Source organism: Nonomuraea indica, assembly GCF_002850745.1.
Taxonomy (GTDB): domain Bacteria; phylum Actinomycetota; class Actinomycetes; order Streptosporangiales; family Streptosporangiaceae; genus Nonomuraea; species Nonomuraea indica.
Genome location: NZ_KZ559469.1, coordinates 121,995 through 219,860, shown reverse-complemented (window position 1 = coordinate 219,860; position 97,866 = coordinate 121,995). Strand labels below are relative to the sequence as shown.

At 70.4% G+C, this 97,866-nt stretch carries 103 protein-coding genes, 1 tRNA gene, 2 pseudogenes and 1 riboswitch; of the genes and pseudogenes, 64 read left to right on the top strand and 42 right to left on the bottom strand.

The features are described 5' to 3' along the window. Nucleotides 1-799 (bottom strand): NAD-dependent epimerase/dehydratase family protein (locus CXR44_RS12645; RefSeq protein WP_245899115.1); only part of this gene is annotated, 799 nt, incomplete at its 3' end. A 365-nt stretch (nucleotides 800-1,164) separates the two neighbouring features. On the opposite strand from CXR44_RS12645, the gene CXR44_RS12640 reads away from it, so the two are divergent. Next, entirely contained in the window at nucleotides 1,165-2,484 is a 1,320-nt protein-coding gene (locus tag CXR44_RS12640) for a sensor histidine kinase (protein WP_180903361.1), read from the top strand. A gap of 139 nt (nucleotides 2,485-2,623) precedes the next feature. Here the strand turns inward: CXR44_RS12640 and CXR44_RS12635 are convergent, their stop codons facing one another. The 7 genes from CXR44_RS12635 to CXR44_RS12605 all read right to left on the bottom strand — a co-directional run bounded on the left by CXR44_RS12635 (nucleotide 2,624) and on the right by CXR44_RS12605 (nucleotide 9,727). After that, on the bottom strand, nucleotides 2,624-4,471 hold the full coding sequence (locus CXR44_RS12635; protein ID WP_219601774.1) for a CocE/NonD family hydrolase: 1,848 nt from the start codon (nucleotides 4,469-4,471) through the stop codon (nucleotides 2,624-2,626). 216 nt (nucleotides 4,472-4,687) lie between these two features. After that, a complete protein-coding gene (locus CXR44_RS12630) occupies nucleotides 4,688-5,887 on the bottom strand; it encodes a cytochrome P450 (RefSeq protein ID WP_101785902.1) in 1,200 nt (399 codons plus the stop codon). Between the two features lie 73 nt (nucleotides 5,888-5,960). Continuing rightward, complete coding sequence (locus tag CXR44_RS12625) at nucleotides 5,961-6,722, bottom strand: ABC transporter permease (RefSeq protein ID WP_101785900.1); 762 nt, start codon at nucleotides 6,720-6,722, stop codon at nucleotides 5,961-5,963. A 13-nt stretch (nucleotides 6,723-6,735) separates the two neighbouring features. Then, nucleotides 6,736-7,500: an ABC transporter ATP-binding protein gene (locus CXR44_RS12620; protein WP_101785898.1), complete on the bottom strand. Its 765-nt coding sequence runs from the start codon at nucleotides 7,498-7,500 to the stop codon at nucleotides 6,736-6,738. Beyond that, complete coding sequence (locus tag CXR44_RS12615; protein WP_101785896.1) at nucleotides 7,500-7,847, bottom strand: PadR family transcriptional regulator; 348 nt, start codon at nucleotides 7,845-7,847, stop codon at nucleotides 7,500-7,502. The genes CXR44_RS12620 and CXR44_RS12615 overlap by 1 nt, the downstream gene beginning before the upstream one ends. Nucleotides 7,848-7,941: 94 nt before the next feature. Next, nucleotides 7,942-8,349 (bottom strand): hypothetical protein, encoded by a 408-nt coding sequence (locus CXR44_RS12610; RefSeq protein WP_101785894.1) that lies wholly within the window; start codon nucleotides 8,347-8,349, stop codon nucleotides 7,942-7,944. Between the two features lie 379 nt (nucleotides 8,350-8,728). Continuing rightward, nucleotides 8,729-9,727: a LacI family DNA-binding transcriptional regulator gene (locus CXR44_RS12605; RefSeq protein WP_245899114.1), complete on the bottom strand. Its 999-nt coding sequence runs from the start codon at nucleotides 9,725-9,727 to the stop codon at nucleotides 8,729-8,731. A gap of 178 nt (nucleotides 9,728-9,905) precedes the next feature. On the opposite strand from CXR44_RS12605, the gene CXR44_RS12600 reads away from it, so the two are divergent. From CXR44_RS12600 to CXR44_RS12585, 4 genes are read left to right on the top strand one after another with little or no spacing between them, the layout of a single operon-like run. Next, complete coding sequence (locus CXR44_RS12600) at nucleotides 9,906-11,207, top strand: ABC transporter substrate-binding protein (RefSeq protein WP_101785891.1); 1,302 nt, start codon at nucleotides 9,906-9,908, stop codon at nucleotides 11,205-11,207. Nucleotides 11,208-11,218: 11 nt separating this feature from the next. Then, nucleotides 11,219-12,112: a carbohydrate ABC transporter permease gene (locus CXR44_RS12595; RefSeq protein WP_101785889.1), complete on the top strand. Its 894-nt coding sequence runs from the start codon at nucleotides 11,219-11,221 to the stop codon at nucleotides 12,110-12,112. Then, nucleotides 12,112-12,996: a carbohydrate ABC transporter permease gene (locus tag CXR44_RS12590; protein WP_101785887.1), complete on the top strand. Its 885-nt coding sequence runs from the start codon at nucleotides 12,112-12,114 to the stop codon at nucleotides 12,994-12,996. The genes CXR44_RS12595 and CXR44_RS12590 overlap by 1 nt, the downstream gene beginning before the upstream one ends. 26 nt (nucleotides 12,997-13,022) lie before the next feature. Then, entirely contained in the window at nucleotides 13,023-15,026 is a 2,004-nt protein-coding gene (locus tag CXR44_RS12585; protein WP_245899113.1) for a beta-galactosidase, read from the top strand. Between the two features lie 40 nt (nucleotides 15,027-15,066). On the opposite strand, the gene CXR44_RS12580 is transcribed toward CXR44_RS12585, so the two are convergent. Next, complete coding sequence (locus CXR44_RS12580; protein WP_245899112.1) at nucleotides 15,067-16,041, bottom strand: DNA polymerase domain-containing protein; 975 nt, start codon at nucleotides 16,039-16,041, stop codon at nucleotides 15,067-15,069. 190 nt (nucleotides 16,042-16,231) lie between these two features. Here CXR44_RS12580 and CXR44_RS12575 point away from each other — a divergent pair, with 190 nt between their 5' ends. Next, nucleotides 16,232-16,600, top strand: coding sequence for a hypothetical protein (locus tag CXR44_RS12575; protein ID WP_245899111.1), 369 nt, complete (start codon nucleotides 16,232-16,234; stop codon nucleotides 16,598-16,600). 17 nt (nucleotides 16,601-16,617) lie between these two features. Here CXR44_RS12575 and CXR44_RS12570 read toward each other — a convergent pair whose 3' ends face one another. Next, a complete protein-coding gene (locus tag CXR44_RS12570) occupies nucleotides 16,618-18,297 on the bottom strand; it encodes a VanW family protein (RefSeq protein WP_101785885.1) in 1,680 nt (559 codons plus the stop codon). A gap of 328 nt (nucleotides 18,298-18,625) precedes the next feature. Beyond that, nucleotides 18,626-18,777, top strand: a riboswitch (cyclic di-AMP (ydaO/yuaA leader). 12 nt (nucleotides 18,778-18,789) lie between these two features. On the opposite strand from CXR44_RS12570, the gene CXR44_RS12565 reads away from it, so the two are divergent. Together CXR44_RS12565 and CXR44_RS12560 are read left to right on the top strand one after the other, a co-directional pair. Continuing rightward, complete coding sequence (locus CXR44_RS12565; RefSeq protein ID WP_101785883.1) at nucleotides 18,790-19,512, top strand: CHAP domain-containing protein; 723 nt, start codon at nucleotides 18,790-18,792, stop codon at nucleotides 19,510-19,512. 312 nt (nucleotides 19,513-19,824) lie between these two features. After that, nucleotides 19,825-20,355, top strand: coding sequence for a DoxX family protein (locus tag CXR44_RS12560; protein ID WP_101785881.1), 531 nt, complete (start codon nucleotides 19,825-19,827; stop codon nucleotides 20,353-20,355). Here the strand turns inward: CXR44_RS12560 and CXR44_RS12555 are convergent. Further along, complete coding sequence (locus CXR44_RS12555) at nucleotides 20,342-21,691, bottom strand: TrkH family potassium uptake protein (protein WP_245899110.1); 1,350 nt, start codon at nucleotides 21,689-21,691, stop codon at nucleotides 20,342-20,344. The genes CXR44_RS12560 and CXR44_RS12555 overlap by 14 nt on opposite strands. Nucleotides 21,692-21,924: 233 nt before the next feature. Here CXR44_RS12555 and CXR44_RS12550 point away from each other — a divergent pair, with 233 nt between their 5' ends. The 3 genes from CXR44_RS12550 to CXR44_RS12540 all read left to right on the top strand — a co-directional run bounded on the left by CXR44_RS12550 (nucleotide 21,925) and on the right by CXR44_RS12540 (nucleotide 25,083). Beyond that, nucleotides 21,925-22,641, top strand: coding sequence for a YqjF family protein (locus tag CXR44_RS12550; RefSeq protein ID WP_101785879.1), 717 nt, complete (start codon nucleotides 21,925-21,927; stop codon nucleotides 22,639-22,641). Then, complete coding sequence (locus CXR44_RS12545; RefSeq protein ID WP_101786584.1) at nucleotides 22,641-24,266, top strand: RecQ family ATP-dependent DNA helicase; 1,626 nt, start codon at nucleotides 22,641-22,643, stop codon at nucleotides 24,264-24,266. Before CXR44_RS12550 ends, CXR44_RS12545 begins: the two co-directional genes overlap by 1 nt. A 79-nt stretch (nucleotides 24,267-24,345) precedes the next feature. After that, nucleotides 24,346-25,083 carry an alpha/beta fold hydrolase gene (locus CXR44_RS12540; protein ID WP_101785876.1) on the top strand — a complete coding sequence of 246 codons (738 nt, stop codon included), beginning with the start codon at nucleotides 24,346-24,348 and terminating at the stop codon, nucleotides 25,081-25,083. Between the two features lie 43 nt (nucleotides 25,084-25,126). Here CXR44_RS12540 and CXR44_RS12535 read toward each other — a convergent pair whose 3' ends face one another. Genes CXR44_RS12535 through CXR44_RS12525 form a run of 3 tightly spaced genes read right to left on the bottom strand, consistent with a single transcriptional unit; the run spans nucleotide 25,127 to nucleotide 29,964 of the window. Beyond that, complete coding sequence (locus CXR44_RS12535) at nucleotides 25,127-27,013, bottom strand: S9 family peptidase (RefSeq protein WP_101785874.1); 1,887 nt, start codon at nucleotides 27,011-27,013, stop codon at nucleotides 25,127-25,129. Next, the gene (locus CXR44_RS12530; RefSeq protein WP_101785872.1) at nucleotides 27,013-28,800 is read right to left on the bottom strand and encodes an N-acetylglutaminylglutamine amidotransferase; all 1,788 of its coding nucleotides are present in this window, start codon (nucleotides 28,798-28,800) and stop codon (nucleotides 27,013-27,015) included. The genes CXR44_RS12535 and CXR44_RS12530 overlap by 1 nt, the downstream gene beginning before the upstream one ends. A 33-nt stretch (nucleotides 28,801-28,833) precedes the next feature. Then, complete coding sequence (locus tag CXR44_RS12525; RefSeq protein WP_101785870.1) at nucleotides 28,834-29,964, bottom strand: carboxylate-amine ligase; 1,131 nt, start codon at nucleotides 29,962-29,964, stop codon at nucleotides 28,834-28,836. A gap of 175 nt (nucleotides 29,965-30,139) precedes the next feature. Here CXR44_RS12525 and CXR44_RS12520 point away from each other — a divergent pair, with 175 nt between their 5' ends. Then, a complete protein-coding gene (locus CXR44_RS12520; protein WP_101785868.1) occupies nucleotides 30,140-30,517 on the top strand; it encodes an STAS domain-containing protein in 378 nt (125 codons plus the stop codon). A gap of 85 nt (nucleotides 30,518-30,602) precedes the next feature. On the opposite strand, the gene CXR44_RS12515 is transcribed toward CXR44_RS12520, so the two are convergent. Together CXR44_RS12515 and CXR44_RS12510 are read right to left on the bottom strand one after the other, a co-directional pair. Beyond that, nucleotides 30,603-32,729, bottom strand: a complete 2,127-nt coding sequence (locus CXR44_RS12515; RefSeq protein WP_101785866.1) for a carbon starvation CstA family protein — start codon at nucleotides 32,727-32,729, stop codon at nucleotides 30,603-30,605. Between the two features lie 3 nt (nucleotides 32,730-32,732). Then, nucleotides 32,733-33,071 (bottom strand): hypothetical protein, encoded by a 339-nt coding sequence (locus tag CXR44_RS12510; RefSeq protein ID WP_101785864.1) that lies wholly within the window; start codon nucleotides 33,069-33,071, stop codon nucleotides 32,733-32,735. Between the two features lie 200 nt (nucleotides 33,072-33,271). Between CXR44_RS12510 and CXR44_RS12505 the strand changes: the two genes are divergently transcribed. Next, nucleotides 33,272-33,670, top strand: coding sequence for a hypothetical protein (locus CXR44_RS12505; RefSeq protein ID WP_101785862.1), 399 nt, complete (start codon nucleotides 33,272-33,274; stop codon nucleotides 33,668-33,670). 3 nt (nucleotides 33,671-33,673) lie between these two features. Here the strand turns inward: CXR44_RS12505 and CXR44_RS12500 are convergent, their stop codons facing one another. Beyond that, nucleotides 33,674-34,036: a MerR family transcriptional regulator gene (locus tag CXR44_RS12500; RefSeq protein WP_101785860.1), complete on the bottom strand. Its 363-nt coding sequence runs from the start codon at nucleotides 34,034-34,036 to the stop codon at nucleotides 33,674-33,676. A gap of 414 nt (nucleotides 34,037-34,450) precedes the next feature. On the opposite strand from CXR44_RS12500, the gene CXR44_RS12495 reads away from it, so the two are divergent. From CXR44_RS12495 to CXR44_RS12485, 3 genes are all read left to right on the top strand, one after another. Continuing rightward, nucleotides 34,451-35,305 (top strand): MFS transporter, encoded by an 855-nt coding sequence (locus CXR44_RS12495; RefSeq protein ID WP_101785858.1) that lies wholly within the window; start codon nucleotides 34,451-34,453, stop codon nucleotides 35,303-35,305. A 9-nt stretch (nucleotides 35,306-35,314) separates the two neighbouring features. Next, the gene (locus tag CXR44_RS12490) at nucleotides 35,315-35,815 is read left to right on the top strand and encodes a hypothetical protein (RefSeq protein ID WP_101785856.1); all 501 of its coding nucleotides are present in this window, start codon (nucleotides 35,315-35,317) and stop codon (nucleotides 35,813-35,815) included. Between the two features lie 198 nt (nucleotides 35,816-36,013). Further along, nucleotides 36,014-36,358: a hypothetical protein gene (locus tag CXR44_RS12485; RefSeq protein ID WP_101785854.1), complete on the top strand. Its 345-nt coding sequence runs from the start codon at nucleotides 36,014-36,016 to the stop codon at nucleotides 36,356-36,358. A 33-nt stretch (nucleotides 36,359-36,391) separates the two neighbouring features. Here CXR44_RS12485 and CXR44_RS12480 read toward each other — a convergent pair whose 3' ends face one another. Next, nucleotides 36,392-37,075: a GAP family protein gene (locus tag CXR44_RS12480; protein ID WP_101785852.1), complete on the bottom strand. Its 684-nt coding sequence runs from the start codon at nucleotides 37,073-37,075 to the stop codon at nucleotides 36,392-36,394. Nucleotides 37,076-37,247: 172 nt separating this feature from the next. Here CXR44_RS12480 and CXR44_RS12475 point away from each other — a divergent pair, with 172 nt between their 5' ends. The 8 genes from CXR44_RS12475 (at nucleotide 37,248) to CXR44_RS12440 (ending at nucleotide 42,075) form a co-directional block, all read left to right on the top strand. Then, entirely contained in the window at nucleotides 37,248-37,604 is a 357-nt protein-coding gene (locus CXR44_RS12475; protein WP_101785850.1) for a MerR family transcriptional regulator, read from the top strand. Nucleotides 37,605-37,759: 155 nt separating this feature from the next. After that, nucleotides 37,760-38,788 (top strand): substrate-binding domain-containing protein, encoded by a 1,029-nt coding sequence (locus CXR44_RS12470; protein ID WP_219601773.1) that lies wholly within the window; start codon nucleotides 37,760-37,762, stop codon nucleotides 38,786-38,788. Between the two features lie 61 nt (nucleotides 38,789-38,849). Next, the gene (locus CXR44_RS12465; RefSeq protein WP_101785848.1) at nucleotides 38,850-39,347 is read left to right on the top strand and encodes a DUF2975 domain-containing protein; all 498 of its coding nucleotides are present in this window, start codon (nucleotides 38,850-38,852) and stop codon (nucleotides 39,345-39,347) included. After that, on the top strand, nucleotides 39,347-39,595 hold the full coding sequence (locus CXR44_RS12460; RefSeq protein ID WP_101785846.1) for a helix-turn-helix domain-containing protein: 249 nt from the start codon (nucleotides 39,347-39,349) through the stop codon (nucleotides 39,593-39,595). The genes CXR44_RS12465 and CXR44_RS12460 overlap by 1 nt, the downstream gene beginning before the upstream one ends. Nucleotides 39,596-39,649: 54 nt before the next feature. After that, nucleotides 39,650-40,360 carry a helix-turn-helix domain-containing protein gene (locus CXR44_RS12455; RefSeq protein ID WP_219601772.1) on the top strand — a complete coding sequence of 237 codons (711 nt, stop codon included), beginning with the start codon at nucleotides 39,650-39,652 and terminating at the stop codon, nucleotides 40,358-40,360. A 70-nt stretch (nucleotides 40,361-40,430) separates the two neighbouring features. Beyond that, the gene (locus CXR44_RS12450; protein WP_101785843.1) at nucleotides 40,431-40,976 is read left to right on the top strand and encodes a dihydrofolate reductase family protein; all 546 of its coding nucleotides are present in this window, start codon (nucleotides 40,431-40,433) and stop codon (nucleotides 40,974-40,976) included. 132 nt (nucleotides 40,977-41,108) lie between these two features. Then, on the top strand, nucleotides 41,109-41,522 hold the full coding sequence (locus CXR44_RS12445) for a VOC family protein (RefSeq protein ID WP_101785841.1): 414 nt from the start codon (nucleotides 41,109-41,111) through the stop codon (nucleotides 41,520-41,522). Between the two features lie 100 nt (nucleotides 41,523-41,622). After that, nucleotides 41,623-42,075: a pyridoxamine 5'-phosphate oxidase family protein gene (locus CXR44_RS12440; RefSeq protein WP_101785839.1), complete on the top strand. Its 453-nt coding sequence runs from the start codon at nucleotides 41,623-41,625 to the stop codon at nucleotides 42,073-42,075. A gap of 148 nt (nucleotides 42,076-42,223) precedes the next feature. On the opposite strand, the gene CXR44_RS12435 is transcribed toward CXR44_RS12440, so the two are convergent. The 3 genes from CXR44_RS12435 to CXR44_RS12425 form a co-directional block, all read right to left on the bottom strand. Further along, nucleotides 42,224-42,418, bottom strand: coding sequence for a hypothetical protein (locus CXR44_RS12435; RefSeq protein ID WP_245899109.1), 195 nt, complete (start codon nucleotides 42,416-42,418; stop codon nucleotides 42,224-42,226). 63 nt (nucleotides 42,419-42,481) lie between these two features. Further along, nucleotides 42,482-42,940 (bottom strand): GNAT family N-acetyltransferase, encoded by a 459-nt coding sequence (locus tag CXR44_RS12430; protein ID WP_101785836.1) that lies wholly within the window; start codon nucleotides 42,938-42,940, stop codon nucleotides 42,482-42,484. A 92-nt stretch (nucleotides 42,941-43,032) separates the two neighbouring features. Next, nucleotides 43,033-43,812 carry a L,D-transpeptidase gene (locus tag CXR44_RS12425; RefSeq protein ID WP_180903359.1) on the bottom strand — a complete coding sequence of 260 codons (780 nt, stop codon included), beginning with the start codon at nucleotides 43,810-43,812 and terminating at the stop codon, nucleotides 43,033-43,035. Between the two features lie 216 nt (nucleotides 43,813-44,028). Here CXR44_RS12425 and CXR44_RS41660 point away from each other — a divergent pair, with 216 nt between their 5' ends. After that, nucleotides 44,029-44,826, top strand: coding sequence for a hypothetical protein (locus tag CXR44_RS41660; protein WP_281260265.1), 798 nt, complete (start codon nucleotides 44,029-44,031; stop codon nucleotides 44,824-44,826). 323 nt (nucleotides 44,827-45,149) lie between these two features. Here CXR44_RS41660 and CXR44_RS12415 read toward each other — a convergent pair whose 3' ends face one another. Next, the gene (locus CXR44_RS12415; RefSeq protein ID WP_101785832.1) at nucleotides 45,150-45,779 is read right to left on the bottom strand and encodes an ATP-binding protein; all 630 of its coding nucleotides are present in this window, start codon (nucleotides 45,777-45,779) and stop codon (nucleotides 45,150-45,152) included. Between the two features lie 644 nt (nucleotides 45,780-46,423). Here CXR44_RS12415 and CXR44_RS12410 point away from each other — a divergent pair. The 3 genes from CXR44_RS12410 (at nucleotide 46,424) to CXR44_RS39390 (ending at nucleotide 48,044) form a co-directional block, all read left to right on the top strand. Next, nucleotides 46,424-46,657, top strand: coding sequence for a hypothetical protein (locus CXR44_RS12410; protein WP_101785828.1), 234 nt, complete (start codon nucleotides 46,424-46,426; stop codon nucleotides 46,655-46,657). Nucleotides 46,658-46,743: 86 nt separating this feature from the next. Further along, nucleotides 46,744-47,367 (top strand): hypothetical protein, encoded by a 624-nt coding sequence (locus CXR44_RS12405; protein ID WP_101785825.1) that lies wholly within the window; start codon nucleotides 46,744-46,746, stop codon nucleotides 47,365-47,367. Between the two features lie 251 nt (nucleotides 47,368-47,618). Then, nucleotides 47,619-48,044: a hypothetical protein gene (locus CXR44_RS39390; RefSeq protein WP_180903421.1), complete on the top strand. Its 426-nt coding sequence runs from the start codon at nucleotides 47,619-47,621 to the stop codon at nucleotides 48,042-48,044. Here the strand turns inward: CXR44_RS39390 and CXR44_RS12400 are convergent. The 3 genes and pseudogenes from CXR44_RS12400 to CXR44_RS12390 all read right to left on the bottom strand — a co-directional run. Next, nucleotides 47,975-48,310 (bottom strand): annotated as a pseudogene (locus tag CXR44_RS12400) (ISL3 family transposase); the annotation flags it as partial. The gene CXR44_RS39390 and the pseudogene CXR44_RS12400 sit on opposite strands and share 70 nt — an antisense overlap. A gap of 123 nt (nucleotides 48,311-48,433) precedes the next feature. Beyond that, nucleotides 48,434-49,000, bottom strand: coding sequence for a dihydrofolate reductase family protein (locus tag CXR44_RS12395; protein WP_219601771.1), 567 nt, complete (start codon nucleotides 48,998-49,000; stop codon nucleotides 48,434-48,436). 79 nt (nucleotides 49,001-49,079) lie between these two features. Further along, on the bottom strand, nucleotides 49,080-49,919 hold the full coding sequence (locus CXR44_RS12390; protein ID WP_219601770.1) for a helix-turn-helix domain-containing protein: 840 nt from the start codon (nucleotides 49,917-49,919) through the stop codon (nucleotides 49,080-49,082). A gap of 391 nt (nucleotides 49,920-50,310) precedes the next feature. Here CXR44_RS12390 and CXR44_RS12385 point away from each other — a divergent pair, with 391 nt between their 5' ends. After that, the gene (locus CXR44_RS12385) at nucleotides 50,311-51,132 is read left to right on the top strand and encodes a hypothetical protein (protein ID WP_101785821.1); all 822 of its coding nucleotides are present in this window, start codon (nucleotides 50,311-50,313) and stop codon (nucleotides 51,130-51,132) included. Nucleotides 51,133-51,197: 65 nt separating this feature from the next. On the opposite strand, the gene CXR44_RS12380 is transcribed toward CXR44_RS12385, so the two are convergent. Then, nucleotides 51,198-51,467: a hypothetical protein gene (locus CXR44_RS12380; RefSeq protein ID WP_180903357.1), complete on the bottom strand. Its 270-nt coding sequence runs from the start codon at nucleotides 51,465-51,467 to the stop codon at nucleotides 51,198-51,200. 308 nt (nucleotides 51,468-51,775) lie between these two features. Between CXR44_RS12380 and CXR44_RS12375 the strand changes: the two genes are divergently transcribed. Continuing rightward, nucleotides 51,776-52,144: a nuclear transport factor 2 family protein gene (locus CXR44_RS12375; RefSeq protein WP_219601769.1), complete on the top strand. Its 369-nt coding sequence runs from the start codon at nucleotides 51,776-51,778 to the stop codon at nucleotides 52,142-52,144. A 190-nt stretch (nucleotides 52,145-52,334) separates the two neighbouring features. Here the strand turns inward: CXR44_RS12375 and CXR44_RS12370 are convergent, their stop codons facing one another. The 4 genes from CXR44_RS12370 to CXR44_RS12355 form a co-directional block, all read right to left on the bottom strand. Next, nucleotides 52,335-53,660, bottom strand: coding sequence for an MBL fold metallo-hydrolase (locus CXR44_RS12370; protein ID WP_101785819.1), 1,326 nt, complete (start codon nucleotides 53,658-53,660; stop codon nucleotides 52,335-52,337). Between the two features lie 34 nt (nucleotides 53,661-53,694). Then, nucleotides 53,695-54,513 (bottom strand): NAD(P)H-binding protein, encoded by an 819-nt coding sequence (locus CXR44_RS12365; RefSeq protein ID WP_101785817.1) that lies wholly within the window; start codon nucleotides 54,511-54,513, stop codon nucleotides 53,695-53,697. After that, nucleotides 54,510-55,397 (bottom strand): alpha/beta hydrolase, encoded by an 888-nt coding sequence (locus CXR44_RS12360; protein WP_101785815.1) that lies wholly within the window; start codon nucleotides 55,395-55,397, stop codon nucleotides 54,510-54,512. Before CXR44_RS12360 ends, CXR44_RS12365 begins: the two co-directional genes overlap by 4 nt. A 117-nt stretch (nucleotides 55,398-55,514) precedes the next feature. Next, entirely contained in the window at nucleotides 55,515-56,009 is a 495-nt protein-coding gene (locus CXR44_RS12355) for a nuclear transport factor 2 family protein (RefSeq protein ID WP_219601768.1), read from the bottom strand. Between the two features lie 269 nt (nucleotides 56,010-56,278). On the opposite strand from CXR44_RS12355, the gene CXR44_RS12350 reads away from it, so the two are divergent. The 6 genes from CXR44_RS12350 (at nucleotide 56,279) to CXR44_RS39385 (ending at nucleotide 62,072) form a co-directional block, all read left to right on the top strand. Then, entirely contained in the window at nucleotides 56,279-57,196 is a 918-nt protein-coding gene (locus CXR44_RS12350) for a LysR family transcriptional regulator (RefSeq protein ID WP_101786579.1), read from the top strand. 254 nt (nucleotides 57,197-57,450) lie between these two features. Further along, nucleotides 57,451-57,963 carry a hypothetical protein gene (locus tag CXR44_RS12345; RefSeq protein ID WP_101785813.1) on the top strand — a complete coding sequence of 171 codons (513 nt, stop codon included), beginning with the start codon at nucleotides 57,451-57,453 and terminating at the stop codon, nucleotides 57,961-57,963. 174 nt (nucleotides 57,964-58,137) lie between these two features. Beyond that, entirely contained in the window at nucleotides 58,138-59,256 is a 1,119-nt protein-coding gene (locus CXR44_RS12340; RefSeq protein ID WP_101785811.1) for a DUF418 domain-containing protein, read from the top strand. A gap of 583 nt (nucleotides 59,257-59,839) precedes the next feature. Then, nucleotides 59,840-60,319, top strand: coding sequence for a hypothetical protein (locus tag CXR44_RS12335; RefSeq protein WP_144069938.1), 480 nt, complete (start codon nucleotides 59,840-59,842; stop codon nucleotides 60,317-60,319). 938 nt (nucleotides 60,320-61,257) lie between these two features. Then, nucleotides 61,258-61,911 carry a tyrosine-type recombinase/integrase gene (locus CXR44_RS12330; RefSeq protein WP_101785807.1) on the top strand — a complete coding sequence of 218 codons (654 nt, stop codon included), beginning with the start codon at nucleotides 61,258-61,260 and terminating at the stop codon, nucleotides 61,909-61,911. Between the two features lie 8 nt (nucleotides 61,912-61,919). Then, complete coding sequence (locus CXR44_RS39385; protein WP_180903355.1) at nucleotides 61,920-62,072, top strand: hypothetical protein; 153 nt, start codon at nucleotides 61,920-61,922, stop codon at nucleotides 62,070-62,072. Between the two features lie 520 nt (nucleotides 62,073-62,592). On the opposite strand, the gene CXR44_RS39380 is transcribed toward CXR44_RS39385, so the two are convergent. Both CXR44_RS39380 and CXR44_RS39375 read right to left on the bottom strand, forming a co-directional pair. Continuing rightward, nucleotides 62,593-62,952: a hypothetical protein gene (locus CXR44_RS39380; RefSeq protein ID WP_180903353.1), complete on the bottom strand. Its 360-nt coding sequence runs from the start codon at nucleotides 62,950-62,952 to the stop codon at nucleotides 62,593-62,595. Between the two features lie 95 nt (nucleotides 62,953-63,047). After that, nucleotides 63,048-63,893, bottom strand: coding sequence for an NsdA family TPR-like regulatory protein (locus tag CXR44_RS39375; RefSeq protein ID WP_180903420.1), 846 nt, complete (start codon nucleotides 63,891-63,893; stop codon nucleotides 63,048-63,050). Between the two features lie 40 nt (nucleotides 63,894-63,933). On the opposite strand from CXR44_RS39375, the pseudogene CXR44_RS42145 reads away from it, so the two are divergent. The 3 genes and pseudogenes from CXR44_RS42145 to CXR44_RS12310 all read left to right on the top strand — a co-directional run. After that, nucleotides 63,934-64,131: pseudogene (locus CXR44_RS42145) on the top strand (tyrosine-type recombinase/integrase); the annotation flags it as partial. A 73-nt stretch (nucleotides 64,132-64,204) separates the two neighbouring features. Next, on the top strand, nucleotides 64,205-64,450 hold the full coding sequence (locus tag CXR44_RS40825; RefSeq protein WP_245899108.1) for a hypothetical protein: 246 nt from the start codon (nucleotides 64,205-64,207) through the stop codon (nucleotides 64,448-64,450). A gap of 15 nt (nucleotides 64,451-64,465) precedes the next feature. Then, a complete protein-coding gene (locus CXR44_RS12310) occupies nucleotides 64,466-65,104 on the top strand; it encodes a site-specific integrase (protein ID WP_101785803.1) in 639 nt (212 codons plus the stop codon). 1,214 nt (nucleotides 65,105-66,318) lie between these two features. On the opposite strand, the gene CXR44_RS12305 is transcribed toward CXR44_RS12310, so the two are convergent. Both CXR44_RS12305 and CXR44_RS38875 read right to left on the bottom strand, forming a co-directional pair. Further along, nucleotides 66,319-67,032 (bottom strand): creatininase family protein, encoded by a 714-nt coding sequence (locus CXR44_RS12305; RefSeq protein ID WP_245899107.1) that lies wholly within the window; start codon nucleotides 67,030-67,032, stop codon nucleotides 66,319-66,321. After that, nucleotides 67,029-68,369, bottom strand: a complete 1,341-nt coding sequence (locus tag CXR44_RS38875) for a helix-turn-helix domain-containing protein (RefSeq protein WP_245899106.1) — start codon at nucleotides 68,367-68,369, stop codon at nucleotides 67,029-67,031. The genes CXR44_RS12305 and CXR44_RS38875 overlap by 4 nt, the downstream gene beginning before the upstream one ends. 682 nt (nucleotides 68,370-69,051) lie before the next feature. Between CXR44_RS38875 and CXR44_RS12290 the strand changes: the two genes are divergently transcribed. From CXR44_RS12290 to CXR44_RS40105, 7 genes are all read left to right on the top strand, one after another. After that, nucleotides 69,052-69,783, top strand: coding sequence for a GntR family transcriptional regulator (locus tag CXR44_RS12290; RefSeq protein WP_101785797.1), 732 nt, complete (start codon nucleotides 69,052-69,054; stop codon nucleotides 69,781-69,783). A gap of 129 nt (nucleotides 69,784-69,912) precedes the next feature. Continuing rightward, entirely contained in the window at nucleotides 69,913-70,335 is a 423-nt protein-coding gene (locus CXR44_RS12285; RefSeq protein WP_101785795.1) for a plasmid replication, integration and excision activator, read from the top strand. After that, a complete protein-coding gene (locus CXR44_RS12280; RefSeq protein WP_101785793.1) occupies nucleotides 70,332-70,619 on the top strand; it encodes a hypothetical protein in 288 nt (95 codons plus the stop codon). Before CXR44_RS12285 ends, CXR44_RS12280 begins: the two co-directional genes overlap by 4 nt. A gap of 83 nt (nucleotides 70,620-70,702) precedes the next feature. Next, complete coding sequence (locus CXR44_RS12275; protein WP_101785791.1) at nucleotides 70,703-72,130, top strand: FtsK/SpoIIIE domain-containing protein; 1,428 nt, start codon at nucleotides 70,703-70,705, stop codon at nucleotides 72,128-72,130. Then, nucleotides 72,127-73,734: a replication initiator gene (locus CXR44_RS12270; protein ID WP_101785789.1), complete on the top strand. Its 1,608-nt coding sequence runs from the start codon at nucleotides 72,127-72,129 to the stop codon at nucleotides 73,732-73,734. Before CXR44_RS12275 ends, CXR44_RS12270 begins: the two co-directional genes overlap by 4 nt. A 14-nt stretch (nucleotides 73,735-73,748) precedes the next feature. Beyond that, nucleotides 73,749-73,955, top strand: coding sequence for an excisionase family DNA-binding protein (locus tag CXR44_RS12265; RefSeq protein WP_245899105.1), 207 nt, complete (start codon nucleotides 73,749-73,751; stop codon nucleotides 73,953-73,955). Then, complete coding sequence (locus tag CXR44_RS40105) at nucleotides 73,955-75,292, top strand: tyrosine-type recombinase/integrase (RefSeq protein ID WP_219601766.1); 1,338 nt, start codon at nucleotides 73,955-73,957, stop codon at nucleotides 75,290-75,292. Before CXR44_RS12265 ends, CXR44_RS40105 begins: the two co-directional genes overlap by 1 nt. 93 nt (nucleotides 75,293-75,385) lie before the next feature. Here CXR44_RS40105 and CXR44_RS12250 read toward each other — a convergent pair. Next, nucleotides 75,386-75,456: transfer RNA gene (locus tag CXR44_RS12250), tRNA-Gly, on the bottom strand. Between the two features lie 142 nt (nucleotides 75,457-75,598). Here CXR44_RS12250 and dcd point away from each other — a divergent pair. The 3 genes from dcd (at nucleotide 75,599) to CXR44_RS12235 (ending at nucleotide 77,978) form a co-directional block, all read left to right on the top strand. Continuing rightward, nucleotides 75,599-76,174 carry a dCTP deaminase gene (gene dcd, locus CXR44_RS12245; RefSeq protein WP_101785787.1) on the top strand — a complete coding sequence of 192 codons (576 nt, stop codon included), beginning with the start codon at nucleotides 75,599-75,601 and terminating at the stop codon, nucleotides 76,172-76,174. 173 nt (nucleotides 76,175-76,347) lie between these two features. Continuing rightward, nucleotides 76,348-76,965 (top strand): DUF47 domain-containing protein, encoded by a 618-nt coding sequence (locus tag CXR44_RS12240; RefSeq protein ID WP_101785785.1) that lies wholly within the window; start codon nucleotides 76,348-76,350, stop codon nucleotides 76,963-76,965. Nucleotides 76,966-76,970: 5 nt separating this feature from the next. After that, complete coding sequence (locus CXR44_RS12235) at nucleotides 76,971-77,978, top strand: inorganic phosphate transporter (protein ID WP_101785783.1); 1,008 nt, start codon at nucleotides 76,971-76,973, stop codon at nucleotides 77,976-77,978. On the opposite strand, the gene mshD is transcribed toward CXR44_RS12235, so the two are convergent. Further along, nucleotides 77,975-78,895: a mycothiol synthase gene (mshD, locus tag CXR44_RS12230; RefSeq protein ID WP_180903351.1), complete on the bottom strand. Its 921-nt coding sequence runs from the start codon at nucleotides 78,893-78,895 to the stop codon at nucleotides 77,975-77,977. The genes CXR44_RS12235 and mshD overlap by 4 nt on opposite strands. A 108-nt stretch (nucleotides 78,896-79,003) precedes the next feature. Between mshD and CXR44_RS12225 the strand changes: the two genes are divergently transcribed. Beyond that, entirely contained in the window at nucleotides 79,004-80,785 is a 1,782-nt protein-coding gene (locus CXR44_RS12225) for a bifunctional metallophosphatase/5'-nucleotidase (RefSeq protein WP_101785781.1), read from the top strand. Between the two features lie 75 nt (nucleotides 80,786-80,860). Here CXR44_RS12225 and CXR44_RS12220 read toward each other — a convergent pair whose 3' ends face one another. Beyond that, on the bottom strand, nucleotides 80,861-81,553 hold the full coding sequence (locus CXR44_RS12220; protein WP_101785778.1) for a response regulator transcription factor: 693 nt from the start codon (nucleotides 81,551-81,553) through the stop codon (nucleotides 80,861-80,863). Nucleotides 81,554-81,727: 174 nt separating this feature from the next. On the opposite strand from CXR44_RS12220, the gene CXR44_RS12215 reads away from it, so the two are divergent. From CXR44_RS12215 to CXR44_RS12170, 11 genes are all read left to right on the top strand, one after another. Next, on the top strand, nucleotides 81,728-81,979 hold the full coding sequence (locus tag CXR44_RS12215) for a MoaD/ThiS family protein (RefSeq protein ID WP_101785776.1): 252 nt from the start codon (nucleotides 81,728-81,730) through the stop codon (nucleotides 81,977-81,979). A gap of 122 nt (nucleotides 81,980-82,101) precedes the next feature. Continuing rightward, the gene (locus tag CXR44_RS12210) at nucleotides 82,102-82,767 is read left to right on the top strand and encodes an LmeA family phospholipid-binding protein (RefSeq protein ID WP_101785774.1); all 666 of its coding nucleotides are present in this window, start codon (nucleotides 82,102-82,104) and stop codon (nucleotides 82,765-82,767) included. A gap of 37 nt (nucleotides 82,768-82,804) precedes the next feature. Next, nucleotides 82,805-83,317 (top strand): sigma-70 family RNA polymerase sigma factor, encoded by a 513-nt coding sequence (locus tag CXR44_RS12205; RefSeq protein ID WP_101785772.1) that lies wholly within the window; start codon nucleotides 82,805-82,807, stop codon nucleotides 83,315-83,317. Further along, nucleotides 83,314-84,189 (top strand): zf-HC2 domain-containing protein, encoded by an 876-nt coding sequence (locus CXR44_RS12200; RefSeq protein WP_101785770.1) that lies wholly within the window; start codon nucleotides 83,314-83,316, stop codon nucleotides 84,187-84,189. The genes CXR44_RS12205 and CXR44_RS12200 overlap by 4 nt, the downstream gene beginning before the upstream one ends. Nucleotides 84,190-84,289: 100 nt before the next feature. Continuing rightward, on the top strand, nucleotides 84,290-84,772 hold the full coding sequence (locus tag CXR44_RS12195; protein ID WP_101785768.1) for a thioredoxin family protein: 483 nt from the start codon (nucleotides 84,290-84,292) through the stop codon (nucleotides 84,770-84,772). A 32-nt stretch (nucleotides 84,773-84,804) separates the two neighbouring features. Next, on the top strand, nucleotides 84,805-84,888 hold the full coding sequence (locus CXR44_RS42140) for a putative leader peptide (protein ID WP_350668905.1): 84 nt from the start codon (nucleotides 84,805-84,807) through the stop codon (nucleotides 84,886-84,888). 62 nt (nucleotides 84,889-84,950) lie between these two features. Beyond that, nucleotides 84,951-85,364, top strand: coding sequence for a DUF4395 domain-containing protein (locus CXR44_RS12190; RefSeq protein WP_101785766.1), 414 nt, complete (start codon nucleotides 84,951-84,953; stop codon nucleotides 85,362-85,364). After that, the gene (locus CXR44_RS12185) at nucleotides 85,361-86,200 is read left to right on the top strand and encodes a sulfurtransferase (protein ID WP_101785764.1); all 840 of its coding nucleotides are present in this window, start codon (nucleotides 85,361-85,363) and stop codon (nucleotides 86,198-86,200) included. Before CXR44_RS12190 ends, CXR44_RS12185 begins: the two co-directional genes overlap by 4 nt. Further along, on the top strand, nucleotides 86,200-86,499 hold the full coding sequence (locus CXR44_RS12180; RefSeq protein WP_101785762.1) for a DUF1416 domain-containing protein: 300 nt from the start codon (nucleotides 86,200-86,202) through the stop codon (nucleotides 86,497-86,499). Before CXR44_RS12185 ends, CXR44_RS12180 begins: the two co-directional genes overlap by 1 nt. A gap of 196 nt (nucleotides 86,500-86,695) precedes the next feature. After that, a complete protein-coding gene (locus CXR44_RS12175; protein ID WP_245899104.1) occupies nucleotides 86,696-87,256 on the top strand; it encodes an RNA polymerase sigma factor in 561 nt (186 codons plus the stop codon). Beyond that, the gene (locus tag CXR44_RS12170) at nucleotides 87,253-88,035 is read left to right on the top strand and encodes a methylated-DNA--[protein]-cysteine S-methyltransferase (RefSeq protein WP_101785760.1); all 783 of its coding nucleotides are present in this window, start codon (nucleotides 87,253-87,255) and stop codon (nucleotides 88,033-88,035) included. The genes CXR44_RS12175 and CXR44_RS12170 overlap by 4 nt, the downstream gene beginning before the upstream one ends. A gap of 46 nt (nucleotides 88,036-88,081) precedes the next feature. On the opposite strand, the gene CXR44_RS12165 is transcribed toward CXR44_RS12170, so the two are convergent. Further along, complete coding sequence (locus CXR44_RS12165; RefSeq protein ID WP_101785758.1) at nucleotides 88,082-88,633, bottom strand: helix-turn-helix domain-containing protein; 552 nt, start codon at nucleotides 88,631-88,633, stop codon at nucleotides 88,082-88,084. Nucleotides 88,634-88,839: 206 nt separating this feature from the next. Between CXR44_RS12165 and CXR44_RS12160 the strand changes: the two genes are divergently transcribed. Continuing rightward, nucleotides 88,840-89,718, top strand: coding sequence for an NAD(P)H-binding protein (locus CXR44_RS12160; protein WP_101785756.1), 879 nt, complete (start codon nucleotides 88,840-88,842; stop codon nucleotides 89,716-89,718). Nucleotides 89,719-89,951: 233 nt separating this feature from the next. Here CXR44_RS12160 and CXR44_RS38870 read toward each other — a convergent pair whose 3' ends face one another. From CXR44_RS38870 to CXR44_RS12145, 3 genes are all read right to left on the bottom strand, one after another. Continuing rightward, on the bottom strand, nucleotides 89,952-90,362 hold the full coding sequence (locus CXR44_RS38870; protein ID WP_144069937.1) for a hypothetical protein: 411 nt from the start codon (nucleotides 90,360-90,362) through the stop codon (nucleotides 89,952-89,954). Nucleotides 90,363-90,528: 166 nt separating this feature from the next. Continuing rightward, nucleotides 90,529-92,616, bottom strand: a complete 2,088-nt coding sequence (locus CXR44_RS12150; RefSeq protein ID WP_144069936.1) for a hypothetical protein — start codon at nucleotides 92,614-92,616, stop codon at nucleotides 90,529-90,531. Beyond that, nucleotides 92,613-92,864 (bottom strand): hypothetical protein, encoded by a 252-nt coding sequence (locus CXR44_RS12145; protein WP_101785750.1) that lies wholly within the window; start codon nucleotides 92,862-92,864, stop codon nucleotides 92,613-92,615. Before CXR44_RS12145 ends, CXR44_RS12150 begins: the two co-directional genes overlap by 4 nt. 555 nt (nucleotides 92,865-93,419) lie before the next feature. Here CXR44_RS12145 and CXR44_RS12140 point away from each other — a divergent pair. Both CXR44_RS12140 and CXR44_RS12135 read left to right on the top strand, forming a co-directional pair. Continuing rightward, on the top strand, nucleotides 93,420-95,942 hold the full coding sequence (locus CXR44_RS12140; RefSeq protein ID WP_180903349.1) for an SCO7613 C-terminal domain-containing membrane protein: 2,523 nt from the start codon (nucleotides 93,420-93,422) through the stop codon (nucleotides 95,940-95,942). A gap of 83 nt (nucleotides 95,943-96,025) precedes the next feature. After that, complete coding sequence (locus tag CXR44_RS12135) at nucleotides 96,026-97,369, top strand: hypothetical protein (protein WP_144069934.1); 1,344 nt, start codon at nucleotides 96,026-96,028, stop codon at nucleotides 97,367-97,369. Here CXR44_RS12135 and CXR44_RS12130 read toward each other — a convergent pair. Then, the coding region (locus tag CXR44_RS12130) for a hypothetical protein (protein WP_219601765.1) at nucleotides 97,314-97,866 on the bottom strand (553 nt) is incomplete at its 5' end. The genes CXR44_RS12135 and CXR44_RS12130 overlap by 56 nt on opposite strands.

Below are 97,866 nucleotides of genomic sequence, written 5' to 3'. Positions count from 1 at the left end.
GGTGCCCCCCGCCGGGGAGCCATATCGGCAGGTCGATCCACGGTCGCACCCCCGCCGCGAGGATCGTCCCGGCGTCCACCCAGCGCAACTCGGCGTCGGATCCGGTGACCCGCACGCAGCTCTCCAGCAGCTCCCGCGTGGTGGTGAATCCCGGCGGGCTGACCACGTTGTAGGCGCCACCGAGCCCGCGCCCGGCGGCGGACAGGCACCACGAGGCCAGGTCCCGGGCGTCGATGAGCTGGAGGCCCAGGTCGGCGGGGCCGGGTGCGAGCACCGGCCCTCCGTGCGCGATGCGGCTCAGCCACCAGGGCAGCCGCCCGATGTTCTCGTACGGCCCGAGGATGAGCCCGGCACGCGCGAGCAGCGCCCGGTCGCCGAACGCCGCCACGGCGGCCAGCTCGCTGCCGGCCTTGGCCCGGGCGTAGTCGGGGGCGGTGTCGTCGTCCGGCGACGCCGTCACCACGGGCGCGTTCTCGTCGGCGCCCGCCGGCACCGGATAGCGGTAGACCGAACGGCTGGAGACGTAGACGTAGTGGCCGGCGCGGCCGGCCAGCAGCCGCGCGCTGTCACGCACCGCGGACGGCGCCCAGGACCAGGTGTCGACCACCACGTCCCACTCGCCGCGCTCGATCGCGGCGAGCCCGCCCTTGGCCGACCGGTCGCCCCGCAGGGCGGTGACGCCGGCGGGCGGCTCATGCGTGCCCCGGTTGTGCACGGTCACGTCTGCCCCGAGCGCGAGCGCCTCTTCGACGAAGGCGCGCCCGACGAACTCGGTCCCGCCCAGCACAAGCAGCCTCATGCGCTCCACTCTGGCGCGCGGCATCCCGCCGCGGGGCCGTGCACGCCCACAGCGGAACCGCTCACAGCGGAACCGCTCACAGCGGAACAGCTCGCAGCGGAACCGCTCACAGCGGAACCGCTCACAGCGAACCCGCCGGCCTGTGGACCGATCGTGGCGGAATACCCGAGGCGTGCCATGGAAGCGCACGCGGGCGACGGCGACGCTCGTTCGGCGAGCGCCAAGAAACGCCCAACCATCACCCGGCGTGACGGAAAAAACGGCAGCCCGGGCGAACTGTCTGGGTAGCGGTCACAGATAGTGATATGGGGGTCATGTGGATGGTGAAAAGGATTTTTCCTCGCTCGATCCGGGCGCGTCTCACCATGATCGCGGTGCTGGTCGCGGCGGTGGTCGTCGCCGCGACGTCCTCGATCGCCCTCGCCACCGTCCCCGACAGCCTGCGGGGCACGGTGCGGAGCAGCCTGGAGTCGGCCGTCGGGCAGGTGGCCGAGGAGGCCCGCGCCGGCCAGCTCCCCACGGACCTGCGTACCCCGTCCCACCTGCAGCTCCTCCAGGTCGTGTCCCCCCGCGGCGAGGTGCTCGCCTCCACCCCCGGACGGCCCGGCGAACCCCACATCACCGCCATCCAGCCGGAACGCCCCGGCGTCCCGCACGTCACCGAGCACGTCCTGCACTACGCCAGGGACCCCGGACACCACCACTGCATGGTCATGGCCATGCGGGTGCCCACGCCGGAGGGGCCGGTCACCGTCTACGGCGCCGCCTCGCTGGACAAGGTGAACAGCGCCCTGGCCACCCTGTACGCGCTGTTCTTCCTGGGCATGCCGCTGACGCTGGCCGGCGTGGCCGGCGTCGCCTGGACGATCGTCGGCTCGGCGCTTCGTCCCGTCGAGCGCATCCGGTCCGAGCTGGCCGAGATCACCGGCAAGGACCTGAGCCGCCGGGTCCCCGTACCCGGCACCGGCGACGAGATCACCCATCTGGCCCTGACCACCAACGCCACCCTCGACCGCCTCGAACGTTCGGCCGAGACCCAGCGCCGCTTCGTCGCCGACGCCTCGCACGAGCTCCGCAGCCCCATCTCGGGGCTGCGGACGCAACTGGAGTTCGCCGCCGCGTACCCGGACGAGACCGACTGGCCCGTGATCGGCGCCCGCGCGCTGGAGTCCGTCGAACGGCTCACCGGCATCGTCGACGAACTGCTCCTGCTCGCCCGGCTCGACGCGGGCGTCGTGGCCGAGCGCGTGGTCGTCGACATGTGCCACCTGGTCAGGGAGCAGGTGCGGCGCCGCGCGGGCGGCCGCGTCGTGGTCGTCGCCGCGCCCTGCCGTCCGGCCCCGGTCCTCGGCTCCGCGGTGCAGCTCGACCGCCTGCTGACGAACCTGCTGGACAACGCCACCAGGCATGCGACCGCCCGGGTCGAGGCGGCCGTGCGGGAGGACGGGGGCGACGTGGTCGTCACCGTGACCGACGACGGCGCCGGCATCGCGCCGGAGGACCGTGAGCGGATCTTCGAGCGTTTCACCCGGCTGGAGGCGGCCCGCGTCCTGGACAAGGGCGGCACCGGGCTGGGACTGCCCCTGTCGAGGGAGATCGCCGTGGCCCACGGTGGCGGCCTCGTCCTCACCGACCACCGTCCGGGCGCCTGTTTCCTGGTGCGCCTGCCGTTGTGCCCTGACTGACGTCGCGGGCGCCGCGGCCAGGACCGACGTTCAGGCGCCGCGGACGGCGGCCAGGACCGACGGGTCCCAGGTGTACTCGACGAGGTCGAGCTCGACCGCCCCGATCGCGGGGTGGGCGTCGGACCAGTGGAGATCGCTCCTACGGGATGGGCGTGCCGGTGACCAGCGGCAGTGAGACCGACGTGCCGGCCAGGTCGACGGTGACCTCGGCCCCGGTGCCGGGCTCGACGTCAGTCCCGGAGCCGTTGCCCGACTCGTCGAGGTTGAAGTCGTCGTTGGCTCCGGTCAGCACCAGGCCCAGCCGGTGCCCGGCCTTGAACTCGTAGTCCTGCGGCTGCATCTTCCAGGTGATCTGGTAGGACCTGCCCGGCTTCAGCGGTGTCGAGCGGCTCAGCGACTTGTGGTTCTGCGCGTCCAGGATCCCGCGGGTGACGACGTTGAAGCCGGAGGTCGCCGTGTTGTCGCCGGCCTTGAAGTAACAGCCGTCGTCATCGGCGGTGTTCTCGCCGACGCAGTCCTCGCCGCCGAGGATTTTGAGGCCTTCCGCAGTGGTCGCGGTGCGTTCGCGGTAGTTGATGCGGGTGTCGGTGCCGTAGTCGACGAGCAGGACGCCGAGGTTGGCGGTCGGCTTGTCGAGCTTGAGGCGCAGGCTCACCGACGGCGTTCCGGACAGCCGCGTCGCGTTCTTCAGCGGCGGGGTCAGGAAGGCCAGCCGGTGGGGGTTGGCGGCGGCGGGGTCAGCGGCCATCGCGACCTCGGTCTGGGCGGCGTCGAGGTAGCTGCCGGTTCCGGCCGACGGCTCGCGGCCCAGTGAGCCGTCCCGCTGCGGCCGCAGGGTCGTCGTCCGTGCCGGTGCCGGCCAGTCGGCCTGGGTGATCCAGCGGTCCGGGCCGTGCTGCACGTCGACGCGCGGCCGGCGCATGATGTCGTTGGAGACGCCCATCAGCTCGTGGTCGAACCACCGGTGCAGGGTGTCGAGCCACACCTCGCGGCGGGCCCAGAACGGGTCGAGGTGCCCGTACTGGGTCACCCACGCCTTGCGCTGCACCGTGCGGGGCAGCTTGGCCCACCACTCGGAGAACTGGCTGCCGACCACGTTCCGGTCCTGCATGCCCATCACCGCGAAGACGCTGGCGCGGACGTCGCGCGCCTTCGAGATCGGCCCGGTCCGGTAGTCGCGCTCGTGCCAGTAGGCGTTGTAGTTGCCGGTGGCGTCGTCGGAGTCTTCGAGCAGCTTCTGACGCACCGCCGCGCATTTCTCGTCCGGGTCCTTGTCGACCCGCTTGGACTGCCAGGCCGCCGCACCCTTGAACCAGGTGATGACGCCGTTGTTGCGCGAGTTCTCGTATCCGCTGGTGTACCCCGCAAGCGGCACGATCGTCTCCAGTCCCCGCACCCCGGTGCCGGCGACGCCGATGGCGAGGGCTCCTTCGTAGGAGTGGCCGATCATCCCGGTGCGTCCGGTGGTCCAGGTGGCCTTGACCGGCTTGCCCTCGTCGTCGTAGGCGGTCGCCCTGCCGTTCAGCCAATCGACGACCGCCTTGCCGCCGAGCACGTCGGAGGCGCCGTAGGAGGCCGGGCAGCCGTCGGACAGCCTGGTGCCGATCATGTCGACGGACACGAACGCATACCCGCGGGGCACGAAGTAGTTGTCGTAGTACATCGGGAATTTCGTCACGTTCCCGTTCGTGTCGTACTTCTTGTGCTCGATCTCGTAACCGACCCCGGGATCGTCGTAGTACGGGCTCTCGTGCATGATCACCGGGACCTTGAGTCCGGAACCGGATTCTCTCGGCCGGATGATGTCCACCCGGACCAGGTCCTTCTTGCCGTCGCCGTCGCTGTCGACCGGCGACTGCACCCGCACGTGCTCACGGATGGCGTCCTGGTAGGAGAAGACGGGCTGTGTCAGCCCGCCCGCGACTTCGACAGCCGGCCCGGCCGTCGCGGACGCGGCGGGAGCGCCGGCGATCACGAGCGGGGTCACGAGTGCGACTGCGGCGAGGAGCCCTCGCCGTTGCGATGTGGACATGTGCGTACTTTCTGGAGTCGGTTGTCGCGATCACGGGTGCCCGAGGCGGCATGATGTGTTTCGCCTGCCGGCACGGGTCCGCCGACCGGCTCGGCGGGACCAGCGCCTGCCGGCAACGGCCGGCAACGGCCGGCGGCGGCGTGTCGGCCGCGGCCCGTCACGGGCCCGCGGTCACACGTCCCAGGTGACCGGGAGGCTCTTGACCCCGTAGACGTCGGCGGTCTCCGGGCGCAGGGCCACCTGCTCGGCGGGCACGGCCAGGCGCAGGGTGGGGAAGCGGTTGAGCAGGGCGGGGAATGCGACCCGCATCTCGACGCGAGCCAGCTGCTGGCCCAGGCACTGGTGGATGCCGTGACCGAAGGCCAGGTGCCCGCCGCCCCGCCTGCGCAGGTCTAGCACGTGGGGGTCGGCGAAGCGCTCGGGGTCGCGGTTGGCGGTGTTGTACGACAGGATGACCGTCGTGCCGGCCTCGATGGTCCGGCCGCCCAGCTCGACGTCCTCCAGCGTCGTCCTCATGGACGTCTTGACGACGCTCAGATACCGCAGCAGTTCCTCCACGGCCCCGTCGACGAGCGCGGGCTCGGTGCGCAGCGCCGCCAGTTGCGCCGGGTTCCGCAGCAGCGCGAAGGCGCCCAGCGCGAGCATGTTCGCGGTGGTGTCGAACCCGGCCGACAGCAGGATCAGGGCCATCCCCCGCAGTTCCTCATCGGTCAGATCGCTGTCGAGCAGGTCGCTGAGCACGTCGTCGGTGGGTTCGGCGCGCTTGGCGGCCACCAGCTCCGCGAGGTAGGCCTGGGTGGCGGTGTAGGCCGCGATCAGTTCCTCGTCGCCGGCCTCCCCGCCGAGGAACGTGTCGATGTGCTCCTGGAAGGAGCCCCGGTCCTCGTACGGGACGCCCAGCAGCTCACAGATGATGACCGAGGGGATGGGCCTGGCGAAGGCGGTCACCAGGTCCGCCGGTGGGCCCGCCTGCTCCATCGCGTCCAGGTGCTCGGCGGTGACCTGCTCGACGCGTTCGGTGAGCAGCCGCATCCGCCGGACGGTGAACTTGCCGACCAGCGGCTTGCGGTAGCGGCTGTGCTCGGGGTCGTCCATGAGGAGGAACTCGCCGGGGCGCGCCGGAGGGATCTCGATGTCACCGAAGTCGATGGTCGGGTGGTGGCGCATGAGCTCCTTGCGGGAGCTGAACCGGGAGTCGGCCAGGACCGACCGGACCAGGTCGTACCCGGTGATCAGCCAGCCCTGGTGCCCGTCGGGGAAGGGGTACCGGCTGATCGGGCCGTGCTCACGGGCCTGGAGCAGCTCCTTGGGCGGGTCAAAGGGGCAGCCGGGCTGACGGGTGGCCGGCATCGTGGGGACGGTGTGTTCCATGGTCGCTCCTCGGGGCTGGTCGAGATATGACGTGTTTCACGCGCTGTGAATGCCTTGCTTCATCGACAGGGGCCTAGGAGATCCTGCGGCGGTAGGTGTTCATGGCGAGGACGTAGGCGACGACGAGGATGCCGACACACCAGGCGAGGGCGATCCAGATGTCGGTGCCGACCGGCTGCTCGGTGAACAGGGCGCGGATGGCGTTGACGATGGAGGTCACCGGCTGGTTCTCGGCGAAGACGCGCACCGGGCCGGGCATGGTGTCGGTGGGCACGAACGCCGAGCTGAGGAAGGGCAGGAAGATGAGCGGGTAGGAGAACGCGCTCGCGCCTTCCATGGTCTTCGCGGACAGGCCGGGGATGACGGCGATCCACGTCAGCGCCAGGGTGAACAGGACCAGGATGCCGGCGACCGCGAGCCAGGCCGGCACTCCCGCGCTCGAGCGGAAGCCCATGAGCAGGGCGACGAGCACGACCACCACGAGCGAGATCAGGTTGGCGACCAGCGAGGTCAGCACGTGCGCCCACAGCACTGCCGACCGCGCGGTCGGCATCGACTGGAAGCGCTCGAAGATGCCGCCCTTCATGTCCATGAACAGCCGGTACGCGGTGTAGGCGATGCCCGAGGCGATCGTGATGAGCAGGATGCCGGGCAGCAGGTAGTTCACATACGAGTCCGATCCTGTCTTGATCGCGCCGCCGAAGACGTAGACGAACATCAGCATCATGGCGATCGGCATGATCGCGGTCGTGATGATGGTGTCGGGGCTACGCGCGATGTGGCGCAGGGAGCGTCCCAGCAGGACGCCGGTGTCGGCGAAGAAGTGCTTGCTCATCGTGGTTGTCCCTTCATGCCTTGGTGCCGACGAGGGCGAGGAAGACGTCCTCGAGGGTCGGCTGCTTCTCGACGTACTCGACCTTGGCCGGCGGCAGCATCCGCTTGAGCTCGGCGAGGGTGCCGTCGACGATGATCCGGCCCTCGTGGAGGATCGCGATCCGGTCGGCGAGTTGTTCGGCCTCGTCCAGGTACTGCGTCGTGAGCAGCACCGTCGTCCCCTGGTCGGCGAGTTCCTTGACGGCCTGCCACACCTCGATGCGCGCCTGGGGGTCGAGCCCGGTCGTCGGCTCGTCGAGGAAGATGACCGGCGGATCGCCGATGAGGCTCATCGCGATGTCGAGACGGCGGCGCATGCCACCCGAGTACGTCGACACCTTCCGCGCGCCCGCGTCGGTCAGCGAGAAGCGCTCCAGCAGGTCATCGGCGATCTTGCCCGGATTCCGGAGGTGCCTCAGCCGGGCGACCAGCACGAGGTTCTCGCGCCCGCTGAGGATCTCGTCGACGGCGGCGAACTGTCCGGTGAGGCTGATGGACTCCCGCACGTCCGCGGCCTGCGTGGCGACGTCCATGCCGTTGATCCGGGCGGTGCCCGCGTCGGCCTTGAGCAGCGTGGACAGGATCTTCACGACCGTGGTCTTGCCCGCCCCGTTGGAGCCGAGCAGGGCGAAGATGCTGCCCCGTGCCACGTCGAAGTCCACGCCGCGCAGTACCTGCAGTTCCTTGTAAGACTTCGCCAGGCCCCGCACGTGGATCGCCTGGCTGTGCTGTGTCGTCATCAGACCGTCCTGTCCTCTTCACCGGTGTCTTCGCGGAGCTTTTCGAGCCGTTCGGCGAGGAAGCTCCAGGTCCTCCAGAACTCGTCGAGATGCTCGTGTCCCTGAGCGTTGAGGGAGTACACCTTGCGTGGCGGGCCCTTCACGGACGGGACCTTCTCCACGTCGACGAGGCCGCGCCGCTCGATCCTGACCAGCAGGGCGTGGACCGTGCCCTCGGCGATGTCGGAGAGCCCCTGATCCCGCAGCCATGCCGTGGTCTCGTAGCCGTACGCCGGCCGGCCGGACAGGATCGCCAGGACGACTCCTTCCAGAGTCCCCTTGAGCATCTCCGTCAGCTGCTTGGCCATGGCACACCCCCTTTCCCAGCTACTCAGTGCTGCTGACTACCGCTACAAAGTAGCACTGACTACCGGTATATAGCAACACTGCATAGAGGGGGGCTCAGGCGGCGTCGAGAGCTGCGGTGATCTTGCGGATCATGCCGGCCAGGGTGGGGCCGGGCTCGCCCCTGTGGGTCTGGGCGGCTGCCTCGACGGCGACCGTGACGGTGCGGCGGAAGTTGTCGGCCTCGGCCGGATCCTGCTGCTTGAGCCGGCTCATGGCGGTCGTCAGGGCCGGCAGCACCAGGTCGGCGAGTTCGGCCACGGACTTGCCGCTCAGGTTCACGCCCTTGGGCCACTCGGCGAGCACGTGCCCGACCAGGCCGGTGGCGGAGGCCAGGGCGACGGAGCCATGGGTGGCGGCCTTGTGCGGCTTGCCGGCGGCGTCGGCGGCGGCCATCAGCGAGACCGCGCCCCACGCGGCGGTGCGCAGGGTGATCTTGTCCTGGTCGGTCAGGATGGAGGGCATGGCGGTGCTCCTTCGAGGGTGACCGGATTCAACCGGTGTCGGCGGGGGCGGGCTTACCGGGCGCCGGCTCAGTTGCTGAGCCGTCTTCCTGGCGTCCACCATCGCCGCCCGCTCTGATACCGGGCCGTCACCGTCCTGACGCCGCCGCTGACACGACACCTTCTGATCGGCGGCGCGCGGTGGTCATCCCCGGACCGCGGAGGTCGCGGAGGTCGTGGAGGCCCCCCGAGGGTCGCGGGGGTCGCGGGGGTTGCGAAGGTGCGGGGGTCGCGGAGGTGCGGAGGTCGCGAGGGGTCAAAGCCGGGAGGGCCGCGGGGTGAGGGCCGCGAGGGGTCCGCAGGAGGCGCTTCCGGGGCCGGTCGTAGCGGCGTCGTGAGGGTCAGGCGGACTCGCGGACGATCAGCTCCGTGGGGAGGGTGACCGGCTCGACCTGGTCGGCGCCGTCGATGAGGGCGAGCAGCAGCCGGACCGTCTCCTGGGCGACGTCCGCGAGCGGCTGGCGAACCGTGGTGAGCGGCGGGTGGGTGGAGATGGCCACCGACGAGTCGTCGAACCCGCCCACCGCCACGTCGTCCGGCACCCGCCGCCCCGCCTGGCGCAGCGTGTGGAGGGCGCCGGAGGCCATCACGTCGGAGGCGGCGAACACCGCGTCCACGTCGGGCACGCGCTCCAGCAGCCTGGCCATGGCGCGCTCGCCGCTGGCGTGGGTCCAGTCGCCGTGTTCGACCAGCCTGGTGGACGCCTTGCGCCCGAGCACGTCGGTGAACCCCTCCAGCCGCTGGATGCCGCCGGGGGTGTCCATCGGGCCGGTGATCATGGCGATCTTCTTCCGGCCCCGGGACACCAGGTATTCGGCCATCTGGCGGGCGCCGCCGCGCTCGTCGCAGGCCGCGTACGGGATGACCGACTCGCGGCCGATCACCGCGCCGCACGAGACGGCGGGCAGGCGGGCCCCGCGCAGCGCGTCGACCAGCGGGTCTCCCGAGTGGGTGGACATGAGCAGCACGCCGTCGGCGTGGCCGCCGCGCACGTAGCGGAGCACCTGCTCGCGGTCGCGGTCGTCGGCGGCGATCATCATGACGAGCGACAGGTCGCGCTCGCCGAGGCCGCGGATGGCGGTGCGGATGGTGGTGCTGTAGTTGGGGTCCTCGAAGAGCTTCTCGTGCGGCTCCGACAGCACCATGACGACGGATCCGGCGCGCTGCCTGACCAGGTTGCGGGCGTTGCGGTTGACGACGTAGCCGGTCTCGGCGATGGCCCGCTCGATGGCGAGGCGGGCCGCGGGGCTGACGTAACGGTCGCCGTTGAGCACGCGCGAGACCGTGCCGCGCGAGATCCCGGCCACCCGGGCCACGTCGTGGATGGTCGGCCTCTTCACGTTCCCCAATATCTCACGGCTCGTTGTCAAAGCTCTGTGAGCGTACACAGAGAGACATATACAGCGCTAGATCCCATTTAGGGTGGTTTAACGAGAGCGTAACGAGGGGTTGACAGTCGGTCCGCTGGGCCAAGACGCTGTGAACGTTCACAGATACCCTCCACCAGCCGAGGCCCCCATGCGCATGAACAGGCTCGCCGCCGCCGCCCTCGCCGCCGCCCTCGTGACGGGCTGCGCCAGCGGCGCCCAGGACTCCGCCGCCCCCGCCGACACCGCGGCCCCCGCCGGCAACGTCAAGCTGACGTTCTGGAACTGGGTGCCCGGCATGGACAAGGTCGTCGCGGTGTGGAACAAGGCCAACCCCGCCATCCAGGTCGTGTCCAGCACCCAGGCCGGCGGTGACGACGCGGCGACCAAGTTCCTCACCGCCGCCAAGGCGGGCAATCCGCCGGACCTCATGCAGGCGGAGTACCAGGCGCTGCCGTCGTTCGTGGCGGCCGACGCGGTGGCCGACATCAAGGCCGCGGCCGAGCCGGTCAGGCGGGAGTTCGGCGAGGGCGTGTGGGGGCTCGTCACGCTGGGCACCGACGGGGTCTACGCCGTCCCGCAGGACAGCGGGCCGATGATGTTCTACTACCGCGCCGACCTGTTCGAGAAGTACGGCATCGAGGTCCCGAAGACCTGGCAGGAGTACGCCGAGGCCGCCAGGACCGTGCGCGAGAAGGACCCGAAGGTGTTCCTCGGCACGTTCTCCAGCAAGGACCCGGGCAGCTTCGCCGGGCTCGCGCAGCAGGCCGGCGCCCAGTGGTGGTCGATCAGCGGCGAGGCGTGGAAGGTGGCGGTCAACGACGAGCCCACCAGGCGGATGGCCGAGTTCTGGGGCGGCCTGGTCAAGGAGGGCGTGGTCGACACCATGCCGTACTTCACCCCCGAGTGGAACAAGGCGCTCAACGACGGCAAGCTCCTCACCTGGCCGTCGGCCGTGTGGGCGCCGGGGCCGCTGGCCAGCAACGCGCCCAAGGCCAAGGGCAAGTGGGCCGTCGCCCCGCTGCCGCAGTGGAACGCGGGCGAGAACCACACCGGCTTCTGGGGCGGCTCCGCCGTCGCCGTCGCTGCCGCCTCCAAGCACAAGGAGGCCGCCGCCAAGTTCGCCACCTGGCTCAACACCGACCCCGAGGCGCTCACCCTGCTGGTCAAGGAGGGTGCGATCTACCCGGCCGCCACCAAGGGCACCGCGCTGCTCACCGAGCCGCCCGCGTACTTCTCCAACGTCCCCGGCTTCTACGAGCAGGCGGCCGCCCACACCGCCGGCGCCCGCGGCTTCACCTACGGCCCGAACGTCAACGTCGCCTACAACGCCTTCAGGGACGCCTTCGACAAGGCCGCGGCCGACAAGTCGTCCTTCGTCGACGCCCTGGTCAAGGTGCACGACGCGACGGTGGCCGACATGACCAAGTCCGGCTTCCAGCTCGCCCGGTGAGCGGCCGAGCGATGCGGCCCCGACGCCGGGGCGGCCTGGCGCCGTACGTGTTCCTCGCCCCCGCCATGACGCTGTTCGCCCTGTTCATGGTCGTGCCGATCGGCTACACGGTGTACCTGAGCCTGCACCGGACCAAGGTCTCGGGTCTGGGGCTGGGCAAGGGGGCGCGCAAGGAGGTCTTCGTCGGGCTCGACAACTACGCCGTCTCGGTCGGTGACGGCGAACTGTGGGCCGGCTGGCTGCGCGTCCTCGGGTACGGCGTGCTGGTGCTCGTCGTCATGCTGGGCCTGGCCCTGCTGTTCGCCCTCATGCTGGACACCGCCCGGGTGCGGCTGGCCAGGTTCGCCCGGATCGCGATCTTCCTGCCGTTCGCGGTGCCCGGGGTGGCGGCCGGCCTCATGTGGGGCTTCCTCTACCTGCCGAGCCTCAGCCCGTTCCACGAGCTGTTCGGCGCCGACCTGCTGAGCCGCACCACGGTCGTCTACTCCATGGCGAACATCGCCGTCTGGGGCGGCACCGGCTTCAACATGCTGGTCCTCTACACGAACCTGCGCGCCGTCCCGCAGAGCCTCTACGAGGCCGCCCGCATCGACGGCGCGTCGGAGCTGCAGATCGCGCTGCGGGTCAAGATCCCGATCCTGATGCCGGCGATCATCCTGACGACCGTCTTCTCCGTCATCGCCACCGTCCAGGTGTTCACCGAGCCGAGCACCCTGCGGCCCCTGTCCAACACGATCAGCTCGACCTGGAGCCCCCTGATGAAGGTCTACCGGGACGCCTTCGTGACCGGCGACCTGTACTCCGCCGCGGCGACCGCCATCGTGATCGCGGGCGTGTCGCTGGTGCTGTCGTTCGGCTTCCTGCGCCTGGTGCGCGACCGGGCGTTCGGGGAGGCGGGGGCGTGATGGCCACCTCGACGCTCGCCTCCGCCTCGCGCCGCCGCGCCGCCGCGCCCGCCCGCCGGCCGCTCGGCCTGGTGCCCACGGGCGTGCTGCTGCTCGGCGCGATCTACTGCCTGTTCCCGGTGAGCTGGGTGGTGGTCGCCGCGACCAAGACCCCGGGCGAGCTGTTCTCGACCGGCACGTTCGCGCTCGGCACCGGCCTGTTCGACAATCTCGCCGACCTCGCCGCCTACCGGGACGGCGTGTTCGGGCTGTGGATGCTCAACACGCTCCTGTACGCCGGAGGCGGAGCGCTGCTGTCGACGGCCGTGTCGGCCGTGTCGGGCTACACCCTGGCCAAGTACCGCTTCGCCGGCCGTGACCTGATCTTCAACCTGCTGATCGGCGGCATCCTCGTGCCCGCCGTGGTGCTGGCGATCCCGCAGTACCTGCTGTTCAGCAAGATCGGGCTGGCCGACACCTACTGGTCGGTCCTGCTGCCGCAGATCCTGCACCCGTACAGCATCTACCTGGCCCGGGTCTACGCGACGGCCGCCATCCCCGACTCGCTGCTGGAGGCGGCGCGCATCGACGGCGCCTCCCACCTGACGGTGCTGCGGCGGGTGGCGCTGCCGCTGATGGCGCCGGGGATGGTGACCATCTTCCTGTTCCAGTTCGTGGCCATCTGGAACAACTTCCTGCTGCCGTTCATCATGCTCGGCGACGACACCAAGTTCCCGCTGACCGTGGGTCTCTTCACGATGCTCAACGCCGGGGCGAACAACCCGAGCCTGTACAACCTCATCCTCGCCGGCACGTTCGTGGCGCTCATCCCGCTGGTGGCGCTCTTCCTGACCATGCAACGGTTCTGGCGCACCGACCTCAGCAGCGGCGCCGTCAAGGCCTGATCACATATCGCAACTTTGGGGGATTCGTGAGTCAGTACCCGGCTGTGCCGGACGGCATCGCGTTCGGCGGGGACTACAACCCGGAACAATGGCCCGCCGAGGTGCGGGAGGAGGACGTCCGCCTCATGCGGGAGGCGGGGGTCACCCTGGTCAGCCTGGGCGTCTTCTCCTGGGTCCAGATGGAGCCGCGCGAAGGGGTCTACGAGTTCGGCTGGCTGGACGCCGTCGTGGACCGGCTCCACGACGCCGGCATCGCCGTCAACCTGGGCACCCCGACCGCGGCGCCGCCCGCGTGGTTCATGCGGGCCCACCCCGACGCCGCCCCCGTCACCCGGGAGGGCGTCCGCGTCGGGACGGGCGGGCGGCAGCACGCCTGCTCCAGCCACCCCGCCTTCCGCGAGGCGAGCGCCCGGCTGGCCGAACGGCTCGCCGACCGCTACGGCGACCACCCGGCCGTGGTGATGTGGCACGTCCACAACGAGTACGGCGCGCCGCTCGGCGAGTGCTACTGCGCGGCCAGCACCGCGGCCTGGCGGCAGTGGCTGCGCCGGCGCCACGAGAACCTGGACGCGCTCAACGCCGCCTGGGGCACCGCGTTCTGGGGCCAGCGCTACGGGGAGTGGGAGGAGATCGACGCGCCCCGGTGGAGCCACACCGTCGTCAACCCGGCCCAGCGCCTCGACTACGCCCGGTTCGCCAACGAGGAGCACCTGTCGCACTACCGGCTGCAGCGCGACATCCTGCGCCGCACCGGCAAGCCCGTCACCACCAACTTCGCCGGCACCGTCAACTGCAAGTCCATGGACCTGTGGCGGTGGGCACCCGAGCTGGACGTGGTCGCCAACGACCACTACCTGAACGCCGAGCAGCCCGACAACCACATCTGGCTGTCCATGTCGGCCGACCTCAGCCGCTCCATCGCGGGCGGCCGGCCGTGGATGCTCATGGAGCACTCGACCGGCGCCATCAGCTGGCAGGCGCGCGGCATCGCCAAGCGGCCCGGCGAGATGCGCCGCAACAGCCTCGCCCATGTCGCCAGGGGCTCCGACTCCGTGCTGTTCTTCCAGTGGCGGGCCTCCCGGTCCGGCGCGGAGAAGTGGCACTCGGCGATGCTGCCGCACGGCGGCACGGGCACCCGGCTGTGGCGTGACGTCGTCGCGCTCGGCGAGGATGTGCGCCGGCTGGCCCCGGTTCGGGGCAGCCGGGTGACCGCCGAGGTGGCCATCGCCTGGGACTGGGAGTCGTACTGGGCGCTGGAGCTGGAGTGGCGGCCCACGGGCGACCTGGCGTTCCGGGAGCGGGTGGACGCCTTCTACGAGGCGCTGTGGCGCGAGCACGTCACCGTCGACTTCGTCCACCCGTCCGCCGACATCTCGGCGTACAAGGTCGTGCTGCTGCCGAGCTCCTACCTGCTGACCGAGAGCTCCGCCAAGAACCTCCAGCGGTACGTCGAGGGCGGCGGCCACCTGCTCGTGTCGTACTTCTCCGGCATCGTGGACGAGTACGACACCGTCCACGAGGGACCGTACCCCGGAGCGCTGCGTGAGCTGCTGGGCGTGTCGGTGGAGGAGTTCCACCCGCTGCGCGAGCACGAGACCGTGACGCTGACCGGCGGCGGCACGGGGCGCATCTGGTCCGAGCGGGTCCGCCTGGAGCGCGCCAGGGCCGAGCAGCACTTCGCCGACGGCCCCGACGCCGGCCACCCCGCCTACACCAGCCACGCCTCCGGCGCCGGCACGGCCCGCTACCTCGCCGCCGGCCTGTCCGCCGCCGGACTGCGTCCCCTGCTCGCCGCGCTGCTCGACCGGGCGGGCGTCTCCCGGCCGCGCGACCTGCCCGAGAACCTGGAGCTCGTACGGCGGGGCGCGCACACCTTCCTCATCAACCACGGCCCCGCTCCGGCCACGGTCCCCGGCCTCCCGGGCACCGATCTGCTCACCGGCGCCCCGTTCGCCGGCGAGGTCCCTGCGGGCGGCGTCGCCGTCGTCGCATCCCACGGCGGCGACCCCGGGCCGGCGACCCTCCGGTAGCGGCGGACGAGCGAGGGGCGCCGCCCCGCCGCCCCGCCGGTCACGGGGTGCGGCGGGCGCGGGCGCGGCGTCTGCCCTCGTGCATGGCCTGGACCCGGGCCACCGGGATCGTGTGGCCCTCCGCCACCAGGTCGGCGGGCAGCGGGCGCGGGTCCGGCAGCAGGGCGGCCCACGGATCACCACCGGCCAGCAGACCCGGCACGGTGCGCAGGGTGAAGTCGGCCGGTGCCACGCGGTCGAGGTCCTCCCACGCCACCGGGAACGACACCGGCGTGCCCGGCCGGATCCGCGGGCTGTAGGCGGCCACCACGGTCGCCCCGCCGGCCCGGGTGGAGTCGATGAACACCTTGCCCTGCCGGTCCTCCCGGATGAACGCCGTGGTCGCCAGGGCCGGGTCCAGCCGCTCGGCGCGCGCGGCGAGCGCGCGGGTGGCGGCGGCCAGGTCGTCGACGGCCACCCCCTCGGCCACCGGCACGAACACGTGCACGCCCTTGGCGCCGCTGGTCTTCACCGCGCCGGCCAGCCCGGCGTCGTCCAGTGCCTGCCGCACCAGCAGCGCGGCCCGCACGGCGAGGCCGAACGCGCCGCCGTCACCCGCGCCGCCGTCACGTGCGGCGAGGTCGGGCGGGTCGAGGTCGAGCACCAGGTGGGTGGCCCGGTCGCGCAGGATCAGCGCCGGGTGGTACTCGACGGCCCGCTGGTTGGCGAACCACAGCAGGGTCGGCCGGTCGTCGCACAGCGCGTACGTCACCTGCCGCTGCGACGCCTCCGCCCAGACGGACACCCTGCGGATCCACGACGGCGCGTACGCGGGCAGGTTCTTCTGCATGAAGGGGGCCTGGCCGGGACGTACGCGGATCACGGACAGCGCCCGCCCGCGCAGGACCGGCAGGATGCGGTCACGGACGGCGTCCAGGTAGTCGACCAGGTCACGCTTGGTGGCCTCGGCCCCGTCGAACAGCGGCCCGTCGAGGTTGGTCAGCTTGACCCCGTCACGCGTCTCATCGGCGCTCACCTGCCCCACCATGCCCGCCGGACGCCCGGTCACACAACAGGCCGGCGGTCGCGGAGCTCTTCTCCGCGTCGCCGGGCACCGGTGGGCCGCGGTGAGACCATGGGCTCACGATGGCCGTGGGCCGCCCGGCCGGCGGTGGGCCTGGTTTGGCGCGGGCTCACGGCGGTACGTCGTGGGGAAGGGGGGAACCATGAGGAAGATCATCGCTGTCGGGCTCGGCACCCTGGCCGCCCTCACGCTGTCGACCTTCACCCTGTTCGCCGGCCCCGCCCACGCGGACGCTCAGAAGCGCGAGGTGAGCGAACGGCAGTACCGGATCCTGCTGGCCCAGTGCCGGTACGCGGACGCCCCGCGGCTGCGCGCGAGGTGCCGCGCCACGGTGCGGGCCAGCTACCGCGTCGGGCGCGCCGATCCGAGGCTGGACTGCCGCACCTACTCCGGCGTGACCGTGTGCGGCGTGCTGCCCCTCAGCGCCGCCGAGCAGGCCTGCGTCGAGGACTCGGTCGCCGCCGGCCTGTCCCGCCGCCGGGCCGAGGTGGAGTGCTACGTGCTCGACTGACGGCGGCCGGGAGGCGCCTACGTCCGCGCCGTGCAGGTGAGGCGGGGTTCGGGCTGGTAGACCGTGTGGAAGCGCTGCTTCCTGACGACCTTCCCGCCCTTCTTGAAGATCCGCCACACGTCGATGGCGAAGCCCTGCACGCCCTCCATCGGCAGGCAGTCGGGCCCGGAGTCCTTCATCTTGCGGAAGCCCTTGACGTTGTAGCGGCCCGAGCTCTCCGACTCGATGTCCCACCGCTTCGTGCTCCAGAAGTCCACGGTGATCGACGTGTCGGTGTACGACGTCTTGATCAGCACCCCGTACCGGGAGTCGTTGCGCCACCGGAAGTCGGGCTGCGGGAAGGAGACCGTGGACTCGCGGCCCGCCGGGTAGCGGGAGATGTAGTACTGGTGCGGCGTGTGCTGCACGTCCTCGAACCCGCCGAAGAACACCGCGTTGAACATCGTGGTCGCGAACTGCGAAACCCCGCCGCCGACGTCGTTGACGAACCGCCCGTTCATGATCATCGGCGCCTCGACGAAGCCGCGCGCCCGGTCACGCCTGCCCACCAGCCCGTTCAGGGAGAACGTCTGGCCCGGCATGACCAGGTGGCCGTCCACGATGTCGGCGATGCGGTGGATGTTGGTCACGCGCGGCGCGCAGCACGGATGCTGGGTGGTGTAGGAGCCGACCTTCTCGCGCACGCCGAGCCGCTTGGCCTTGGCGGTGGTCAGGTCGGGCTGGGCCTGGACGACCGGCACCTCGACGACGCGCTCGCCGCTCGCCAGGGCGGAGGTGACCGCCTTGGCCAGCCCGTCGGGGTCGATGTCGCGGCCGGCCCGGCTCGGCACGACCTGCGGCCTGCCGTTGGCGATCCGGAACGCGGCGTCGCGCGGACGCCGCTCCTCGGCGACGAGGTCGTCCCGCAGGTCGTCCACCAGCGTCGAGGCGTCGAACGCGGGCCGCATCCCGCCGTGCCCGTCGGGGACGAAGCGCAGGCGGGACGCGAGCTGGTCGCGCGACAGGCTCGCCCGTTCGTCCCCCGCCGTCAGCGTCAGCGGCCCGGCGACCGCCGCGCGGGCCGTGGAGGCGGCGATCTCCCGAACCTTGGCGGCCGGCACCGACGGGGGCGTCGTGCGGACCGGCAGCGTGACCTCGTCGCGGCGGGCGAGGAACGCCTCGCGGATGGCCCGCGCGGCCTCCTTCCGGTCGAGGACGCGGCCGGCCGTGGGCAGCGTCACCTGCGGTTCCAGGCCGCGGTAGGCGATGGCGCCCTCCCGCGGCCTCCGGTCGACCTTCCTGGCGAGGGCGGCGATCCGCCTGTCCAGCAGGTCGTCGTCCACCTCGACGGCGGGTGGGACCGTGCGGGTGCCGAAGAGCGAGCGGGCGATCCCGGCCGGGGTGGTGTGGCCGTCCATGGCCCGGGCCACCGTCGCCCCCGCGTCGAGGGTGACGCCGAGGTCCTTGGGCTTCATGGTGACGGTACGGCCGGCGGCCTCGACCTTCAGCGGTCCCGGCCGGCCGAACTCCTCCTCCAGCCTGGCCCGGGCGGCCCCGGGGGAGAGGCCGCTGATGTCGACGCCGCCCGCGTCGGTGCCGGGCGGCACCTCTCCGGCCAGGGCCAGGGCGGGCATGCCGTAGGCCAGCAGGAGCACGGCGGTGATCGCGGCGGCCGCCGCGGCGACGCGGCCTCGCGTGGTGCTGAGGATGCGCTTCATCGTGGGGGCGACCTCGTTCGGGGAGTCGGACGTCCGGTCAGTGTGCCATGGCGCCGATCGGCTCCCGGGCGTCTTTACCCAACGGGGAGGACAGCACCTTCAAACCTCTTTTGCCAGGGGAAGTAGGTAAAAACTTCGGCGCGGAACCCCAGGTCGGGAGGGGGGTCGCGGGGTGCGGGCCCGTACTTCGCTTGCACCGCTCTATACGCTTCGCTTACGTTTGGGGACATCAAGGCACATGTCCGGCATGTAAGTACCTCCGCCGGGTGATGCCTCGTTCAAACGCCGAGACCGCGTACGCACCGCCCGCATGACACATCCGCGGGGGGCGGCGCGGCCGCCGAATCCGCGACAGATCGCGGAACCGGGGACCCAATCTCTCATGGGGTGAATCGGCACGTCCGCCACGAGCGGCGTGCCGTAGGGCACTTCCAGGCCCGAATCCGTCAGCTAACCCGGTAGGCGGCATGGAAGCAAGGAGTAAACCCCAGTATGACCAAGCGCGACCTCTCCCGTGCCATCGTGCCCACCGACCTCCCCCGGCTCGCCGTCGGCCTGACCATCGCCGCGGGCGCCGTGTTCGGCGCGGTCCCGGCCATGGCCGGGCAGCCGGCGGCCGCCGAGGCCGGCCAGCCGGTGGCGGCCGAGGCCGGCAAGCCGGCGGAGACCGCCCCGCAGTCGAAGGAGCAGCCCAAGACGGTCGCCGCGGCCTACCAGAAGCCGCTGACCGCCGACGCCCTGCTGCGGGTGGCGGAGTCGCAGGTCGGCGTGACCGAGAACGCCGCCGGCGGCGGCACGCCGTTCCACAGCTGGTACATGTCCTCGCGGCGGGCCGCCGAGACCGTCGCCCGTGACGGCGGCAGCATCCGCGCCTACGCCAACGCGCCGTGGTGCGCGATGTTCGTCTCGTGGGTCGGCGAGAAGGCCGGTGCCCGCCCCTCCGTCGGCTGGGACGCCTACACGGTGACCTACGCCAAGTGGTTCAAGGCCAACAAGCGCTGGGGCGCCACGCCCAAGCCGGGCGCCGTCGTGTTCTTCGACTGGGACGGCAGCAGGAGCATCAGCGCGATCGACCACGTCGGCCTGGTCAAGAAGGTCAACGGCGACGGCACGATCAGCACCGTCGAGGGCAACACCGGCAACGGCAAGGTCGAGCGCCGGGTGCGGCCCACCTCGCAGGTGGCCGGCTACGGCTACCCCGTCCTGCAGGGCTGATCCCCCCCCCGCACCCCCACCCCCCATCCCCCACCCCCCTCACGTGAGCTCCCTCACGTCGAGCAGCGGCGCGAACGGGCCGGCGCAACCGGCCCGCGCGTGCTCGCGAGGATCGCCCGCGTGCTCGCGAGGATCGCCCCGGCCGGGCGAACCTGGACGGCGCGAGGTGGCCCACCGCATTCGCCCCGCCCGAGGAGACGCCCGAGGCGGAGGCCGTCATCGGCACATCCCTCCCAGGTCTGGGTTGACACAGACAGCGGATAGCGTCACTATCTATCTATTAGATAGTTTCACTATCCACTAGGGAGTGTCATGCAGATCCCCATCGTCCTCGTGGTCGCCCTGCTCGCCTTCCGCGGGCTCGGAGCGCTCGGCGTCAAAAGGTTCGCCTCGTGGCCCGTCAGCGCCGCGCACGCGCTGGCCGTCATGCTCCTCGTGACCGCCTCCGCGCACTTCGTCCCGGAGAGCGTCACGGTCATGCCCAACCACGCCGACCTGGTCGGGATGGTGCCGCCGTTCGTGCCCTTCCCCAGCGTCATGGTCTACCTGACCGGCGTGCTCGAACTGCTCGGCGCGGCCGGCCTCGTCCTCACGGGCACCCGCCGGCTCGCCGGTTTCTGCCTGGCGGCCATGTTCGTGCTGCTGCTGCCCGCCAACGTCCACGCCGCCCTGACGGACGTGCCGTTCAACGGCGGAGAGGTGACCCCGCTGTGGCTGCGCGTCCCCGAGCAGGTGCTCTACATCGCCGTGGCCGTCTGGAGCGCCACCCACGGCACGCGCCCCGCGCGCGGCACCACGGCCGCGGGGCTCGCCACGGGGCGGGAGGAGCTCAGCCGACGATGACCCGCTCCTCGGGAAGCTGGTAGCGGCGGGTCCGGTCCTTCAGCGCCAGCGCCGACCCCAGCGTCAGCGGGCCGGTCCTGCCGATGAACATCAGCACCGTGAGCAGCACATGACCCGCCGGCCCCAGCTCGGGAGTGATGCCGGTGGACAGCCCGACCGTGCCGAACGCCGACACGACCTCGAACAGCACCTGGTCCAGCCCGTGCGGCGTGAGCACCATCAGCAGGTAGGTGGCGACCGCCACCCCGGCCACGCTCAGGAGCGCGATGGAGATCGCCTGGCGCTGCGCGGCCTGCGGCAGGCGGCGGTGGCCGATGTTCACGTCCGACTCGCCGCGCATCTCCGCCCAGATGACGAACGCCAGCAGCCCGAACGTGGTCACCTTGATGCCGCCGGCCGTGCCCGCGCTGCCGCCTCCGATGAACATCAGCAGGTCGGTCACCAGCCAGCTGGAGGGGTACATGTCGGCGATGTTCAGGCTGTTGAAACCCCCAGAGCGCGGCATGACGGCGGTGAAGAAGGCCGCCAGCAGCTTGCCCGAGTCGTCCAGCGCTCCCAGCGTCCTGGGGTTGCGCCACTCGGTGACCAGGAACACCAGGGTGCCCGCCACGAGCAGGATCGCCGTGATCCCCAGGGTGATCCGGGTCAGCACCGACCAGTGGCCCGGCCGCCGCCACGATCTGAACAGCTCGAACATCACCGGGAATCCCAGACCGCCCACGATCACCGCCCCAGCGATCGGCAGGCAGATCCACGGGTCGGTGACGAACCGCATCAGGCTGTCCGACCACAGCGCGAATCCGGCGTTGTTGAACGCCGACACCGCGTGGAACGCCCCGAGGTAGACGGCCCGGCCGAACGGCTCGCCGTACCCGACGAGGAAACGCCCCGTGAGCAGGACCGCGATGACGGCCTCGCAGGCCAGGCTGAACAGCACCACGTTGCGCACCACGCGGCGCAGGTCGCTCAACGCCAGCGTCTTGGTCTCCGCCTGCGCGAACACCCTGGCGCGCAGCCCGAGCCGGCCCGACACCAGCACCGTGAACAGGGTCGCCAGCGTCATGATCCCGAGCCCGCCGACCTGCGCCAGCGCCATGATCACCAGCTCGCCGAAGACCGACCAGTGCGTCTCGGTGTCCACGATCACCAGCCCGGTCACGCAGACCGCCGACGTGGCCGTGAACAGCGCGGCCACCCACCCGGCCGACTCGCCCGACACCGTGGCGATCGGCAGGGCCAGCAGCGCCGTGCCCACCAGCGCCACGAACCCGAAGCCGGTGGCGATCACCTGCGCGGGGTGCTGGAACCGCTGGAGCAACGATGACGCGATCGTCACGGACTTCTCCTGGTCGCGGAGACGGAGCGAGGAGGACAGAGCGGCCGGCCGAGCGTCGCCGGCGGAGCGCGGGCCCTACCGTAACAGGACTTTCGACCGCTACCACCCCTGCGGTGCGGCATGCCGCCGCGGCTCCGGCCCGACCCGGGCCTCCAGGACGCGCAGCCGGCCTCGACCGGCCAGGGGACACCCCGCCGCGCGCATACCGCCCGGCACCGGGGTAGGGGCGGGCCATGCGTGTACGCCCCGTTCCGAAGGTCGCCGTGCCGGTGATGCACCACCGCTGGGCCCACATCACCTTCCTGCACTGGCGCTACCCGGCCGAGACGCTGCGCGCCATGGTGCCCCGCGGCCTGGACGTGGAGACGTTCGACGGCACCGCCTGGGTGGGCATGACCCCGTTCCTCATGGACGACGTCCGGCCGCCGGGCGTGCCGGCCCTGCCCTGGCTGTCGCGCTTCCCCGAGACGAACGTGCGCACCTACGTCCGCGACGGCCGGGGCCGTAGCGGCATCTGGTTCTTCTCCCTGGACGCCGGGCGGCTGGCGGCGGCGGTGGGCGGCCGGGCCGGCTACTGGCTGCCGTACTTCTGGTCGGACATGTCGGTCCACATCGACGGCACGCGGTGGTGGTACCGCAGCCGCCGCCGCCTGCCCGGCCGGCCGGGGGCCCGCGGCGACGTCCGGGTCGAGGTGGAGGCCGAGCTGACCGGACCTGACCGGGACGACCTGGCGAGCTTCCTGACCGACCGCTACCGGCTGTTCACCGTGGTGGCGGGGCGGCTCGCCGCCGCCGAGGTGGAGCACGCCCCCTGGCCCCTGCACGAGGCCCGGCTCTGCGGACTCGACCAGACCCTGCTCCACGCCGCAGGCCTGCCCGCGCCCGGCGAGGCGCCCGTCGTGCACGCCTCGCCGGGCGTGGACGTGCGGGTCGGCATGTGGAGCTGGTGATGGCGGGCGAGAGCACCGCCGAGCGCTGCCGGCGGGCCGCCCGCCGCGCCCTCGGCCTGACGGAACTGCGGCCCGGGCAGCTGGAGGCGATGACGGCGCTGGCCGACGGCCGCGACACGCTGGCGGTCATGCCGACCGGCAGCGGCAAGTCGGCCGTCTACCAGGTGCCGGCCCTGCTCAGGCCGGGACCGACTCTCGTGGTGTCCCCGCTGATCGCGCTGCAACGTGACCAGGTGGAAGCGCTGCACCGCAACGGCGAGGCCGCGGCCAGCGTGGACGCCGGCACCTCGGCGCGGGCCCGCGGCGAGACGTTCGAGGCGTTGCGCACCGGCGAGACCGAGTTCCTGTTCTGCTCGCCCGAGCAGCTCGCCCGCCCCGACGTGGTGGACGAGCTGGCGGCGGCGGGCATCTCCCTCATGGTGGTGGACGAGGCGCACTGCGTGTCGTCCTGGGGCCACGACTTCCGGCCCGACTACCTGCGGCTGGGCACGGTCGCCGAGGCTCTCGGCCGCCCGGTGATCGCCGCCCTCACCGCCACGGCGGCGCCGCCGGTACGGGAGGAGATCGCCGCCCGGTTGCACCTGCGGGACCCGGCACAGGTCGTGCGGGGGTTCGACCGGCCCAACATCGCCCTGTCGGTGCGCCGGATGCTCGGCGACCCCGCCGAGGCGCTCGTCGCGTCCGTCCGCGAGCAGCCGCTGCCCGGCATCGTCTACACCGCCACCCGCCGCAGGACCGCCGAGCTGGCCGGGCTGCTGGCCGACGCGGGGCTGCGGACGGCCGCCTATCACGGCGGCCTCCGGCGGGCGGACCGCGACGCGGTGCACGGCGCGTTCATGGCGGGCGAGCTGGACGTCGTCGTCTCCACCAACGCGTTCGGCATGGGGATCGACAAGCCGGACGTCAGGTTCGTCCACCACGCCGAGATCCCCGGCTCCCTCGACTCCTACTACCAGGAGGTCGGCCGGGCCGGGCGCGACGGTGAGCCGGCCGAGGCGACCCTCTTCTACCGGCCGGAGGACCTGGGGCTGCAGCGCTACTTCACCGGATCGGTCCCCGACGAGGAGACGCTGGCGCGGGTGGCCGAGGCCGTCATGGGGTGCGGCGTCGGCGGCATCGACCGCCGGGGGCTGCGCGAGCGCACCGAGCTGTCGCCGCGCCGCCTCACCACGCTGCTCGACCTGCTGCGCAGGGCCGGAGCGGTCCGGCCGGGCCCGCGCAGGGTCACGCCGGTGCCGGGCGGGCCGGACCCGGAGCAGGCCGCCGGCGCGGCGCGGGAGCTGGCCGAGCGCCACCGCGAGATCGAGCGCACCCGGCTGGAGATGATGCGCCGCTACGCCGAGACCGGCGACTGCCGGCGGCGCTTCCTGCTGGGCTACTTCGGCGAGGACCTGGGCGGGCCCTGCGGCAACTGCGACACCTGCCTGGCGGGCACCGCCCGGACGCCGGCCGAGGCCGGCGGTCCCTTCGCGATGCACGCCCGGGTGGAGCACGACACGTGGGGACCGGGGCAGGTGATCCGGCGCGACGAGGACCGGCTGACGGTGCTGTTCGAGACGGGCGGCTACCGCGAGCTGCTGCTTGACGCGGTGCTCGACCAGCAGCTCCTCCGCGAGCGCGGCTGAGGAGCCGGTGACGCCGGATCGGCCGGCGGCTGCGCCCCGAGACGGGCGAAGGAGGACGACAGGTGAGAGAGGACGTGGTATGCGGTTGACGGAGCGATGGGACGACGTCGTGGGCCGGCGGGTCCGGAGCATGGCGGCGGGCGGGCAGCACCCGGCCGAGCGTCCGGTGGTGCTCGTGCCCGGCCTGGGCGCGCTCGGCTACCTGCGTGACACGCTGGCCGGCTGCGGCGCGTGGGCGCGGTCGTTCCTGCTGGACGTGCCCGGCTTCGGGCACCGCCCGCCCCGGCCCTGCGCACCCGAGCTCCCGGCGATCACAGAACTCGTCACCGCCTGGCTGGAGGCCGTGGCCGGGACGCCGGTCGTGCTGGCCGGCCACTCCACGGGCGCGCAGGTCGCGCTCCGGGTCGCCGCCGCCCGGCCCGACCTGGTACGGGCGCTGGTGCTCATGGGCCCGACCTTCCCGCCCCGCCTGCGCACCCCCCGCGGCCTGCTCGTGCCGTACCTGCGCACCACCTCGCACGAGCCGGGCGGGCTGCTGCCCGTCACGCTGCCGTACTACCTGCGGGGCGGGCCGCGCGACCTGGCCCGCTTCGTGCGCAGCGCCCAGCGGGACGAACCGGAGCGACACATCGCCGCCGTCACCTGTCCGGTGCTGGTGGTCCGAGGCGCCCGCGACGCCTTCTCCCCGGCCGCCTGGGCGGACCGGCTCGCCGGAACGGTCAAGGACGGGCGGGCGGTGACCGTGCCCGGCGCGCACGCCTTCCCCTACCAGCACGGCGGCCTGACCGCCGCCCTCATCGCCCGCGCCGCCCGCTGACCTTCCCCGGTCGGCGCCGCCCGTTGACCTCGCCCCTGCCGCGTCAGGCCGCGGCCGGGGCGAGCAGATGCCGGCCGAGCCAGCCGACGACCTTGTCCACGAAGGCCACCCGGTTGGCCAGCCGCCGGATCTCGTGCCCCTCGTCGGGGAAGAGCAGGTAGTCGCACGGCACCCCGCGCGCCCGCGCCGCCTCGACGGCCTGCTCGGCCTGGTGGACGGGCACGTTGGTGTCCCGGGCGCCGTGCACCACCAGCAGCGGGACGCTCAGCCGGTCGAAGCGCCGCAGTGGCGACAGCGCGCGCAGCAGGTCCCGGTCGGCCTTCGGATGGCCGTACTCGCCGACGGCGGCCGCGGCGATCCACGGCTCGGTACGCGCGTAGAAACTCTCGAAATCGGAGATGCCGCACACGTCGACGCCCGTACGGAAGAGCCCGGGATGGTGGACGAGGGCGGCCAGGGTCAGGTAGCCGCCGTAGGACCACCCCATGCAGGCCAGGCGCCCCGGGTCCGCCACGCCCAGCCGTACCAGCTCGGCGGCGCAGTCGGCCACGTCGTCGATCGCCCGGAACCGCAGCCCGCGGTCGTCGGCCTCCCGGAAGGCGCGGCCGAAGCCGCCCGAGCCGCGCACGTTGGGCGCGAACACCCCGATCCCGGCGGCCAGCAGGCTCTGGTAGAGCGGGTTGAACGTGGGCCGCTCCTGGTCCTCCGGCCCGCCGTGCAGATGCACGAGGTACGGGGCCGGCGCGTGGACGCCCGGCGGGCGGTGGAGCCAGGCCGACAGCTCCAGCCCGTCCCGGGCGCGCAGGCGTACCAGCTCGGCCCGTGCCGCGCCCGGCAGCGGCCCCGCGCCCGCCACCCGCTCGTAGCGGCCGGCGCCGAGCTCGCACAGCAGGACGTGCGGCGGGTCGCCGGGTGACTCGGCCGCCAGCACGGCGTGGCTCCCGTCCAGGCTCACCCGGATCTCGGTGACCACGTCGGCGGGCGGCGGCGGCAGCGGCGTGACGGCCCCCGTCGCGGTGTCCAGCAGCTCCAGCTCCGAGCGGCCGGCCACGTTCCACACCAGGACGGCGCGCCGCCCCTCGGGGTCCAGCGCGAACCGGTCGAGGTCGGCGTCGGCGCGTCCGGCGAGCACAACCGGCGCGCCGTCCCGCGGCACGGCGACCAGCGCAGCGCGGTCGCGGCCCGCGTCGGACAGCAGGTAGGCGGTCGCGCCGTCGGGGGACAGGATGCCGTAGTCGGTGGAGCCGGCCAGCCCCGCCAGCAACTCCCGCTCACCCGCGATCCCGCCCCCACCCGGGAGACCGCCCACAAGACCGCCCGGGAGACCGCCCGCGAGACCGCTCGCCAGGCCGCCCTCCCGGCTGCTGCCGGCCAGCGACATGCGGCGGGCGCCGCGCGGTCCACGGCGCACCAGCAGGGTGGCGTGGTCCCTGCTGACGGCGGCGGGCCTCAGCAGCTCGCCTCCCGCGACGACCTCGCGGCCGCCCGTGGCCGCGTCGGCCAGTACGGCGTCGGTCCACCCCGAAGCGGACGTCTCGGCGACCAGCAACGTCTCGCCGCGCCCCGTCCAGCGGACGAACACCGCCGACCCGCCCTCGGGCGCGGCCAGCGGGCGCAGGCCGCCGCCGTCGGCCCGGACGGTCCACACCTGCGTGTGCTCGCCGCCTCCCGGCGCGACGAGGACGGCCAACCGCGCACCGGTGGGCGCCCAGCTCACGTCGATGACCGGCTCCGGCCCGGTGTCGAGCGGCCGGGCCGGCCCGCCGCCGCGCAGCGGGCCGATCCAGGCGCGGGGTGAGCCGCCCCGGTCGCTGACGTAGGCCACCGCTCCGAGGTCCGGGGCGAGGGCCGGGGCCCGGCAGCTCCACACGACGGCCGGCGCGACGTCCGGCCGCGTCCGCAGGAGGGGATCGGCGGGGGACCGGGCCATCAGACTCCCTGGGTCTGCAGCCACAGTTCGAGCAGCCCGAGCTGCCACAGGGTGTTGACGCCCGTCGTGGCCCGGTCCCGGTCGGGATCGGCGAGCAGCGCGGCGACGTACGACGGCCGGAACAGGCCCCGGGACCGGGCGGCGGAGGAGGTGAGGGCGTCGCGGACCAGGTCGAGGAACGGCCCGTCGAGATGGCGGATGGCCGGCACGGGGAAGTAGCCCTTGGGCCGGTCGATCACCTCGGCGGGCAGCAGCTTGCGCGCGGCGTCCTTCAGCACGCCCTTGCCGCCGTCGGCCAGCTTCAGCCGGCTCGGGCAGGCCGCCGCCAGCTCGACCAGGTCGTGGTCGAGGAACGGCGTGCGCGCCTCCAGGCCGTGGGCCATGGTCATGTTGTCCACCCGCTTGACCGGGTCGTCCACGAGCATGGCCGTGGTCTCCAGCCGCAGCACGGCGTCCAGCGCGGTGTCGGCGCCGGGCCGGGCCAGATGATCGCGGACGAAGTCGCCGCTGGCGTCGTGGTCGAGCAGGTGCTCGGGGCTCACGATGCCGGCCAGCTCGTGGTGCGGCCGGTCGGCGAACTCGGCGAGGTACACCTCGGCGGCCCGCTCGCGCGGCACGTCCGCCAGCGGCGGGAACCAGCGGTAGCCGGCGAACACCTCGTCGGCGCCCTGCCCCGACTGCACCACCCTGACGTCGCGGGCCACCTCGCGCGACAGCAGGTGGAAGGCGACGCAGTCGTGGCTGACCATCGGCTCGCTCATCGCGCGCACCGCGTCCTCCAGGCCCGACAGCAGGTGCGTGTCGGGGATGCGGATGCGGTGGTGGTCGGTGCCGTACGTGCGCGCCATCAGGTCGGAGTAGGCGAACTCGTCGCCGCGCTCCCCACCGGCCGGCTCGAACCCGATGCTGAACGTGGACAGCCCCTCCTGCCCCTCCTCGGCCAGCAGCGCGAGGATCAGGCTGGAGTCCAGCCCGCCCGACAGCAGCACGCCGACCGGCACGTCGGCCACCATGCGCCGGCGCACCGCGGTCCGCAGCGCGTCCAGCACGGCCTGCCGCCACTCGTCGTCGTCCAGCCCGGCGTGCCCCGGCAGGGCCGTGCGGGTGTGGGCGGGATCCCAGTAGCGCCGTTCGGTGCTCGTGCCGTCGGGCTCCAGGGTCCGTACGGTGGCGGCCGGAAGCCTGCGCACCCCGGAGAGGATGGTCCGCTCGCCCGGCACCAGCGAGTGGAAGGTCATGTAGTGGTGCAGCGCCACCCGGTCGATGCCGGTGTCCACCCCGCCGCCGGCCAGCAGCGCGGGCAGCGTGGACGCGAACCGCAGCCGCCGGCCGTCCTCGGCGAGGTAGAGCGGTTTGATGCCGAGCCGGTCGCGGCCCAGGGTGAGGCGGCCGGTGCGCTGCTCGTACGCCGCGAAGGCGAACATGCCCTTGAAGTGCTCGACGCACCGGTCACCCCACCGGTGGAACGCCTTGACCAGCACCTCGGTGTCGGAGGTGGAGCGGAACCGGTAGCCGGCCCGCCGCAGTTCGGAGCGCAGCTCCCGGTAGTTGTACAGGCAGCCGTTGAACACCACCGCGAGCCCCAGCTCCTCGTCCACCATGGGCTGGGCCGCCTTCTCGGACAGATCGATGATCTTCAACCGCCGGTGTCCCAGGGCGACGGGTCCCGCCGACCACAGGCCCGAGCCGTCCGGGCCTCGCTCGCGCATCGCCTCGGTCATCCGGTCCACGGCTCCCACGTCCGCCGCCGTCCCGTCGAACCTGATCTCGCCGCTTAGCCCGCACATACCTCTCCTTCGATCCGTCCTTTTTGATCCGTGTCATGCCGCCGGTCGGTGCGAGGTGGCGAAGCCTGACCGCGTCTCGGCGAGCAGCAGGTCCACCACGTCGGCCAGGCGGCCCCGGCGCGCGTACGCCGCGCGCTGCCGCCGGGCGGAGCTGCCCCGGCGCAGCGCCTCACGGGCCAGGCCGGAGACCAGCGTCCAGTCGCCGGTCTGCTCCAGGTGGGGCCGCAGGCCCTGCACCATCCGCTCGATCACCCGGCAGGCCCGGTCGGGCACGCCGCGCACCGGGTCGACCAGCGCGCCCTCCAGGCCGGTTCGCGCCGCCTGCCAGGTCGCCGCCCGGACCGCCTCCAGGCTCACCTCGCGGGCCGCGGCGCCGTACGGCTCCCGCCGTACGGACTGCAGCTCGCGGGACACCAACGCCCGGAACAGGCCCGCGACGAGCACGATGTCGGCCACGCGCGGGCAGGAGTCGCAGATCCGCAGCTCCACGGTCGGGACATGGGCGGACGGCCGGATGTCGAAGTAGATCATCCCGGCGTCGCCGATGACGCCCGACCGGATGAGCGCGTCGATCATCCGCTCGTAGGCGGCGGCGGAGTCGTAGCCGGCCATCGGCCCGGCGGTGGGCCAGCGCCGCCACACCATCGTGCGGTAGCTCGCGTAGCCGGTGTCGGCGCCCAGCCAGTAGGGGGAGCTGGCGCTGAGGGCGAGCAGCGGCGGCGCCCACGGCCCGAGCCGGTGCGAGACCAGAATGGCGAGGTCGCGGTCGGCCAGCTCCACGTGGACGTGGGTCCCGCAGATGAGCTGCTCGCGGGTCAGGTGCTGGTAGTCGCGCAGCATCCGCGCGTAGCGGGGGCCGGGGGAGATCCGCGCCTGGCCGACGTCGGCGAGCGGCACGCTGCCCGCGGCCACGACGCCGAGGCCCAGCTCGGCGGCTTCGCCGATCACCGTCTCGCGCAGCTCGCCCAGCTGGCGGGCCAGCTCCTCCAGGCAGTGGAACGGCCTGCTGTTGGACTCGATCGTCGAGCAGTGCAGCTCCTTGGTGAAGCTGTCCCTGGGCAGGATGTCCAGCAGGGATTCCGATCCCGGCACGAGATGCCGGGTACGGACGTCGACGAGGTGGAACTCCTCCTCGACGCCCACCATGCTCGGGGATCCGGTCATGAGGAACGACCCCGTACGACCCAGCTCGACAGCATTCCGGTGAGCTGCCCGAAAAAGGCACTTTTGCACCTTGTGATGTTCGGGAGGAGTTCATGAGCTGGGAAAAAGCCGTGCGCCCCCCGTTTGGAACCGGGGGTGAGGGGAGGCTGACAGGCGAGGGGGTTTCGGCCGGATCATGACATCACAGCGACAGCACACGCCCACGTTCACGGTCTCGCTCGGGCTGGTCGACGGCGTGGCCGTCCTCCGGGTCGGCGGCGAGCTCGACCTGGTCGCCGCGCCGGCGCTGCGCGAGCACCTGAGAGCCGCCGCGCGGCTACCGTCGCAGCGGGTCGTCGTGGACCTCGGCGACGTCACGTTCTGCGACTCCGTCGGGATGAGCGAGCTGGTCGTGGCGCTGAACAACAGCCAGAACAGCGGCGGACGCCTGGTCCTCAGCGGCGTGCGGGGCAGCCTGGAGCGGCTGCTGTACCGCACCGGGCTGCACAACCTCTTCGAGAGGCACGCCACCTGGCAGGACGCCGTCCGCCAGGTGACCGCCGATCCTCCCTAGAGCCGGGCCGATCCTCCCTGGAGCCGGGCCGATCCTTCCTGGAGCCGGGGCGACGGTCGAGTCCTCCCGTCCTTCGGGAACCGGCCTAGGAACCGCCGGCGGAGATCCCGGCCATCGACCGCTTCTCCTCCCGCGTGGCGATGAGACCCGACGGCGCGAGGATTCGCGACTCCTCGAACGGCGCCTCGGTGCTCGGCAGCGGCTCCCGCGACCGGATCGCCTTCGCCCACACCCGGAACGCGTCGAGCAGCACGATGATGATCAGGACCGCGAACAGGGCCGCGAGGACGCCGTCCACGGTGGAGTTGAGGACGATCTGCCGCATCGCCGCCTCGCTCTTGGCCGGGGCGAGGACCTGCCCCTGCTCCAGCGCGGTCTGGAAGCGCTCGCGCTGGGCGAAGAAGCCGAGGCCGGGGTCGGCGGAGAAGACCTTCTGCCAGCTCGCCGTCAGCGTGACCGCGACGTCCCAGGCCAGCGGGATCGCCGTGACCCACGCCCACTTCAGCCGGCCGCTCTTGATCAGCAGCGTGGTGCCCACCGTGAGCGCCACCGCGGCGAGCAGCTGGTTGGCGATGCCGAACAGCGGGAAGAGCTGGTTGATCCCGCCGAGCGGGTCGTTGACGCCCTGGTAGAGGAAGTAGCCCCAGGCCGCCACGACGATCGCGCTGGTCGCCACCAGGCCGGGCCACCAGCTCACCCGCCCGATCGGCTTCCACAGGTTGCCCAGCGTGTCCTGCAGCATGAAGCGCCCCACCCGGGTGCCCGCGTCGACCGTGGTGAGGATGAACAACGCCTCGAACATGATCGCGAAGTGGTACCAGAACGCCTGCAGCGCCGCTCCGCCGAGGAAGCCCGAGAAGATCTGGGAGATCCCCACGGCCAGCGTGGGCGCGCCGCCGGTGCGCGCCACCAGCGTCTCCTCCTGCACGGACCGCGCCGCGGCCTGGAGCTGCTCGGGGGTGATGACGAAGCCCATGTTGGTGACCGCCTCCGAGGCGGACTGCACGGTCGCGCCCACGACCCCGGCGGGGGAGTTCATCGCGAAGTAGAGCCCGGGGCTGAGCACCGACGCCGCCGTGATCGCCATGACGGCGACGAACGACTCCATCAGCATGGAGCCGTAGCCGATCATCCGGACCTGCCGCTCCTTCTGGATCATCTTCGGGGTCGTGCCCGACGAGATCAGCGCGTGGAAGCCCGACAGCGCCCCGCACGCGATGATGATGAACACGAACGGGAAAAGCGACCCGGCGAACACCGGCCCGTCGCCGCTGAAGGCGTACTTGGTGAAGGCGGTGTTCCGCAGCGGCGGCATCGTGATGAGCACGCCCACCGCGATCAGCGCGATCGTGCCGATCTTCATGAAGGTGGACAGGTAGTCGCGCGGCGCCAGCAGCATCCACACGGGCAGGACCGCCGCCACGAACCCGTACGCGATGAGCCACAGCGCCAGGGCCGACGGGCTGAGCGTGAACACCGGAGCCCAGCTCGACTCCTGCACCCACCCGCCGGCCATGATCGACAGGATGAGCAGCGCGACCCCGATCACGGTCGTCTCGACGACCCGGCCGGGTCGCAGCACCCGCAGGTAGAACCCCATGAACAAGGCGATCGGAATGGTCATCGCGATGGAGAAGACGCCCCACGGCGACCTGGCCAGTGCCCCCACGACGACCAGTGCCAGCACGGCCAGCAGGATGATCATGATGGCGAAGACCGCGACGAGCGCCGCCGCGCCGCCCACCGGCCCGATCTCCTCGCGGGCCATCTGGCCGAGGCTCTTGCCGTTGCGCCGCATCGAGAAGAACAGGACGACCATGTCCTGCACCGCTCCGGCGAAGATCACCCCGGCGACGATCCAGATGGTGCCGGGCAGGTAGCCCATCTGCGCCGCCAGCACCGGCCCGACCAGCGGCCCGGCCCCGGCGATGGCGGCGAAGTGGTGGCCGAACAGGATGCGCCGGTCCGTCGGGTGGTAGTCGATGCCGTTGTTCAGGCGCTCGGCGGGCGTGGCCCTGCGGTCGTCCGCGCCCAGCACCTTGTGCAGGATGAACCGGGCGTAGAAGCGGTAGGCGATGGCGTACGAACCGAGCGCGGCGGCGAGCAGCCACACCGCGTTGACGTTCTCGCCCCTCGACAGGGCGAGAACCGCCCACCCCGCCGCGCCGACGAGGGCCACGACCGTCCAGATGATGATCGATCGCACGTTCACCGGTTACCTCCCGGGGTCTCCTCCCGCGACGGGACGGCCCAGGCAGCACCGCAGCCCGGCGTCCGGCGGCAGATCGGTGGTGAACCGCCGCCAGCGCCACAGCGGGCGGCAGTCGACCGTGACCGGAAGCTCGACGAGGTGCGCCCAGGCGACAGGGTGGGCGAACACCGGATCGGACCCGAGACGGCGGGCCCGCCGGGGCAGCCGGGACCGGCGCAGCGGCCTGACGGAGAACTCCCCGGCGTCCGCACAGCACAGGCCCGTGATGTGCCAGTCGAAGAAGACCACTTCGTCAGGGCGGAGCGCGGCGCGTGCGGCGCTCGTCAGCGTGATCCGGGACATCCGGAGCCCCTGGTCATCGGCATCTTCCGGCTACTCGGAAGCTATCGGCGGCTGTACCCGCCGTCACGTCACCGAAACGCCCTGTATGCCGATTGCAGTGGCATAAGTCACATTGACCCGGATCGTCCCGTGGGCGGTGTCGCCCCTCTGGTACCCCTGGAGAGATCTTGTTCGTGTCGATCGGACCACGGGGGAATATCGTGATCACAACGAAGCGGACGTTCCGTGCCCTGACGCTCGCCGCGGCGGTCACCGCCGCCGCCTTCTCGCTGGCCTCGCCGGCCGGAGCCTCGCCCATCGCGCCCGAGACGGGCGCGGAGCCCGCGGTGACGGCCGGGCCCGCCGAGGCGAAGGCGCGGCGGTACTGCCTGTACGGCGGCTACGCCCGCGCCAAGGAGAACATCAAGATCCGGACCGAGCCGAGGGTGAACGCCACGGCGCTCGGCCTCGTCCTGCGGAACCAGCAGTTCAGCTGCCACCACGGCCTGGACGCCCAGCGCTACACGCGCTGCGGCCAGACCTCGGACGTGTGGCAGTACATCACCTACAACGGCATGACCGGCTACATCCCCGGCACCTGCACCAAGCCCCGGTCGTAGCGATCAGCCGTCGCCGCGTACCTCCTCCAGGTACGCGGCGATGGCGTCGCGGTTGCGGGTCAGGCACAAGATGCGCTGCGTCATCCGGTCGCGCTCGACCTCCAGCGTGGCGATCATCTCCGGCGTCGCGTCCGAGAAGTGGATGACCCGCGGGCTGTCCAGACATGGCAGGATCTGCTTGATGATACGCGTCGGCAGACCGGCGTCCAGCAGGCCCCTGATCTGCAGGACCCGGTCCACCATCCGCTCGTCGTACTCGCGGTAACCGTTCGCGGCCCGGCAGGCGGCGATCAGCCCCTGCTCCTCGTAGTAGCGCAGCAACCGCCGCGCCGTGCCGGTGCGCTCCGCCAGCTCGCCGATCCGCATATGGCCCATGTCACACCCCGCCGTGTTGACCTTCACATCCATGTGAACGTTCGAGCATACGCGGCATGACCAACGACACCGCCTCCCGCCCGGCCACCCGGGCACTGCCGCTGGCCGCGCTGACCGCCCTGGCCACGGCCGCTTTCGTCACCGTCCTCACCGAGGCGCTGCCCGCGGGGGTCCTGCCCGCCATGAGCGCCGGCCTCGGCGTCAGCGAGTCGGCCACCGGGCAACTCGTCACCGTCTACGCCGCCGGAACGGCGATCTCGGCGATCCCGCTCACCGCCGCGACGGCCGGCTGGCGGCGCAAGCGCCTGCTGCTGGCCGGCGTGGCCGGGTTCGCCGTCGCCAACACGGTCACGGCCGTCTCCGCGCACTTCCCCCCTGACGCTGGCCGCCAGGTTCGTCGCCGGTGTGGCCGCCGGCGTCATCTGGGCGCTGCTGGCCGGGTACGCCCGCCGGCTGGCCCCCGACCACCTGCAGGGCAAGGCGATGGCGATCGTCATGGCGGGCATCCCCGCCGCGCTGTCCCTGGGCGTGCCCGCCGGCACCTTCCTCGGCGGGGCGCTCGGCTGGCGGACGACGTTCTGGGCCATGACCGCCCTGGCCGCCGTCCTGCTCGGCTGGATCGCCGCGCTCGTCCCCGACCAGCCGGGCCTGCCCCGCGGGGAGCGGCCCGCGATCCTGCGCACGCTCGCCGTCCCCGGCGTGGCGGTCATCCTGTTCGTCACCCTCGTGTTCGTGCTGGCCCACACCGTCCTCTACACCTACATCGCGACGTTCCTCGACCACCTCGGCCTCGGCGCCTCCGTCGACCTCGTGCTGCTCGTCTTCGGCGCGGCCTCCCTGGCGAGCATCTGGATCACCGGCGCCCGCATCGACCGGCGGCTGCGCGCCCTCACCATCGCCGGCACCCTCCTGGTCGGCGCGGCGGCCGCGCTCCTCGCCCTGCCGACCGGCAGTCCCGTGCTCGTCCACCTCGCGGCCGCCCTGTGGGGCCTCGGCTGGGGCGGCATCCCCACGCTGCTGCAGACCGCCGCCGGCCGCGCGGGCGGCGCCGCCGCCGACACCGCCCAGGCCATGCTGGTCACCCTGTGGAACGCCGCCATGGCGGGCGGCGGAGTCGCCGGCGGCCTGCTCCTGGATCTCCGCGGCCCGGCCGTCCTCCCCTGGACCGTCCTGGCGCTCCTCCTCCCCGTCCTCGCCACGGTCGTCCTCGCCCGCACCCACGCGTTCCCTGCTGTGGACCGGGGGAGCGCCCGGCCGTAGGGTTCCGACATGATCAGCCCCCGACCCCTGGCGCGTCCGGCGCGCACCCGCCGGAGCGTCGCCCTGGTCGCGGTGGCCCTGGTCGCGGTGGCGCTGGTGGCCGGCGGGCTCGCCCGGACGGTCGTCGGGCAGGTGACCGGGTCCGGCTGCGTCGCCGCCGAGAAGGCCCTGGTGCCGGTCCTGGCCGCCGAGCCGATCCTCGCCGCCCACCCCGCGGGCGCCGTTCAGCGCGCCCGCCACAGCGGGTGCTTCCGCGACGACCCGTTCCCGTACGCGGGCAGGCTCTACGAGTTCGGCGGCGACTTCACCGCCTACTACGCGCGTGCGGCCGCCCGGGAGGGCTGGCGGCCGTTCACCGCGGCCGAGGGGACCTGCTACACCAAGACCGTCGGCGGCGCGACGGCGTTCCTGTCCGTGGCCGCGCACGAGGCCGGCGGAGTCCGCGGATACGGCATCGACGTCGCCGCCACCCACGACCCTCCTCCCGAGGACGGCGGACTCCTCTGCTAGCCCGCGTCGTCGAGCCCGGCTTGTACGGTTTCCGGCCCCACCGCTGGTCCTGGACCCCGACGTCTGCGATCATGCCTGCCATGACCTTGTCCCGAAAGGGCCATGCCGCGTAGGCGCCCCTCCGAGGTCCACCCCCGATCGGGGTGCCGGACCCACCGACCCTCCCTCCACCATGTGCCCGGACTCGGCCGCCGGCCCATGACCGCGGTCGTCGCCCTCGAACACACCCGGCTGCGGCCCGGCGAGATCGCCGCCTCCCTCGCCGCGTGGCGGGACGCGGTCCTCCCCGGCACCCTCGACCGGCTCGCACCGGCGTGCATGTGCCCCGAGTGCTCCGGCGACGCGCCCCGCCGGCGGCTCGACCGGGCCCTGGCCGCACTGCCGCGCTGGGCCCGGTCACACCTGTACGCCCTGGTCCTGCCGCTGGACAGAAGGTTCCGCGCCCTCACGACGCCGGACCCGCACGCTCCGCCCGACTGGCCCTGGTGGCGGCGGCGAGGCGTGTGCCGAGGGTGGTCTTCCCCGCCGCGGCCGGGCCGATGAGGACCATCCACGGCGCCGCGTCCCTCGAAGCAGTCATCGGAAGAAAAGGTAGTACGCCGCGTCCCGCGCGATCAGGAAGCCCACGATCGCCAGGGTCCAGCCGACCGCCGAGACCGCGTTCCGGCTCATCCACGCCCGCAACCGCTGCAAGATCGGCTCCAGCCACGCGCCGGCCACGCCGCGCAGAGCCAGCAGCGCCAGCGCCGGGGTGATCATGATGATCACGTACGCCGCCAGCAACGGCACCCACCGCGCGACCGGCAGGCCGGAGGCCGTCATGAAGCCCATCGCGGCGAGGTACGGCACCATCGTCGCGACCTCCAGCAGCCCGGCGGTCAGCCCGAGCAGCACCATGGCCCACGGGCCGCCCCGCCGGATGTCGAAGCGGCGTTCCGGACCACCGCGTTCCCGCTGTCGCTTGGGGTCGAAGCGGAAGCTCAGGGCGAACAGCCCCACTCCGGCCACGAGCTGGACCCAGTACGCCGGACGGCTCTGCAGGGCGTCGCCGAGGTTCTCCAGCGCGGCGGACAGCCCCAGCATGAGCGCGACGCCCACCGCGAAGTAGAACAACGCCACGGTGGCCAGGTAGATCATCAACCGTGGCACCCGGTCCCGGTCCGGGGCGAGCAGCAGGAAGACGGGGACGCCCAGGGTCCCGAAGCTCGCGCTGTCCACGACCGCCAGCGCGGCGAGGGTGAGAAGGAGGCCGATCGTCACCTGACGAGCGTGCCGCGCGGCGCCGATGGAGGCATCCTCCCGGCGACCGAAACCGGCGTACATCCTTGTGTGCACCGCGCTCGCGGGCGCCGTGGGGGAACGCGCCGACGGCCGTGCACGAAATGCCCGTACTCCGCCTGACGTTGTCGGGAGTGTGGAGGGGACGGGTCACATGCTGATCGGGGAGTTGTCCCGGCGCACCGGTGTCAGCGCGCGGCTGCTGCGCTACTACGAGGCGCAGGGGCTGCTGGAGTCCAGGCGCGACGCGAACGGGTACCGCACCTACGACGAGGAGGCGGTGGTCACCGTACGGAAGGTCCGCGCCCTGCTGAACGCGGGCCTGACCACCGAGGTGATCCGTGTGGTGCTGCCGTGCACGGTGGGCGACCAGCCGGAGTTCGACTGGTGCGCGGACCTGAGAGCCCTCATGGACCGCGAGCTGGAGGCCATGGACCGGCGCATCGACGATCTCCGCCGCAGCCGCGGCACCCTCGCGGGCTACCTGGCCGGGCCGGGCGCCGGGGCGTGACGCTTTCGGGCAGGCGGTCGCCCTGCACGAGGTGACCGTTTTGCCAAGTCCTTGCCCCGACATGGACGCTTTCGGGAGAGAACGTCCATCATCCTGGCACCGGTGGGGGCACGCTCGCGGATGTCACGATGCGGTCCGCCGTACATCGCACGGACATGACGATCATCCGGGAGGCCAGGGGGCCGGTCATGGGTCGCACAGGACGAACTGCCGGGCTCGCGGCCTGCGCAGTCGCGGCGACTCTGGCCGCCTGCGGCCCTGCCGTCGTCCGGGAGGCCGGGGAGCCCGAGATCAAGATCGGGTTGATCACCAAGACGGAGGCGAACCCGTTCTTCGTGACGATGAGACAGGGTGCCCAGGCCATGGCCACGGCCCAGAGCGCCACGCTGATGACCGCGGCCGGGAAGTACTACGGCGACAACGCCACCCAGGTCACCGCCATCGAGAAGATGGTCGCGGCGGGCGTCAAGGGCATCCTGATCACGCCGAACGACGCCACGGCGATCGTCCCGTCGATCAAGAAGGCCCGGGACGCGGGGGTGCTGGTCATCGCGCTGGACACGCCCACCAGGCCGCAGAACGCCACCGACGCCCTGCTGGCCACGGACAACTTCAAGGCCGGTGAGCTGATCGGCCTGTACGCCAAGGCCATGATGGGTGACCGGCCGGCCAGGATCGCCACGCTGGACGCGACGCCGGGCAGTTCCTCCAGCCGGCTCCGGCACGCCGGCTTCCTGAAGGGCTTCGGCATCACCGAGGGCGATCGCTCGATCGTGTGCTCCCGCAACACGTACGGCGACCGGACCATGGGCCGGATCGAGATGCGCCACTGCCTGCGGGAGAACCCCGGGATCAACGTGGTGTACACCGTCAACGAGCCCACCGCGTTCGGCGCCCACGCCGCTCTCAAGGCCATGGGACTGGAGAAGGGCGTGCTCCTGGTGTCGGTCGACGGCGGCTGCGTCGGGGTCCAGGCCGTGGAGATCGGCCAGATCGCCGCCACCGCGCAGCAGTACCCGCTGAAGATGGCCGAGATGGGCGTGCAGGCCGTGGTCGAGTACGCCGAGTCGGGCGCGAGGGCGTCCGGCTACACCGACACCGGCGTCAGGCTCATCACCGACAAGCCCGTCCCCGGGATCGAGTCGAGGAACACCCTCTTCGGCCGCCGGCACTGCTGGGACTGACCCCTTGCTCCTCCTATCGAAATTCGATATATTTCTCTCGTTATTCGATGGAAGGAGGGTGATGGGCAAGCTGACGGTGCTCGCTCTGCGTGCCGTGCTCGTGGTGCTGCTGGCCGGCTCGGTGTTCGTGCAGACGGTGATGGTGCCCCTGCTCGCCGCCGACCTGGAGGGGCTGAACGCGGACTACGCGTACGTGCGCACGCCGTTCCTCGCGATCGTCGTTCTGGGCGTCGTGGCGGTCCAGGTGGTGCTCGTGTGCGTGTGGCGGCTGGTGACGATGGTCCGGCGCGGGACGGTGTTCTCCGACGCGGCCTTCCGGTACGTGCACGTCGTGATCGGCGCGGTCGTGGCGGCGGCCGTCCTGATGTTCGCGCTCGCGGTCCTCCTCGCTCCGGGCGAGGCCGTCGCTCCCGGCGTGGTCCTGCTGATCTGCGGGGCTTCCGTGGCGATCCTGGGGGTCGCGCTCGTCGTCCTCGTCCTGCGGATGCTCCTCGCCCAGGCCGTCGCCCGCGACGTCGAGGCGGCGCGGATGCGGGCCGAGCTGAACGAGGTGATCTGATGCCCATCGTGGTCGACATCGACGTGATGCTGGCCAGGCGGAAGATGTCCGTGGGCGAGCTCGCCGACCGCGTCGGGATCACGCCCGCCAATCTGGCGGTGCTCAAGAACGGCCGCGCCAAGGCGGTGCGCTTCACGACGCTCGCCGCGCTGTGCGAGGTCCTGGACTGCCAGCCGGGCGACCTGCTGCGCTGGGAGGCGGCGGAGGCCGGGGAGGCCGTGGAGGCTGAGGAGGGCGTGGGAGCATGACTCCGGGCTGAGGCCGGATGGGATGCTCGTCCCGCGGTCATGGGGCGGAAGGGGATGACGCGGATGGGCCTGGAGGTCGAGAGCCGGCCGTCCGACTCGCCGTACATCGAGCGGGTGTGGCGGAGCGCCAGCGACGATGTCAGCCGGATGACCTCCGTTGCGACGGCGTCCTGGGACCTGGTCTTCTGGGAGCACCGCGGCCAGGTGAACGCGGCCGTGCACGGGCCGGAGCCGTGGGCGAGTCCGGCTCCCGTGCCCGAGGACGCCACGTTCTTCGGGATCAGCTTCTCCGTCGGCACGTCCATGCCGCACCTCCCGGTCAGCCGGCTCGTCGGGGGCTCCGCGGAGATCCTTGACGCCACCCGCAGGTCGTTCCGGCTGAAGGGCTCCGCCTGGCGCCTGCCCGACTACGACAACGCCGAGGCCTTCGTGGGACGGATGGTGCGGGAGGGCGTCCTCGACGCCGACCCGGTCGTGGCCGCGGTGCTTCGCGGCGCCCCGCCGGCCGTGTCCGAACGCACCGTCCAGCGCCGTTTCGTGGCGGTGACCGGGCTCACCCACGGCGCCGTCCGGCGGATCCGTCGCGCCAGGCGAGCGGCGGTCCTGATCCAGGAGGGGGTGCCGGCCCACGACGTGGTCCACCGGCTCGGATACTTCGACCAGCCACACCTGGCCCGGTCGCTGACCCGCTACATCGGACGGACCGCGACGCAGCTGTCCGGCGGGGACGCGCCGGAGCCGCTGTCGCTTCTGTACAAGACCTGAGCGCTCGTTCCCCCGTAACCTCCCAGTCGCGGTGATCGGAGGCGACACCGCCGGACGAAGGGGCAGCACCATGGGAAAGATCGTTTCCAACTTCTTCATCTCCGTGGACGGCGTGGTCGAGTCGCCGGACCAGTGGCACTTCCCGTACTGGAACGACGAGATGGGCGCCGTGGTCGAGGCCGGCATGCAGAGCGCGGCGGCCCTCCTGATGGGCCGCAAGCTGTACGACGAGTGGTCCGCGTACTGGACGGCGACGGACGCCGACCAGGACCTCGCCAGATCCCTCAACAACGCGCGCAAGTACGTCGTGTCCACCACCCTGCGCAAGGCGGACTGGGCCAACACCACCGTCGTCTCCGGCGACGTCGCGGCCGAGCTGCGCGAGCTCAAGAAGGAGATCGACGGCGACATCCAGATGTCCGGCTCGGCGACGACCGTGCGATGGCTGCTGGCCAACGGGCTCCTCGACGAGCTCAACCTGCTCGTCCACCCGATCGTCGTCGGCCATGGCCGGCGGTTGTTCGAGGACACGCCGACCCACCCGCTGAAGCTGGTCACGTCCGAGACCTTCACGACCGGCGTGCTCAACCTGACCTACGTACCGGATGTCGCGTGAGACCGCTCCGAGCATGCCGGACACAGCGACCGGCGCTGCCGATCGACGATCCGTCCACAGCGGATCGTCTCCGCGGCCGCCGATCAGGATCCGAGAAGCCCCGGTCACCGAGCCGCCGCTAACGTGAGGGCCATGGACCTCACCATCCACGCCAGCACGCTCCCGCATGACGACGCGGACGCCGCCCTGGCCTTCTACCGTGACACTCTCGGCTTCGAGGTGCGCAGCGACGTCGGACACGGCAAGACGCGCTGGATCACAGTCGGCCCCGTCGACCAGCCAGGCACGTCCATCCTCCTGGCGCCGGCGGCCGCCGACCCCGGCATCACCGAGGACGAGCGCAGGACCATCACCGAGATGATGGCCAAGGGCACCTACGGCTGGATCCTGCTGGCCACCCGGGACCTCGACGGCACTTTCGACAGGCTGCAGGCGGCCGACGACGCCGAGGTCGTCCAGGAGCCGACCGACCAGCCGTACGGCGTGCGCGACTGCGCCTTCCGCGATCCGGCGGGCAACCTGGTCCGCATCCAGCAGCTTCGCTGAGCCGTCCGGCAGGAGACCGGCCCTGACGGCGCCGCGACCGATGACCCACGGAGCCCTCCTCAGAAGTGCGGGGGCTCTTCACGCTATGACTGGAGTGACCATGACAGACGCGCCGCCGCGGGACCTCGACGAGAGGCTGCGCGACACGCGCGCGAGGCTCGAGAGCGACGTCGATCTCTGGGTCGCGACGCAGGGCTCTACGGGCGTTCACCTCATCCCGCTCTCGTACCTCTGGGACGGGTCCGCGTTCCTCGTCTCGACGCCGCGTGCCTCGGTCACCGGCCGCAACCTGCTGGCGGACGGCCGCGTGCGACTCGCCCTCGGGCCGACGCGCGACGTCGTCCTCGTCGACGGCGCCGCCGAACCCGTGGACCTCGCCGACCTGGCCCCGGGCACGGGTGACGCGTTCGCGGCCAAGACCGGCTTCGACCCGCGCGAGCTCGACGAGCCCTACCAGTACTTCCGGATCCGGCCACGGCGCGTCCAGGCCTGGCGGGAGGCGAACGAGCTTCGGGGGCGCGACCTCATGCGCGACGGCCGCTGGCTCGGCTGACCCGCACACGCGAACAGCACGCGGCGCACGCACGGCGGCAGCACCGGCTCGCCACCGCGACGGTCCACGCCGGCACGGCCTGAGCCGGACCGCCGGCGTGGACGCGCCCGCGCTGTGTGCCGCCGTGCCTCCGCGTGGTACGGCAGGCTCAGAGCTTGTACAGCTTCTTGAACGGTGTCGTGATGCGTTCCTGCCGCGATCCGAAATCGACGATCACGGCGGCTTCTTCCTCCACACCGATGACCACGCCGAGGCCGTACCGATCGTGCGTGACCTGGTCATTCACGCTGAACTGCTCGACGGGCGGAGCCGGGGCCGGGGCTTTGAAGGGACTGGTGGGCATGTGGCGACGGGGGGCGCCGCTAGCTCGATTCATCCCCTCCAGTATGTGCCGCCGTACGAACGCTCACGACGGGGGGTCCGCGCTCCGGCGGTGGCGCACCATGAAGACGTCGATCGCGTCCTCGGTCTCGACCGTGAACCCGTGCCGCTCGTACAGCCGGCGGGCCGCACTGCCCTGCAGCACGTTCAGCCGGACCGCGGCTCCGTCGCGGTCGCACCGTTCCAGCAGCCTGCTCAGCACGGCCGAGCCGATCCCTCTGCCCTGCGCGTCCGGATCCAGGTAGAAATGCTCCAGCCAGTAGGCGTCTTCGGCCGGCCGCAGCGCCACGCAGCCGGCCAGGGCGCTGTCCACCTCGATCACCCAGGTGTGCGCCGGCGCGAAGCCGTCCCGAAGACGCTGCCGCACACGCTGCTCGTCGTATCGCCCGAGCCGCTCAAGATCCGGCCGCAGAACCACGGCTCGCAACTCGGCCACCGCCTCGACGTCCGCCGCCGAAGCCGGACGAAGCTCCCAATCCGTCATGATCGCGATGTTATCGCCCAGCTGCTTGTCGCCTCGGAGCTTCCCTCTTGCGCCGGTGCGGGGGGCGACGCGTCGGCCGCCCCCGTTCGTCCTCAGGGGGCGATGAGAACCGGAGTCCCCAGCGGCAGGCCCGCGAGCACCTTGAGCGCGCGAGCAGGCACCCTTACGCAGCCGTGCGTGACCGCCTGGCCGAACACCTTCCGGTCCGGCCAGCCGTGGAAGGCCACGGTGCCGGGGCCGCCGCCGAAGGTGTCGAGCGTCGCCGAGTGCGTGCCCAGCGGCAGGATCAGCGGGCTGTAGGTCTTCTTCTTCGGCGACATCACCGCCAGCATGAAGGTCCTGCCCACCGGGGTGGGCGTCTCGGGGCCGCCGACGGCGACCGTCCAGGTGCCGAGCTTCTTGTTCGCGTTCATCACGGTCAGCTGCCTGGTGCCCAGCTTCACGATGGCGCGGTAGCGGCTGCGCGCCTTCTTCAGGCCCTTGGCCTTGATCCAGCCCGTCACGTGGTTGGGCTTGCTGGGCAGCAGTACGCGGTACCAGCCCTTGCGCCCCTCCACCACGGGCACCCAGGTCTGGCTGCCGAGCTGCTTCGCCGGCAGGGTGGCGGCGGGCCTGCCGCCGGGCGAGGCGTGGACGGCCACGGCGCGGGTGGGGTGCACCACGACGCCGCTCAGCTTGCCGAACGTGTCGGTGTCCTGCGGGAGACCGCTCAACTCCGTGAACGTGGTGGCCTGGGGGAGTGCGGTGGCCGCGATCGAGGCGCCGGAGGCCGGAGCGACGGGCGACGCGGCGACGCCGGCGGGGGTCGAGGCGACGAGGCTCGTGGCGACGAGCGCGGCGCCGATGAGTCGATAGGGGGCGTCGAGCGGCACGATCGGCTCCTGGGGTTTATGACACATGCGACACGAACGTGTAACCCTCCGGCCCGATCAATAACAGTTTGGAACGTTTGAAGATGGGAGGCCGGCAGGTGTGACATTTTTACACAGATGGGTCCTTTGAGGCTCCAGCTCTACCAGACACCTCGAGGTGCGCACGTGACACCCCCCAGACTCTCCTCAGTCCGTCGCTGGGCTACAGCGGTCCTCATGCTCGCGGTGGCGGCCCTCTCAGTGCTCGCCGTCTCCCACTCGGCCGCAGCGGGAGCGGTCCAGTCGGGGCCGCCCGGTGACAACGGCGACGTCAAGATCCATGAGTGGACGACGCCGGAGGACGACCGGCGCGACGAGCCGCACGTCTGCGTGTTCTACCTGGTCGGGTTCAACTTCGACGAGGTGGAACGGGTGAGCTGGGAGATCAGGTCCTGGCCGCCCACGGGCGACGGGACCACGGTGAAGACCGGCTCCCTCGTGCTCGACGAGGACGGGCACGGCCGTACCGTCGACATGACTCTGCCGAACGGGCACTACAAGCTGTTCTGGACCTTCAAGGGGAAGCACGGCGCACCCAAGCACAAGGTGTTCTGGGTCAGGTGCGAGTCCACCCCCACCCCCACCCCCACGGCGACGCCCACCCCGACGCCCACCCCGACGCCCACGGTCACGCCGACGGTCACGCCCACGCCCACGCCGACAGTCACGCCCACGGTCACGCCGACTCCGACGTCCACCCCGACGGCGACTCCCACGTCCACCCCCACGTCCACCCCCACGTCCACCCCCACGTCCACCCCCACCGCGACCCCCACGCCGACGCGGACGCCCCCCTCGACGTCCACGCCGAAGCCGAGCAGCACGCCGACTCCCACCCACCCCGGCAAGGGCGACCCCGGGACGGTGATCCACGAGTGGACCCAGTGGGACGAGAAGGTCACGGTGACGCAGGACGACCCCAAGCCGGCACCCACCCCGACGCCGGTGAAGACCAACATCCCGGTCACCGGCTGACCCGCCACCCCGAACGGCGGAGGGCCCGGATCAACGCGATCCGGGCCCTCCGCCGTTCTCCTCACGTCCGGCCAAGCCACGTGGAGCGGGCCGGCGACCATCCCACCCCTGTCACGTTCCACAGACACCGCACGCGTCGCGTACGGCCGAGCAGACGCGCTCGCGTGCGCTCCCCCTGGGCCACCCGCACAAGCCCGCGGACCACCTGATCCGGAGGAGCGAACAGGCAGGCATGAGCGGTCTCGCGCCTCCTGCGGCGGGTGACCTGCGGAAGCCGAGGACTCGGCTGATCGCGCGTGGGCCGTACGAAGCTCGATCGGCTGTCACGGAGCGCGCAGGTCGTCCAGGTCGACCGACAGCACCCCCCAAGCGCCGGGACACCGGACCAGCTCGCCGACCAGCTCCGCCTGCGCAGGACCTGGCAGGCGCCCGTCGGGACGGAAGTGCACGACCGTCCCGGTGACGCCGCCGTCCGCGATCGGCACCAGACCGGTCACGGGAACGCCGTGTTCGTAGCGCTGTGTCCAGGCTCCCTCGCGCCGCCGGTTGGTGTGGACGAGCCACTCGCTGAGCGCCGCGACGACGGACATCCCCCGGCGCGGATGACCGTCAGGCAGCGACTGTCTCTCGGGGTGGTCGAAGAACCGGAGGTCCTTCGACGCCATGACGGGTTTCTTCACGGCGCGTCCTTGGTCGTCGAAGCGGGTGTCGGTGCCTCGCCCGTCATCTGCCACGGACACCGAGCCGTCGGGGTGAAGCGTGATGGTGCAGCGCCCCCCGCCGTTGCTCTCCGCCTCGTCGGCCGCGTAGGCGACCACCTCGAGAATCAGATGCCGGAGGCCGTCGGGAGCGAACACGGCCGGATCCGCACGTATCCGCGCGAGGTGCTCGACGTCCACGCCGCTCGCCCAGTCGTGCGTGGTGTTACGCCAGGAGTTCCTTGACTGGCTCATCGTGGAAGTCTAGATCGGGACAACCCGGACCACGAAGATCGAGACCACCCCTCGCAAGCCAGGAGCCGGCCCGGAAGCCCACCGCTGACCCGCCCTGAGCGGTCCCACCGACTGGTCGAAGTTGAACTGCTCTGGCAGTCGAGCCGCAGTGCGGCTGTGGCAAGTCGGCGAGGATACCGTCGCGGCATTCCGGCATCGTCGGCCGAAACTGGCAGCATGCAACCTCATGTACGTGAACGACTCTCGGCGCCTCCTCCAGCGGTCCCCTCCATGACCGAGGATGAGATCTTCGAAGCGATCCGGTCAGACCCCGGGCCCGAGGTCCTGCCGGTGGCCTCCCGTGAGGCGGTTGCCGAGGCTGAGGAAGCGATCGGTCACCCCCTTCCTTCGCTGCTACGGCGGTTGTATCTGGAGGTGGGAAACGGAGGTTTCGGTCCTCGGGGCGGCATCATCGGCGTACGGGGCCATGACTTCTGGAGCAGCGATATCTTCGCGGACATCACGGAATCGGCCGTGGCCTTCCGAACCGAGTCCTACGGACGACGAGCCGGCATGATCCAGCTGTTGGACTGGGGGTGTGCGATCGCCTCGGTGCTGGACTGCCGTGACCCTGCGGGCGCGATGTGGGGCTGGGATCCCAACCTGTGCTGCTGGACCATGCGCTCTTCCCTCAGGACATCACCTTCGCGTCGTGGCTCGCGGAGTCGATCGGTCGCGAATTCGCCGACCCGTTCTATGACGGTTACTTCGACGCCTGGGAGCAGGACGAGGCGGGCACCGTCGGAGACGGCGACGAACCGTGCATGTGGGTGCCACCCGTCTGGGCGAAAGGCAGGAAGGCCGGCACCGGGGAGCGCCGTCGCCAGCCCGACGACTGACGGGCCGGCTTCACGCCCCGCAATCGTCACAGTATCGCGGGGGAAATGCCGCTTGGCGTGGTTCATGGAATGGGCAAAACTGCAGCGTGCACTCCGAAGAGCAGGCCGTACAGGTGGAGAACGCGTTGATGGGCCGCATCTACACGGCAGTGCGCGATGGCGGCCTAGAAGCCGAGCCCGTCCTCGAACTGGCGTACCTACGGGAGGAATGGGGTGAAAGTACTCCGGCTACGCGGGAGCTCCTCGAACGCCCCGCGGCCCAGCTGACCGCGACCGACCTCATCCGCCTGGGCGAGGATCTTCTGCGCGACGTCGACTTCACGCCGAGCTTCGCCCTCGAACCCCGTCTGTGGGCGACGCTGGAGCATGCGCTGGAGGTCGTGGAGCGCGACGTTCGCGCCGGAGGAATCACCAGTACGTTACGCCTGGTCACGCACGAGTGGGACAGCATGGGTCGCGCCTGGGTGGAGTTCCAGGGTGGTTGGCATGGCAACGGCATCGAACCCCTCTGGGGCGGTAGCGCTCAAGAGGCGCTCAGGGAAGTCGCTGATGCCGTCCAGGAGACGATCATGGCGATGACCTTGAACGTCTGGCCTGTCTGCGCCGCTCACCACCGTGGCCTGCACGCCGGCTACGAAGACGGGATGGCCGTTTGGCAGTGCACCGGCGATGGGACGCACACCGTCGCGCCAGTCGGTGAACTGCCTTGATCGCGCCGCGCACGCATGGGGGACGGGCGTAGAAGCACAGTCAGAGGAGCACTCCCCGATGACCCTTCGAGATCACAGCATGTGGCCAGGGGAAACGCGGATCTGAGCCGATTCGGTGGATCGACCGCGAGCTCTCACGGCTCCTCGCTGATCGCCGTTCGCAGGTGCACGCAGCGAGTACGGCCCGGCAGACCGTACGTAAGATCGTAAAGGGTTGGACAGCACCCCCGCGCGAGCAAGAGGATCCCGGCATGGGGACCGACATCCACGGTTTCATCGAGTGCCGCACGTGGACTCGCGGCCTCGATGTCGGTGAGACCGCTTGGTGCGCTGCGATCCCGCTGGGGCTGTTGTTGGCGGGGAGAGAATACGCTGTCTTCGATTGCCTCTTCGGCGTCCGGAGCTCAGGCCACTGGCGGCCGATCGCGGCCGATCGCGGGCTCCCCCAGGACGCCGCGGAGACCACCAAGGCGGAGCTGGCGGAATGGGGGGATGCCGCCTTCGGTGTCACGTGGTTGACCTGGGACGAGGTGACCGCGATCGACTGGGATGAACCGGCCCTGCATCCGACGAACGTGGCCCAGTACCGGCAGCTCCCCGATCACAGCCTGGAACCGCGACGCGGCAGCTTCACTCGCGGCTCAGCTGCGAGCCAGGTGTCCTGGCGCCACACGTGACCGCAACCGGTACACCGGTAGCGGCGCACGGTCACCACGAGCGTCGTCGGCCGCCAGCCCAGCGGCTCGTGGGCCGGCTCCCGGGTCACGGTGTCGTGCGGTACGCCTTCGCAACCACCCCGACGGCACCACCGGTCCGGCTCGACGACCCGGCACGCCAGCACCGCACGGTCGGGCTTGCGTAGTCGGCCGGTGACGGCCAGGCCGAGCTCATCGGGCCGGCAGAACTTGGTCAGGTCAGGGCAGGCGAAGGTAGCGTCAGACAAGTCGAGGTCTACCAATCTGGAAGACCTCGGCTTCCATGCCGGGACAGCGATGCACAAACGCAGCCGGAGGCCCGACCTCGTGTCACCGTCGCAGTGGCTTCTTCGCGTACCCCCTCAGATCGGTCAACGGCGCACCCTATAGCGCAGGTGAAGCACCCGGTTGCCGTGAATCACCACGTCTGGATCCTCCAACAGGTGCTGCCCGCGGTTGGAGCCGAAGTAGCGCTTGCCGGACCCGAGCACGACGGGCACAACGTCCATGCGCACCTCGTCGACTAGCCCGGCGGCAAGCATCTGCCCTCCGACGTCGCCGGCGGCGACCTCGACAGTGCGGTCACCCGCAAGCTCCCGCGCCTTGGCCGCGGCTGCCTCGATGCCGTCGACGAAGTGAAAGGGCGCCTGGGGGTCCCAGCCCTCGGGCGCCGGCCGATGCGTCACGATGACCGCGTGGTCGACCCCGCTGGGAGGTGTCCCGTCCCAGCCGTCGGTGATGTCGAAGACGTGCCGCCCGGCGATTGTCACTCCGATCTCGTCCCAGTACGGCCGGGTGTGGTCGTAGGACGCCTGCGACACCTTCAGGACGCCACTGTCGTCCAACGGCACGTCACCGCTGACCAGCCACTCGAAGATCGGGCCGGGATCGTCGTTCTCCGCTGCGATGAAACCATCCACCGAGACCGACGCGCTCATGACAACTTTTCCCACGGGTTTCCTCCTCTGTTCGGAGGTCCGAGTCTTGTGCGGAGCGAGTGCTCGTTCTTGTACGAAATCAATCGGCCGGCAGTGGCCATCCGTCCAAGGCGTGTCCGGGGTAATCGCGCAGGAACCGCCGCCGGACCTCGGCGTACCGGGTCGGCGTGAGACCCGTGAACTCCCGGAACTCGCGCCCGAAGTGGGCCTGGTCGAAGTAGCCCGCGTCAGCGGCGACCTCGCTCCAGTCGATCGGGGCGGCAACGTCGATCGCCAGCACGGTGGAACTGAAGCGATAGCTGCGAGCCAGCCTCTTCGGCGTGACGCCGACGATGGCCTTGAACCGCTTCGCCAGATAGGTACTGCTGGCGCGGGCTGCCACGCCGAGGTCGCTGATCGGCACAGTCCCGCCGGTCGCCGCGATGGCGCTGCTCATCTGACGGACGAGGTCGAGACCGTCGATCGTGCGCAGTCGTCGCACCAGTTCGTCCTCGAGCAACGTGAGTATGTCCTGCGGTGAGTCCGCCACGGCCAGTCGGTCTCGTAGCTCACCGGTCGCGCGGTGGCCCCGGATCTGCTCCAACGTCGCCGGTCGGTCACACAACTCGGCCGCGGGCATCGGAAGAAACGGCGCCAGACCCCACGGCTTGAAGTGGACACCAACGGACTGCGTCGGCGTCGGATAGCCGAACTCCCACGCGCGGGTGGGAGTGACGACCGCGCAGCCGTCGGCGTACTCCGCCGCCTCGTCGGCGGAGCTGGCGCGGATGAGGAACGGCGCCCCGAGATTGACTATCAGCAACGGCGCCGGCGCCGCCGGCAGCATCAACCTGGAGTACGGCGGCGCGCCCTCCAGGTAGTAGAGGTCGTCGATCAGCTCGTCCAGCGGCGGACGCGGCACTCTGGACACATACTGCACAGCCACATCATCGCCGACGGCCCGCCTGGCATCGCGCGCCGGGACGGTCCGGCCGCGCCGGCGCCGGCATCGAGCCGACGCCGTCCCTGACGGGCGCCCCGGCGGATTTCAGGCCCCGACTACACCCCACTTTGTGAAGAGTCCTCGAAGATCTCGATGGCCTGGGTCCGTTCGTGTTCCAACGGGCTCAGTATGAAGCGGCTTTTGCCGGTGTTCCCGTACTGGACACGCATCAGCAGCCGGGACGGCGCCCTTGGTGGATGAGGCGGCACCGTTGAGCTGGAGCGCCCCGCGCGAGGGCGGCGTCTGGATGACTGATCACAACTGTGGTCTGCCAGGATGGCTCTCATTCCTCTCATAGGGAATGAGAGGCGTCTCCGGGAGTAACCACGTGAAGCATTTCATCGCCGGTTTAGCGTGCGTCGCGGGGACGGTGCTCACTGTGCCGGCGAACATGACGACCGCGCAGGCGAGTGTTGTCTCCTCCTCCGCGATTGACCCGGTGAACGCGCTCAGGCAGCAGTTCCGAGCCGGGCGCGGCGTTCGGGTCGCTGAGACCGTCCGCTTGAGCTTGAGAGCGAAGCGGACGGTGACCGTGCGCCGCAAAGGCACGTTACAGTTCGGCCCCTCCGGAATAGTGGGCGCGCACTTCGTACGGCGCGCGACCGTCCGCCCGCCTTTGGAGAAGTCCGATCCCGTCAACGTACGGCACATGATCAGCGTCGGAGAAACGTACTACCACTTCGACGCCACCCCAGCCGATGAGAACCTCCCCGAAGGCAAGAAGTGGGTGCGCGCCAGCTCACACAGGCCCCAGAAATGGCACGCCGCCTTCGGCGACCAAGACCTCAACGTACTGGAACCGGGCACCTTGGCGCTCCTGCTACGCTCCGCTGCCCGCCGCCTACCCGACCAGGGCGGCGTCCAGTACGGAGGCGTTGTCACCCAGGCCGAGCTCTACAAGGCATCCCGCTCTTTTCGCGACCAGAGGTTCCTTTTCGAACCGGGCGGCAAAGAAGGGCGACTGAAAATCGCATGGCGGCTCTGGGTGAACCGTACAGGACTTGTCACCCGCCTGGTCACCAGCAGAGGAAGTGACGGCATGTTCCACAAGGCGTCGAGCGACACCCGCTACACCGGCTGGGGCTCCGAGGTCACCATCACGGCCCCTCCCGCTGACCAGGTCATCGACGAAGCCGACGTCGACTACTAGTCCGCCGTCACCGGCAGGTCGTCGTGGACGTCTCCGGCCTGGTCAGGCGCATGCACGCCGGTTCATCATGGGTGCCGTAGGCGGGCTACCACGAAGGCTTCAGCTCCTGGGAGGGACTTGTCGTGCGTGGTGATCTGGCGGATTTTGGCGAACCAATACCCCGCACCCTCCAGCATGAGAAGCGCGAACAACCCGAAGCCCACACTGTTCGCCACTGTCACCGGAAGTCCCACCGAGCCGAACCAGATCACCGCCTGAAGGGGGATGTTGAGCAACTCCAGCCATGCCAGCGACCGTAACCGCCGCAAGACCCAGGCGCGGAAACGATGATCCATTCAACGACTATGGCAGCCCTGCCGTCGACCGCGAACATCGGATTTCGACACGGGAGCGGGCGTGCGGCATGGGGCCGTTATCGTGCCAGCGCCACATGGGGCATCGTCGTATGGCCGTTCGCCGTGAACCCGAACGAGCTGACCGGGCGCCGCGCCGCCTCTCGCGGTGAGATCCGCCCTCTGAGGTTGGGCGAGGGGTTGGTGGCCATGGGCCCGCACCCTCTGCTCCCCGCCCCGGTCCTGCGCCCGGTGATCATCCTGGAGCCGGAGTGCCCCCGGCCGGAGGCGTCGGTTGTAGGTTGAGCGCCATGATGAGCGAGGAGGCTTCGATTCAGGCCGCCATAGCCGGAGAACTTCGTCTTCTTGAGCAGGAAGTCAGGTGTTCGGCGAGTCTCATGGGTGACTTGATAGATCCCGAATTCGTGGAGATCGGAGCCTCGGGACGTCTGTGGGACCGTGATTCCATCATCGCGGCGCTTACAGAAGACCCAGAGCCGTTGCCGGCCCCTATTGAGGCGACCGAGATGACAGGGGTGCTGCTTGCGCCCGGCTTGGTTCACCTGACTTATGTCTCGAACAACAATGGCCGGCGGGCGCGCCGTAGCTCGTTGTGGCGGTATTCGGTGGAGAAGGGGTGGCGGGTGTACTTCCACCAGGGGACGTTGAGCGCGTACTGACGAGTCCGGCAAATCAGCCGGTCTGCATGCTGGAGCCGAGCAGTGCTTGGTGAGCAGGTTCAGCACGTGGGTGAAGCTGATGGTGAGTGAGTCGCGGCCGGGGCGTACGGCATGAGGGTGGGCGTGCGGCAGGATCGAGGTTGAAGGTCGGCTTCGTCCTCGACCCCTACCGGTCCCGGACGCCGGTCGGTCAGTCAGCGTAGGTGAGTTCGGCCTTGGTGATGGACGAGCCGTTCACGGTGAAGGCGTAGTAGGCCTCGAACCCCCCGGAACCGCCAGGGGCGAAGCGCACCAGGAGGCGCTGGTACCCCGGCCGGTACTCCGCGACTTCGAGGACGGTCAGCTTTCCGCCGATGACCTCGTTCTCCGCCCAGGCGCGGATCGCGGCGCGGCCCGTGAATCGCCGCCCGACGTCGATGAGTTCGGCGTCGGCGGCGAAGGCTCCCGCCAGGGCGTCGAGGTTCCCGTCGTTGACCGCGCCGACGTAGGCGCTCACCGGCGCCACCAGCTCGTCCGTCCCTTGCTGCGTCTTGTCCGAGCAGGCGGCGGGAGTCTTCGCGGGATCCTCGGCGGCCATCTCCCGCGCGACGGCCTTGATGTTCTCCTGCACGATGGTCGGAAGGTCCGCTACCGGCGGATGGCCGGGGTAGGTGCGATCCAACTCGCCGATGATCGACTTCTGCTCGTCGGGGGCGACCGCCTTGCCCTTGGCGGAGTCCGAGGCCACGGCCGGGCGGACGAGGCCGCGGAATCGCTGGAGGTAGCGGCGCTGCTCGTCGATCAGTGCCCGGGTCGGGCCCGGAGCTCCGTGCCCCGGGTACATCGTCTTGGCCCCGGCGAAACGCCGGCCCAGCTCGTCGAGGGTCTGGAGCCAGCCGCAGCTGTTCCCCTCGATCAGCGCGGGTGTGACCTTGCTGCCCGCCAGGTCGCCGGAGAAGAGGTCGCCGGTGTCGGGACGGTAGTAGACGGTCGCGGTGTCGGACTCACCCTCGGCGAATTCGGCGGTTTCCAGCCGAAGACCGCCGACCTGCACCGATGCGCCGTTCTCGAAGGTCCGGTCGGCGTAGGTGAGCTTGGACGGGAATTCGGTGTTCGCCGAGCGGGCCAGCGGGTAGAAGCCTCGCTTGTCCTCCCGCATCGCCTTGTCGGTCGCCTTGGACGCGTGGATCGGAGCCTGGGGAAACGCCTCCCGGAAGGCGCCGGCACCGCCCACATGGTCGGGGTGGGGGTGGGTCAGCAGGATGGCGGCGACGGGCCGGCCGGTTTTCCTGATCTCCGCTATCGCCTTCCGGGCATCGGCCGGCGTGCGCAGGGTGTCGATGAGGACCAAGCCTTGCGGCGCCTGGATCCAGTAGGTGTTGACCGAACCCGGGTTCGGGGAGGCGAAGCGTCCCGGCTGACTCTCGCTCGCGGCCGGCGCCTCGGACCTGTCGTCGGTCGAACAGCCCGCCACCAGCGCTGTCGCGCATGCGGCGGCGGAGCCCGCGGCGAGAATGCGCCGCACAAGGTGGTTCATCTGAAGCCTTCGTGAAGCTGGGTATGCGGGAAGTTCACCGGAAGTCGTCCGCGTGGGCCTCTGCCCACTGCTCGAAGGTGCGGGGCGGATGCCCGGTCACCTTCTCCACGGTGGGGTGGATCCGGGACTCGTCCAGGGTCCCGTCGCTGTAGAAGCTGAAGAACGCGTCGATGTACTCCTTCGGTACGCGTCCGGTCATGTCGGCTCGGGCCTCCTCGTCCGTGAGGGCGTGGAAGCGCAGATCGCGGTGGAGCACCTTGGCCAGGACGGCCAGGCGCTCGGCGGGCCGGAGCTGCTGCGGGCCGCTCAACTCGTGGACGCTCCCCGCGTGGCCGGGGTCGAGCAGGGCGCGGACGGCCACGGCGGCGATGTCGTAGGGGTCGACGGAGGCGATGGCGACGTCGCCGAAGGCGTCCTTGACGACGTCGCCGGCGCGCAGTTGGGGCAGCCAGCGCAAGGCGTTGGACATGAAGGCGTTGGGGCGCAGGAACGTCCAGGCCAGCCCGGACTCCCGCACCGCCGTCTCGGAGCGGATCATGAACTCGGAGATGGCGTTGCGTGTGTCGGTGGCGACGCTGGCCGGGCTGGACAGCAGCACCACCCGTTCCACCCCGGCCTGCCGCATCCGCGCCAGCAGGCCGGGCATGTCGCGGTAGCCGGGCAGCAGGAACACTCCGCGGACGCCGTCGAGGGCGGAGGTGAGCGAGTCCGGCTCGTTCAAGTCGCCGACAGTCTGCTCGACCGGCAGGTCGGCGGGGGCGCGCACCAGCGCGCGTACGGGCTCTCCCGCGCGGACGAGGGCTCGGACGACCTCACCGCCGGCGTTCCCGGTGGCTCCGGTGACGAGGATCATCGCAGCGACCTGCCGAAGTGGGCTGCCACGGTGTCGGTGGCGAGGGTGACCTGTGGCTCCTGGTCGTAGAAGTCGAACTGGGTGCCCTGGGTCCAGTAGATGTCCTTGGGGCCGGCCAGTCCGGCGTGGAAGCGGTGGGCGCCGTCGGGGATGGCGGCGTCCTGGCTGTGGACGAGCAGGGTGGGCTGGGTGATCTGCGGGGCCAGGGTGATGGAGTCGTAGGTGAGCCAGTCCTCCCAGGCCATCACGGCGAAGCGGTTGGGCCAGGCGGGGATGCCGCCGCGGGCCGGGTTGAGGTAGAAGTCGATGTCGTAGGGCATGGCGGCGTGCGGATCGGTGGTCGAGACGACCGGGACGTAGTCGATCTCGCCGGTTTCGGCGAACCGGGCGCGGGCGTCGCGAGCCGTTTTGATCTTCTGGGTGACCGCGTCCGCGCCCCCGTAGGCGGCCTCGCAGATGGCGGCATCGTGCAGCCAGGGTGCGACCAGGGCGAGGGAGCCGATCCGGGGGTCGTGGGCGGCGTTGTCGGCCATGTACATGGCGGCGGCGCAGATGCCCAGGGCGCCCAGCCGGTCGCCGTCGATCGCCGGGTGGGTGGTCAGGAACGTCACGGCGTGGTGGATGTCGCGCACCTTGCGGGTGGGGTCCTCCACGTCGCGTGGTTCGCCTCCGGACTCGCCGAAGCCGGTGAAGTCGAACGACAGGGCGGCGTAGCCGCGCTCGGCGAGCCGCTGCGCGTACCGGTCGGCCATCAGCTCCTTGACGCTGGTCCACGTGCCCGCCACCACGATCCCCGGGACCGGGGCCTCGGTGTCGGGCAGGAACAGGTTGCCGGTCAGGGTTGCCTCCCCGCTGGGGAAGGTGACCCTCTGCTTGGTCGTCACGAACTGTCCTCTCTTGCTGATCGGTTGATGTGGGCCAGGCCCGCGCGGCTCATGGCCGGGGCCGAAGCCGTGACGGCCCGGTGGCGGGCGAGCCCTTCGCTGCCGCCAGCCGCCTGATCATTCGGCCGCTCTGGCCGCCGACGCCATCAGGTCCCTGTTGCCGTCGGCCCATGTCGCCGTCATCACGACGCCGCTGATCTTCCATGCGCCGTCGGCGCGGAGCAGGTCGAACCGGTAGGTGCCACCGAGCGTCCACAGCGGTGCCCCGAACGGGTTCGCCAGCCGATGGGTGGCCTGGAACGACGCGGTGCAGACGGCGGTGTCGTCCTCGATCGTCACCAGATGGTTGGCGATCAGGTGCTGGGTGGCGTCGAACCCGCCCAGCACTCGAGACCAGGCGTCCACGATCTGCCCCGGCGACAGCACGGCCGGTTCGCCGCCGTTCAGGCTCGTGTAGTCCAGCCGCACCTCGTCGGCGAACACGGCCTTCAGCGCCTCCCACTCGCGTCGGTCCGCGTGCCACGCCATACGCGTGCACGCCTCGACCACGGCCTGGCGCTCCATGAGGTGCAGCATGCCCGCTCCCACGGCGGGAAGGTCGATCGTGCTCACCGGACCCCTCCTGTCATAGCGTCTCATAGCGTCGATCTTGATTTCGGATCAGGCCGCGCCCGCCTCACCGGCCCCGCGAGGCGAGCCGGACGTGCTGCTGTGCCAGGGGTCATGGGTGGAGGGCCTGGGACGCTTGTGGCGCGCCCTGCGGGCCGCGCCGCGTCGTTCCGGCCGACGGGACGATTCTGGCCGCGGCAGTGCCGCTGGAGGAAACAACGATGGATTGTGCCGAGCACAGCGGATCGCTGTCACCGGTTAGGGTGATGACCGTGGGCGACATCGATCTTCGGCACCTGCGATCGTTTCTGGCCGTAGCTCAGGAGCGGTCCATCACCGGCGCCGGGGCGGTGCTCCACCTGACGCAGCAAGCGGTGTCGACGCACGTACGGCAGTTGGAACGAGCCCTGGGTGTGGTCCTGCTCGTGCGCACCTCACGCGGCGTTCTGCTCACCGCCGCCGGGGAGGAGCTCGCTGCCGGTGGCGCGGCGATCGTCGACGACGTCGCACACCTGGCCGAACGGGTACGCGCCGCGGCCGGCTCCCAGGCCGGCACCCTTCGGCTGGCCTGCTGCCCCGCCGCCACCTCCCTGTTCGCCATCGATGTGGCCGACGCCCTGGAGCAGGCGGTTCCAGGTCTGCGAGTGACGCTGACCGCTGCGCGCCACCCCAAGGACGAACTCCAGCTTCTCGGCGAAGGGCGCGCGGACGCGGCCTTCATGTGGCTGCCGGTCGGTGGCGCCGGGCTTCATCACGCGGTCGTGCGCAGTGATCCCCGGGCCGTGGTGCTGTCCACCCGCCATCCCCTGGCCGATCGCCCGGCCGTGAGCCTCGCCGACCTCGCCGACGACCCGGTTCTGCGGCCGGACGTGCTCACGTCTGCGGAAGCCGAGCGGTTCTGGCTCGCAGACCCCCGGCCCGACGGCAGTCCCGCGCCACGCGGCCCGATCGTGCCCCTGGTGGAGGACTGCCTGCTGGAAGTCGGCCGAGGCCGCGGCATCTGGCTCCCCCCTCAACCGCTGGAGGCGCTGCTGCCCGCCGGCAACGTGCGCTGGATCCCGGTCACCGACGCCGAACGCTTCGACCTCGCCGTGGTGTGGACCGACCGCGCCCCTCAGCCCCTGATCACGCGCCTGATCGCCGAGGTCCGCGCCGTCACCGGCCACGATCAACGTCTCCACGCCGCGTGACGCCGTACGCGGACGTAGCGGGACACCGGAACGGCCGCGCGGGTCCAACAGTGTGCGGACGACGTCCGGCAGCGTGGGCTTTCGCCCTGAGAGCGGGTGACGGGAATCGAACCCGCACTGTCAGCTGGGGAACTGCACCGATCACGGTCCCTGTAGCAGCGGATTGCTCCCGCCCCGCCAATGGCCCGACTATCAGCCGCTGATCCGGAGCTGGAGTATCTCCCGGCGGAAGTTCCTCAGGGATGATGTGTACTGTGTCTGACCTGTTGTGGGATGACGTGAAATGCCTCTTCGACCCCGATATCAACGGAACGTTGCCCGACGTGGTCGTAGAAGGAACGACTGCCGAGGACTGGCAGGCGCTGCTTGATCTTGTTCAGTCGCAGGGTTGGCAGTACGCCTACTCGCTGAGTGGCGAGCCGATGGAGCTTGCTTCGGCTGCTGACATGCTCGCCGCTGCATCCGCCGACACCACGCCTGTGTTGAGAGTCTGGCCGATCCCTGAGGTCCTGATGATTTTCCGGGTGTATCAGGCCGAGTCGATTGACTTCGACGTCGACCTCAGAGAACTGCAAGGGCAGGAGCGGTTGGATGTCCTGGTGGCTGTCCTCCGCCTGATCGGACAGCGTCTCGGGAAGTCTGTGCTGATGAGTCCGCAGGGTTCCTCTGGTCGTCCGGACCTCGGGTTCGATGTCGAGGCCGGCCGGGTGGTCCTGATGGTCGAACCGACTGATCCGGGGCCGGTGATCGCTGAACCCACGGATTGAGAGACACCCGCGCGCCCCTTCCGAGATCAGGAGCTACCGGAACGGGGCCTCCGTGATCGCTGAAGCCAGGCGACCCGTCCCCGCCGATGAACGGCCGAAAGTATGAGCTCGGGTGCTGCGGACCCTGCTTTCGACTGGTGCTGTCCCCTGGGTGGCTCTGCAGGATGAGGCCCCATGCCACGCGAAGATCTCCCCCAGGAATCGCCTTCCAAGGGCCCGGCCGGCCATCCCGGCCACCGTCTCCCGTACGACGGGCCGGCCGCCGCCTCCCCCGATCGGCCTCAGACCGCCGCGCTCGCGTCCGGCCGGCCCCGGACCGCTGCGCTCTCCTCGGGCCGGCCCCGGATCGTCGCGCTCGACGTGCTGCGCGGGTTCGCGCTGTGCGAGATCCTGCTCGCCAACATCCAGCTCATGGCCACCGGCAGCTCCGCCGTCGTGGCGCAGCCCATGGGCGACTGGGACCCCTGGCTCGGACTGCCGATCTTCTCGCTGCTGTTCGGCATCGGGTTCGCGCTGCTGCTGGACTCCGCCGCGAACCGCGTCCCCCGTCCCCGGCTGGTCCTGCTCCGCCGGCTGGGGGCGCTGCTCGCGATCGGTCTCGGGCACATGCTGCTGTGGCCGGGCGAGGTTCTGGCCGACTACGCCGTCGTCGGCATGCTGGTGCTGCTGCCCTCGACCTGGCTGCCGCGGTGGGCCATGGCCGGTCTCGCCGCCGCACTCATCCCGGCGGCGCTGGTCTTCGGCGGGGGCGGGCCCCTGCTGATCGCCGGGCTGTTCCTGCTGGGTTCGGCGCTGGTCCGCTACGGGGTGATCGAGCAGATCGAGCGGTCCACCCGAGGGCCGCTCCTGCTGGGCCTGCTCTTCGCGGCGGGACTGGCCTCTGCCCTGTGGGTACAGGCCGGCCTGCGGGCCGTGGGGGCCACGACGTACCTGCCTTCCATGTCCAGCCTTGCCGACCTGTTACTCGTCGGTGTGTACGTGTGCGGCCTGCTGGTCCTGCTCAGAACGCCGCTGCGACCGGCGCTGCAGTTCGTCTTCGCGCCACTGGGCCGGATGGCACTGACCAGTTATCTGACCGCCACACTCCTGGTTCTGGCGGCCAGTCACATCCTCGGCCTGCCGATCGGCCAGTCCTTGACAGCGGCGTACTGGACCGCGGGAGCCATCCTGGCGGCCCAGTGGCTGTTCTCCGCCCTCTGGCTGCGCCGCTACCGTCAGGGCCCCATCGAGTGGCTCTGGCGCTGGGCCACCTGGGCCCGCCGCCCGCCCATCAGCCGGGCCAGGACGTCATGAGCGCGGGCCGATGTCGGTGATGACGACGCCGTCCCCCTGATTGGCGCCGCCGACCGCACGCCAGAACGGCATCCCAAGCCCCCGGCGGTGACGGTCGCTGTCAGCTTGGGAGCCTTTCAAGATCGCGCCGTGTGACCTGGGAGAACGAGGACCTGGGCATGTGCCGGTCGAGTGCCCGTGACTTCCCGCTGGTCGCTACGAGAACGGGCACGCAGCGGGCACGGGCTTACGGTCATTCAATTCGGGCAAGGTAGACCTCGCGCTGCGGGTCCAGGAACCACGTACGTGGCAAGGCCGGAAGGGTGACAACCTTCACGCACACATGAGAGGTAGGCCTGTCACAGTATGAAGTGGAGCGGGTGACGGGAATCGAACCCGCGCTGTCAGTTTGGGAAGTGCATCGATCACGGCTCGTCGGGCGGCTGGTCTGGGCGTTCGACCGGTCGTGAGTAACCGTGACTGACCCCTCGTCACCCTGTCCGATGGCTCGCCAATGGCCCGACGATGCGCACAGCGATGGAGGCCCTGACACGAACCGGATCCTAAGCTGAGGTCGTCCATGAACCGGCAACCGGGAGCGTCGATGCCGATCGAACGAGGATCCGGCGTGATTCGCCCGCCACGAGGTGCTACAGGGTTCCGAGATCAGGGAACGGAACGGCTTCCATCGATGGATCCGCGAGTCTTCGCCTCCGTCTGTCACCAGGCGGCCCGACTTGTGCGCGGCAGGGTTCTGGAGATCACGCCGCCTGGGGTCACACCGGACTTCCACACGGCCGTGATCAGGAGTGGAGAGCTGAGCGCCGCAGTGCTCGGGCATATGCACTTGCCGTACATCGCGCTCGCTCGGGTTCCGGTAGGTCACGTGGTCTTCGTCGACGACTGGAGTGATCTTGAGGTGGCGTTGACATCTTCGGGCACCTTGCGTCTTCTGACGAGAAGTGAACTGGAGACCCCTATCGACTTGATCGACACCTCGGACCTCGACGGTGCAGAACGCCGACAGATCGCCTATTGGAAGCCCGAGACCCTCGGCGAACTGATGTTCAACTATTGGGATTGACCCAGCGATGACACCGTAGCGGAGGAGGGAGTACGGGTGATCATGTGCCTCTTGGCATCAGCCAGGAGTGCAATGCACGGCCCCGCGCGTTCCTCGCCCGCCTGGCCCTGGTCTGCTCGGCTTGTCCCGGGGCGATGGCGGGCGGGATGATCGGGCTTCCACCTCAGCCACTCACGAGCTCCACCCTTGGATCTGGCGATCATCCCGGAGCCGGAGTTCCCCGCCGGAGGCATATCGTGTGCGTGGCCTACCGGCAGGAATGGAGAGCCCGATGGATCTACGCCAGATCGGCTATTGGCGAAGCGACGCTGAGCCGGGTTGGCCGCACCCAGCGGCGCTGGTGGATGGCGGGTGGGATGAGAGGGAGCGTGATCTCGTCATCTCCTACCTTCAGCAGGGCATTCCGTGGATGACGTATATGGGTGGTCCACCTGTCGGATATGCGGTCAGTCCAACGGGGCGAGCGATTTCACTGATGGTGTGTACGTGTGGCCCGAGGGGTTGGCTCACTACTTGAGGGAGCATGGCATTCGGCTCCCGCAGGAGTTCGTGGCTCACGTGGTGGCGAGGGTACATGCCCGGCCAGACGGCGGAGTGTGGTGGCGGGCTGTTACGCAGGCTGACCCAGCAACAGAATCGGAGAAGATTGCTGGGACACCGTAGGTCGGGGCAACTGGCGGCGGCGTGGCGTTGGTCGGCGGGGTTCGTGGGTGCGGCGGGGTGCGTCTACGGCGATGCCCCGCGTGGCGCCCGCGCCGCGACCGGCCCCCAGGCCGCAGCGCGGCGCGGGGACGTCGACGCGGGGCGTACGGCGGCGCGCCGTGCCGCCGCTTGATCCCTATGAGAACAACTCCGCAGAGTAGCCCGTATGGCTGATCATCCCGCGCAGCCCGTGCCGCATCCGCGGGGCAGGTGACGAGCACCCTGAGGAGCGCCCCGTGCTCTCCGTCGCCCAGGTCTTCGAGCTGGCCGACCGCGTCGGCCGTCGCCCGGTCGGCAACGTCCGCAAGGTCAAGAACGGCGCCTACCGGCTCAGGTTCCAGCGGCACGGCGAGATGCGCACGCATCCTGAGGTCTTCGCCGGCAGGGGCGATGCCGAGCGGGCGCTGCGGGCGCTGTGGGCGATGGGAGCGGACGGCCGGGCTGACAGCAGCCAGGATCGCCGGTTCCGCGCCCTTGTTCTCCTCGCCACCTTCGCGAGCCTGCGATGGGGTGAGGTGAGCGCGCTCCGCCGTAGTGACCTCGACCTGGAAGGGGCGACGGTTCGGGTCCGGGCTGCCTTCGTCGAGCGTTCCACGGGTGAGTTGGTTCTCGGGCCTCCGAAGTCGAAGGCAGGGCGGCGCGTGGTGGGCATCCCGCAATCGATCATCCCCACGCTGCGAGAGCACCTGAACACCTACGTCGGCAACGAGTCGGGCGCGCCGCTCTTCCCCGGTGCGAAGGGAGGGCCGCTGCCGCGGAGCGGCTTCAACACCCGTACGCGCTGGGTGGACGTGGTGAGGGATACGGGCATGCCCGGCCTGCACTTCCATGATCTTCGTCGCATGGGCAACATGCTCGCGGCCGAATCCGGGGCCGGGCAAAGGACCTGATGGCTCGGATGGGACACGGTAACGTGCGCGCCGCGATGATCTGTCAGCACGCCGTACGAGGTGCTGACAAAGCGATCACGGACGCGATCGACCGGCACATCGGCAGGGCCGACGACGAGGACGACGGGGGCTCGGCAAGCGTGCTCGCTCCCGTGGGCTAGGGCCTGTATCAAAGTTTGCTGTGGTGGCGTGGGCTGTTCCGAGCCGCCCGTAGATCGACAACGAGAGAGGTCTCCGGTAAGAGGGTTGATCGACCAAGAACAACCTGAACACCGGAGACCTCGTGGCCACTCTAGCGGCGACGCGGCGGTTCGACCTGACCGATGCGCAGTGGGCAGTGCTGGAAAAGCTGCTGCCTGCGCCGAAACGAGCAGGGCGGCCGTCGTTGTTCAGCAGACGGCAGTTGATCGACGGGATCCGCGGCTTGTCCCGGGTCGATGGTGGGGGGGATGATCAGGCTTCCGCCCCAGCCCTCTACGGCCCGGCCTACCGCACGGCGATCATCCCGGATCCGGAGTGCCCCCGCCGGAGGCAGAAACACTGTAACGCTGGGAGCCATGGCCCCCCTCCGAGGAACCACCCGAAGAGCTGTGTCAACGCGCCACCAAGATCTCCAGATGGTCCAGCCTGCCTACTTCGTGCTGAACCGCATGTTCCCGAGGAGGAAATTCCGTTGGTCGGTCAGGTAGGCCAGAGGCGGAGGAAATGCAGACCGGCTTGCAATCGACCGCCGTCACGCCGGTCAAGTATGAGGCGTCCCGCGCTCCAGGATCCATGCATGTCAACGGTTTCGTCCCGGAAGTGGCTCCGTGTGGTGAAGGAGATAGAGCCCTCGGAGAAGTCATAGCGTGCAACGTAGATGCCGTTGAGCGGCGCCGGTGCCTCGCGGTGGAACCACGCCGCAATGGCCTGGCCTTCGGCTGGTCCTGGAGCGGGCTTCACCAGCACGTCTAGGACGACGCCGTCGGGATAGAACCGAAACACCTGTTCTCCGGCCGCGTAGATTCCGGATGGGCGTGCCTGGCCTCGCTTTCGTGCCATGGAACCGAGGATAGTGATCTCGGATTTATCGCTGTGCCTCTCATCTATGGCGCAGTCCGAGACGCCTCGGATGCGTCTACGTACAGACCACACCCTCAACGGTTACGCCGACGGTCACGATCGAGTCTGGCAGCTCTCGCTGTGAGGGTTCGATACGAACGTAAGCGCCGTGGCCGGCGGGTTGCTGTAGGCACCCGGAGGGCGGGCGCAAGGGAGGGCCGGGGTACGGCGGCGCGCCGCGCCGCCGCTTGATCCCTATGAGAACAATTCAGCAGCGCTTGGCTCAGCAAGTCTTTCACGCCGGGGTCTGCCGCCCATCGCCTCATGTGGGCTCGGAGGGTGGTGAGCTGGCCGGCTACTCGGCTGGATCGGAGCGCCTGGAGTCGGGGGATGGTTTCTTCGATCACCGAGCATGCCTGGTCTCGTTCGCCTGCCATGGCGTAGGCGGTGGCGGTGCGGGCGAGGAGCAGGGCGTGGTCGAGGGCCTGGCTGGTGAGTGACCATAGGGATCGGCTGGACTCGAATACTGGGATGGCGCTGTTGGCTTGGCCCAGCAGCAGGCGGGTGGCTCCGGTCTCCATGGCGATGTAGGCGGGGGTGCAGTAGGGGGCGCAGTCGTTCTCGTCCTGGGTCAGTCCCTCGGTCGCCTCGGTGAGGGCGGTCTCGGAGTCTGCGGCGGAGTCCGCGGCTTCTCCGAGGTGGGCGTGTGCTATCGCGCGGGTTCGGAGGACGACGGCTCGGAGCCGGGGTGTGAGGGCGTCGGCACGGGACATGGCTGCGTTCGCCAGTCCCAGGCCGTGGCCGTGGTCGCCGGACTCGATGGGAATGAGGCTCTTCCGCATGAGGATGTAGGAGATCGTCCGCTGGTCGCCGAGTTCCATGGCGTAGTCGAGGGTCTTGTTGGTCCACATCCTGGCGTGGGGGAAGTCGCCGACGCGCAAGCCCGACGCCGAACGGGCACTCGCCCTGATCGAAGCCCAGATGATCAGAGGGGAGTGGACCGACCCCGAGCGAGCCAAGATCAAGCTCGGTGACCATGGGATGGCCTGGATCGACCAGCGCCCTGCCCTACGCCCTCGCACTCTGGATCTGTACCACTGGCTGTTCAAGAAGCACATCTCGCCCTACCTCGGCAGTGTCGTCCTGGGGAAGCTCTCGACGGCGATGATCCGGCAATGGCGGGCCGACCTCCTCGCCAACGGAGTGTCCGTGTCCATGGCAGCCAAGGCGTACCGGCTGCTGCGCGATCCTGATGACGGCCACCGAAGACGACCGGCTCATCCCTCGGAACCCATGCCGCATCCGTGGGGCCGGCGACGAGAAGCCGGAGGAACGGCCGGTTCTCACCGTCGCCCAGGTCTTCGAGCTGGCCGACCGGGTCGGCCGTCGTCCCATCGGCAACATCCGGGAGCACGGCAAGGGCTATCGCCTGCGGTTCCAGCGGCACGGCGAGATGCGGACTCACCCTGAGATGTTCCTCACGCGGGCAGAGGCCTAGCGGGCTCTGTGGAGGATGATCGACACTGGGCAGGCAGACTGCACGCACGACCGGCATTTCCGTGCCTTCGTGCTGCTGGCCACCTTCGCCAGCCTGCGCTGGGGAGAGATCACCGCACTCAGGCGGAGCGACCTCGACCTGGAGGCGGGGGCCGTCCGCGTACGTGCGGCCTACATCGAGCGGTCCACGGGGGAGATGATCCTCGGTCCACCCAAGTCGAAGGCCGGACGGCGGGTCGTCGGCATCCCGCAAGCGATCATCCCAGCGCTTCGGGAGCACCTGGCCGTCTACACCAAGGACGATCCCGGCGCCCTCGTCTTCCCCGCGCCCAAGGGCGGCCCGCTGCGGCGAAGCGGTTTCAACAAGCTCGCGGCCTGGCCGTACGCCGTCCAGACCATCGGCGTGGACGGGCTCCACTTTCACGATCTCCGACACACCGGAAACATGATCGCGGCAGAGTCGGGGGCCGGGCTCAAGGACCTGATGGCCCGGATGGGACATGACAACGTCCGGGCAGCGATGATCTATCAGCACGCGGTCAGGGGCGCGGACAGGGCGATCACGGTAGCGATCGACAAGCATCTGAGTGGACACGAGCGCGTCGCTGGCGGCGGCGAAGAGGACCCTCCTGGCGCGCTGGCTCCCGTGGGCTAATGGCCCGCTAATGGCCTGAGAAGATCAAAGGTGCTGAGAAACAATCAAGGCCCGGGTTGGGAATCTTTCCCTGACCTGGGCCTTAGCTCTGAGAGCGGGTGACGGGAATCGAACCCGCGCTGTCAGCTTGGGAATCGCATGGATCAAGCGTCGTAGGGCTGTTGACCTGGGCTTGCGGCGGGTCATGAGTGACCGTGGTTGCCCCCTCGTCACCCTGGCTTGTTGCACGCCAATTGCACGGCGATCACCCGGCGACTTGGTCTTTCCTGCGCGCCGCGCACACTTCCCGTCCTGATCATCCCGTCTGCCGTCGACCCGCCCGCAGGGGAAGCGGGCCAGGGCCACGGGGACAAGGTGGAGCCCCCTACTGGAGGAACGACCTTGGCCCCGTGGCCCTGGTCTGCTCGGCTTGTCCCGGGTCGATGGTGGGCGGGGTGATCAGGCTTCCGCCTCAGCCACTTACGTCCCGACACCGGCTTCGGCGATCATCCCGGAGCTAGAGTGCCCCCGCCGGAGGCGATTTTTGGATTTGGCCACATTGTGGGATGGGTTCCCTATATCTTGGCCTTGGCTCACGCAGGAAGTACACCACTTCCCTTGCCTGTCACCTCCGACGTGACTGAGTTCTGTGACGGGAAACTCAAAGGCAGGGGCTGTTCTTGCGCGGCCGAACGCAATCGGTAATGCAAGGCGCTGTAAGAACCTACGCAGGGGATGTCGGAGATCACCTGGGCGTGGTCTTCTTGCAGCGCTTTTTTGATTGCTGGAGAGGAGGGGAGATGGGTGCGTCTGAGGAACTCGGACGGACGGCCCGGTTCGCTGCTACGAACTGGGGCCGTACCGTCCGAATGTGCCTATTGCTGCTAGCGGTCGCTGCAGCGGTGGGCACCTTCGTCGCGGTGAGAAACCTGCCGCTGGTTACCTGGTAGACGAGTTCCACTCGCGACGTTCCATGCGTGGATTGGTATTCCATCCACGCATGGAACAGTGCTGTGAAGGCTAGCGCACCATTTGCAAGTTGGCCGTGCCCTTCGCGAAACTTCGCGGAGTTTCGCGAAGCAGGACGGTGCAACGCGAAGCAATGAGGAACCTTCGCGGCCCGAGTGGCGGGTGCGCGCGAGAACGGCCCCCAGGCCGCACGCGCAGCGCGCGGCCCGCAAGCTCGGGCCGCGCGGCGGCGCGTGCGCCGCCGCCTTGATCCCTATGAGAACAATTCAGCAGTGTTTGGCGAGCAGGTTCAACACGTGGGCGAAGCTGGCGGTGAGGGAGTCGAGGACTGCCTTGCCTTTTTCGGCAGTGGCGAGTGAAGGGCGGCCGATGACGCCGTTCTTGGTGTAGGCGTGCATGCCTTGGGTCAGCAGGTGGCGCCGGTCGTCGGCGGCGTGGTCGGCGTTCTCGTAGCCGGGGCGTATGACCTGCGGGTAGGCGTGCAGCAGGATCGAGGTTTCGATCTCTCCGGCGTGCATGTCCTCGTGCATGGAGCTGGTCAGGTGCGCGGCGTTCCGGGCCTCCTGCCAGTCTTCGCGGGTGGGGTAGAGGGCCATGGCCCGGCCGGTGGCGCTGGCTTCCTGGACGACGTTGCTCAGGACGTAGTTGCCGCCGTGAGCGTTGACGATCACGAGGGCGTTCGGGCCGTTGAGGGAGTCGTGGACGTCAGTGATGACGGCGTGCAAGGTGCGAGCCGAGATGCTGACCGTGCCGGTCCAGGCGGCGTGTTCGTGGGAGCAGGAGATCGTTATCGGTGGGAGGAGCATGACGGGGTAGGCGTCGGCGATGCTCTGGCTGATCAGCGTGGCGATGATGGTGTCGGTGCTGAGAGGCAGGTGGTCGCCGTGCTGCTCGAAGCTGCCCACGGGCAGGATGGCGACCTGGGCGTCGCGCTGTCGTTCGTCGGTGGTGGTCGCGGTGGGTAGCAGTGGGTTGATCACTGGTCTCCTCGCGGCTCGGGTGCTGGCAGTGAGAACGACTCTGCGGTGATGTCGAGTCTGGTCAGCAAGTCTTTCACGCGGGGGTCTGCCGCCCATTGCCTCATGTGGGCTCGGAGGGTGGTGAGCTGGCCGGCTACTCGGCTGGACCGGAGCGCTTGGAGGCGGGGGATGGTTTCTTCGATCACTGTGCATGCCTGGTCTCGTTCGCCTGCCATGGCGTAGGCAGTGGCGGTGCGGGTGAGGAGCAGGGCATGGTCGCGGGCCTGGCTGGTGAGTGACCATTGGGAGCGGCTGGACTCGAGTACCGGGATGGCGCTGTTGGCTTGGCCCAGCAGCAGGCGGGTGGCTCCGGTCTCCATGGCGACGTAGGCGGGGGTGCAGTACGGGGCGCAGTCGTTCTCATCCTGGGTCAGTCCCGCGGTCGCCTCGGTGAGGGCTGTCTCGGAATCTGCGGCGGAGTCCGCGGCTTCCCCGAGGTGGGCGTGCGCTATCGCGCGGGTTCTGAGGACGACGGCTCGCAGCCGGGGCGTGAGGGCGTCGGCACGCGACATGGCTGCGTTCGCCAGGCCCAGACCGTGGCCGTGGTCGCCGGACTCGATGGCGATGAGACTCTTCCGCATGAGGATGTAGGAGATCGTCCGCTGGTCGCCGAGCTCCATGGCGTAGTCGAGGGCCTTGTTGGTCCACATCATGGCGCGGGTGAAGTCGCCGATGTCCTGGTGGAGCCATCCGCAGAATTCGAGGAGCTCGCTGGCGAAGGTCAGTGCTTCAGCGCGGTCGGCTCCCCTTGTCACCCGGCAGACCTGTCCGACGATGGGGATCTGGCTCTTGACTGCGCTGATCAGCAGAGGCGGTCCCATGATGGCCTCGGCCTGGATGTGGCCGGCCAGCACATGCCGCAGTCCCGAGATGACCGGGCGGCTCGAAGATCCGGTCAAGCTGGCCAAATACTTGGCCGGCGGGTGGGCATCGACGTCCCTCGGCGGTCCTGTCTCCTGATGTGTGACCTGAAGCGAAGGGCGTTGGGGAGCCAGGCCGAGCGTCATGCGGGCGGGGTCGGGCATGTGCAGGCCGTCGGCGACCCGCTCGAACACCTCAAGTGAGGTGACCTGCACGGCGCCCTTCATGATTTCGCTGACTTTGCCCTGACTCAGGCCGACTGCCACGCCGATGCGGGTCTGGCTGCATCCTGCAAACTGGCGGATCAAGCGGAACACGTGCCCGATATCGCGTTTTGTCAGGGCGGAAATCATGTCGGGGCGCTGCCAGAGGTCAGCCGGTATGACGACCGGTTCGGCCCCTTCTGTGGGCATTTGCCGTATCCCCTTGTGTTTCACGGACTGACGGTGACTCTACGCTCACGGCTCGCCGATATCCCGTCAAGGGATATTGCCTATCCGGTAGAGGGATTCCTTCCGAGGATGGGTTGGGAAAGTCCTGATGGCGACCCTTGCTTTATGGCTGCCAACGATCAAGTCACACGGGAGCGGTGCCGCGCTTGCCGCGGAAAGGGCTGGCGGTGGGTCCGCAGGAGCCGCGCGGATGCACAGTGCCGCATCGACGGCGTGGCTGTCGAGCTGGTGCAGGTGGACTGCTTCGACTGCTCGGGCGCCGACAGGCTGAGGGCGGCATGATGGAGATCTTCACGGGCTGTATGAGTCCGCACGTGGCGCCGCTCCAGAGAGATCACATGCGCTTGGTGTGGCACTCTCCGTTACGGGGTGAGCAGCGTGTCCGCGTGATCGCCTGGACCTGCGACTGTAGAGCCACGGTGTACGAGCTGTGCCATGCGGGCGGCGTCGGGTACGTGCGGCGGACCGTTCAGTTGGAGGGTGCTCCCGAAGTGCACGAGACCTACCGGTGGTCCTTCCGGGAGGCCGATGGTGTGTGGACGGCGCTACTCGGCGGACAGGTCCGGTAGGCAGTCGGTCACGGCTTCGTCGCCGAACAGGGGGTTACACAGGCTGCATGCGCTGATAGCCTGCTTGGCTAGACAGGCATGTTGAATGTGGGGCTCTGATGTCATTTGAGTACACGCCGCCGAAGTACGCGCAACTGATCGCGGAACTGGCACGGCGCATCGAGTCCGGCGAATACCCGCCCGGCTCCCCCCTCCCGAGCGAACACCAGCTCATGGCCGAGTTCGGCATGGCGCGACCCACCGTCGTCAAGGCCCTCGGCGTCCTGCGCGATCAGGGCTGGATCATCACCCATCAGGGCAAGGGCCGCTTCGTGCGTGGTCGCCCGGCCATCCCTACAGGTCAGCAGGTCCGGACGGGGCGGGAACTGCTTGACCGCAAGGAAGTTCAGGTCTCCAACAGGTTGCTCACGGCCGGAGAGGTTGAGGCGCCGAACAGGATCGCGGCCTACCTCGGGATCAAGCCCAAGTCGCCCGTCGTGCTGCGCCGGACGTTGGTGGAGCGCGACAACGAGCCGACCGAGATCTCCTCGACCTGGTTGCCGGTCACGGTGGCCGAAGGTACGGCACTGGTCGAGTCGGAGGAACTGAAGCAGGGCGTTCGCCGGTACGTCGAAGCTGCGGCCGGCACCGCGCTCGATCACATCATCGAGCACATCACCGCGCGCAATCCGACCAAGGAGGAGTGCACGCTCCTCGACGTCAAGAACTCGGCTGCGCTGCTGACCGTCTATGCCGTGGCCTGCGACGCGACCGGCAAGCCCTGGGTCGTGGTCGAATCCGTTCTCCCCGGCGACCGTCACGAACTGGAGGATGCCTATCCCATCCGCTGAGCCGGAGCCCCAACTTCTTCGCACGAGCCCACTTGGACCGCTTGACTATCCAAGTGGGCTTCGTGCTTAATGAAGATGCAACTTGGCCAGTCAAGATGGCTGGCCGCTCAAGCAGAGGAGATCGTCACCATGGCAATCCAGGGACCCATCCCCGTGACGTTCGGTCAGGTCTTCCCGCACGGCTGCTACACCGTCGGGGAGGTCGAGCCGGTCAAGGACTTCGACGCCTCGACCAACGGGCGGTTCGTCCAGGCGCGGGACAAGCAGACCGGTGAGCTGGTTTGGCAGATCCCCGTCATGGACGCCGACCCGGCGCTCAAGGCGGCTCAGAAGACCGTGGCGGTCAAGATCCTGAGCGCGGTTCAGCCGGCGCCTCCGGCTCCCGTGGCGGGGCTGCCGTTCACACCGGTCGAGTTCGACGGGCTGACCGTCACGCCGTACGTCAACGGATCCGGACGTCTCGCCTACTCGATCAAGGCGCGGCAGATGCTCGCGCCCCGCACCACCACCGCCACGCCCGCGAAGACCAACAGCAAGGAGGCAGCAGCATGACCGGTTACAGCTACACCACCATCAGCATCGACACGGGCGAGGAGCCCCGCATCACGGTCGCCCTCCACCCCGACGCGTCGGCGCGGGTCGCCTACTACCCCACCAACAGCAGCCGGCCGTTCATCGACATCGAACACGCCGGAGCACGTGTGATCATCGGCACCGGCCCCAGCGCCAAGGTCACCGAGCAGCACGTCACGTTCGCTCGCCACCTGCTCGACGCGGCGGCGGCCTTCCTCGCCGACTGCGAGCGCCTGCACGCCGAACAGCGGGCGGCGGCCTGACAAGCAAGCGGGGCCGCTGGAACTGGTCCTTCCAACGGCCCCCTTTTCTCCCTGATCTCACTCACGAGAGGTTTCCCAGCCTAATGTTCAAGCGACTCCCAGGGGACGAGGCGCGCAATCTCGTCTCCACCACTCCCGACACCGCCGTGGTCTTCCGGCCCGCCGTCGTTCAGACTCCGGCGTTCATCACGCTCGTCATCTACGCCTGGCGCTTCGTCTCGGCGCTGGTGTGTACGCTGTGGCGGCACCCGGTCGCCTGCGCCGTCCCGGTCACGCTCGCGGCGCTGTGGGTGCTGTACGGCTGGCCGCTCGCGGCGTCGGTGCTCGGGCTCGTCGTCCTGGCCCTGCTCGCCTGGGCCTTCATCGCTCGCGATTCGTTCGCTCGGCTCGTCGGCTGGCGGCTGCTGGCCTGGTGGCGGCTCATGTCGGTCTACCGGCGTCACTGGCAGGCCGTCATGGACGTCTCCGGTCTGGCCAGGCGCATCCATGGCCGTGCCTACATGCCCCGTCTGGTGAAGGTGCAGTGCGACGGCTGGGCTGACCGCATCACCGTGCGCATGCTCGACGGGCAGGCCGTCAAGGACTGGACCGACCGCACCGACAACCTCGCCCAGGGCTTCGGCACCGTCTCCTGCCGCGTCGCGCTCATCAAGGGCGGCCGGCTGATGCTGACCTTCCCGCGCAGCGATCCACTCGCCGAACCGATCCCCGCGCTCCCGATCCCGGACGAGCCGTCGGTGGGGCCGGTCGAGATCGGCAAGCAGGAAGACGGCCGGCCCCTGAAGCTCAAGGTCCACGGCACCCATGTCCTCATCGCGGGCGCGACCGGCGCCGGCAAGGGCTCGTTCCTGTGGGACACCATCCGCGGCCTGCTGCCCGCCATGCGCGCCGGGCTGGTCGAGGTCTGGGCGCTGGACCCCAAGCTGATGGAGCTGTCGTTCGGCCGGGAGCTGTTCCAAGGACGCTACGCCGCCGACCCGGCCGACTGCGCCGACCTGCTGGACGAGGCCGTCTCGGTGATGCAGAAGCGGGCGGCTCGCTTCTCCGGACTCCAGCGCTCCCACACGCCGACCGTGGAGGACCCGTTCGTCCTGGTGCTCGTGGACGAGGTGGCGTTCCTGACCGCCTACCAGCCCGACAAGCAGCTCCGGCAGCGCATCTCCGCCGCGCTCGCCACCCTGGCGACACAGGGCCGCTCGGTCGGCGTCGGGGTCATGGCCGCGCTTCAGGACCCGCGCAAGGAGGTCATGAACATCCGCAACCTGTTCCCCGACAAGATCGCCCTGCGGCTGGACGAGTCGGAACAGGTCGACATGGTCCTCGGCGACGGCGCACGTGATCGCGGCGCTCTGGCCGACCACATCTCACCCGTCCACGAGCTGGGCTCGGGCGTGGCGTACATGCGGCTGGAGACCTCACCCGAACCCGTCCGCGTCCGCGCCGCCTACGTCTCCGACGACGACATCCGCGAGATGGTCGCGCTGTTCACCGAGCGAGGTGAGGCCGCATGACCAACCCGAACGATCGCGCACTACCCCGGGCGGTCCGACAGGCGATGCCGATGGCCCGGGATGTCGTGGAAGAGGTCGCCAAGCTGCACGGCGTGTGCATCCGACCCGTTCCGCTCAGGCGGCTGGACACCCACACCGGCCAATGGGAGCTGGTCGACGTGCCGTGCGGGTCCACGCTGGAGGCCAAGTGCCCACCGTGCGCCAAGCGCAACCGGCAACTACGCATCACCCAATGCCGGGAAGGCTGGCACCTCGACCACGAACCGGTCATCACACCGGACGAGCCAACCGACGATCAGCGGTGGCTGGTCGAGTTCCGCGCCGACCTCCAGGCCCGACGCGACGAGGCCGAACAGCTCGGCGAGGACACCGCCGACTGGGATGCCGCCATCGAGGGCGTTGACGCCGAGATCAACGAGGCGGGCATGCGCGGCAACGTCCTGGGCCGGACCGCCGCTAAGCGGGTGCGCTCGACCCGGCGGCGGCAGGACGCACCAGACCTGCCCAAGCGAAAGATGACCAACACCACGCTCGGGCGCACCTTCGCCGCGCCGGACGGCAAGGTCTACCGGCCCTCGCTGTTCGTCACGCTCACCCTGCCGAGCTACGGCAAAGTCCGCGACGGCGTCCCGCTCGATCCGGACACCTACGACTACGCGCGCGCTGCACGGGATGCGCTGCACTTCTCCAAGCTGGTGGACCGGTTCGTGCAGAACCTGCGCCGGGTGGCGGGCTACGACGTGCAGTACTTCGCCACCGTGGAGCCGCAACAACGGCTCGCTCCACATCTGCACATGGCCATCCGCGGGACCCTTCCGCGCGCGGAGTTGAAGCAGATCATCGCCGCCACGTACCACCAGGTGTGGTGGCCCCCAGCCGACGACGTCCGCTTCGACGGCGACCACTTCCCGGTCTGGCAGGACGGCGTCGGCTACCTCGACCCCGACACCGGCGAAGTGCTGCCCACCTGGGAGCAGGCGCTCGACCAGCTCGACGCCGACCCGGACGCCGAGCCTCTGCACGTCGTCCGCTTCGGACAGCAGCACAACATCCAAAGCGTCCTGGCAGACACACCAGCCGCCGGCAAGTGGCTCGGCTACCTCACCAAGTACCTGACCAAGAGCCTCGCCGACCCCCTCGACGCCACCGCCCACAGCACGGCCCGCCGCGAGCACGCCGCCCGCCTCATCGAGGCCCTGCGGGCCGAACCGTGCTCGCCCACCTGCGCCAACTGGCTGCGCTACGGCATCCAGCCCAAGAACGCCAAACCCGGAATGCTTCCCGGCCGCTGCCGTGGCAAGGCCCACAAGCCCGACCACCTCGGCTACGCCGGACGCCGCGTCCTGGTCTCGCGCAAGTGGTCCAACAAGACCCTCGCCGAACACAAGCAGGACCGCCGCACCTGGGTCCTCGAAGCCCTCGGCCAACCCGACCAGACACCCGACCCACACCGCTACGTCTGGAAGCCCGTCCCGGCCGGAGACGCCAACGTGCCGCCCCTGGCCACGCGCCTCCTCCGCTCGATCCGAGATCGCCAACGCTGGCGAGCCCATCTGCAACAACTCGAAGCTCAGAATCTTTCGGCAACTCGGTCTGCGGCCTGAGAGGAGGAACGTCATTGGACCCATTGCTCACCGTCCCTGAAACAGCCGCACGGCTTAACACCTCGGTTCGCTTCGTCCGTCGCCTGATCGCGGAACGACGCATCGAGTTCGTCAAGGTCGGCCGTCACGTCCGCATCTCCGAGTCGGCGCTGACCGCCTTCGTGCTCGCGGGCACGGTCGCGCCTCTGACGGCTCACGAGGTCACCGGGAGGGCTGCCTGATGGCCAAGGGCAGCAAGCCGAACCGTCGCCGTTTCGGCAACATCCGTCAGCTTCCGTCGGGGCGCTACCAGATCAGCTACCTGGCGCCTGATGGGCGACGCCGGACGGGCTTGGAGACCTACGAACGCAAGGGCGATGCCGAACGGGCGCTCACGCTGATCGAGGCCAAGATGATCGCAGGGGAGTGGACCGACCCGGATCGCGGCAAGATCAAGCTCAAAGACTACGCGGAGACCTGGATCTCACAGCGCCCTGGGCTGCGTCCGCGCACTGTTGATCTCTATACGTGGCTGCTCAACAAGCACATCACGCCGTACCTGGGCGCGGCCCAGCTCGGGAAGCTGTCCACGGCGATGATCCGGCAGTGGCGAGCGGACTTGCTCGGCAACGGCGTCTCGGTGTCGATGGCGGCTAAGGCGTACCGGCTGCTGCGGGCCGTGCTGATGACGGCGGCCGAGGAAGACCACATCATCCCGCGCAACCCGTGCCGCATTCGCGGGGCCGGCGACGAGCATCCTGAGGAACGTCCCGTGCTCTCCGTCGCTCAGGTCTTCGAGCTGGCCGACCGCGTCGGCCGTCGTCCTCTCGGCAACGTCCGCAAGGTCAAGAACGGCGCCTACCGGCTCCGCTTCCAACGGCACGGCGAGATGCGCACTCATCCTGAGGTCTTCACCAGCAGGGGTGATGCCGAGCGGGCGCTGTGGGCGATGGGGACAGACGGCCGGGCCGACAGCATCCAGGATCGCCGGTTCCGCGCCCTGATACTCCTCGCCACTTTCGCGAGCCTGCGATGGGGCGAGGTGAGCGCGCTCCGCCGTAGTGACCTCGACCTGGAGGCGGCGACCGTTCGGGTCCGGGCGGCCTTCGTCGAGCGTTCCACGGGTGAGCTGGTTCTCGGGCCTCCGAAGTCAAAGGCGGGCCGGCGCGTGGTCGGCATCCCACAAGCGATCATCCCCACGCTGCGAGAGCACCTGAACACCTACGTCGGCAACGAGCCGGGCGCGCTGCTCTTCCCCGGGGTGAAGGGCGGGCCGCTTCGTCGGAGCGGCTTCAACACCCGTACGCGCTGGGTGGATGTGGTGAGGGACATGGGCATGCCTGGCCTGCACTTCCATGATCTTCGTCACACGGGGAACATGCTGGCGGCCGAGTCGGGCGCGGGACTCAAGGACCTCATGGCACGGATGGGACACGACAACGTGCGCGCCGCGATGATCTATCAGCACGCCGTACGGGGCGCCGACAAAGCGATCACGGACGCGATCGACCGGCACATCAACCGGACCGACGACGAGGACGGCGAGGACTCGGCGGGCGTGCTCGCTCCCGTGGGCTAATCGCACGCGGGTTGCACGGAAGATCGGAAAGACCTCAGAAACAATCAAGGCCCGGGTCGGGAATCTCTCCCTGACCTGGGCCTTCGTTCTGAGAGCGGGTGACGGGAATCGAACCCGCGCTGTCAGCTTGGGAAGCTGATGTTCTGCCATTGAACTACACCCGCGTCGGCCGAAGCCGCGACAACCACTGTAGCGGAAACCTGGCCGACTTCAGCACCGTCCCGCCGAAGTCCGATCACGTTCTTGGGGGCGGGTGGTGTACGGGTCGGCGAGCCTGCCGGGCGGGTACGCGGTAGGTTCGTCCACGTGCTGCTCTCCGACCGTGACATCCTCGCCGAGATCGACTCCGGGCGGCTGGCGCTCGATCCGTTCGACCGGGAGATGCTTCAGCCGTCCAGCATCGACGTGCGGCTCGACCGGTACTTCCGGGTCTTCGAGAACCACCGGTACCCGCACATCGACCCGGCGATCGAGCAACCCGACCTCACCCGCATGGTGGAGCCCGAGGGGGACGAGCCGTTCATCCTGCATCCGGGGGAGTTCGTGCTGGCCTCGACGTACGAGGTGATCACGCTGCCGGCGGATCTGGCGTCGCGGCTGGAGGGGAAGAGCTCGCTGGGGCGGCTGGGGCTGCTCACGCACTCCACGGCGGGGTTCATCGATCCGGGGTTCAGCGGGCACGTCACGCTGGAGCTGTCGAACGTGGCCACGTTGCCGATCAAGCTGTGGCCGGGGATGAAGATCGGTCAGCTCTGCGTGTTCAGGTTGAGCTCGCCCGCCGAGCATCCGTACGGTTCGGCCAGGTACGGGTCCCGCTACCAGGGGCAGCGCGGCCCGACGCCGTCCCGGTCGTTCAAGGATTTTCACCGCACCGTAATCTGAGGGCTGGACAGGGTGGTCAGGTCTCCGGGCGAAATGGCGCCGAAACTACCCGGCATCCTCGTGTCACACGGCGTACGGAGGGTAGCCAGTAGGCGAAGGGGACACGAAGTTCGCATTTCTCCTGGTAACCCGTACTCTTTCCACGGACCATCCCCGCACATCTGGAGAACGACGTGCGCCTGCGTCTCACGCCACGTGAGGACAGCTACTACGACCTGTTCGCCGACTCGGCGAACAACCTGGTCACGGCATCCCGTCTGCTGGTCGAGATCATCAGTGACGGGTCGGACAGGGAAGCCCTGGCCGAAAAGATGCGCGCCTGCGAGCACGCCGGCGACGAACGCACCCATGCGATCATGAACCGGCTCAATGAGAGCTTCATCACGCCGTTCGACCGCGAGGACATCTACCGCCTCGCGTCCAACCTCGACGACGTGATGGACGCCATGGAGGCCGCCTCCGACCTCATCGTCCTGTACCAGCTCGACCACCTCCCCAAGGACGTCGTGCGGCAGGTCGAGGTGCTGGAGCGCGCCGCCGAGCTGACGGCCGAGGCCATGCCGCGGCTGCGGTCGATGAAGAACCTCAACGAGTACTGGATCGAGGTCAACCGCCTGGAGAACCAGGGTGACCAGGTCTACCGGCGGCTGCTGGCCAAGCTGTTCAGCGGCGAGTACGACGCGTTGACGGTCATGAAGATGAAGGAGGTCATCGACGCCCTCGAAGAGGCCGCCGACGCCTTCGAGCACGTGGCCAACACCGTCGAGTCGATCGCGGTCAAGGAAAGCTAGGCCTCGTGGACCTCACGCTCGCCCTCGTCATCGGCGTGGTCGTCGTAGCGCTCGTCTTCGACTACACCAACGGCTTCCACGACGCGGCGAACGCCATCGCGACCTCGGTCTCGACGCGTGCCCTCACTCCCAGAGCCGCGCTGTTCATGGCCGCGGCGATGAACTTCATCGGTGCCCACCTCGGCACCCAGGTCGCCCAGACCGTCGGAAAGGGGATCATCGACGCTCCCCAGGGCAGCCACGGTCTGGTCATCGTGGCGTCGGCTCTGATCGGCGCGATCGTCTGGAACATCATCACCTGGTACTTCGGGCTCCCGTCCTCCTCCAGTCACGCGCTGATCGGCGGCCTGGTCGGCTCCGCGCTGGCGTCGTCCAGCCTCGTCCACTGGGACGGCGTGGTGGAGAAGGTCGTCATCCCGATGATCCTGTCGCCGCTGACGGGCTTCATGCTGGGCGCCGGGATCATGATCGCAATCTACTGGATCTTCCGCAACGCGCAACCAGGCAAGACCAACCGCGGCTTCCGCTACGCGCAGACCATCTCGGCCGCCGCCATGGCGCTCGGGCACGGCCTGCAGGACGCCCAGAAGACGATGGGTGTCATCTTCCTGGCGCTCGTGGTGGGCGGCTACGCCGGCGAGCAGGACCCGATCCCGCAGTGGGTCATCCTGGCCGCCGCGACGGCGATCTCGCTCGGCACGTACGCGGGCGGCTGGCGGATCATGCGGACGCTGGGCCGCCGGATCATCGCGCTCGACCCGCCGCAGGGGTTCGCCGCCGAGAGCGCGGCGGCGATCGTCCTGTACGGGGCGGCGATCGGGTTCGGCGCGCCCATCTCCACCACCCACACCATCACCAGCGCCATCATGGGCGTGGGCTCCACCAAGCGGCTGTCGGCGGTGCGGTGGGGAGTGGCGGGCAACATCGTCACGGCCTGGGTCCTGACGATCCCGGCCGCCGCCCTGGTGGCGGCGCTGTCCTACTTCGCCCTCCACTGGTTGATCGAGAGCTAGGCTCCGGCGGGTGGGACGGCGGCGTACATCACGTCGACGTCCCACCGGTTGAAGCCGAGCGACTCGTACAGCCTGATGGCCGCGCTGTTGGCCTCGTCCACGTACAGCATCGCCTGGGCGAGGCCGCGCGAGCGCAGGTGGCTCAGGCCGGCCACGGTGAGCGCCCGTCCGAGGCCGTTGCCCTGCTCGGCGGGGTCGATCCCGACGACGTACACCTCGCCGAGCGGCTCGTGCCCGTGCTCGGAGGACCCGTGGATCTTCGTCCAGTGGAAGCCGACGATCCGCTCGCCGCGCACGGCCAGGAAGAAGCCGGCCGGGTCGAACCACGGCTCCGCCTCCCGCTGGCGCAGGTCGCCGAGGCTCCACGCGCCCTGCTCCGGGTGATGGGCGAAGGCGGCGGCGTTCACCTTGAGCCACGCCTCCTCGTCCTGGCCGGGCGTGAACGTGCGCAGCCGCACCCCGTCGGGCAGCGCGAGGGGAGCGAGCGGCGCGAACAGCGACCGGCGCATCTGCCACAACGAGCGCACCCGGAGCAGCCCCTGCGAGGCGGCCAGCACGCCGGCGGCCTCGTGGTCGCCGTGGGCCCACAGCCGCAGCCTGCCGCCCGTCAGGTCGAGGACGGCGCTCAGCAGCCGGCCGCCGTGCCCGCGCCGCCGGAACGACGGGTGGACGACCAGCTCGCCGCTGGGCCCCTCGACCTCGTCGGTGGGATCCACGTGCGCGTAGCCCGCCAGGGACTCCCCGTCGTGGAGGAGCAGCGAGCGGGCGCGCGGGTCGCCGCCGTAGCGCAGGTGGAGCATCACGTGCTCGTTGAGCGGTCGGACGCCGTCGGCCTCCGTCGCCGCCTCGACGAGCTGCAGCACCTCGGTGATTTCCTGGTCATCGAGCCGTTGTTCGATCTTCACGTGCACGGTCACAGCTCGAACTCTAGGCGTACGCCTGGCAAATAGCGCCAGGGGGTCGGCGGATGAATCGTTACCTTTGCGACATTGGCTGCCAAGCTCGCCGCCGTAACGTCTTGGGCCATGACCTCTCGTTCCCTGCTCCGGCTCGCGCTGGCCGGAGCCGTCGCCACGGGCGCGGCCTTACTCGCCACGGCTCCGGCGGACGCGAGCAACACCGCCCGGACGGTCCCCGTCCGCCTGCTCTCGCTCAACGACTTCCACGGCCACCTGGAGCCCCCGACCGGGTCCTCCGGGCGGATGGTCGACGAACACGGCCAGACCGTGGAGGCGGGCGGAGCCGCCTACGTCGCCGCCCACATGAAGGCCCACGCCGACCCCAACACCATCGCCGTCGCCCAGGGCGACCTCATCGGCGCCACGCCGCTGATCTCGGCGGCGTACCACGACGAGCCGTCGGTCGAGTTCCTCGGCAAGATCGGGCTCAAGGTGGCCGCCGTCGGCAACCACGAGTTCGACGAGGGCTACGACGAACTGCGCCGCATCATGAAGGGCGGCTGCCACCCGGTCGACGGATGCTCGCCCGCCGGGGAGTGGAAGGGCGCCCGCTTCGACTACGTCGGCGCGAACGTCCTGTTCAAGAACCCGGACGAGAAGACCGACGCGCTCGCCGCGCTGGCGAACCAGCCGGCGGTCCAGGAGCTGATGTCCGACTGGGGCGTGCCCGCGCTGCCGCCCGTCAGCGTCAAGTGGATGAACGGCGTGCCGATCGGCTTCATCGGCCTGGTCACCACCTCCACGCCGAACATCGTCACGGCGGAGGGCATCAAGGACCTCAAGTTCGCCGACGAGGTCAAGGCCGCGAACCTCGCCTCCAAGGTGCTCCGGCTGGTGGGCGTGCGGGCCCAGGTCGTGCTGGTGCACGAGGGCGACCAGGTCACCGCGGGCCAGTCGCCCGACGCGTGCAGCGCCGTCCCCGGCGTGGGCAACCGGATCGCCACCCAGGTCGCCCCCGAGATCGACATGGTGCTCAGCGGCCACTCGCACCAGGCCTACCTGTGCACGGTCAAGGACCCGTCGGGCCGCGACCGCCTCTACTCGCAGGGCGGCTCGTTCGGCCGGGTCATCACGCAGGTGGACATGCAGGTGGACGTGCAGTCCCGCGACATCGTCCGCTCGTCGGTCGTGGCGGACAACCACGTCGTGACGCGCACCGTCGCGCCGGACCCCGAGATCTCCACCTTCGTGAACCTGTGGAAGGAGCGCGTCGCCGGGGTCGCCAACAAGCCGGTCGGCCGGATCACCGCCGACATCGGCAACACCGCCGCCCCCAGCGGGGAGACGCCGCTGGGCGACCTCATCGCCGACGCCCAGCTCGCCGCCACCAGAACCGGCGGCAACGCCCAGATCGCCCTGATGAACCCCGGTGGCGTCCGCGCCCCCCTCACCTACGCCGGCTCCCCGGCGGGCGAGGGCGACGGCGTCGTCACCTACGGCGAGGCGTTCACCGTCCAGCCGTTCAACAACCTCATGCAGGTGGTCACGCTGACGGGCGCCCAGCTCAAGACGGTGCTGGAACAGCAGTTCACCGGGGGCCCCAACAACCAGGCGTTCACCAAGATCCTGCAGCCCTCCGCCAACCTCACCTACACCTACAGCCGGTCCGCCCCCTGGGGCTCCAAGGTGTCCGACATCCGGATCGACGGCAGCCCCGTCACGGACTCCCAGCCGATCCGCGTCGCGGCCAACAACTTCCTGGTCGGCGGCGGTGACGCGTTCCTCGCCTTCCGGGACGGCACGGACGTGTGGAGCGGGCCGCTCGACATCGACGCCTTCGTCGCCCACCTGGGCGAGCACAGCCCGGTCGCCCCGCCGACCACCGGCCGCATCACCGTGACGGACTGACCGTCCCCTCGTTCACATCCCTTACGGCAGAGCACGGCAGGGTCCGGCCACCGCAGGTGGCCGGGCCCTGTCCCGCTACACGTGCGCCTGGTCGGCGCGGTCGGGGACGAAGCGGTAGCCGACGTTGCGGACCGTGCCGATGAGCGACTCGTACTCGGTGCCGAGCTTGGCGCGCAGCCGCCGCACGTGCACGTCCACGGTGCGCGTGCCGCCGAAGTAGTCGTAGCCCCAGACCTCCTGCAGCAACTGGGCCCGGGTGAAGACCCGCCCCGGGTGCTGCGCGAGGTACTTCAGCAGCTCGAACTCCTTGAACGTCAGGTCGAGCACCCGGCCGCGCAGCCGGGCCGTGTAGGTGGCCTCGTCGATCGACAGGTCGCCGCTACGGATCTCGTCGGGCACGTCCTCCCCGGCGGCCTGCGACATGCGGCCGACGGCGATGCGCAGACGCGCCTCCACCTCCGCCGGACCGGCGCTGTCGAGCAGCACGTCGTCCACGCCCCACTCGGCCGTCATCGCGGCCAGCCCGCCCTCGGTGACGATCACCAGCAGGGGGCAGTCGATGCCCGTCGTGCGGATCAGCCGGCACAGGCTCTTGGCGTGCGCGAGCTCCTTGCGGGCGTCGACGAGCACGGCGTCAGCCGGTGGGGTGTCGATGAGCGCGGAGGCCTCCGCCGGGGAAACGCGGACCGAGTGGAGCAGCAGCCCCAGCGCCGGCAGCACCTCGGACGACGGCTCGAGGGCGTTGGTCAGCAGGAGCAGGTTGCTCATTCGGCCTCCTCAAACACGCAAGGACCCGGGGGCTACATCGCCCAGGTCCTGTAGGCGAGGATATATCAAGGGAAATGCGCGTCCATGGGACGTCCGGCAGATGAACACCGCGTCACCTGCGACAACTGTGTTAACGATGCCGCACAACGGAGTGGGGCCGAGTATGAGGAAGCCATGGCTACTGGAAAAGTCAGGTATTGGGCCGCGGCGAAGGCGGCGGCCGGCATCGCCGAGGAAACATTCGAGGCGGCCACGCTGGGCGAACTCATGACGAAAATCACACGCGACCGCGCCGAACTCGCGCGTGTCGTGAGTCGTTCGTCGTTTCTCGTCGACGGCGATCCGGTGGGCAGACGCCCGCATGACGAGGTGGTGCTCGGCGACGGCGTGACGGTCGAGGTGCTTCCGCCTTTCGCCGGCGGATGACCGGCGGTCCGGAGGAGAGGGTGATCGCCGATCTTCCGGCGGAAGGGTGATCGACGGCTTCGCCGGGGAATGAGCCGTACCAGCCGATAAGCTCAGCAACCCGCCCGAGACCAGGGAGCCCGATGCGCAAGCTGATCGTATTCCTGTTCATCCTGGTCGTCCTTCTGGTCGCCGTGGATCGCGTCGCGGTCGCGGGGGTGGAGCGTGACCTGGCCAACAGGATCGCGGCCGCCGCCGACCTCAGCGGGCAGCCGACGGTGACGATCGAGGGCGTCCCGTTCCTGACCCAGGCCGTGTCGGGGCACTATCCGGAAGTACGCTTCGACCTCGGCACCCTGACCTACGGCGGGGTGCCGGTGCGCGGCCTGCGCGGCACCGCCTACGACGTGACGGCGCCGCTCGCCGACATCATCCAGAACCGGGCCGACATCAGGGCCGGGCGGCTGACCGTGCGGGGCACCCTGACCAGGGCGACGATCGACAAGTTCGCGCCCGACGGGGTCCGGATCAGCGGCAACGGCCGGCGGCTCGTCGCGTCCGGAGAGGTCAGGGTGGGGGCCAACCCGGTGAAGTTCAACGCCGAGCTGCGGGTGGACGTCGCCGACGGCGGCATCAGGCTGCAGGCGGAGCGGATCGAGGGCGTGCCCGACTCGCTGGCGGGCCTGGTCAACTACACCATCCCGTTCAAGGGCGGCCTGCCCTTCGACGTCAGGGTGACGGGGGTGAGGAACGTGGCCGACGGTCTGGAGTTCACGGCCGAAGCGACCGACGTGCCGCTCCGTGGATGAGGGTGAACCACTCCGCCCCGCCGTACGTGATGAGGGTGTGAGTCCAGCAGGAACCGCCGACGAGGAGCTCGTGCGGACCCTTTTCGACGAGCACGCCGGGCCACTCTACGGTTACGCGCTGCGGCTGACCGGTGATTCCGGACGGGCGGAGGATGTGGTGCAGGAGACGCTGCTGAGGGCGTGGCGGCACCCCGAGGCGCTCGCCGACCGCCCCATCCGCGCCTGGCTGTTCACCGTCGCCCGCAACCTCGTCGTCGACCAGCACCGGGCGCGCAGGTCTCGCCCGCCGGAGACCGGCGACGAGGCGCTGGCCGTCGTCCCCGCGGACGACGAGCTGGAGCGGGCCGTCGAGTCGTGGGCGGTGGCCGAGGCGCTGGCCGCGCTGCGGCCGGAGCACCGCGAGGTGCTGTTGGAGGTCTACTACCGGGGGCGATCGGTGAAGGAGGCGGCGGCCACGCTCGGCATCCCGCCCGGCACGGTCAAGTCACGCACCTACTACGCGTTGCGGGCGCTCAAGCTCGCGCTGCAGGAGCGGGGGCTGGCGCCATGACGACGTGCGAGGAGGTGCGGATCGCGCTGGGCGCCCACGCGCTGGGCGCGCTCGACCCGGACGAGGCGCTGGAGATCGACCTGCACCTGGCCTCCTGCGAGGCGTGCGGGGCGGAGCTGGTGGAGCTGGAGGGGGTCTCGGCGTTCCTCGGCAAGGTGTCGGAGCACGACGTGGCGCTGGTGGCCGGGCCGCCGCGCCAGGTGCTCGACCGGCTGCTGAACGAGGCGCGGGCCAGGAAGCGCCGGACACGCCGCGTCCTGCAGGCCGTGGCGGCCTCGGCGGCGGCGATCGTCCTCGGCGGCACGGTCTGGACGGCCGTGGACGGGCCGGGTGACGGGGGCACCGCGGCCTCGGCGCCCGCGGCGCCCGCCATGACCACCGGCCCCGAGGCCGAGCCGGGCGCGCCGGAGGAGGCCAACCCGCTCATCGCCCCGGACCAGGAGTTCAGGAGCGAGCCGAGTCCCACCAGGTCGCCCGCGCCGCGGGCGACCGAGCGGCAGCAGGCCGACCAGGAGGCGGCCGAGCAGAAGGCGACCGAGCAGCGGGCGGCCGGGCGCACGTTCACGGGCCAGAGCGGCGACCGCCGGGCCCCGGTCCGGGCCACGGTCCGGGCCACGCCGGACGGCGCGCGGACCGAGCTGGCGGTCCGGGTCTCCGGAGTTCCCGCCGGGACGACGTGCGAGGTGGTCGTCGTGGCGCGCGGCGGCGACCGGCACCCCACCGGAAGCTGGACCGTCACCCGCCCCGACCGCGCCGGCGCGCCGTACCACGTGGCGCAGGCGCCGGTGGCCCTGGCCGCCGTCACCCGTTTCGAGGTGGTCGACTCCACCGGGCGGGTGCTCGTACGCGTCCCGGTGACCGGCCGCGACTGATACGGGCCGTTCCGGACGGGCGGTACGGGCGACCGGTACGGGCGGCCGTTCCGCCGGGGACGGGAAGCAATCCGGGGCCGTCGTGGTTGCACCTCACGCGATGACAGGCGTGTGGGTGGTGCTGGCGACGCTGGCGCTCGGAACGGTGATCGGGGTGGTACGACTGCGCCGCGACGGACGCATGCGCGAGCAGGCGGGAGACCGTCTCACCGGCACCGTGCTCGGCGCGCCGCTGGGCGAGCGGGCCACGCTCGTGCAGTTCTCCACCGCCTTCTGCCAGCCGTGCCGGGCGACCCGCCGCGTCCTGGCCGACGTCGGCGCGCTCGTCCCCGGCGTCGCGCACGTCGAGATCGACGCCGAGTCGCGGCTGGACCTGGTGCGCGAGCTCGACATCACGCGCACCCCGACCGTCCTCGTGCTCGACGCGGCCGGCAGGATCGTCAGGCGGGCCTCGGGGCAGCCGCGCAAGGCCGAGGTCCTCGCCGTCCTCGCGGACGTCGTCCCCGCCCCCGAAGCGGCGCGCGACCGGCGGCCGTCTCACGATCCGTCTCATGAACCGTCTCACCAACCGGACGAGATGTGACAGATGGCGAGACGGCGAGTAGTGTCATCGCCATGAACCCATCGACAGAGCTGCTGACGAAGCGGCGCGCGGTTGATTTCTGCCGCGTGGCCACCGCGCTCTGTCGCGCTGCCTGAGGACGGTCTCGCGCGGATTTCCCGTCCGCCCCAAACCCGACCCCCTTCAGGAGCATCCTTCGATGCGTGCCGACCCCAGAGCGCTGCGCTTCGGCGCGGCCGTCACCACCCTCGTCCTGGTCCTCGTCCTCGTGACGGGCAGCGCCTGGCTGCTGGCCGCCCAGGCGGTGGTGTTCGCGCTCGGACTGGCCGGCCGCTCTCCGTACGTGATGCTCTTCAAGGCGCTCGTCAGGAGCGCCCCGAAGGAGACCGAGGACGCCCGCCCGCCGCGCTTCGCGCAGGGAGTGGGGCTCGTCTTCGCGGTCGCGGGGCTGGCCGGACTGCTCGCCGGGATCACGCCGCTGGCCCTCGGGGCCACGGCCGGGGCTCTCCTGGCCGCCTTCCTCAACGCAGCCTTCGGATTCTGCCTCGGCTGCGAAACGTACCTGCTTCTTCGCCGTCTACTGCCCGCCGCCACACTGGAGGTTCACCAATGAGCCGCTCCGCCGCACTGGTGGATGCCGACTGGGTCGAGGCCAACCTCGACACGCCCGGCGTCGTTCTCGTCGAGGTCGACGAGGACACCAGCGCCTATGACAAGGGCCACATCCGTGGCGCCGTGAAGATCGACTGGAGGCAGGACCTCCAGGATCCGGTGCGCCGCGACTTCGTGGACAAGACCGGCTTCGAGACGCTGCTGTCCGAGCGCGGCATCTCCAACGATGACACCGTCGTGCTCTACGGCGGCAACAACAACTGGTTCGCCGCCTACGCCTACTGGTACTTCAAGCTCTACGGCCACGACAACGTGAAGCTGCTCGACGGTGGCCGCAAGAAGTGGGAGCTCGACTCGCGCGAGCTCGTCAAGGACGTGGCCGAGCGCCCGAAGACGCAGTACGTCGCCCAGGAGCAGGACCACTCCATCCGCGCCTTCCGCGACGAGGTCGTCCAGGCCATCGGCAAGCTCAACCTGGTGGACGTCCGCTCGCCCGACGAGTTCACCGGCAAGCTGCTCGCGCCGGCCCACGTCCCGCAGGAGGCGGCCCAGCGCGGCGGTCACGTGCCCACGGCCCGCAACATCCCGTGGTCCAAGGCGGCCAACGACGACGGCACGTTCAAGAGCGACGACGACCTGCGCGCCCTCTACGGCGCCGCCGGCGTCGACTTCGGCAAGGACACCATCGCCTACTGCCGCATCGGCGAGCGCTCCGCGCACACCTGGTTCGTGCTGCACGAGCTGCTCGGCCAGTCCAACGTGAAGAACTACGACGGTTCGTGGACCGAGTACGGCTCGCTCGTGGGCGTGCCGATCGAGCTGGGAGAGGCCCGCTGATGACGACTCAGGGATGCGCAGCGCCGGAGCAGACCATCGCGCTGCCGGCCGGGATCGACCTGTCCAACCAGGCGGTCATCCAGGGCGTGGTGACCGGGGCCGACACGGCCTACGCGCGCCTGCTCGACCACTCCGGCGAGTTCACGGGCGAGGTCGTGGTGTCCGACGAGGGCATCTTCCGCTTCTTCGCCGCGCCCGGTGACTGGACCGTCCGCATCATCGCGGGCGGCGGCGTCACCAAGGACGTGCAGGTCGAGGCCAAGCTGGGCGAGGTGTCCCAGCTCGCGGTCGCCGTCTGACGGCACCGCCACAGGCACCCGACGGGCCCGCGCCGGCGACGGCGCGGGCCCGTCGCGTTCCCGGGAAAAGCGCGTTCCCGGGAAGAGCGCGTTCCCGGGAAGAGCGCGTTCCCGGGAAGAGCGCGTTTCCGGAATGAGTGGGTTTCCGGAAGAGTAGGGGTGCAACCGGATCGCGTCCGGTGGTGTTGGTCAGGATGTGAGTGAGATCGACTGTCTCGACCCGGTGCGCAAGGCGCTGCTCGACGACCTCGACGAGGGGTTCGCCGAGCTGTACGGCGCGCACCGAGGTGTGGTCTTCTCGACCGCGCTGCGGCTGTGCGGCCGCTGGGCCGACGCCGAGGACCTGACGGCCGAGACGTTCCTGCGCGCCTACCGGGCGGTGGCCGGCTACGACGCCGCCCGCATCGCCGAGCTGCGGCCCCGGGCGTGGCTGCTGACGATCCTCATGAACATCTGGCGCAACTGCGCCCGCGCCAAGTCGCGCAAGCCGCCGCCCGATCTGCGCGAGGAGCCCGTAGACACCGTCGATCCGCGCGAGGGGGTCGAGGAGGCGGCCGTCCGCCACGAGACCGGCGACGAGCTGGCCGGACTGCTCGCCCTGCTGCCGGAGGAGCAGCGGGCGGCCGTCGTGCTCCGGCACGTCGTGGACCTGCCGGTCAGCGAGATCGCCGAGGTGCTGAGGGTGCCCCAGGGCACGGTCAAGTCGCACGTATCGCGCGGGCTGAAGCGGCTGCGCGCGCTTGGAGGTGCCCGATGACGCACGATCCGCTGCTCGCCGGCCTCGCCGCCCTGGCCGCCGACGCGCCCGACGGACTGCTGGACCGGATCGCTGCCCGCTGGGTACGAGTCGCCGGTCCCGTCGGCGAGGTGTTCGTCGCGTTCACCGACGAGGGCGTCGCCTACGTCCGCGAGGCCGACGAGCCCATGCACGCCGGGCCGGACGATGACGCGCGGCGGCGGTTCACGGAGGGCTTCAGGCGGCGGTTCGGGCGTCCGCTGCTGGCCGCGACCCGTCCGCCCGCCGGGCTGCTGCCCGCCCTGCGCACCGGCCGGTCGGGCGGGCTCCGCCTGGACCTGCGCGGGGCGACCGACTTCCAGCGGGAGGTGCTGGAGGCCGTCCGCGGCATCCCACGGGGCGAGGTCCGGCCGTACTCGTGGGTCGCCGCCCGCGTCGGCCGACCGGGCGCGGTGCGCGCGGTCGGGTCGGCGCTGGCCGGCAACCCCGTGCCGTTGCTCGTGCCGTGCCACCGGGTGACGCGCGCCGACGGGGAGGCGGGGGAGTACGTCTTCGGCGCCGCGACCAAGGAACGGCTGCTGCGCGCCGAGGGCGTGGACCTGGACCGGCTGCGCCGGCTGGCCAAGGACCGCGTGTTCTACCTGGCCAGTGACACGACCGGGGTGGTGTGCCTGCCCACCTGCCACAACGCCCGGCGGATCACGCCTGCGCACCGGCACGGCTTCCGCACCCTCGCCGAGGCCGGCTCGGCCGGCTACCGCCCCTGCCGCACCTGCCGCCCCACCGGCCTGGCCGCGTAGCGAGCGGTCAGCGCGGGCGATCAGCGCGGGCGGTCAGCGCGGGCGGTCAGCGCAGAGAGGGCCTGCGCAGGAGCAGGCACGCGTGGACGTCTTCGGGGCCGAGCGTCCGGTAACAGTGCGGCACGTCCGCGCCCCACGAGACGTGATCTCCCGGGCCGGCCGTCAGCGGCGCGTCCACCGGCCCGGCGGTCAGCCTCCCGCTGAAGACCGTGACGTGCTCGCTCACCCCCTTGTCGTGGCCGGGCGCGGTCCGGCCGGGGCCGGGCGGCACGCGCAGCCGGTAGAGCTCGTAGGTGACCGTCTCGTCCTCGAACGACTGGAGCAGCACCATCTCCACCGCCGACCCGCGGACGCGGCGGCGCGGCGGCGCGGGCGGGTCGAGGACCGCCCCGATGGGCACACCGAGCTGGGCCGTGATGGCCCACAGCGTCTCCAGTGCCAGGTCTTCCGCGCCGGCCTCCAGACCGGACAGCGTGGCCTCCTCGATGCCGGCCCGCCGGGCGAGCTCGGCCAGTGACACCCCATGCGACTGGCGCAGCCGCCGCAGCCGCTCACCGACCGCGCGCGGGTCGGCGCCGAGTGCCTGCCGTGGTTCCATGCCGCCATCGTCGCCCAACCGACGGCCGTTGGGTGCGTCAGGCGCACCTTTGTCACCGCCGGGAAAAGGCTTCGTGGCCCGCCGGGAACGTCTCCCGAGAAATTCTTTTCCAGGCCCCATGAAGGGGTGTCGTGCCTGGTAGGAGGCGCTATGTGAACACGATGTTCGCGTTTGCCGTCCGATATCGGGCCGCCGATGATGGGGCGATGCGCATTCTGCTGACCGGAGCAACCGGAAATGTCGGCCGGATCGTCGCCGAGCGGCTCGTACGGGCCGGAGCCGACGTGCGGGCCGTGACCCGCTACCCGCGCCGGGCGCGCCTCGACGGGCCCGTGGAGACCGTCCAGGGCGACCTGCACGACCCGCCGAGCCTGCGGTCGGCGCTGGAGGGCGTCGAGCGGATGTACCTCTTCCCGGTGGCGGCGACCGCCAAGGAGGTCGTCGCGCTGGCCAAGGAGGCGGGCGTACGCCGTGTCGTGGTGCTGTCATCGGGCGCCGTGACCGGCGGCTTCGACACGGACTTCCACCTGCCGGTGGAGCGGGCCGTGGAGGAGTCGGGGCTGGAGTGGACCCACGTACGGCCCGGCGAGTTCATGCTCAACCGGCTGTGGATCTGGGGACCGTCCATCAGGGCCGGGCGGGTCGTCCGCGACTTCGGCCCGGACCTGGCCTGGTGCCCCGTCCACGAGGCGGACATCGCCGACGTGGCCGCCGCGGCGCTCCTGGAGGACGGCCACGCCGGCGCCGCCTACGACCTCAACGGACCCGAGACGATCAGCCGCCGTGACCAGGTGAAGGCCATCGCCGAGGCCATCGGCGAGGACATCCGCTTCGAGGCCGTCACGCCCGCCGAGGCGAGAGAGCTGTATCTCGCGCAGGGCGGCTTCGCGGCGGACAACGCCGACTTCCTCACCGGCTTCACCGACTACTCGGGGCAGGAGGCGGACCCGGCGGCGATGGACGACTTCGACATAACTGCCTACGGCCCGCTGCCGACCGCGGAGGCGGTCACGGGCAGACCCGCCCGCACGTTCGCCGAGTGGGCCCACGACCACGCCGCCGACTTCACCCGCCGCGCCCCCTGACAAGCGGGGCGCACCGGGCGAGGCCGTGAAGCGCCGGAGAGAGTCGCTCCGAACTCTGAGCACGGACGGCCATCCAAGTCACCGCGAAGATCCTCTGACCTGCCAACACGTCAGGCCGGAGTTTCCTGACTTCCATGGGCCGCACGTCGGGCCGCTTCTGCCGGAACATCCGCGTGGTGCCGCTGACGTGCGAATGCCGGCCGCTGACGTACGAACTGTGCGGCGCCGCCGTGCTAGCCCTGTGGCGGGCCGCCGGGGGTGCACCTGAACATCTCGGCGAACCGCCGCTGAGCTATCCGCATGAGCTGGATGAGGTCTCGATCTTGGTTCCGTGCACGATTTTCTTTGATCGTGATAGTGATGAGCGAGTTATTGGATCCGCAACGGAACCAGGCCTCTACTGTCCGGTACGGATAGAGTCGGATATCGAAGTCGCTTATCAGGCCCTTGCCCAGTTCCTTGGGAAGTGCGGTAGGATTGCGCGTCTTCCCGAACTCGATGTATTGCTCAATGGCCCTTCGGGAGCCTGATGCGTCGTAGCTTGTAATGAAGAGGCTCTGCTCTTCATTTGATATAACGCAGGCATAGCCGTCCGGATTGTGTTGATCGTCACCCGCATCATAGGGACCGGTGTAGCCGGTCACGTCCGCCACTGCAGCCTGTGGGATGAAGTAGCAAAGGTAGGGGGGTCTGTCGGCGAGGGGGGACTGGACGGGTGCGGGAGCATGTGTCGGAACAGGCGCGGGCGTGTCCTGCGTGCATCCGGCGATCATCATCACAGCGACGGCTGTGCAGAACCACCATGGAAGCCTATTCATCCTTAGTCGCAGCCTTGAGATTGTCGCGGAGTTCCTTGGCCCCTATGTAGGCACTCTGTTGTGCTTCCTTGTAGTTGGCAGGCACCGTGGTGTTGTCCGCTATCCAGCGCGTGAAATACTCGTATTCGGCTTTGTTCATGTCTAGCGGATCTTTCACCCTCGGCGGATTCCCGACCGCGATGAAAGGGTTGAGATCTTTGTGGCTGTAAGCCTCATGGGCCACGGCCGACGATGCCAGCATTTGCTTCACCAGCTCTTGGGCGGCCAGGTCATTGGATGCGGCATCGCTGAACGCCTTGCCCGTCTTTCCGCCGGCGTGGCCGCTCTGCTTGACGAGCCAGTCCCCGGCCTTCGTGTAACCGCCCTTCACGAAGTTCTCGTAGATGCTGCCGGCTGCTTCGAGTCCGGCCTTGCCCACCTGGCCGGCGAAGGGGACGGGAACGAGGCCGATCCCCTCTTGGACCAGTTTCCGCAGTTCCTCGTCCGCTGCGTCCGCCTCCCTGCCCCGGCCGACGAGAGCCATCCGGCGTGCCTCCACCAGGTGCCCCAGCGCTGTGGAGTTGAGTGCGATCACGTTGTTCAGCAGTTTCCCGTTGCCGGTGGCCAGACCTTGATCGATCTTGCCGCGCATGTCCGCGATCTCCCCGCGAAGCAGTGCCTGGTAGCCCTGGTCATCGACGGCTGTCTCGAGCATGACGAGATCGAGGTCGGTCGGGTTGAAACGAGCGGTGTTCCTTCCGTCGACATGTCCCGTGAGCTCGTTGTCGTCCGCGCGCGGCTGGTTCCAGAAGTAGGAGAACACGATGTCGTCGGAGTGTTCGGCGAGGATGCGGCCCATGCTTTGGCGGATGCCGGAGAGTCGGTCGAGTTCGGAGGGGTTCTTGAACTCGATCTCGCCGGCGTCGTTGACGGACACGCGCGGCTTCACCTCGTCGGCGAGGAGTTGTGTGGCGATGACCGCCAGCCGTTTGGAGCCGGCGTCGGCGCCCTTCATGGCGGCTTCCATGGCCGTGCCCAGCGACTCGCCGCGATCGCCCATCGCCCACTGCGGACGCCGATCCTTCAGCAGGTACGTCAGCAGGTCGCGGCTGTCGAGCAGTGCCTGGGCACGTTCACGTGAGGTGCCGGCGACGGTCATCAGCGCGGCGATGGGGTCGGCGGTTCCGATGGCGTCGGAGCCCTGGAACGGGCGCGTATCGATGGGTGCGGGGACGTTGTAGACGTCGGTGTCCTTCGGCAGGAACCGTACGCGGTGCTGCTTCAGGTAGTCGCGGTCCCAGCGGATCATGTCCTGGCCGATGGTCTTCATGAACCACGCGCTGTACGCCTGCCGCGGCGCCGCCGCGAGGATCTGGCCGAGCGACCAGTAGCCGGGGTTCGTCAGCCCGCCCATGTCCGGAGCCGGGATCTCCGTGCGGCCTTGCTGCTTCAGTTCCTCCAGGGACTTCCGGCTGAGACGCGCGCTGCCGGTCGGGTCGGTGGCCGTGGCGAGGGCCTTGCTCAGCATGGACAGGACGTCACGGTTCTGCCGTCGGACGGCCGCCGCCGAACCGTCGTCGGCGTCGAGCGCCTTGCGCACCCGTGTCCCCATGGCGGCGGGGATCGCGAGGAGACCTCGCGCGCCGAGTTGCTCGACGAGGGCGGTGGCGAACCGCGGCTCGGACAGCCGTTCCGCGAAGGCGGCGAGCTTCTCCCGCGCGCCGGCGTCCCCGAGGGCGGCGGCTGTGAACAGGGGAGCCGCTTGCGCCGCTTCGGCACGTACCGTGGCCGGGATGATCCGGGCCTCGTCGATCCGCGTCATCCCGGCCGGGACGACCGGGCCGGGCACCGGGTTGCCGAAGACGTCCACGTCGACCTTCCCGGCCTCGTACGCGAGATCGCGCCGCCGGTAGAGGTCGGGGGCCTGGTCGGTCAGCCACTGCCCTATCCGGCCGATCACCGCCACGCCGGGGTGTGTGAGCTCGACCTCGTTCAGAATCGCCCGGAGCTGTGCCGCGCATTCGGTCAGGCCTTTTCCCGCATTCTGCACGCCATATCCGAGTTGGTGCATTTCTCTGGCGTCGATCGAGGAGAAAGTCATTCGTCCCGCGGCCCCATCGTGGTCAGGTTCGAGATCGTCTCGTCGAGGTGATCGATGACTCCGCGCAGCCCTCGCCACAGCTCCGCACGCTGGTGCGTCAGGTCGCCGGCGAACCTGTCGGCGGTGGGCCCCGTCCACGTCCGGCCGCTCGACATCTGCAGCAGCGGCCGGTCCAGGGAATGCCAGTGCTGGTCCGACAACTCCTGTGCGCGGCGCAGCGCGTTCACCAACTCGGCACGAGTAGCCATGCTGACCTCCTACCGATGTTGTACGCGGACCGCGCCCGACCGGTCTCACATTTGTTCCGATTCACTTTGCCACGCCGCCATTCCTTCGTCATGCCGCCGGACGAAAACGGTATTTCTGTCAGCCGGGCACCATTCGTCTGGAACTTTCCATTTTCGCGATCTTGATGCTCCCGAACGGCCAGTCGAACGAGGGTGGACGAGTCGTGCGGCGCCGCCGGTCAGGGCTTCGTCCGCCGTACCGAGGGAGGGTTCGCGGTTCCTGCGCGCCAGGGGCGGGCCCGGGGCCAGGGGCGGCAGGTCTGCCGACCGGCGGGGACACCGGCGGCAGCGGTTCACAGCCGGCAGGCGGCGACCGGCAAGGTCGCGGCCGTTCCTCGTGATTGGTGATGACAGTGGTTCGCAAGTGCGTCACGGTGAAGTATGGGGGGTCTCGACGGGTTAAGGCGGGTATTGGTGCACGAAAGCGTGAAATGTCCTGACTGTGGGGCGTCGCTGTCCGACACCGGGACGGGGACCGGGGCTCCGGAGCCGGTGACCAGGTGCCCGAAGTGTGCGTTGCCTCTGCAGGGAGCCGCCGCGCAGGAGCTCTGGCAGGTGGACCAGGCCCTCGCCGGGCTGCTGGAGCAGCAGGCGCGGCTGCAGGCCCGCCGCACGGAACTGCTCGGCGTGCTGCGCGCCGGCGCGACGGCTCAGGGGGCGGCGGGCACGGCTGCGGCCGGCCCGGGAGCTGCGGGTGCGGAGGGCGACGGGCCCGCGGGGACGGGTGCCGCGGGTCGGGGGCCCGCGGGTGCGCAGCCGCCGTACCCGGCGATGGCGGCCGGATCCGGAGCCACGGGGCCCGGCGCCCCGACGCGGGAGGTCTCCCCCGGCACCGCGAAGAACGTCCTGCTCATCCTCGGCGGCCTGCTGCTGACGGTGGCAGCGGTGGTGTTCACCGTGGTGAGCTGGGGACTGCTGGGCATCGGCGGGCGCGCGGCCGTGCTGGCCGTCTTCACCGCGCTGGTCATGCTGGCGCCGGTCGCGCTGATCCGGCGCGGGCTCACCGCGACGGCCGAGACCATGGCCGGGTTCGCGGTCGCGCTGCTGCTGCTGGACGGCTACGCGGCCAAAAGGGTGGGACTGCTCGGGGTCGACGCCCTCGACGCGCCGCATTACGTGGCCGGGGTGCTCGGGGTCACCGCGCTCGTCCTGGTGGCCTATGCCCGGATGACCGGGCTTCGCGGACCCGCTCCGGTCGCCGTGGTGCTGGCGCAGCCGGTCCTGCCACTGCTGACCGGCGACCGGTCGGCGACCTGGCTGGTGGCCATGCTGGTGGCCACGGCCGCGCTGGACGTCGCCCTGGCCCGCCATGGCCGGGGAGCCGTGAGGGTGACGTCCGCCCTGGTCGGCAGCGTGGTCGCGACGCTCGCCCTGCTGGGCGGCGCGGCGCACGCGCTGGGGTCCCCGTCCACCGGTGAGGCCCTGGTCAGGTCGGCTCCGCTGGCCGCGCTGGCTCTGCTCGGCGGATTCGTGACGTGGCTGCTGGCCAGGCCGGGCGAGGCCGAAGGGCAGATCTGGGCCTCCGCCGTCACCGTCGGCACCACGCTCGCACTGATCGCCGTACCGGCCGCGCTGACGCGGCCCGCGCTCAACGGCACCGGCACGGACTGGCGTCCGCTGGCGTACCTCGTCCCGGCACTCGCCTTCGGGCTCGCGGCCACCTGGCTGCCCTGGCGCAGGGTACGGCTGGCGGGCATGGCCACCGGGGGGCTGGTGGCGCTGCTGACCACGCTGACGCTGCTGCCCCGGCTCGTGGTCACGCTGGCGGCGCCGCTCGCCTGGCTGGACACGCTCTGGACGGGCACGTGGAACGGACGGGAGTGGCAGCCGTTCGAGCCGGTCTCGCCGGCGGACGTGGTGGCGCTGGGCGCGGTGACAGCCGGCCTCCTGGCGGCGGCCGCGCGTGGCACCGGTGTGCGACCGATGGAGGCGGCGGCCGCGCATGGTGCCGACTCTCGGCCGATGGAGGCGGCGGCTGCGCATGGCGACTCTCGACCGATGGAGGCGGCGGCCGCGCGTGGTGCCGACTCTCGGCCGATGAGGGCGACCGCGGCCGGTGTTCTGGCGTCGGGGGCGCTGGTGTCCGGGGCTCTCCTGGTCGCGGTGGCCCCCCAGGCCTTCGGGGTGCCCTATCCGGCCGCGGTGTCGGTGCAGGCGGTGCTGGCCGTCACGCTCGCGGTGGCCGCCACACTGTGCCGGGCGCCCTGGTGGGCGACGGCATGCGCGCTCGTCGCCGGTCCGTTCTCGGTACGGGCGGCGGCGTACGCGTTCGGCAGCGAGCCGGCGACGCTGACCGTGCTGCCGATCCTGGCGTCGGCCGCCGCCGCGATGGCGCTGACGGCCAGGATGAAGCGGCTCCGGGTCTGGGGACTGGGATTCGCCGCGTTGTTCCTCGGGCTGGAGGCGGTGGCGGTGGGGTTCTCGCTGGGCCTGCGCGTCCTGGTCGCGGCGAGCTGGGGATTCGCCGTGGCCGGGGTGCTGGTGCTGCTCATGTCGCTGTGGGCGGACCCGGCCGGCCGAGGCGGCGCGAACGGCCTCAGGTACGGCGGCACCGCCCTGCTCCTGCTCGCCTCGTGGCTGCGGCTGGCGGCGGACGAGGTCACCGTCGTCGAGGCGTACACGGTGCCCTGCTCGCTGGTCCTGCTGGCATCCGGCTGGTGGCGACGGCGGCGCGGCGCGCCGGTCTCGTCCTGGGCGGCCTACGGTGCGGGTCTCTGTTTCACGATGCTGCCCAGCCTGGTGGCGGTCTACGCGGACTCCGGACGGTGGCGGTCGCCGGTACTCGGCCTGCTGGCGCTGGCGGTGCTGCTCGCCGGAGCCCGGCTCCGGCTCCAGGCCCCCACGGTGGTCGGAGCCGTCGTGGTCGCCGGGGTCGCGATGCGGGAACTGGCCCCGTACGTGTCGGAGATGATTCTCGCAGTGCCCAACTGGGTGCCGATCGCCGCGGGCGGGCTGCTGCTCGTGGTGGTCGGGGCGACGTACGAGGCCCGCATGCGGGACCTGCGCCGGTTGCGTGACACCCTGACGGCGATGGGGTGACGCCACCGGTGGACGGCCGGCCACAGCGGCCCGGGCTGTGGGGTGAGCTGCGGCGTTCGGGGCAGACCGCTACCATTCACCAGATGTCAGGTTCGTCCGGTGTGGCGGCACCACCTCGACCTGCGCCGCCGCCGGCCCCGAGGATGCCGTCGCCGTTCTCGCTCCCCCTGCACGCGCTGCGGCTGCTGGGCAGGTGCGGCCTCGCGCTCGCCCTGTGGTTCTCGGCGGGCGAGCTGATCCGCTTCGGACTGCTCTACGCCGCGACCGAGGTGGCCTACGGCGACTTCCGGCAGGTCCGCCTCGTCATCATGACGACGCTGCTCACCCTCGTCGTGCTGGCCGGGATGACCGTCGTCACCGGCATGCTGCACAGCCTGCGCGGCGCCCTGTGGGAGACGCGCGCCCGCGCGGCCGAGGGAGCGGCGGACGAGCCGTTCTTCACGGCGCTCGACCGGGTCGCGCCGGCCTTCACCGTCCTCTACCTGGCGTGGGGTTTCCAGGTGGAGGACGCGCGTGACCTGGTGCAGATGGACGTGTTCCATCACATCTTCGACCTGACCGACGCCGCTCTGTTCGGGGAGGAGTCCCGGGTCGGGCAGGTCTTCATCGACATCGACTGGCGCGTGTCCGCCGGCACGATGGTCGCCGCGTTCGGGCTGAAGACGCTGTTCGCCAAACTGGTGGAGAGGGGCGGCGGCCGGTTCTACGGGTTCGCCGCCGCCTTCTCCGAGTTCGCCTTCGTCTTCTACGGGCTCAACGCCACGTTCGCGCTCGCCCAGGCCAGGACGGAGTGGGTGGAGCACCGCGCGGTCGTCTCCGGGGCGGAGGAGGCGCTGACGAGCGCCAGGAAGAACGTGGCGGTGGTCGAGGCCGTCGCCTCCGCTCTGGGCGAGGTGTGGCCGCTCCTCCTGGGCGCCGTCGCCCTGCCGCTCGTCTGGCTCACCGTGGCGATGCTCGTCTTCGGCACGTACGCCGACGACACCCGGACCATGGTCAGCGGCACCCGGTTCGAGCGCGGCGTCGACCGCCTCGAAGGCAGCCACGCCCTGACCCGACAGTCGGTCAACCGCCTCACCGGCGGCTTCCAGGAGCGCTGGGTGCCGCTGGTCAACTCCCTGCGGCTGATCGTCAAGGGCGGTGCGCCGCTGTTCGGGATGATGTGCCTGTGCCACGTGGCCGTCACCGTGGGCGCGCAGTACGCCGACCGGGCGGTGCGGACGCTGATCGGCTCGCAGGTCGAGTGGACGTGGTTCTACCTGGGGGCGCCGGTGTCGTTCGTCCGCGACCTGCTCGTGACGACGGTGACGATGGCGCTGCTGGCGGCGGCGTTCGACCTGGCGGCCACCCGGGCCCGGCTGCGCGGCGAGGCGTTCACCGCCGGAAGCGCAGCGTCGTCCGGGGCGGCTCCGGAGTCGTCGGCCGTTTGAACAGGTCGTCGGTCGGCGTGTCGGAGCGGTAGGCGCTGGGCGTGAACGCCAGCTCCACCTGGTCCGCCACCGCGACGGGCACCACCGCGAGGCCCTGGAGCGCGTACTCCCGGCCGACCTCCAGCCGGTCCGACGGCCGGTCGCCGGAGCCCAGCTCGACGGCCCAGCTGCGGCCCGCCCGGTCGTGCAGCCTCAGGTCGCCCGGCATGCCGGTCAGCGTGGCGCTGCCGTCGGACAGCACCTTCTGGGTGATGTCGATCTTCATCCAGGCGACGTCGGGGCCGTGCCGGCTGCCCGCCGGGGCCTTCGTCCGGGCGACGGAGGCCTTCCACTCGACGTCGTCGACCTTGCCCGCCCGGCCGGCGGGCACCACGACCTCCGTGGTGTCCTCCTGTGTGGAGACCTGCTCGAAGAAGAGGTAGCCGTCCACGGTGTACGCGGTGACGGCCGCGAGCACGCTGACCACGGCACCGACGGCGACCAGCGCCGCGCGCCCG

Excerpts from the sequence above, each read along its gene's own strand:
- CXR44_RS12560 (WP_101785881.1), top strand. The coding sequence starts at position 19,825 with ATGCAGATCCCCATCGTCCTCGTGGTCGCCCTGCTCGCCTTCCGCGGG.
- CXR44_RS12375 (WP_219601769.1), top strand. The coding sequence starts at position 51,776 with ATGATGAGCGAGGAGGCTTCGATTCAGGCCGCCATAGCCGGAGAACTT.
- CXR44_RS12610 (WP_101785894.1), bottom strand. The coding sequence starts at position 8,349 with ATGCCCTCCATCCTGACCGACCAGGACAAGATCACCCTGCGCACCGCC.
- CXR44_RS12335 (WP_144069938.1), top strand. The coding sequence starts at position 59,840 with ATGCCGATCGAACGAGGATCCGGCGTGATTCGCCCGCCACGAGGTGCT.
- CXR44_RS12365 (WP_101785817.1), bottom strand. The coding sequence starts at position 54,513 with ATGATCCTCGTCACCGGAGCCACCGGGAACGCCGGCGGTGAGGTCGTC.
- CXR44_RS12285 (WP_101785795.1), top strand. The coding sequence starts at position 69,913 with ATGGCAATCCAGGGACCCATCCCCGTGACGTTCGGTCAGGTCTTCCCG.
- CXR44_RS12465 (WP_101785848.1), top strand. The coding sequence starts at position 38,850 with ATGGGCAAGCTGACGGTGCTCGCTCTGCGTGCCGTGCTCGTGGTGCTG.
- CXR44_RS12370 (WP_101785819.1), bottom strand. The coding sequence starts at position 53,660 with ATGAACCACCTTGTGCGGCGCATTCTCGCCGCGGGCTCCGCCGCCGCA.
- CXR44_RS12145 (WP_101785750.1), bottom strand. The coding sequence starts at position 92,864 with ATGGCTACTCGTGCCGAGTTGGTGAACGCGCTGCGCCGCGCACAGGAG.
- CXR44_RS12530 (WP_101785872.1), bottom strand. The coding sequence starts at position 28,800 with ATGTGCGGGCTAAGCGGCGAGATCAGGTTCGACGGGACGGCGGCGGAC.
- CXR44_RS42140 (WP_350668905.1), top strand. The coding sequence starts at position 84,805 with ATGAACCCATCGACAGAGCTGCTGACGAAGCGGCGCGCGGTTGATTTC.
- CXR44_RS12590 (WP_101785887.1), top strand. The coding sequence starts at position 12,112 with ATGGCCACCTCGACGCTCGCCTCCGCCTCGCGCCGCCGCGCCGCCGCG.
- CXR44_RS12415 (WP_101785832.1), bottom strand. The coding sequence starts at position 45,779 with ATGAGCCAGTCAAGGAACTCCTGGCGTAACACCACGCACGACTGGGCG.
- CXR44_RS12620 (WP_101785898.1), bottom strand. The coding sequence starts at position 7,500 with ATGACGACACAGCACAGCCAGGCGATCCACGTGCGGGGCCTGGCGAAG.
- CXR44_RS12640 (WP_180903361.1), top strand. The coding sequence starts at position 1,165 with ATGATCGCGGTGCTGGTCGCGGCGGTGGTCGTCGCCGCGACGTCCTCG.
- CXR44_RS12520 (WP_101785868.1), top strand. The coding sequence starts at position 30,140 with ATGACATCACAGCGACAGCACACGCCCACGTTCACGGTCTCGCTCGGG.
- CXR44_RS12290 (WP_101785797.1), top strand. The coding sequence starts at position 69,052 with ATGTCATTTGAGTACACGCCGCCGAAGTACGCGCAACTGATCGCGGAA.
- CXR44_RS12500 (WP_101785860.1), bottom strand. The coding sequence starts at position 34,036 with ATGCGGATCGGCGAGCTGGCGGAGCGCACCGGCACGGCGCGGCGGTTG.
- CXR44_RS12570 (WP_101785885.1), bottom strand. The coding sequence starts at position 18,297 with ATGAAGCGCATCCTCAGCACCACGCGAGGCCGCGTCGCCGCGGCGGCC.
- CXR44_RS12395 (WP_219601771.1), bottom strand. The coding sequence starts at position 49,000 with ATGAGCGCGTCGGTCTCGGTGGATGGTTTCATCGCAGCGGAGAACGAC.
- CXR44_RS12510 (WP_101785864.1), bottom strand. The coding sequence starts at position 33,071 with ATGTCCCGGATCACGCTGACGAGCGCCGCACGCGCCGCGCTCCGCCCT.
- CXR44_RS39380 (WP_180903353.1), bottom strand. The coding sequence starts at position 62,952 with ATGGCACGAAAGCGAGGCCAGGCACGCCCATCCGGAATCTACGCGGCC.
- CXR44_RS12625 (WP_101785900.1), bottom strand. The coding sequence starts at position 6,722 with ATGAGCAAGCACTTCTTCGCCGACACCGGCGTCCTGCTGGGACGCTCC.
- CXR44_RS12210 (WP_101785774.1), top strand. The coding sequence starts at position 82,102 with ATGCGCAAGCTGATCGTATTCCTGTTCATCCTGGTCGTCCTTCTGGTC.
- CXR44_RS12435 (WP_245899109.1), bottom strand. The coding sequence starts at position 42,418 with ATGCCCACCAGTCCCTTCAAAGCCCCGGCCCCGGCTCCGCCCGTCGAG.
- CXR44_RS12545 (WP_101786584.1), top strand. The coding sequence starts at position 22,641 with ATGGCGGGCGAGAGCACCGCCGAGCGCTGCCGGCGGGCCGCCCGCCGC.
- CXR44_RS12310 (WP_101785803.1), top strand. The coding sequence starts at position 64,466 with ATGATCGACACTGGGCAGGCAGACTGCACGCACGACCGGCATTTCCGT.
- CXR44_RS12340 (WP_101785811.1), top strand. The coding sequence starts at position 58,138 with ATGCCACGCGAAGATCTCCCCCAGGAATCGCCTTCCAAGGGCCCGGCC.
- CXR44_RS12220 (WP_101785778.1), bottom strand. The coding sequence starts at position 81,553 with ATGAGCAACCTGCTCCTGCTGACCAACGCCCTCGAGCCGTCGTCCGAG.
- CXR44_RS12460 (WP_101785846.1), top strand. The coding sequence starts at position 39,347 with ATGCCCATCGTGGTCGACATCGACGTGATGCTGGCCAGGCGGAAGATG.
- CXR44_RS12600 (WP_101785891.1), top strand. The coding sequence starts at position 9,906 with ATGCGCATGAACAGGCTCGCCGCCGCCGCCCTCGCCGCCGCCCTCGTG.
- CXR44_RS12615 (WP_101785896.1), bottom strand. The coding sequence starts at position 7,847 with ATGGCCAAGCAGCTGACGGAGATGCTCAAGGGGACTCTGGAAGGAGTC.
- CXR44_RS12595 (WP_101785889.1), top strand. The coding sequence starts at position 11,219 with ATGCGGCCCCGACGCCGGGGCGGCCTGGCGCCGTACGTGTTCCTCGCC.
- CXR44_RS12470 (WP_219601773.1), top strand. The coding sequence starts at position 37,760 with ATGACGATCATCCGGGAGGCCAGGGGGCCGGTCATGGGTCGCACAGGA.
- CXR44_RS12150 (WP_144069936.1), bottom strand. The coding sequence starts at position 92,616 with ATGACTTTCTCCTCGATCGACGCCAGAGAAATGCACCAACTCGGATAT.
- CXR44_RS41660 (WP_281260265.1), top strand. The coding sequence starts at position 44,029 with ATGCTCGCGGTGGCGGCCCTCTCAGTGCTCGCCGTCTCCCACTCGGCC.
- CXR44_RS12200 (WP_101785770.1), top strand. The coding sequence starts at position 83,314 with ATGACGACGTGCGAGGAGGTGCGGATCGCGCTGGGCGCCCACGCGCTG.
- CXR44_RS12490 (WP_101785856.1), top strand. The coding sequence starts at position 35,315 with ATGATCAGCCCCCGACCCCTGGCGCGTCCGGCGCGCACCCGCCGGAGC.
- CXR44_RS39390 (WP_180903421.1), top strand. The coding sequence starts at position 47,619 with ATGGGGACCGACATCCACGGTTTCATCGAGTGCCGCACGTGGACTCGC.
- CXR44_RS12475 (WP_101785850.1), top strand. The coding sequence starts at position 37,248 with ATGCTGATCGGGGAGTTGTCCCGGCGCACCGGTGTCAGCGCGCGGCTG.
- CXR44_RS12430 (WP_101785836.1), bottom strand. The coding sequence starts at position 42,940 with ATGACGGATTGGGAGCTTCGTCCGGCTTCGGCGGCGGACGTCGAGGCG.
- CXR44_RS12565 (WP_101785883.1), top strand. The coding sequence starts at position 18,790 with ATGACCAAGCGCGACCTCTCCCGTGCCATCGTGCCCACCGACCTCCCC.
- CXR44_RS12215 (WP_101785776.1), top strand. The coding sequence starts at position 81,728 with ATGGCTACTGGAAAAGTCAGGTATTGGGCCGCGGCGAAGGCGGCGGCC.
- CXR44_RS12445 (WP_101785841.1), top strand. The coding sequence starts at position 41,109 with ATGGACCTCACCATCCACGCCAGCACGCTCCCGCATGACGACGCGGAC.
- CXR44_RS12550 (WP_101785879.1), top strand. The coding sequence starts at position 21,925 with ATGCGTGTACGCCCCGTTCCGAAGGTCGCCGTGCCGGTGATGCACCAC.
- CXR44_RS12525 (WP_101785870.1), bottom strand. The coding sequence starts at position 29,964 with ATGACCGGATCCCCGAGCATGGTGGGCGTCGAGGAGGAGTTCCACCTC.
- CXR44_RS12160 (WP_101785756.1), top strand. The coding sequence starts at position 88,840 with ATGCGCATTCTGCTGACCGGAGCAACCGGAAATGTCGGCCGGATCGTC.
- CXR44_RS12275 (WP_101785791.1), top strand. The coding sequence starts at position 70,703 with ATGTTCAAGCGACTCCCAGGGGACGAGGCGCGCAATCTCGTCTCCACC.
- CXR44_RS12180 (WP_101785762.1), top strand. The coding sequence starts at position 86,200 with ATGACGACTCAGGGATGCGCAGCGCCGGAGCAGACCATCGCGCTGCCG.
- CXR44_RS12540 (WP_101785876.1), top strand. The coding sequence starts at position 24,346 with ATGCGGTTGACGGAGCGATGGGACGACGTCGTGGGCCGGCGGGTCCGG.
- CXR44_RS40105 (WP_219601766.1), top strand. The coding sequence starts at position 73,955 with ATGGCCAAGGGCAGCAAGCCGAACCGTCGCCGTTTCGGCAACATCCGT.
- CXR44_RS39385 (WP_180903355.1), top strand. The coding sequence starts at position 61,920 with ATGGGACACGGTAACGTGCGCGCCGCGATGATCTGTCAGCACGCCGTA.
- CXR44_RS40825 (WP_245899108.1), top strand. The coding sequence starts at position 64,205 with ATGACGGCCACCGAAGACGACCGGCTCATCCCTCGGAACCCATGCCGC.
- CXR44_RS12270 (WP_101785789.1), top strand. The coding sequence starts at position 72,127 with ATGACCAACCCGAACGATCGCGCACTACCCCGGGCGGTCCGACAGGCG.
- CXR44_RS12575 (WP_245899111.1), top strand. The coding sequence starts at position 16,232 with ATGAGGAAGATCATCGCTGTCGGGCTCGGCACCCTGGCCGCCCTCACG.
- CXR44_RS12455 (WP_219601772.1), top strand. The coding sequence starts at position 39,650 with ATGACGCGGATGGGCCTGGAGGTCGAGAGCCGGCCGTCCGACTCGCCG.
- CXR44_RS12190 (WP_101785766.1), top strand. The coding sequence starts at position 84,951 with ATGCGTGCCGACCCCAGAGCGCTGCGCTTCGGCGCGGCCGTCACCACC.
- CXR44_RS12485 (WP_101785854.1), top strand. The coding sequence starts at position 36,014 with ATGACCGCGGTCGTCGCCCTCGAACACACCCGGCTGCGGCCCGGCGAG.
- CXR44_RS12280 (WP_101785793.1), top strand. The coding sequence starts at position 70,332 with ATGACCGGTTACAGCTACACCACCATCAGCATCGACACGGGCGAGGAG.
- CXR44_RS12195 (WP_101785768.1), top strand. The coding sequence starts at position 84,290 with ATGACAGGCGTGTGGGTGGTGCTGGCGACGCTGGCGCTCGGAACGGTG.
- CXR44_RS12440 (WP_101785839.1), top strand. The coding sequence starts at position 41,623 with ATGACAGACGCGCCGCCGCGGGACCTCGACGAGAGGCTGCGCGACACG.
- CXR44_RS12185 (WP_101785764.1), top strand. The coding sequence starts at position 85,361 with ATGAGCCGCTCCGCCGCACTGGTGGATGCCGACTGGGTCGAGGCCAAC.
- CXR44_RS12535 (WP_101785874.1), bottom strand. The coding sequence starts at position 27,013 with ATGGCCCGGTCCCCCGCCGATCCCCTCCTGCGGACGCGGCCGGACGTC.
- CXR44_RS12135 (WP_144069934.1), top strand. The coding sequence starts at position 96,026 with ATGTCAGGTTCGTCCGGTGTGGCGGCACCACCTCGACCTGCGCCGCCG.
- CXR44_RS12225 (WP_101785781.1), top strand. The coding sequence starts at position 79,004 with ATGACCTCTCGTTCCCTGCTCCGGCTCGCGCTGGCCGGAGCCGTCGCC.
- CXR44_RS12630 (WP_101785902.1), bottom strand. The coding sequence starts at position 5,887 with ATGGAACACACCGTCCCCACGATGCCGGCCACCCGTCAGCCCGGCTGC.
- CXR44_RS12165 (WP_101785758.1), bottom strand. The coding sequence starts at position 88,633 with ATGGAACCACGGCAGGCACTCGGCGCCGACCCGCGCGCGGTCGGTGAG.
- CXR44_RS12170 (WP_101785760.1), top strand. The coding sequence starts at position 87,253 with ATGACGCACGATCCGCTGCTCGCCGGCCTCGCCGCCCTGGCCGCCGAC.
- CXR44_RS12450 (WP_101785843.1), top strand. The coding sequence starts at position 40,431 with ATGGGAAAGATCGTTTCCAACTTCTTCATCTCCGTGGACGGCGTGGTC.
- CXR44_RS12380 (WP_180903357.1), bottom strand. The coding sequence starts at position 51,467 with ATGGATCATCGTTTCCGCGCCTGGGTCTTGCGGCGGTTACGGTCGCTG.